The sequence below is a fragment of the uncultured Shimia sp. genome, from assembly GCF_947493595.1.
GTDB lineage: Bacteria > Pseudomonadota > Alphaproteobacteria > Rhodobacterales > Rhodobacteraceae > Shimia.
Genome location: NZ_CANLRL010000002.1, coordinates 456,514 through 569,607, shown reverse-complemented (window position 1 = coordinate 569,607; position 113,094 = coordinate 456,514). Strand labels below are relative to the sequence as shown.

107 protein-coding genes and 1 tRNA gene (2 of these 108 cut by a window edge) are annotated in these 113,094 nt (G+C 58.8%); 55 read left to right on the top strand and 53 right to left on the bottom strand.

Annotation, left to right across the window (positions count from 1 at the left end):
- Positions 1 to 1,549: the 3' portion of a mechanosensitive ion channel domain-containing protein gene (locus tag Q0955_RS08265; protein ID WP_299422902.1), read on the top strand. The gene continues 803 nt to the left of window position 1, outside the view; the window shows 1,549 of its 2,352 coding nt (coding positions 804–2,352); the start codon falls outside the window, past its left edge; it ends in the stop codon at positions 1,547 to 1,549.
- Positions 1,550 to 1,729: 180 nt separating this feature from the next.
- Positions 1,730 to 2,263, top strand: a complete 534-nt coding sequence (locus Q0955_RS08260; RefSeq protein WP_299422899.1) for a J domain-containing protein — start codon at positions 1,730 to 1,732, stop codon at positions 2,261 to 2,263.
- Positions 2,264 to 2,297: 34 nt separating this feature from the next.
- Here the strand turns inward: Q0955_RS08260 and Q0955_RS08255 are convergent, their stop codons facing one another.
- Genes Q0955_RS08255 through Q0955_RS08240 form a run of 4 tightly spaced genes read right to left on the bottom strand, consistent with a single transcriptional unit; the run spans position 2,298 to position 8,147 of the window.
- Positions 2,298 to 3,449: an ABC transporter permease gene (locus tag Q0955_RS08255; protein ID WP_299422896.1), complete on the bottom strand. Its 1,152-nt coding sequence runs from the start codon at positions 3,447 to 3,449 to the stop codon at positions 2,298 to 2,300.
- Entirely contained in the window at positions 3,446 to 4,474 is a 1,029-nt protein-coding gene (locus tag Q0955_RS08250) for an ABC transporter permease (protein WP_299422894.1), read from the bottom strand. The genes Q0955_RS08255 and Q0955_RS08250 overlap by 4 nt, the downstream gene beginning before the upstream one ends.
- A 9-nt stretch (positions 4,475 to 4,483) precedes the next feature.
- Complete coding sequence (locus tag Q0955_RS08245; protein WP_299422891.1) at positions 4,484 to 6,376, bottom strand: ABC transporter substrate-binding protein; 1,893 nt, start codon at positions 6,374 to 6,376, stop codon at positions 4,484 to 4,486.
- Positions 6,369 to 8,147, bottom strand: coding sequence for an ABC transporter ATP-binding protein (locus Q0955_RS08240; RefSeq protein WP_299422889.1), 1,779 nt, complete (start codon positions 8,145 to 8,147; stop codon positions 6,369 to 6,371). The genes Q0955_RS08245 and Q0955_RS08240 overlap by 8 nt, the downstream gene beginning before the upstream one ends.
- Before the next feature lie 317 nt (positions 8,148 to 8,464).
- Here Q0955_RS08240 and Q0955_RS08235 point away from each other — a divergent pair, with 317 nt between their 5' ends.
- The 10 genes from Q0955_RS08235 (at position 8,465) to Q0955_RS08190 (ending at position 18,830) form a co-directional block, all read left to right on the top strand.
- A complete protein-coding gene (locus Q0955_RS08235; RefSeq protein WP_299422886.1) occupies positions 8,465 to 9,691 on the top strand; it encodes an aminotransferase class I/II-fold pyridoxal phosphate-dependent enzyme in 1,227 nt (408 codons plus the stop codon).
- A 4-nt stretch (positions 9,692 to 9,695) separates the two neighbouring features.
- Positions 9,696 to 10,352, top strand: coding sequence for a DUF4833 domain-containing protein (locus Q0955_RS08230; RefSeq protein WP_299422884.1), 657 nt, complete (start codon positions 9,696 to 9,698; stop codon positions 10,350 to 10,352).
- Complete coding sequence (locus Q0955_RS08225) at positions 10,349 to 11,461, top strand: inositol-3-phosphate synthase (protein WP_299422882.1); 1,113 nt, start codon at positions 10,349 to 10,351, stop codon at positions 11,459 to 11,461. The genes Q0955_RS08230 and Q0955_RS08225 overlap by 4 nt, the downstream gene beginning before the upstream one ends.
- On the top strand, positions 11,461 to 12,258 hold the full coding sequence (locus Q0955_RS08220; protein ID WP_299422880.1) for an SDR family oxidoreductase: 798 nt from the start codon (positions 11,461 to 11,463) through the stop codon (positions 12,256 to 12,258). The genes Q0955_RS08225 and Q0955_RS08220 overlap by 1 nt, the downstream gene beginning before the upstream one ends.
- The gene (locus Q0955_RS08215; RefSeq protein ID WP_299422877.1) at positions 12,255 to 13,124 is read left to right on the top strand and encodes a phosphatidate cytidylyltransferase; all 870 of its coding nucleotides are present in this window, start codon (positions 12,255 to 12,257) and stop codon (positions 13,122 to 13,124) included. Before Q0955_RS08220 ends, Q0955_RS08215 begins: the two co-directional genes overlap by 4 nt.
- A 40-nt stretch (positions 13,125 to 13,164) precedes the next feature.
- A complete protein-coding gene (locus tag Q0955_RS08210; protein WP_299422875.1) occupies positions 13,165 to 14,313 on the top strand; it encodes an LptF/LptG family permease in 1,149 nt (382 codons plus the stop codon).
- Positions 14,310 to 15,458 (top strand): LptF/LptG family permease, encoded by a 1,149-nt coding sequence (locus tag Q0955_RS08205; RefSeq protein ID WP_299422872.1) that lies wholly within the window; start codon positions 14,310 to 14,312, stop codon positions 15,456 to 15,458. The genes Q0955_RS08210 and Q0955_RS08205 overlap by 4 nt, the downstream gene beginning before the upstream one ends.
- Entirely contained in the window at positions 15,455 to 16,573 is a 1,119-nt protein-coding gene (locus Q0955_RS08200) for a glycosyltransferase family 4 protein (protein WP_299422870.1), read from the top strand. Before Q0955_RS08205 ends, Q0955_RS08200 begins: the two co-directional genes overlap by 4 nt.
- 107 nt (positions 16,574 to 16,680) lie before the next feature.
- Positions 16,681 to 18,207 (top strand): FGGY family carbohydrate kinase, encoded by a 1,527-nt coding sequence (locus Q0955_RS08195; RefSeq protein ID WP_299422867.1) that lies wholly within the window; start codon positions 16,681 to 16,683, stop codon positions 18,205 to 18,207.
- 11 nt (positions 18,208 to 18,218) lie between these two features.
- Positions 18,219 to 18,830: a CDP-alcohol phosphatidyltransferase family protein gene (locus Q0955_RS08190; protein ID WP_299422864.1), complete on the top strand. Its 612-nt coding sequence runs from the start codon at positions 18,219 to 18,221 to the stop codon at positions 18,828 to 18,830.
- Here the strand turns inward: Q0955_RS08190 and Q0955_RS08185 are convergent.
- From Q0955_RS08185 to Q0955_RS08125, 13 genes are all read right to left on the bottom strand, one after another.
- Positions 18,806 to 19,588, bottom strand: coding sequence for a hypothetical protein (locus Q0955_RS08185; protein ID WP_299422862.1), 783 nt, complete (start codon positions 19,586 to 19,588; stop codon positions 18,806 to 18,808). The two genes, Q0955_RS08190 and Q0955_RS08185, sit on opposite strands and share 25 nt — an antisense overlap.
- A gap of 4 nt (positions 19,589 to 19,592) precedes the next feature.
- Positions 19,593 to 21,299: a cyclic peptide export ABC transporter gene (locus Q0955_RS08180; protein ID WP_299422859.1), complete on the bottom strand. Its 1,707-nt coding sequence runs from the start codon at positions 21,297 to 21,299 to the stop codon at positions 19,593 to 19,595.
- 138 nt (positions 21,300 to 21,437) lie between these two features.
- The gene (locus Q0955_RS08175) at positions 21,438 to 23,381 is read right to left on the bottom strand and encodes a HAMP domain-containing sensor histidine kinase (RefSeq protein ID WP_299423218.1); all 1,944 of its coding nucleotides are present in this window, start codon (positions 23,379 to 23,381) and stop codon (positions 21,438 to 21,440) included.
- 64 nt (positions 23,382 to 23,445) lie between these two features.
- On the bottom strand, positions 23,446 to 24,834 hold the full coding sequence (locus Q0955_RS08170; RefSeq protein ID WP_299422857.1) for a sigma-54 dependent transcriptional regulator: 1,389 nt from the start codon (positions 24,832 to 24,834) through the stop codon (positions 23,446 to 23,448).
- A 4-nt stretch (positions 24,835 to 24,838) separates the two neighbouring features.
- Positions 24,839 to 24,964, bottom strand: coding sequence for a hypothetical protein (locus Q0955_RS08165; protein ID WP_299422855.1), 126 nt, complete (start codon positions 24,962 to 24,964; stop codon positions 24,839 to 24,841).
- A 1-nt stretch (position 24,965) separates the two neighbouring features.
- Entirely contained in the window at positions 24,966 to 26,264 is a 1,299-nt protein-coding gene (locus Q0955_RS08160) for a c-type cytochrome (protein WP_299422853.1), read from the bottom strand.
- A gap of 3 nt (positions 26,265 to 26,267) precedes the next feature.
- Complete coding sequence (locus tag Q0955_RS08155) at positions 26,268 to 27,425, bottom strand: formate dehydrogenase subunit gamma (RefSeq protein WP_299422851.1); 1,158 nt, start codon at positions 27,423 to 27,425, stop codon at positions 26,268 to 26,270.
- Positions 27,426 to 27,592: 167 nt separating this feature from the next.
- Entirely contained in the window at positions 27,593 to 28,186 is a 594-nt protein-coding gene (gene fdh3B / locus Q0955_RS08150) for a formate dehydrogenase FDH3 subunit beta (RefSeq protein WP_299422848.1), read from the bottom strand.
- 12 nt (positions 28,187 to 28,198) lie between these two features.
- The gene (locus tag Q0955_RS08145) at positions 28,199 to 31,093 is read right to left on the bottom strand and encodes a formate dehydrogenase subunit alpha (RefSeq protein ID WP_299422845.1); all 2,895 of its coding nucleotides are present in this window, start codon (positions 31,091 to 31,093) and stop codon (positions 28,199 to 28,201) included.
- Between the two features lie 110 nt (positions 31,094 to 31,203).
- Positions 31,204 to 31,395 (bottom strand): ubiquinol-cytochrome c reductase iron-sulfur subunit N-terminal domain-containing protein, encoded by a 192-nt coding sequence (locus Q0955_RS08140; RefSeq protein ID WP_299422843.1) that lies wholly within the window; start codon positions 31,393 to 31,395, stop codon positions 31,204 to 31,206.
- A gap of 51 nt (positions 31,396 to 31,446) precedes the next feature.
- Complete coding sequence (locus tag Q0955_RS08135) at positions 31,447 to 32,055, bottom strand: molecular chaperone TorD family protein (protein WP_299422840.1); 609 nt, start codon at positions 32,053 to 32,055, stop codon at positions 31,447 to 31,449.
- 2 nt (positions 32,056 to 32,057) lie between these two features.
- The gene (locus Q0955_RS08130) at positions 32,058 to 32,717 is read right to left on the bottom strand and encodes a DUF3306 domain-containing protein (RefSeq protein WP_299422837.1); all 660 of its coding nucleotides are present in this window, start codon (positions 32,715 to 32,717) and stop codon (positions 32,058 to 32,060) included.
- Positions 32,714 to 33,271: a DUF3305 domain-containing protein gene (locus tag Q0955_RS08125; RefSeq protein ID WP_299422834.1), complete on the bottom strand. Its 558-nt coding sequence runs from the start codon at positions 33,269 to 33,271 to the stop codon at positions 32,714 to 32,716. Before Q0955_RS08125 ends, Q0955_RS08130 begins: the two co-directional genes overlap by 4 nt.
- Before the next feature lie 332 nt (positions 33,272 to 33,603).
- On the opposite strand from Q0955_RS08125, the gene Q0955_RS08120 reads away from it, so the two are divergent.
- Positions 33,604 to 35,577, top strand: coding sequence for a 4Fe-4S binding protein (locus tag Q0955_RS08120; RefSeq protein ID WP_299422831.1), 1,974 nt, complete (start codon positions 33,604 to 33,606; stop codon positions 35,575 to 35,577).
- On the opposite strand, the gene Q0955_RS08115 is transcribed toward Q0955_RS08120, so the two are convergent.
- Positions 35,571 to 36,329 carry a hypothetical protein gene (locus tag Q0955_RS08115; protein ID WP_299422828.1) on the bottom strand — a complete coding sequence of 253 codons (759 nt, stop codon included), beginning with the start codon at positions 36,327 to 36,329 and terminating at the stop codon, positions 35,571 to 35,573. The two genes, Q0955_RS08120 and Q0955_RS08115, sit on opposite strands and share 7 nt — an antisense overlap.
- Before the next feature lie 79 nt (positions 36,330 to 36,408).
- Between Q0955_RS08115 and Q0955_RS08110 the strand changes: the two genes are divergently transcribed.
- The 4 genes from Q0955_RS08110 to Q0955_RS08095 are packed head-to-tail and all read left to right on the top strand — an operon-like array spanning position 36,409 to position 38,875.
- Complete coding sequence (locus tag Q0955_RS08110; RefSeq protein ID WP_299422825.1) at positions 36,409 to 36,609, top strand: DUF6494 family protein; 201 nt, start codon at positions 36,409 to 36,411, stop codon at positions 36,607 to 36,609.
- Complete coding sequence (apbC, locus tag Q0955_RS08105; protein ID WP_299422823.1) at positions 36,610 to 37,674, top strand: iron-sulfur cluster carrier protein ApbC; 1,065 nt, start codon at positions 36,610 to 36,612, stop codon at positions 37,672 to 37,674.
- The gene (locus Q0955_RS08100; protein WP_299422820.1) at positions 37,671 to 38,396 is read left to right on the top strand and encodes a biotin/lipoate--protein ligase family protein; all 726 of its coding nucleotides are present in this window, start codon (positions 37,671 to 37,673) and stop codon (positions 38,394 to 38,396) included. The genes apbC and Q0955_RS08100 overlap by 4 nt, the downstream gene beginning before the upstream one ends.
- On the top strand, positions 38,396 to 38,875 hold the full coding sequence (locus Q0955_RS08095; RefSeq protein WP_299422818.1) for a DUF6505 family protein: 480 nt from the start codon (positions 38,396 to 38,398) through the stop codon (positions 38,873 to 38,875). Before Q0955_RS08100 ends, Q0955_RS08095 begins: the two co-directional genes overlap by 1 nt.
- Positions 38,876 to 38,890: 15 nt before the next feature.
- Here the strand turns inward: Q0955_RS08095 and Q0955_RS08090 are convergent, their stop codons facing one another.
- From Q0955_RS08090 to Q0955_RS08080, 3 genes are read right to left on the bottom strand one after another with little or no spacing between them, the layout of a single operon-like run.
- Positions 38,891 to 39,700, bottom strand: coding sequence for a substrate-binding domain-containing protein (locus tag Q0955_RS08090; RefSeq protein WP_299422815.1), 810 nt, complete (start codon positions 39,698 to 39,700; stop codon positions 38,891 to 38,893).
- The gene (locus tag Q0955_RS08085; RefSeq protein WP_299422813.1) at positions 39,697 to 40,416 is read right to left on the bottom strand and encodes an ATP-binding cassette domain-containing protein; all 720 of its coding nucleotides are present in this window, start codon (positions 40,414 to 40,416) and stop codon (positions 39,697 to 39,699) included. Before Q0955_RS08085 ends, Q0955_RS08090 begins: the two co-directional genes overlap by 4 nt.
- Positions 40,410 to 41,114: an ABC transporter permease gene (locus Q0955_RS08080; protein WP_299422810.1), complete on the bottom strand. Its 705-nt coding sequence runs from the start codon at positions 41,112 to 41,114 to the stop codon at positions 40,410 to 40,412. The genes Q0955_RS08085 and Q0955_RS08080 overlap by 7 nt, the downstream gene beginning before the upstream one ends.
- 334 nt (positions 41,115 to 41,448) lie before the next feature.
- Between Q0955_RS08080 and Q0955_RS08075 the strand changes: the two genes are divergently transcribed.
- Positions 41,449 to 42,492 (top strand): TRAP transporter substrate-binding protein, encoded by a 1,044-nt coding sequence (locus tag Q0955_RS08075; protein WP_299422808.1) that lies wholly within the window; start codon positions 41,449 to 41,451, stop codon positions 42,490 to 42,492.
- Positions 42,493 to 42,699: 207 nt separating this feature from the next.
- Complete coding sequence (gene cysK / locus Q0955_RS08070) at positions 42,700 to 43,764, top strand: cysteine synthase A (RefSeq protein WP_299422805.1); 1,065 nt, start codon at positions 42,700 to 42,702, stop codon at positions 43,762 to 43,764.
- Between the two features lie 54 nt (positions 43,765 to 43,818).
- Here the strand turns inward: cysK and Q0955_RS08065 are convergent, their stop codons facing one another.
- The 3 genes from Q0955_RS08065 to ade all read right to left on the bottom strand — a co-directional run bounded on the left by Q0955_RS08065 (position 43,819) and on the right by ade (position 47,516).
- Complete coding sequence (locus Q0955_RS08065; protein WP_132861006.1) at positions 43,819 to 44,106, bottom strand: HU family DNA-binding protein; 288 nt, start codon at positions 44,104 to 44,106, stop codon at positions 43,819 to 43,821.
- 132 nt (positions 44,107 to 44,238) lie between these two features.
- Positions 44,239 to 45,711: an AMP nucleosidase gene (locus tag Q0955_RS08060; RefSeq protein ID WP_299422800.1), complete on the bottom strand. Its 1,473-nt coding sequence runs from the start codon at positions 45,709 to 45,711 to the stop codon at positions 44,239 to 44,241.
- The gene (ade, locus tag Q0955_RS08055) at positions 45,708 to 47,516 is read right to left on the bottom strand and encodes an adenine deaminase (protein WP_299422797.1); all 1,809 of its coding nucleotides are present in this window, start codon (positions 47,514 to 47,516) and stop codon (positions 45,708 to 45,710) included. Before ade ends, Q0955_RS08060 begins: the two co-directional genes overlap by 4 nt.
- Before the next feature lie 192 nt (positions 47,517 to 47,708).
- On the opposite strand from ade, the gene Q0955_RS08050 reads away from it, so the two are divergent.
- Positions 47,709 to 48,464 (top strand): class II aldolase and adducin N-terminal domain-containing protein, encoded by a 756-nt coding sequence (locus tag Q0955_RS08050; protein WP_299422794.1) that lies wholly within the window; start codon positions 47,709 to 47,711, stop codon positions 48,462 to 48,464.
- Here Q0955_RS08050 and Q0955_RS08045 read toward each other — a convergent pair.
- Positions 48,461 to 49,405, bottom strand: a complete 945-nt coding sequence (locus tag Q0955_RS08045) for a GlxA family transcriptional regulator (RefSeq protein ID WP_299422791.1) — start codon at positions 49,403 to 49,405, stop codon at positions 48,461 to 48,463. The genes Q0955_RS08050 and Q0955_RS08045 overlap by 4 nt on opposite strands.
- Positions 49,406 to 49,480: 75 nt before the next feature.
- Between Q0955_RS08045 and Q0955_RS08040 the strand changes: the two genes are divergently transcribed.
- The 5 genes from Q0955_RS08040 (at position 49,481) to Q0955_RS08020 (ending at position 54,984) form a co-directional block, all read left to right on the top strand.
- Positions 49,481 to 50,641: an acyl-CoA dehydrogenase family protein gene (locus tag Q0955_RS08040; RefSeq protein WP_299422788.1), complete on the top strand. Its 1,161-nt coding sequence runs from the start codon at positions 49,481 to 49,483 to the stop codon at positions 50,639 to 50,641.
- 66 nt (positions 50,642 to 50,707) lie between these two features.
- Positions 50,708 to 50,989 (top strand): SelT/SelW/SelH family protein, encoded by a 282-nt coding sequence (locus Q0955_RS08035; RefSeq protein WP_299422786.1) that lies wholly within the window; start codon positions 50,708 to 50,710, stop codon positions 50,987 to 50,989.
- Between the two features lie 223 nt (positions 50,990 to 51,212).
- Positions 51,213 to 53,240, top strand: coding sequence for an acetate--CoA ligase family protein (locus Q0955_RS08030; protein WP_299422783.1), 2,028 nt, complete (start codon positions 51,213 to 51,215; stop codon positions 53,238 to 53,240).
- Positions 53,237 to 54,022: a carnitinyl-CoA dehydratase gene (locus tag Q0955_RS08025; protein ID WP_299422780.1), complete on the top strand. Its 786-nt coding sequence runs from the start codon at positions 53,237 to 53,239 to the stop codon at positions 54,020 to 54,022. Before Q0955_RS08030 ends, Q0955_RS08025 begins: the two co-directional genes overlap by 4 nt.
- Before the next feature lie 104 nt (positions 54,023 to 54,126).
- Positions 54,127 to 54,984, top strand: coding sequence for an SDR family oxidoreductase (locus Q0955_RS08020; protein ID WP_299422778.1), 858 nt, complete (start codon positions 54,127 to 54,129; stop codon positions 54,982 to 54,984).
- A gap of 60 nt (positions 54,985 to 55,044) precedes the next feature.
- Here the strand turns inward: Q0955_RS08020 and dxs are convergent, their stop codons facing one another.
- Genes dxs through Q0955_RS07990 form a run of 6 tightly spaced genes read right to left on the bottom strand, consistent with a single transcriptional unit; the run spans position 55,045 to position 60,288 of the window.
- Positions 55,045 to 56,973, bottom strand: a complete 1,929-nt coding sequence (gene dxs, locus Q0955_RS08015) for a 1-deoxy-D-xylulose-5-phosphate synthase (protein ID WP_299422775.1) — start codon at positions 56,971 to 56,973, stop codon at positions 55,045 to 55,047.
- A gap of 15 nt (positions 56,974 to 56,988) precedes the next feature.
- Positions 56,989 to 57,858, bottom strand: coding sequence for a polyprenyl synthetase family protein (locus Q0955_RS08010; RefSeq protein WP_299422773.1), 870 nt, complete (start codon positions 57,856 to 57,858; stop codon positions 56,989 to 56,991).
- Positions 57,859 to 57,871: 13 nt separating this feature from the next.
- On the bottom strand, positions 57,872 to 58,114 hold the full coding sequence (locus Q0955_RS08005; RefSeq protein WP_294229248.1) for an exodeoxyribonuclease VII small subunit: 243 nt from the start codon (positions 58,112 to 58,114) through the stop codon (positions 57,872 to 57,874).
- Positions 58,111 to 59,046 (bottom strand): histone deacetylase family protein, encoded by a 936-nt coding sequence (locus Q0955_RS08000; protein ID WP_299422770.1) that lies wholly within the window; start codon positions 59,044 to 59,046, stop codon positions 58,111 to 58,113. Before Q0955_RS08000 ends, Q0955_RS08005 begins: the two co-directional genes overlap by 4 nt.
- 46 nt (positions 59,047 to 59,092) lie before the next feature.
- Entirely contained in the window at positions 59,093 to 59,794 is a 702-nt protein-coding gene (locus Q0955_RS07995) for a response regulator (RefSeq protein WP_299422767.1), read from the bottom strand.
- Entirely contained in the window at positions 59,791 to 60,288 is a 498-nt protein-coding gene (locus tag Q0955_RS07990; RefSeq protein WP_299422765.1) for a MarR family transcriptional regulator, read from the bottom strand. Before Q0955_RS07990 ends, Q0955_RS07995 begins: the two co-directional genes overlap by 4 nt.
- Before the next feature lie 178 nt (positions 60,289 to 60,466).
- On the opposite strand from Q0955_RS07990, the gene Q0955_RS07985 reads away from it, so the two are divergent.
- A complete protein-coding gene (locus tag Q0955_RS07985) occupies positions 60,467 to 61,336 on the top strand; it encodes a branched-chain amino acid aminotransferase (RefSeq protein ID WP_299422762.1) in 870 nt (289 codons plus the stop codon).
- Positions 61,337 to 61,462: 126 nt separating this feature from the next.
- Here Q0955_RS07985 and Q0955_RS07980 read toward each other — a convergent pair whose 3' ends face one another.
- Complete coding sequence (locus Q0955_RS07980) at positions 61,463 to 62,965, bottom strand: malonyl-CoA synthase (RefSeq protein WP_299423215.1); 1,503 nt, start codon at positions 62,963 to 62,965, stop codon at positions 61,463 to 61,465.
- A 118-nt stretch (positions 62,966 to 63,083) separates the two neighbouring features.
- Between Q0955_RS07980 and Q0955_RS07975 the strand changes: the two genes are divergently transcribed.
- Complete coding sequence (locus tag Q0955_RS07975; protein ID WP_299422761.1) at positions 63,084 to 64,007, top strand: DMT family transporter; 924 nt, start codon at positions 63,084 to 63,086, stop codon at positions 64,005 to 64,007.
- 5 nt (positions 64,008 to 64,012) lie between these two features.
- Here Q0955_RS07975 and Q0955_RS07970 read toward each other — a convergent pair whose 3' ends face one another.
- From Q0955_RS07970 to Q0955_RS07955, 4 genes are all read right to left on the bottom strand, one after another.
- Complete coding sequence (locus tag Q0955_RS07970; RefSeq protein WP_299422758.1) at positions 64,013 to 64,684, bottom strand: HD domain-containing protein; 672 nt, start codon at positions 64,682 to 64,684, stop codon at positions 64,013 to 64,015.
- Complete coding sequence (aroC, locus tag Q0955_RS07965; protein WP_299422755.1) at positions 64,684 to 65,790, bottom strand: chorismate synthase; 1,107 nt, start codon at positions 65,788 to 65,790, stop codon at positions 64,684 to 64,686. Before aroC ends, Q0955_RS07970 begins: the two co-directional genes overlap by 1 nt.
- A 133-nt stretch (positions 65,791 to 65,923) precedes the next feature.
- Positions 65,924 to 66,307, bottom strand: coding sequence for a VOC family protein (locus Q0955_RS07960; protein WP_299422752.1), 384 nt, complete (start codon positions 66,305 to 66,307; stop codon positions 65,924 to 65,926).
- The gene (locus Q0955_RS07955) at positions 66,304 to 66,960 is read right to left on the bottom strand and encodes a potassium channel family protein (RefSeq protein WP_299422750.1); all 657 of its coding nucleotides are present in this window, start codon (positions 66,958 to 66,960) and stop codon (positions 66,304 to 66,306) included. Before Q0955_RS07955 ends, Q0955_RS07960 begins: the two co-directional genes overlap by 4 nt.
- Before the next feature lie 115 nt (positions 66,961 to 67,075).
- Between Q0955_RS07955 and Q0955_RS07950 the strand changes: the two genes are divergently transcribed.
- The 8 genes from Q0955_RS07950 (at position 67,076) to msrA (ending at position 73,517) form a co-directional block, all read left to right on the top strand.
- A complete protein-coding gene (locus Q0955_RS07950; RefSeq protein WP_299422747.1) occupies positions 67,076 to 68,161 on the top strand; it encodes an AI-2E family transporter in 1,086 nt (361 codons plus the stop codon).
- Positions 68,158 to 69,222 (top strand): HlyD family secretion protein, encoded by a 1,065-nt coding sequence (locus Q0955_RS07945; protein WP_299422744.1) that lies wholly within the window; start codon positions 68,158 to 68,160, stop codon positions 69,220 to 69,222. Before Q0955_RS07950 ends, Q0955_RS07945 begins: the two co-directional genes overlap by 4 nt.
- Positions 69,212 to 70,276 carry a DUF2955 domain-containing protein gene (locus Q0955_RS07940; protein WP_299422741.1) on the top strand — a complete coding sequence of 355 codons (1,065 nt, stop codon included), beginning with the start codon at positions 69,212 to 69,214 and terminating at the stop codon, positions 70,274 to 70,276. The genes Q0955_RS07945 and Q0955_RS07940 overlap by 11 nt, the downstream gene beginning before the upstream one ends.
- Before the next feature lie 90 nt (positions 70,277 to 70,366).
- On the top strand, positions 70,367 to 71,242 hold the full coding sequence (locus tag Q0955_RS07935; protein WP_299422738.1) for a DMT family transporter: 876 nt from the start codon (positions 70,367 to 70,369) through the stop codon (positions 71,240 to 71,242).
- Between the two features lie 57 nt (positions 71,243 to 71,299).
- Positions 71,300 to 72,013 carry a cytochrome c biogenesis protein CcdA gene (locus Q0955_RS07930; RefSeq protein WP_299422735.1) on the top strand — a complete coding sequence of 238 codons (714 nt, stop codon included), beginning with the start codon at positions 71,300 to 71,302 and terminating at the stop codon, positions 72,011 to 72,013.
- A gap of 14 nt (positions 72,014 to 72,027) precedes the next feature.
- Positions 72,028 to 72,435 carry a thioredoxin family protein gene (locus Q0955_RS07925; protein ID WP_299422732.1) on the top strand — a complete coding sequence of 136 codons (408 nt, stop codon included), beginning with the start codon at positions 72,028 to 72,030 and terminating at the stop codon, positions 72,433 to 72,435.
- A gap of 132 nt (positions 72,436 to 72,567) precedes the next feature.
- A complete protein-coding gene (msrB, locus tag Q0955_RS07920; RefSeq protein ID WP_299422729.1) occupies positions 72,568 to 73,020 on the top strand; it encodes a peptide-methionine (R)-S-oxide reductase MsrB in 453 nt (150 codons plus the stop codon).
- Entirely contained in the window at positions 73,017 to 73,517 is a 501-nt protein-coding gene (gene msrA, locus Q0955_RS07915) for a peptide-methionine (S)-S-oxide reductase MsrA (RefSeq protein WP_299422727.1), read from the top strand. Before msrB ends, msrA begins: the two co-directional genes overlap by 4 nt.
- Before the next feature lie 42 nt (positions 73,518 to 73,559).
- Here the strand turns inward: msrA and Q0955_RS07910 are convergent, their stop codons facing one another.
- From Q0955_RS07910 to Q0955_RS07870, 9 genes are all read right to left on the bottom strand, one after another.
- Positions 73,560 to 74,195, bottom strand: coding sequence for a glutathione S-transferase family protein (locus tag Q0955_RS07910; protein ID WP_299422724.1), 636 nt, complete (start codon positions 74,193 to 74,195; stop codon positions 73,560 to 73,562).
- The gene (gene queG, locus Q0955_RS07905) at positions 74,195 to 75,232 is read right to left on the bottom strand and encodes a tRNA epoxyqueuosine(34) reductase QueG (protein WP_299422721.1); all 1,038 of its coding nucleotides are present in this window, start codon (positions 75,230 to 75,232) and stop codon (positions 74,195 to 74,197) included. Before queG ends, Q0955_RS07910 begins: the two co-directional genes overlap by 1 nt.
- An 89-nt stretch (positions 75,233 to 75,321) precedes the next feature.
- Positions 75,322 to 75,987, bottom strand: a complete 666-nt coding sequence (locus Q0955_RS07900; RefSeq protein WP_299422719.1) for a glutathione S-transferase family protein — start codon at positions 75,985 to 75,987, stop codon at positions 75,322 to 75,324.
- A gap of 58 nt (positions 75,988 to 76,045) precedes the next feature.
- Positions 76,046 to 76,801, bottom strand: coding sequence for a monofunctional biosynthetic peptidoglycan transglycosylase (mtgA, locus tag Q0955_RS07895; RefSeq protein WP_299422715.1), 756 nt, complete (start codon positions 76,799 to 76,801; stop codon positions 76,046 to 76,048).
- 56 nt (positions 76,802 to 76,857) lie between these two features.
- Positions 76,858 to 77,223, bottom strand: a complete 366-nt coding sequence (locus tag Q0955_RS07890; RefSeq protein WP_299422712.1) for a DUF4189 domain-containing protein — start codon at positions 77,221 to 77,223, stop codon at positions 76,858 to 76,860.
- A 187-nt stretch (positions 77,224 to 77,410) separates the two neighbouring features.
- Positions 77,411 to 81,949 (bottom strand): glutamate synthase large subunit, encoded by a 4,539-nt coding sequence (gltB, locus tag Q0955_RS07885; RefSeq protein ID WP_299422709.1) that lies wholly within the window; start codon positions 81,947 to 81,949, stop codon positions 77,411 to 77,413.
- Positions 81,936 to 82,727: an alpha/beta hydrolase gene (locus Q0955_RS07880; protein WP_299422707.1), complete on the bottom strand. Its 792-nt coding sequence runs from the start codon at positions 82,725 to 82,727 to the stop codon at positions 81,936 to 81,938. Before Q0955_RS07880 ends, gltB begins: the two co-directional genes overlap by 14 nt.
- A 15-nt stretch (positions 82,728 to 82,742) precedes the next feature.
- A complete protein-coding gene (locus Q0955_RS07875) occupies positions 82,743 to 83,201 on the bottom strand; it encodes a GFA family protein (RefSeq protein ID WP_299422704.1) in 459 nt (152 codons plus the stop codon).
- Between the two features lie 121 nt (positions 83,202 to 83,322).
- A complete protein-coding gene (locus tag Q0955_RS07870) occupies positions 83,323 to 84,759 on the bottom strand; it encodes an NAD(P)-dependent oxidoreductase (RefSeq protein WP_299422701.1) in 1,437 nt (478 codons plus the stop codon).
- Between the two features lie 221 nt (positions 84,760 to 84,980).
- Here Q0955_RS07870 and Q0955_RS07865 point away from each other — a divergent pair, with 221 nt between their 5' ends.
- The gene (locus Q0955_RS07865) at positions 84,981 to 85,784 is read left to right on the top strand and encodes an undecaprenyl-diphosphate phosphatase (RefSeq protein ID WP_299422698.1); all 804 of its coding nucleotides are present in this window, start codon (positions 84,981 to 84,983) and stop codon (positions 85,782 to 85,784) included.
- A gap of 58 nt (positions 85,785 to 85,842) precedes the next feature.
- On the opposite strand, the gene rpsT is transcribed toward Q0955_RS07865, so the two are convergent.
- A complete protein-coding gene (gene rpsT / locus Q0955_RS07860; RefSeq protein ID WP_299422696.1) occupies positions 85,843 to 86,106 on the bottom strand; it encodes a 30S ribosomal protein S20 in 264 nt (87 codons plus the stop codon).
- 173 nt (positions 86,107 to 86,279) lie between these two features.
- Positions 86,280 to 89,570 carry a response regulator gene (locus Q0955_RS07855; protein ID WP_299422693.1) on the bottom strand — a complete coding sequence of 1,097 codons (3,291 nt, stop codon included), beginning with the start codon at positions 89,568 to 89,570 and terminating at the stop codon, positions 86,280 to 86,282.
- Positions 89,571 to 89,921: 351 nt separating this feature from the next.
- On the opposite strand from Q0955_RS07855, the gene Q0955_RS07850 reads away from it, so the two are divergent.
- From Q0955_RS07850 to Q0955_RS07820, 7 genes are all read left to right on the top strand, one after another.
- Positions 89,922 to 91,577, top strand: a complete 1,656-nt coding sequence (locus tag Q0955_RS07850) for an ABC transporter substrate-binding protein (RefSeq protein ID WP_299422690.1) — start codon at positions 89,922 to 89,924, stop codon at positions 91,575 to 91,577.
- Positions 91,578 to 91,660: 83 nt separating this feature from the next.
- On the top strand, positions 91,661 to 92,638 hold the full coding sequence (locus Q0955_RS07845) for an ABC transporter permease (protein ID WP_299422688.1): 978 nt from the start codon (positions 91,661 to 91,663) through the stop codon (positions 92,636 to 92,638).
- Positions 92,638 to 93,546 carry an ABC transporter permease gene (locus Q0955_RS07840; RefSeq protein ID WP_299422685.1) on the top strand — a complete coding sequence of 303 codons (909 nt, stop codon included), beginning with the start codon at positions 92,638 to 92,640 and terminating at the stop codon, positions 93,544 to 93,546. The genes Q0955_RS07845 and Q0955_RS07840 overlap by 1 nt, the downstream gene beginning before the upstream one ends.
- Positions 93,543 to 94,355, top strand: a complete 813-nt coding sequence (locus Q0955_RS07835) for an ABC transporter ATP-binding protein (protein WP_299422682.1) — start codon at positions 93,543 to 93,545, stop codon at positions 94,353 to 94,355. Before Q0955_RS07840 ends, Q0955_RS07835 begins: the two co-directional genes overlap by 4 nt.
- Entirely contained in the window at positions 94,345 to 95,274 is a 930-nt protein-coding gene (locus Q0955_RS07830; protein WP_299422679.1) for an ATP-binding cassette domain-containing protein, read from the top strand. The genes Q0955_RS07835 and Q0955_RS07830 overlap by 11 nt, the downstream gene beginning before the upstream one ends.
- Positions 95,267 to 95,722, top strand: a complete 456-nt coding sequence (locus tag Q0955_RS07825) for a GNAT family N-acetyltransferase (protein ID WP_299422677.1) — start codon at positions 95,267 to 95,269, stop codon at positions 95,720 to 95,722. The genes Q0955_RS07830 and Q0955_RS07825 overlap by 8 nt, the downstream gene beginning before the upstream one ends.
- Before the next feature lie 45 nt (positions 95,723 to 95,767).
- The gene (locus Q0955_RS07820) at positions 95,768 to 97,651 is read left to right on the top strand and encodes a beta-N-acetylhexosaminidase (protein WP_299422674.1); all 1,884 of its coding nucleotides are present in this window, start codon (positions 95,768 to 95,770) and stop codon (positions 97,649 to 97,651) included.
- Between the two features lie 44 nt (positions 97,652 to 97,695).
- On the opposite strand, the gene Q0955_RS07815 is transcribed toward Q0955_RS07820, so the two are convergent.
- Positions 97,696 to 98,631, bottom strand: a complete 936-nt coding sequence (locus tag Q0955_RS07815) for a MurR/RpiR family transcriptional regulator (protein WP_299422671.1) — start codon at positions 98,629 to 98,631, stop codon at positions 97,696 to 97,698.
- A gap of 191 nt (positions 98,632 to 98,822) precedes the next feature.
- Between Q0955_RS07815 and Q0955_RS07810 the strand changes: the two genes are divergently transcribed.
- From Q0955_RS07810 to Q0955_RS07785, 6 genes are all read left to right on the top strand, one after another.
- Complete coding sequence (locus tag Q0955_RS07810; RefSeq protein ID WP_299422668.1) at positions 98,823 to 99,344, top strand: TRAP transporter small permease; 522 nt, start codon at positions 98,823 to 98,825, stop codon at positions 99,342 to 99,344.
- Entirely contained in the window at positions 99,341 to 100,624 is a 1,284-nt protein-coding gene (locus Q0955_RS07805; RefSeq protein WP_299422665.1) for a TRAP transporter large permease, read from the top strand. Before Q0955_RS07810 ends, Q0955_RS07805 begins: the two co-directional genes overlap by 4 nt.
- Positions 100,625 to 100,656: 32 nt before the next feature.
- Complete coding sequence (locus Q0955_RS07800; protein WP_299422662.1) at positions 100,657 to 101,694, top strand: DctP family TRAP transporter solute-binding subunit; 1,038 nt, start codon at positions 100,657 to 100,659, stop codon at positions 101,692 to 101,694.
- 93 nt (positions 101,695 to 101,787) lie between these two features.
- Entirely contained in the window at positions 101,788 to 103,254 is a 1,467-nt protein-coding gene (locus tag Q0955_RS07795; RefSeq protein ID WP_299422660.1) for a M81 family metallopeptidase, read from the top strand.
- Positions 103,251 to 104,306 carry a D-TA family PLP-dependent enzyme gene (locus Q0955_RS07790; RefSeq protein ID WP_299422658.1) on the top strand — a complete coding sequence of 352 codons (1,056 nt, stop codon included), beginning with the start codon at positions 103,251 to 103,253 and terminating at the stop codon, positions 104,304 to 104,306. Before Q0955_RS07795 ends, Q0955_RS07790 begins: the two co-directional genes overlap by 4 nt.
- A 51-nt stretch (positions 104,307 to 104,357) precedes the next feature.
- Entirely contained in the window at positions 104,358 to 104,762 is a 405-nt protein-coding gene (locus tag Q0955_RS07785) for a RidA family protein (RefSeq protein ID WP_299422655.1), read from the top strand.
- 151 nt (positions 104,763 to 104,913) lie between these two features.
- On the opposite strand, the gene Q0955_RS07780 is transcribed toward Q0955_RS07785, so the two are convergent.
- Positions 104,914 to 105,000: transfer RNA gene (locus Q0955_RS07780), tRNA-Leu, on the bottom strand.
- A gap of 222 nt (positions 105,001 to 105,222) precedes the next feature.
- On the opposite strand from Q0955_RS07780, the gene Q0955_RS07775 reads away from it, so the two are divergent.
- Complete coding sequence (locus Q0955_RS07775; RefSeq protein ID WP_299422653.1) at positions 105,223 to 106,203, top strand: complex I NDUFA9 subunit family protein; 981 nt, start codon at positions 105,223 to 105,225, stop codon at positions 106,201 to 106,203.
- A gap of 78 nt (positions 106,204 to 106,281) precedes the next feature.
- On the opposite strand, the gene Q0955_RS07770 is transcribed toward Q0955_RS07775, so the two are convergent.
- From Q0955_RS07770 to Q0955_RS07760, 3 genes are all read right to left on the bottom strand, one after another.
- The gene (locus tag Q0955_RS07770) at positions 106,282 to 107,061 is read right to left on the bottom strand and encodes an ion transporter (RefSeq protein WP_299422650.1); all 780 of its coding nucleotides are present in this window, start codon (positions 107,059 to 107,061) and stop codon (positions 106,282 to 106,284) included.
- A 96-nt stretch (positions 107,062 to 107,157) separates the two neighbouring features.
- Positions 107,158 to 108,000, bottom strand: a complete 843-nt coding sequence (locus Q0955_RS07765) for a sterol desaturase family protein (protein WP_299422647.1) — start codon at positions 107,998 to 108,000, stop codon at positions 107,158 to 107,160.
- On the bottom strand, positions 107,997 to 108,545 hold the full coding sequence (locus Q0955_RS07760; RefSeq protein ID WP_299422644.1) for a TetR/AcrR family transcriptional regulator: 549 nt from the start codon (positions 108,543 to 108,545) through the stop codon (positions 107,997 to 107,999). Before Q0955_RS07760 ends, Q0955_RS07765 begins: the two co-directional genes overlap by 4 nt.
- A gap of 113 nt (positions 108,546 to 108,658) precedes the next feature.
- Here Q0955_RS07760 and Q0955_RS07755 point away from each other — a divergent pair, with 113 nt between their 5' ends.
- The 3 genes from Q0955_RS07755 to Q0955_RS07745 all read left to right on the top strand — a co-directional run bounded on the left by Q0955_RS07755 (position 108,659) and on the right by Q0955_RS07745 (position 110,912).
- Complete coding sequence (locus Q0955_RS07755; RefSeq protein WP_299422642.1) at positions 108,659 to 109,504, top strand: bifunctional helix-turn-helix domain-containing protein/methylated-DNA--[protein]-cysteine S-methyltransferase; 846 nt, start codon at positions 108,659 to 108,661, stop codon at positions 109,502 to 109,504.
- 117 nt (positions 109,505 to 109,621) lie between these two features.
- On the top strand, positions 109,622 to 110,272 hold the full coding sequence (locus Q0955_RS07750) for an OmpA family protein (RefSeq protein WP_299422640.1): 651 nt from the start codon (positions 109,622 to 109,624) through the stop codon (positions 110,270 to 110,272).
- A 97-nt stretch (positions 110,273 to 110,369) separates the two neighbouring features.
- Positions 110,370 to 110,912: an NAD(P)H-dependent oxidoreductase gene (locus Q0955_RS07745; protein ID WP_299422637.1), complete on the top strand. Its 543-nt coding sequence runs from the start codon at positions 110,370 to 110,372 to the stop codon at positions 110,910 to 110,912.
- A gap of 64 nt (positions 110,913 to 110,976) precedes the next feature.
- Here Q0955_RS07745 and Q0955_RS07740 read toward each other — a convergent pair whose 3' ends face one another.
- Positions 110,977 to 112,011 carry an FAD-dependent oxidoreductase gene (locus tag Q0955_RS07740; RefSeq protein WP_299422633.1) on the bottom strand — a complete coding sequence of 345 codons (1,035 nt, stop codon included), beginning with the start codon at positions 112,009 to 112,011 and terminating at the stop codon, positions 110,977 to 110,979.
- A 56-nt stretch (positions 112,012 to 112,067) separates the two neighbouring features.
- Between Q0955_RS07740 and mnmD the strand changes: the two genes are divergently transcribed.
- A complete protein-coding gene (gene mnmD, locus Q0955_RS07735; RefSeq protein WP_299422630.1) occupies positions 112,068 to 112,745 on the top strand; it encodes a tRNA (5-methylaminomethyl-2-thiouridine)(34)-methyltransferase MnmD in 678 nt (225 codons plus the stop codon).
- Positions 112,742 to 113,094, top strand: the 5' portion of a protein-coding gene (locus Q0955_RS07730; RefSeq protein ID WP_299422627.1) for a DMT family transporter. 514 nt of this gene lie beyond the right edge of the window; 353 of the gene's 867 nt are visible here — the first part of the coding sequence; its start codon is at positions 112,742 to 112,744; the stop codon falls past the right edge of the window. The genes mnmD and Q0955_RS07730 overlap by 4 nt, the downstream gene beginning before the upstream one ends.

Sequence of the window (113,094 nt, the reverse complement as noted above, 5' to 3'; positions counted from 1 at the left end):
TGGCGAATGGCTCAGCGAGCTGGGGCTGGTCTATGACGTCTCCGCAGTGATGACACTGTTGCTGTCCACCTTGTTTGCGCTTGGTAATATTGCGCTGGTCTTCGCAAACTATCGCGCCATTTCCTACGCCTTGCGCAACGGCCGAGAGGCCAACCGTGTGCCTTTGGCCACCCGCTGGGCGAGCACCTTCTGGGCACCTCTGTTTATCCTTTACGTCCTCTACGGCTGGGCCAGCATGTCCTGGGATCTGATCCTGGGCAACGACACAGGCATTCCTCTGATTGCTGGCGCCTATGCCATTTTGACAGCCGTGATCGTGGTATACGCCACCATCAACTACGGCATCGAACGCTACTTTGAGCGCAATCGCACGGTCAAAGAAATCAATGACGCTGCGGATGCACTGCGTGAGGAAGCCACCGAAGAAGGCCAACTGTCCGAACAACAAGAGGCCGAGCTGTTCAACCTCGAAAACATCATCGATCACCGTCAAATGCACACGTTTGAGGAACTGGCACGCCGGATTTCAGGCGTGTTGGCGCTTGTTGCCGGGCTTTATGCAGCGCTCTACATCTTTGACGCAGACGGCATCATTGACGACGAAATGCTGGGCGGGCGCGTCCTTGATGTGATTGTCATCCTGTTTATGGGATACATTGGCTTTCACGCCTTCCGCATCTGGATCGACCGGCGCATTCGCGAGGAACAAGGCGATCCCGCTGAAGAGGCGGAACTTGGAGATGAGGGTGGCGGGGCCAGCGCGTCCCGTTTGGCAACGCTTTTGCCGCTCTTCCGCAACACTATCTTGTTGGTGATTGTGGTCACCATCGTGCTGATTGTGCTGTTGGAAATGGGCGTCAATGTCAGTCCATTGTTTGCTGGTGCTGGTGTGGTTGGCTTGGCCGTGGGCTTTGGCGCGCAATCCTTGGTACGCGACATTTTCTCTGGCGCGTTCTTTCTGTTTGATGATGCCTTCCGCAAAGGCGAATACATCGACATTGGCTCGGTGAAAGGCACCGTGGAAAAAATCTCTGTGCGCTCTTTTCAACTGCGCCACCACCTTGGCCCGCTGCACACCATCCCATTTGGCGAGATCCAGTATCTCACCAACTACTCCCGCGATTGGGTCATCATGAAGCTCAAGCTGCGCGTGACCTATGACACCGATGTGGAACGGGTGCGCAAGCTGGTGAAAAAACTCGGCGTCGAGCTGCTCGACGATCCGGTGATCGGCCACAACTTCATTCAGCCTTTGAAATCCCAAGGCGTGGTGGAGATGCAAGACAGCGCCATGATCATCCGGGTAAAATTCATGACCAAGCCGGGCGACCAATGGTTGGTGCGCAAAAAGGTCTATCAGGAAATTCGCGAGTTGTTTGCGCGGGAAGGCATCAAGTTTGCCCACCGCGAGGTCACTGTGCGGATTGCCGATGACGCCAACGCCGAGGACCTCACCCCCAAGCAACGTGAAGCCGTTGTCGGGGCCGTGGAGGCAGCCATTGATGAGGACGCCATGGAGGGCGGACCCGAAGGCGGTGACGACCGGTAAGCGCTGGTCACCAAGCCTTTCATCAAACAACCAACAGGGCAGGTGCGGTCAGCACGTGCCCTGTTTCTTTTGGTAAGCCGTTAACCAAAAGCGGCATACTTCTAAACGCGTACTTAAGAAGATACTTAGAATTTTAGCCAAATACTTGATGAATGAAGCTCAAAGGCCCACACTCATCCCATGGCACATGATCTCGCATACGCTTACGACCTCTTACAGGTCACACCCGCCGCTTCTGAAAAAGAGATGCAGGCCGCGTGGCGAAGACTGGCGCGGCGCTACCATCCTGATCTGGCCAAAACCAATCCAAAAGAAGCCGCACGTCACATGAGCGAAATCAACGCCGCTTATGACGTTGTGGCGCACCACCTTGCCCTGCAAGACGCACAGACCGCACCTAAGCCACGTGTCCGTCGTCGCCCGCGCACTGCACGGCAAACCGCGGAATGCCAAGCTTGGCGCCGTCAGCGTGATGCTATGGCGCGCAAGGCGGCCAAAGCTTGGAAAGCGGCTCAAGTCGCAGCGACACCTGAGCGTGTTAAAGTAACTCCGCAGCTGGACGCGCCAAAACCACGTCAGCTCGCCCCCAAGGCCACTGCCAAATGGAACCGTGCGGAGCAATCTCTGATCAACACCGCCCGCGCGGCGTTTGAAGGCAGCCGCAAGACGCTGAGCACAGCCGCAACGCGCCCCGTGCTCTCCGCCTGCCACTAAGGCACACAGTTTTGGAAAGGGCCAAACCGCAGCCTTAACTGCGGTTCGGGTCCATCGCGTCGCGCAAACCATCCCCAAAGAAGTTGAACGCCAGCACCACAATCACAATGGGCAGCATCGGAATCGCCGTCCACGGGTAGATTTCGATAGACGCCAGGTTCTGCGCGTCATTCAGCATCACGCCCCAACTCACCGCTGGTGCCCGCAGGCCAAGCCCAAGGAACGACAGCGCGGTTTCGCCAAGGATCATGGCCGGAATGGATAGCGTTGCGCTGGCAATCAGGTGGCTGAGGAAGTTGGGCAGCAGGTGTTTCTTGATCACGCGGCTGGGTTTCGCGCCCATCATTTCGGCCGCTTTGACAAACTCTTCCTCCCGCAGGCTGAGGAATTTGGAGCGCACCGCACGCGCCAATCCAGGCCAATCGAGTATCCCCAAGATGATCGAGATGATGAAAAACACCGACACCGGCCCCCAATGTGAGGGCACGGCGGCAGATAAAGCCAGCCACAATGGCAATTCCGGCAGGCTGCGCAGCACTTCGATCACCCGGTTGATGATCCAATCAAGGAAACCGCCAAAATAGCCCGCAATTGAGCCCAAGACGATACCAATCACAAAGGACACTGTGATCCCGACAAGGCCAACCGTCAGCGACAGTTGCGCCCCGTAGAAGATACGCGAGAACACATCCCGCCCAAGTCGGTCTGCACCAAACAGGAACAGCGTCGCGCCTTCGGGGGCACAGAACAGGTGGGTGTTGGACGGGATCAACCCGGCCAGTTTGTAATCCGAGCCTTCACAGAAGAACTCCAACATGGCAGGCGTTTCCGTGTCCTGCACATATTTCCAACTGAAAGTCTCCAGATCCATTTCCGCCACGGTTGGGTAAACATGCGGGCCCACAAACGCGCCGTCATGCATAAAATGTATCCGTTGCGGCGGCGCGTAGATGTAGTCTTCCAGCCGCTCATTAGGAGAATAGGGTGCAAAGAATCCGGCAAACGGCAGCGACAAATAAGCCAACAGCAGGAAGGCACCGGAAATCAGGCCCAGCTTGTGTTCCTTAAACCGTAGCCACAACAACCGCGCATTGGACATGTCCAACTCTGCGCTACGTGCCTCTGCGGCCGCTTCGGGGTCGTATGGCGCCTGATCAACATAGCGCCCATCGGGTTGCATGCTCATCGCTCCCGCCCTCCAAATCGAATGCGCGGATCCAGCAGCGCCAGCAACAGGTCAGACACCAAAGTGCCAATCAAGGTCAGCAGCGCCACAAACATCAGCACAAAGGCCGACAGGAACAGATCTTGTGACTTCAGGGCAGACAGCAACAGCGGCCCAATAGTCTGCAAGCCAAGCACCACCGAAACCAGGACCGACCCGGAAATCAGCGAGGGCAGCAGGGTGCCGATATCCGCCACAAACGGGTTAAACGCCACACGCAGCGGGTATTTGGTCAGCATCCGCGGCTCACTCATACCTTTGGCACGGGCAGTCTCCACATAGGGTTTGCCCAACTCATCCAGCAGGTTTGCCCGGAGCCGCTGCATCATCGCCGCCGCGCCGGAGGTGCCAATCACAAAGGTTGGAATGATCAGGTGGATCAACACCGACTTCATCTTGCCAAAGCTCATCGGTTGGCCTTCGTATTGCGGATCCATAAGACCGCCAATCGGCAGATTGAGATAGCGATTGCCGTAATAAAACAAGATCAGCGCCAGCAGGAAGTTTGGCGTAGCCAACCCCAAATACCCAACAAAGGCCGAAGTATAATCCACCCAGGTTTTGGATTTTGCCGCCGCCAGAATGCCCAAGGGCAAGGCCACCGCATAAATGAACAACACCGCCGCGAGGTTGACCAACACGGTCATCCACAACGCGCCGCCCACCAAGTCAGCCACCGGTTTGTCAAACTCAAACGACCAGCCAAATTCCCCCTGCAACAGCCCGGCAAACCCATGCGGCCCCGGCATAAACCCCGCCCAGATCAGGTACTGTTTGTAGAGTGGCTGATCGAGCGAATACTCCGCCCGCAGAAACTCCGCCTTGGCAATGCCGGCGGATTGTCCGGTTGCCCGCAACTCGTTGATCTGGTTGGACAGATAGTCCCCCGGCGGCAGGGTGATGATCAAAAACACCAGCACCGACACCACGACAAGTGTGGCGAGCATGGTCAGGAACCGAAAGACTGCAAACCGCAGCAGGGCCATTCTGCGCTCCTATTCCGCGAAGAAAAATTCATCAGGGCGGTGCACCCCGAAATGTGCGCCCGGTGACCAGGCCCATATGGCTTTTTCCGGCACGTTGCGCAGGCTGTTGCTGACCACCACCGGCTGCGGTGCGCCGTTCACAATGCCAATCGCAAAAACATTGTCGGCGTGGATATCGACCATCTTCTGCCAGATCAAACCGCGATCCACCGAGGAGTACGCCTTGGTCCACTGATGCGCCAAATCGTTCAACTCAATCGCGGCTGGCAGGTCTGGTGGCTCACCAACCGCGCCGTGGTTTTGGTGATATTGCCCCCATTTGGGCCAAGACTGAAACGCCTGATCCCACGGTGCCAGATAAGACGGAGAGGTATAAGGTTGCGGCAAGCCATTGTCCCAACCAAACCAGGTAGAGGCCATGGTTTCACCGGCATAAACCCGGTTGCGCAGAATATCGCGTTCCAACGGCCGCATGATCAGCTTCACGCCAATCTCGGCCCAGTTGTCGGTGATGATCTGCAGTGCGTTTTCCACTTCCTGCCGTTCACCAGCCGTCTCAATCACCATCCACGCTGGACGCCCATCCGGCAACAGGCGGAAGCCGTCTTTGTCGCGCTTGTCCAAGCCCATTTCATCCAGCAGCGCATTGGCCATTTCCAGATCACGGATTGCCCAAGCGTCGCGGTTCTTCTCTTTGAAGAAGGGGCTCACCGGCAGAACCGTCATGCCGCCGGGCTTGGCCAAGCCAAAATACAGGCCTTTGTTGATGGTTTTGCGGTTGATTGCCAGCGACAGCGCCCGGCGGAAGCGCACATCGCGCATGACTTCACGCCAGCCATCATCATTGTAGTTCAGGTTGGGGTAAATCGCGATCTGGCTGGCGGTGCCATTGCCCCACAGCTTGGTTTTGTAACCGCCGGATGCTTCGCCTTTCTTCAGGATCGCCGCATCTTTGAAGTCCAGTCCCCGTGCCTGGAGATCCACCTCACCGGCGTTGGCTTTCGCCGCCACAAGTCCCGGAGCCACCACCTGCATTTCGATCACATCAACGTAAGGCAATTGCACACCGTTGGTGTCGACCCGGTGATAGTAGGGGTTGCGCACAAACAGGAACCGGCTCTTGCCGTCTTTGGTTGCCATCATCCAGGGCTGCAAGGTGGGCAGATCCGGATTGTCGAACTTATACATGTTGTCTTGGCGGTTGTGCAGCGCCGCCCAACTGCGCACCCGCGCCTCATACAGCCGCTCGCGCAGTTCTTCTTCGTCAGTAAAATCCGCGTGATACGGCTTCAGATAATGCGCCGGGCGATAGATGAAGGGGGGCCGCGCCTCCGCCAACATCTGCAAAAACTGCGGGTTGGGTTTGCTCCATTCATAAATGACTGTGAGCTCATCCGGGAAGCTGACCTTCGGCAACTCGCCTTCGACGCGCAGGAAATCCACTGGGCCAGACGGCGACAGCAATTCGTTGTTGGCCACGTTTTCCCAGAAGTAACGGAAGTCCTCAGAGGTAAAAGGGTGCCCGTCGGACCATTTATGGCCAGGACGCAGGTGCAGAGTGAACTTCTTGTCGTCTTCGTTCTCAAAGCTTTTGAGAATATCCGCGACCAGCTCGTAACGCTCGTTGAACCCCACCAAACGCCCATAACCGTAGACCACCATCTGACGCACGTCTTTGGAGCGGGTCACCATGGTGCGCAACGTGCCACCTTGTTGCCCAAGCTCGCGATTGCGCAGTTTGAGGTCCACAACCTTGGGCGCGTCCGGCACCCGTTCCGCCACCGGTGGCAGGCTGCCTGCGTCCACATCGGATTGCCAGAAACTGCTCTCCTGATACTCCGCCTGCGCGGCGCTCAGGCCCAAGACGGCAAAGGCCGCGGCAAGGATCGGGGTTCTAAACATGGAAACGTACCTTATGTCCGGGGTCGGTCTCGGTCAGCGGAGGGGCATCCGCGCCGACAAATCTGAATTCTTCGGGCCAAGACGACGGTGAACCCGCCCCCTGAGCCACAATTTTGAGGTCAATAGGCCGGGAGATGTCCGGCTCTGGCTGCGCCGCGATCAGCGCTTTGGTGTAGGGATGCTTTGGATTGTAAAACAGCTGCTCCGGCGGACCTTGTTCGACGACAAGACCAGAGCGCATCACCGCCACCTCATCCGCAATCCGCGCCACCACCGCGAGGTCGTGACTGATAAACAGATAGCTCAGGTTCAACCTATCACGAATGTCTTCCAAAAGCTGCAACACCTGTTCCTGCACCGAGACATCCAACGCCGAGGTCGGCTCGTCACACACAAGCAAGATCGGGTTCAACATCAACGCGCGCGCAATCGACAGACGCTGACGTTGACCGCCAGAGAACGCATGTGGATAGCGGGTGAGCATGTTTTCGTTCAGCCCAACCCATTTGAGGATTTCCACCGCACGATCAATCCGGTCACTTGGGGAACCAATGCCGTGAATTTCCAATGGTTCACACAGCGCGTCTTTCACCCGCATGCGCGGATTGAGCGTGCTGTAAGGATCCTGAAACACCATCTGCGCTTTGCGCTGGAATTTCAGCCGGGCATCGCCGTCCAAATCCTGAAGGTTCACCGGCTCGGACCCGGCGGTCTCCCGAAACAGGATCGACGCGCCCGCATCCGCCCGCTCCGCGCCCAGCGCCATACGGGCACAGGTGGTTTTACCAGAGCCCGACTCGCCCACCACGGCCAGCGTCTTGCCGCGCTCCACGCCAAAGTCGACACCGCGCACGGCGTTGACCACCGTTTTGGGTTTCCACGGCGCGCTGCCTTTCAGGATGTAGGTCTTGTTGACGTCGCGCATTTCCAAAATGTAATCGCGGTCTGCCTCGTCTGGGCGGTCGGCTGGCGTGGCCGGAATTTCTGGGGCCGCCGCCATCAGGTCTTTGGTGTAGGGGTGCTGAGGGTCGCCAAGGATCAACTCGGCAGGACCACTTTCCATCACCCGCCCGCGGTTCATCACCACCACGTCATCGGCCATATTGGCGACCACGCCGAGGTCATGGGTCACCAAAACCACCGCCATGCCGTACTCGGCCTGTAGGTCTTTGATCAGCCCCAGCACCTGTGCCTGCGTGGTCACATCCAGCGCCGTTGTGGGCTCATCCGCGATCAGGATATCCGGCCGACCGACCATCGCCATGGCAATCATCGCCCGCTGGCGCATCCCGCCGGACAATTCAAACGGATAGCTTCCGTAGACCCGCGCCGGATCGACAAAGCCCACCCGTTCAAACATCGCCAGCACGCGCTTTTTACGCTCAGCTGCGTCAAAATCCCGGTGCAGCTTCAGCGCTTCAGACACCTGATTGCCAATCCGGTGCAACGGCGACAAAGAGCGCATCGGCTCCTGAAAAATCATCGAAACCCGATTGCCGCGAATGTCCTGCATCTTCTTTTCGCTGAGCGCCATCAGGTCGATTGGATGCCCGCCTTCGCGATCGCACAGCACAATCGAGCCTGATCGCATCTGTGCCGCCGCCGGTAGAATCCGCAGCGCAGAGCGGCAACTCAACGTCTTGCCAGACCCACTCTCCCCGACAAGCGCCAGCGTCTTTCCGGCCTCAACCGTAAAGCTGACATCCTCGACCACGGGAGCATCAGTCCCAAAGCCAATACTCAGGTTTTTAACCGTCAGAAGTGCCGTCACACCAAGTTCCCTCGCCACGCTCTCGTTATTATCCACCACGTGGCGGAGCGTCTTACGTTAACTCAACATGATTATCCCTGTCGGAGCAAGCATCTAGACCCTACCCTTGACCGATCCGCCGCAGAATTATGCATAAAGCCAAGATACCCGCGTGCTTCATGGGGGTGTCAGGCAATCGTTTCTTGCATTGTTCTGGACCCAATGCCACTAAACGGTCATATTAAACCAAGAGCATATATCAACCCGCGTGTTCTTTGGATCCATTTTTAGAACCAGACCCTTTGGCAATTGGCGCAGCTGCGGCTGCGGAGACATAGATGACAACACCAAGTTCCAGCTTCCTCGCCTTTGCCGAACGTCGCTTTCGCCTCAGCGGACGTGCCTTGATCGAAAACGGTCACCCGTATTTCGTACCAACCGATGCGCTGGAAGCCCGATCCGACCAATGGCCGGATGGCTACCTCTCGATGTCTCACTACGACTATCTGGGCCTGATGCATCATCCCAAAACCGTTGAAGCCGCCAAAGATGCGTTGGACACGCAAGGCACCGGCGTGGGTGCGTCCCGCCTTGTCGGCGGCGAACGGCTTGCCCACCGCGCGCTGGAAGAAGACATGGCGGATTTCCTGGGGGTGGGCGGCGTGCTCTCCGTGATCTCCGGCTATCTCACCAATGTCTCCGTTATCGGCCTGCTGCTTGGCCCGCGCGATCTGGTGCTGGTGGACGAGCTGTCCCACAACTCGATTGTGGTTGGAGCCCGCGGCGTGAAAGCCCGCATGGAAACCTACGCCCACAACGATCTCGACGATCTCGAGCGCCTGTTGCACAAACACCGCGCTGACTATGGCCGTGTGCTGATCTGCACTGACGGGCTGTTTTCCATGGATGGCGACATCACCGATCTACCGCGCCTTCTGGACATGAAAGACGCCTACGACGCCTGGCTGCTTCTGGACGAGGCCCATTCTTACGGCGTGCTGGGCGCAACTGGTCGCGGCCTGTGTGAACACTTTGGCGAAGACCCCAAACGCGTCGAAATTGCCATTGGCACCCTGTCCAAGAGCTTTGCTTCCTCCGGCGGCTTTATCGCCGCCAATACCGACGTGATCGAATGGATGCGCTTCTGCCTACCGGGGTTTGTCTATTCGGTTGGCCTGCCCCCCGCAACAACCGCCAGCGCCCACGCGGCCCTACGCCTGCTGCGTGACGAGCCTGAACGTGTCACCAAACTGCGCGCCAACTCGCAATATTTCATGCAAAAAGCAGCTGCGGCCGGATTGAACACCGGCACCGCCATTGGCGAGGCTGTGGTGCCAATCCTGTTTGAAACCCCGGACGACTGTGTGTTTGTCGCCGAAGCATTGATGCAACAAGGCATCTATGCCCCCCCGGTGGTGCATGTTGGCATCCCCAAGGACATGCCGCGCATCCGCTTCTTCATTTCCGCGGCTCACTCTGAAGCCGACATTGATCGGGTGATTGCTGCCGTGGCGACGGCACTGATCACAGCCACAGCGACCCGACAACGTCTCAGCGCGGAATAGCGGCATGACCGGGAACGCCATCACGACCATGCCGCGCCCTTGCCGGTGCCTCAACGGAGTCTGGGCCTTCGCCATCTTGACCCTTGTGTGTTTTTGCCTGACCACCGCTGCCACATCGGCAAAACCCTCCCTCACGCCGCTGTCACTCACGGAAACACCACACCTGCCACATGTGAACCCGAAGTTCCGCCATCCAGCCGATCTGCATCAACTGTTTTTCTTGCAACGCACGATCAATGCCAACACCGTGGTCTACACCGCGCATTTTGACGCCGCTGGCAATCTGGACACCGAAACACCTGTTGCGGTCTATTGGCGCCGCTTTCAGGACCAAGGGCAGGTGATGCCGCTGCGCTGGTATGAACGTGCCTTTGGCTTTGGTGTGAGGTTGCGCACAACCGACACCCCCAATGCCCTGCGCCTGACGTTCAACGGATTAAAGTCCCACCCGTTGGAACTGCGTCAGACCGCGCCCTTTACCGCAGCATTTTTTGCCAGGATCAACAACCGCGACTACCGCTTGATCTATGCCTATCTGGACGTGGACGAGAGTGGCCTCTTTCCAAAGGTCACGCGCCTGCGCCTCTATACAAATGACCCCCTAACAGGTCTTTATGTCACTCATACCATTGCCGTTTCCGGCGGAGCTTATACCGAATGACCCACGCCTCTGTTCCTTCCCCCATCCGCACTGTCATCGTTGGCGTCGGCAATTGCGCAAGCTCGCTGATTCAGGGCGTCTCCTACTGCCGCGCTTTGGGGGAGGAGGCGGTTGGAGTCAGCTTTCCGGAGTTGGCAGGCTTCACACCCGGCGATGTCGAATTGGTGGCCGGATTTGACGTCGACAGCCGCAAAGTGGGCAAGACGTTGGGCGAAGCGGCCTTTGCCGCGCCCAACTGTACCGAGCAGTTCCACACCGACTTGGCGGACCAATCCGCCCCCGTGTTACGCGGCCCTGATCTGGATGGGGTGGCCGCGCATATGCTGGCCAATCCGGCAGACCGCAGCTTCCGCCTGTCTGATGAGCCCGCTCTGACCAAAGATCAAATTGTCGCCACGCTAAAAGAGCTTAACGCTGAGGTGATGATCATTTTCCTGCCGGTTGGCTCACAGCAAGCTGTGGAATTTTACGTCGAATGCGCACTCGCAGCAGGTGTGGCGGTGGTCAACGGCATCCCAGTGTTCATTGCTTCACATCCGGTCTGGGCGGAGAAATTCCGCGCGGCAGGTGTGCCGATTTTGGGCGATGATTTCAAAGCACAGATGGGCGCGACCATCCTGCACCGCACCCTGGCCAATCTGGCGGAAATGCGCGGCGTGGAGATTGACCGCACCTATCAGCTCAACGTGGGTGGCAACACCGACTTCCTCAACATGAGCGAAAATGCGCGCCTGACCAACAAGCGCGAAAGCAAGACCGAGGCGGTGCAATCCGCCATGGAGCAGCGTCTCGATGAGAATGACATTCGCATCGGCCCGTCCGATTATGTGCCGTGGCTGAAGGACCGCAAAGTGGCTTATGTGCGTCTAGAGGGCCGCCTGTTTGGCGGCGCGCGCACCAACATCGAAGTGCGTCTGGACGTAGAAGATAGTCCCAACGCCGCCGCCGAAGCGTTGGTGGCCATCCGCTTGGCGCGCATCGCAAAGGATCGCGGTTTGGCTGGGCCAATTTCTGAAGCCTCCGCATTCCTTTTCAAGCACCCGCCAGAGCAGATTGAAGACACCGACGCGCACGACGTTGTGCTGCGGTTTGTCAACGAAGGTGCCTGATGCCCGCCGCCTTCATAACCGGCGGGTCCAGCGGCATTGGCTTTGCCGCCGCTTGGGAGCTGGCGATCAAAGGCTACAGCCTTGCGCTGTTTGCACGGGACGCATCCAAACTATTGGCCGCCCGCGACGCGCTGCTGGAGGCGGCCCCGGACATCGAGGTTGAGGTCTATGCCGTCGACGTGGCCAACCGCGTGAGCTTTGTCGAAGCATTGAAAGCTGCAGTGCGCAAAATTGGCCCGCCGGACATGGCCATTGCCAGCGCGGGCATCGCCGAGCCGGGCCTGTTCCGCGAGCAAAATTTTGAACAACATCAGCGTCATATGGACGTGAACTATTTTGGCACCCTCACCTTCATCGAGACCCTGCGCGGCCCGATGGCGGCGGCGGGCGGCGGGCGCTTTGGCCTGATCGCCTCCGGCGCGGCCTTCTTTGGCATCTACGGCTATGGTGCCTACGCACCCTCCAAATTTGCCCTGCGCGGATTGGCGGAAATTCTGCATCTGGAATTGGAAAACACCAACATCTCGGTGACGTTGATCTACCCGCCAGATACCGACACACCCCAGCTAGAGGCGGAAAAACGCACCAAGCCCAGCGCCACGCAAGAAATCACCGAAGGTGGCGGTTTGTGGCAGCCAGTGGATGTGGCCGGTCGTCTGATCAAAGGCATGGAGATGGGCAAACCGGTGGTCACACCGGGCCCGCAAATGCGCGCGCTCAATAGCCTCAGCAGTTTGATTTCGCCCATCCTGCGCTGGCACCAGCGGCGGATCATCCGCAAACACGAGGCCAAATGACCGCCCTCACGTTAGCCCAAGTCACCACCGCCATTGTCGCCATCTACGCCTTTGGCTTTGGCATCATCGCCGTGCTGGCGCTGATCCCCGCCCGCCGCAAAGACGCGATGGAGTTTGGCAAAACCCTCGGCACAGCCGTCGCCTTGATTGCAGTGCTGACGGCGCTGTTTTGGCTAGGAGACACCGCGCTATTGATCGCCCTGCCCGCAATCGTGGCGCGCATCAGCTACGAAGTTGTCTTTGTCCGCATGCCCTCAAAACAAACCGCCCTCCTGATCGGCCTCGCAGCTGGCGCATTGGCCTTTGCAGCCATGATGCACGAACTGGGCGGCTTGGCTGTGTTGGGCCTGTTCTTCATCGCCCTCGCCCGGCTGATCATTGGACGGCGCAAAGCCATCGCGTCCACGCTGATCTTCCCAATCCTACCCGCCTGCTTACTGGCCTCGGGCACCGTCGACCCGACCCTCGGCCCATTCCTGCTCGCCGCCTACCTGATGGTGGAAATCTTCGACAGCTTTGCGCTGTTCTTCGGCGCCATGTGGGGCCGCACCAAGGCCTTCCCCACCCTCAGCCCCAACAAAACCGTCGAAGGCCTGCTCGGTGGCGGCTTGGCCCTGTTGACCCTCTCACTAATCACCGCCGCAGCTCTCGGCCTGCCGCTCTTGCCCACCGCCCTCACCGCGCTGCTGGTCGGTGTCCTCGCCGTGGTTGGCGACCTCGCCGCCTCGCGCCACAAACGCATCGCAGGTGTGAAAGACTACCCGCAAGTTCTGCCCCGTCAGGGCGGCCTGCTGGACAGTCTCGACAGCTGGATCGCCGCCGGCGCCGGCATCACCGCGCTACACACAATCGCCCAACTGTGGTGAGCCCCTTGCCAGCCCCCGCCTTGGCAGAGACACTCACCCCATGAGCCAACACCGCCCCCACACACGCAAATTTGCGCTGCCGATGCCCCGGCTGCCGATTGTGCGCGTGTTGGGCAAGCCGTTGATCTTGCGCCTGTTGCTGCTGCTTCTGGTGATCGAGGCCATATTCCTCGCCGAAAGCTTCACCACCCTGATGGAGCACGCCCTGCGCTACGACGGCACCGCCCGCGACGTGCTGCATCTGCTCAGCTTCAAAACCCCCGAAATCCTCGACCTCGCCCTCGCCATCAGCCTGCTGATCGCCACCTATTTTGCCACCCAAGACGCCCGCACTCGCGGCGAACTGGTGATCCTCGCCACCGCTGGCATCCATTGGGGCCGCGTGATTGCCTTTGTGCTGTTGCTCGGCACCTTCGGCGGGCTGCTCAGCTTCTTCAACGCCGGGCTTGTGCTGCCGATGGCCAAATTTGGCGAACGTCTTGCCCTGGCAGAGCTGCAAAAAGACCAAGTGCTGTCGCGCATCAACACCAACAGCGACCACACCACCCTGCAAACCATCCGCGACACCACTTTCATCGCCACGCCACCACAGGACGCGGCCCAATCTCGCGGCCAGCTGTTTGTGTTTCAGCCAAACCAAAACGGCAACTGGCGGGTCGCGCAGTCGCAGGACTGGCAGGTTACCGACCCGGCCCCGGCCGACACCCACACGATCACACTGCACTCGCTCTCCGTGCTCGAAGCGCCCTATCCAAATGAGCAACCCAAACCGCTCAACCGGTTCAAAACAGCCCAAGCCAGCTTTGCCTTCCAAATGGCAGACGCCCTACCCGCGCCCGACACCACCCGCACCGCCGCTGAACAACTGCTGGATTTGAACGCCAACGAACCCGCCCAGCTCACCCGCCTTATGACCCGCGCGCTGATGGTGCCGATGGCGGGGCTGCTGGCACTGGCCGCCTTGCTGATCGGAGGCGCGGGTCCTTGGCGTCATGCCGCCCTGCCCTTGGCCGCGCTTCTGATGATGTCCGCTGACGTAGCCAGCCGGGCGCTGCTGGCGGAGTGGTCCGCCATCGTCTCGACACCAGCCCTCCTGCTGCTTGCACTCACCTTCTACCTCGGCCCGCCCCTTGCCTACCTGCTCTGGCGCGGCGAGGCGCTGATGACCCCGCAACGAGGCCGCACATGAGCTGGCGGCAGCACACAGGTATTGCGGTGCGCGCCATGGTGCGCGGTGATCTCGCCGCCATTGGCTTCATGATGTTTATCCTGCTGGTCGTGGCCCTAACCATCGATCTGGCCAAATGGCTCGACACCGTGCGCGCTCGCGCCGAGGCCACGGACACCCCCCTTTGGCAAGTGCTCTTTCCCTACCTCACATACCGCAGCGCCGACATCGTGACTCGCCTGCTGACAATGGCCTGCGTTGCGGGCGGCTTTGTTGTGACCTTGTTGCGCCATCAACGGCTCGATGATGTGGTGCTGGCCGCCGCCGGTGCCAGCCCCAGCCTGCGCCTGACCGCCCTGCTGATCTCTGGCCTGCTGTTGGGCACCGTGCAAATGGCCGGTGAAAACTGGCTGCGCCCCGCTGCGGTGGAAGCCCAAGTCGCGGCCAATCTCGGCGATTATGGCAATCGCTATCACAACACCGATGTGGGCACGCAGTGGATGCTCACCGACACCCGCGCCCTGCGCGCCACTGTCACCCGCGGTCCCGAAGCCCATCTCAGCAACCTGATGCTGTTTGGCGGCATCGATCAGCCAGCGCTCACCCACATTCTACACGCAGACACCGCCACCCCGCGCGGCTTGTTAAATGTCTGGACCCTCAAAGAAGTGACCATCTGGAACACCACCAAAAAGTCACCCGAGATAGAACCCAAACTCGACCTCGCGCTGAATATCTCCGCCGAAAAGCTGCGCTGGTATGGCATTGATGGCTACTACCTGCCCAATGACGTCGCCCGCATCATTGCCGCCACCGACAGGTCTGAGGCCACTCCCACGGCCACAGACGCCGCCACCGCTCTCGCCGTGCGCCGGGTTGCGATCTTTCTGCCCGGCATCTTTGTCTTCTTGGGCGTGAGCCTTGCCAGCCTCGGCACCCAAGGCCGCCGTTTGTCGCCGTTCAAACTGCTGGCACTTGCCACGGTGGGCTACCTCGCCGTGGTGTCTGTGAAAGTCTTCTGGGCGCTTGGCATCCATGGCGTCTTGTCCCCCATGATGACCGCAACACTGCCCGCACTCTTTGCGCTTTGCCTCGCCGCTCTCCTGCAACTGTATCAAGCTGGTTTTCTACCGCGCCCACGCCGCAGCACACGGAGCCTGCCATGAAGATTGTGCAGCTAACCCCCTACGCCATGGATCGCCCCGGCGGGGTGCAGAGCAACATCCGCGACCTCGCCGCTTGGTGCCGCACCCAAGGCCATGAGGTGCGCATCGTCGCCCCGCCGGGTAACTCCGCGCACAGGGAAGAAGGCCTGATGACGATTGGAACTGCTCGCCCGTGGTCGATCCACGGCACCAGCTTTGAGGTCAGCCGCGCCACGCGAGGAGAGATTAAAGCCGCCGTTTCAGAGCTGCGTGAATGGGGCGCGGAAGTCATCCACATGCACACACCCTGGACCCCGCTTTTGCCGTGGCAGATGTGGCGCGCGCTCAAATTGCCTAGCATCGCCACTTTCCACGCCACCCTGCCGGAAGGCGCGGGCTTTGACCCAATGTCAGCTGCTCTGCGCCGCGTGGGTCATTACTTCAACCGCCGGATCAGCCGCGTGGTCGTGCCCTCGATGGCACCCTATCGCCAATGGGAGGCTGCCGGAGCCAACCCCGTTCCGGCGATCTTGCCGCCGACCATTGACCTGTCCGCGTGGCGCGCCGCAGGTGAGGCTGCAATCCCATCCAAAACCTTACGCGTGGCCTACATGGGCCGCTTGGAAGCCCGCAAAGGTGTGTCTGTTCTGCTCGACGCGTGGCACGCTGTCGCCGCAGCCGTCCCCAACGCCGAATTGACCATCGCAGGCACAGGCGAAGAAGAACCGGCCCTGCGCACCCAAGCCGCCAATCTGTCCCGTGTGACTTTCCAACCGCCGCCTAGTGATGCCGAGGCGCGCGCCCTCATTGCCTCTGCTGATGTCTTTGCCGCCCCCGCCCTACATGGCGAGAGCTTTGGCCTTGTGCTGATCGAAGCCATGGCGGCGGGTACCCTGCCGGTTGCCGCCGCCAACGACGGCTTTGCCACCGTGATGACGGGCGCAGGTTCGAACCTGTTGGTGCCGCCCGGAGACGCCGCCGCATTGGCGCAGACGCTCATCAATCTGGCCAGTGACCCCGCCAAACGCGCTCAATTGACCAAATGGGCCACCAAACACGCCATGGACTTTGACGTCGCCACCGTTGGCCCCGAATACGTGAAATTATACGCACAGGCCTTGGCCGCTCCCACCTAAAGCCTTCCGACCCTTGCCAAACTTGCCAGCCTCATGTCACACCGGTTTCAGGACTTTTGCCTGTGAAAGGCGCTATTTTATGACGACTGTAATTTGAGGTGCGCCGCGTGACACAAGGCGATTTGGTCATATCAGCCGATTTTGGCACCTCCGGCGTGAAGGTCGGCGTGGTGGACAGCAGCCTCACCGTTCTGGCCCGCGTGACCGAAAGCTATCCTCTTGTTCTGAAAACCGGCGGCATTGCCGAACAATCCCCCGAGGATTGGTGGGGCGCACTGGCCCACGCGCTGGCCACTCTGCGCCAGGAGGTGCCAGACTTGTCCAAACGCACCGCCGCGCTGGTGTTTTCGTCTCAGCTCTGTGGCGTGATCTGCGCTGACGCCAATGGCACCCCCTTGCGCCCTTGCCTAACGTGGCTCGACAAACGCGCAGCCCCTCTGGGCCAAAAGCTCACCGGCGGCTTTCCGGAGGTGCATGGCTACAACCTCCCGCGCCTTTTGAAATGGCTGCGTCTGGCCAATGGCGCGCCCGCCAAAAACGGCATGGATCCAACGGCCAAGATGCTCTGGGTGATGCAGCAGGAACCGGAGATCTACGCCAAGACCCGCTGGATGGTGGATGTGAAAGACTGGCTGGTACACCGCGCCACCGGCGAGATGACCACCAGCCCCGAAAGCGCCAATCTCAGCTGGGTGATGGACAGCCGCGAAGGCCGCGAAGGCTGGTCCGACACGCTCTGCGCCCTCACCGGTATCGAGCGCGCCAAACTAGCGCCCATCACCCAGGCCGACACCATCGTAGGCACCCTCACGCCCCAAGCCGCCGCAGAGCTGGGTTTGGACGCCACTGTCAAAGTCCTCGGCGGCACCTCGGATGTCATGGCGTCCGCTTTGGGCTCTGGCGAAGTTGCCGACGGCGCGCTGCACATCTCCGTCGCCACCTCCGCCTGGATCGCCGGATTCTTCCCCAACCGCCGCCTGTCGGTGGCCCATTCCTACGCCACCATCACCTCCGGCCTGAACCACCGCCCGCTGCTGATCGCCAGTCAGGAAAACGCCGGCTCTGCGCTTGATTGGGTCTGCCAACTGACCGGCAACGGCGCCAAAGACAGCCGCTTTGCCGACATCGGCACCCCGCAGCACGATGACCCGTTCTTCCTGCCATGGCTCGCGGGCGAACGGGTGCCGGTGGACAACTCCGCCCTGCGCGGCACGTTCCATGGCCTCAGCCTGCACCACGACAAAAATGCCCTGCGTCGTGCCGCCATAGAGGGCGTTGCGCTCAACCTCCGCTGGGCCATGTCCAAAGTCGCCCGCGAGAAAGGCGCTCAAACCTCCGGTCCTCTCTCCATTGTCGGCGGCGTGGCGTCTGATCCGGTCTTTGCCCAAACGCTGGCCGATGCGCTCAACCGCGACATCCGCGTCTGCTCTGCGCGCCACGCCGGGATGCTCGGCACCGCCACGCTGGCTGCGCCACTTATGGGCTGGGCCGACAGCGTGTGCGACGCCGCCGCCAAGCTCAAAACCCGCACCTCCGCCAGCTACACACCCAACCCAACACGCACGGCCCAACTCGCCGCCCGCGCCGAACAACTCGCCAAGATCCGCCGCCTCGCGATCCGCAGCTACACCTGAAGGACACCGCCATGATTGATGGCCTGATGAAATCCACCATCGACCCGCTGTGGGAGGCCATGGCTACCCCTCTGGTCAAAGCCCGCCTGACACCCAATCAGGTCACCTTCATTGGTCTGGTGCTGATTATCCTCGTGTCGCTGGCCTACCTTTGGCACCAATCTCCCGCGCTTTATGGCGCAACCCTGATCGTGGCCTTTGTGTTTGACGCGCTGGACGGGGCGGTCGCCCGCCGCCGCAACATGTCCACCAAAGCCGGCGGCTATTTTGACGCCATGGTGGACCGCTACCAGGAACTCGCCGTGCTCGCCACGCTGGCGCATATGCACGACGCCTGGCCCCTCGCGCTGGCCTGTTTCTCCGGCTCGGTCATCACCTCCTACGCCAAGGCCCGAACCGCCATCGAAATGCCCGTGTCCAACACCGATTGGCCCGACTTCTTTGAGCGGATGGAGCGCGTGATCTACCTCTGCGCCATGCTGCTGCTCGCAGGCGTGCTCGGCGACACCGCCATCCTCTGGGGCCTCACCGGGTTTGCCATCCTCGCCCATGTCACCGCGCTACAACGCGCCCGCCGCGCCACACAGATGCTGCGCGCTCAGGACGCCTCCAACGGCGAGTAACCCACACGGCTGAGCTTCCACACACGCCACATATCCGGTGCGTAGCTCATCATGTAAAACAGGAACGAGCTCAGCAGGAAAAGCTCGGTGCTGACATAGGCCCAATAGACCTCATAGCGCAGCGCCTCCGGTGCGTATCCCTTGCCCAGGAACAGGCACAGATACGTCACGCCAAGCAAAATCGGCACCCAGACAAACCGCCGCCGCCAGCCCGCAAACCGCGGCGACCAGATACGCCCAGCCACCTGACCTTCCGCGCCCAAACCCGCATAGGCCCGCGACAGGATTTCCCCCGCAACCACCACAAAGGCTTGCGAGAAGAAAAACAGATAGCTGCCCGCCATATGCTGATCTCGGAAATCCGGAAACCGGTACTGACTTAGGATCACCAAGCCAACCGAGGCCATGGCTTGCAACAGTACCAAAATCCAAGTCACCGTTGTGATCTTCAGCGTTGCTTGGCCGCTGGCCCGCGCCTCCCGCCATGTCGACAAAATCAAACAAGCCACCCCGACAAACAACAGCGGCGCACATAGCAAATGCCAGTTGGCAAACGGCTCGCCAATGCGCGGGTCGGCAATCGACTCACTGATCGTGGATGGGCGCTCCGCCGCCTTCTCCGGGTAAAACCCCGCAAATTTCCAGCGCGCCGAATACATCTGGATATTCACCACCACGGTCACAAAGCTTGTGGTGATCAGCGCCACCAACATCGCCAGACCCGTGGACCGGCTTGGCGCCAATTGTGATAAAGTCATAAATTTAAACCTCTTTGCGGCGCGGCATACGCTCATCTGACACGATGCGCCCCGCGTCCATTTTGATCAAGCGATCACATTTCCCAAATTGGTGATCATCATGTGTCACCGCCAAGACAAGCCGCCCGGATGCTGACAATTCCGGCATCAACACGTCATAAAAAAACGCCCGATTGGCCGGATCCTGATCGGCGGCAAACTCATCCAGCACAATGATCGGCCGCTGCTCTGCCAACGCCACGGCCAGCGCCAAACGGCGGCTTTGCCCGGCCGACAGGGCGGTGTTGGAGAATTTGTCGCCCAAAAGCTGCACCCGCTGCTCCAGCCCCAGCTGCGCAATCCGCGCTTCTAATTCCACAAGCTCAGACTCGGTCAGCCCATAGGCATGATCAAACAGGTGATACTGCGCAAACACCGCCGAAAACAGTTCGCGATAGCTGGCGGTTGTGCTGTCCGTCAGCGCCGCGCCATTGAGCCGGATCTCCCCCGCTTCCGGGTGCCGCATCCCGGTGATCAACGACAAGAGCGTGGTTTTGCCCGACCCGTTGCCCCCGCAAATGAACACCGTTTCTCCAGGGTGGAAGGTCAGATCAATAGGCCCCAGATGAAACGGCACCACGCCATCGCGTGCCTCGCCAACATTGGCCTCAACACCCCGCAGAGCGACTACTTCAAAGCTCTCCAGCAACTTCGGCTCTGCGGTCAGCGCCAAACTTTGCGCCTCGCTCAACTCCGCCTCAACACTTTTGATCTTATAAAAACTGTTCTCCGCGCGGCTCAATACTGGCAGCGTGTTGAACACCAACTCCGTGGGTCCGTTCACGAGGAAGATGATGGTCAGCACCTGAAACATCACAATCGCATCGCCGCCCTGCAACTGCGGCAGCACAATCACGACAAAGCACATCAAAAGCGCCACAGCGACCTGCCCGCCACCGGTGCTGGCTGCAAACAACCGCTCAGAGCGCATCTTGTGCGCCACTTGCGCTGCAATCACATCTTTGGTTTCCGCCTCCAGCGCCTCACGCCGGCTGGCTCTAAGCCGCAGCTCTTTCCAGCCGCCCAACATGTCACTCACACGGTCACAATAGGCGGCAAAACTGTCGGACGCCTTCAAAGCCCAAACTCGCGCCGGCCCATCCATCAGCGCAAAGCCAATCCCGCCAAGTGCAATGGCCGCCACCGCAGCGACACCGGCAATCCAGCTCACAAAAAACAGGTAGGGAATGGCGAACAGCAGCACAATCGCCGCGCCAATCGCCTCCACCAGATGGATCACCGCCTGCGCCAACTGGTTCACTTCCGCCGTCATCGCGCCATAGACTTTTCCGTGCCGTCCGGAGATCAGGAAATCGATGTTGGCCCGTAGTAGAAGCTCGGACAAGCGAAGGCGCATCTGCGCTTCGATGCGGGTGATCAATGTGAAGGCCCGCACCTTTTGCAGGTAGGCCGAGACAACCATGCCCGCCGCACAAAACAGCAGAAGCCAGACCGACCATCCCAGCCCCTCGGCATGACTGCGCGCGGTTTCGTTGATGGCAAAGATCATACCCGCGCGGCTCACACCAGAGATCAGCGTGAGGAAGACAATTGGATCCCGCAGGCCCAGCCCAGCGTCCAACAGAAACCGCGCCACCTCTGCCCGCTGCCGCAAAGCAGCGAACACACCCGGCTTACTTGCGCTGTCTGATATGTCTACGTCTGAGTTCATGTTAAAAAATCTGGCCTTCACGCCCCTGCGTTAACGGTTTTTGCCCGCAAAACCGCCACCTCCGCAATACAGTCGCGATACCGACACAATACCGACGTTGCAATTTTGGACCGGTTTTTGAGGCTTTCGCCCTGAGTCTCAGGCCGATGTTGCCGGGAACCACACCCGGAATTCAGTGCCTTGGCCAACCACGCTGTCCGCCTCAATTTCCCCGTCGTAGCGCTCCACCAGCTTGCGAGTAATCGACAAGCCCAAACCGGTGCCTTCGCCTTGTTTTGTTGTGAAAAACGGATCAAAAATCCGGGTCAACAACTCCGGCGCCATGCCCACACCGGTGTCTTTCACAAAGACCAGTACACCATTTTTTCCGTCCCGATCCGCATCCAACGCGCCCACGGTCAACGCCCCGCCATTCGGCATCGCGTGGATCGCATTGACCATCAGGTTGATCAGGATTTGTTGAAGCTCCGTGCGGTTGATCGAGATTGCCTTAATGCTTTCAAGCTCCAACGACAGCGCAATATGCCCTTTGCTCAACAAATGTTGCACCAGTGGCAGCGTGTCGGTGATGATGTCAGCGGGGCGATGCTCTTCGCTGCCTTCCGCGTATTCGTCCGGGCGCGTGAACTGCAAAAGCTTGTTCACAATCAGGAAAATCGAATGCGTCTGCTCATCAATCAGCCGCAATTCGGTCTTCACCAGGTCTGCATCGTCGCCCAATTGCACCCGCAAAACATCCAGATTGCCCTGAATCACCTGCACCGGATTGTTGATCTCATGTGCAATCCCGGCCGCGATCTCTCCCACGGCGGCCAATTTCTCAGACACCACCAACTGTTTCGAGGTCGCCTCAAGCCGCCGATTGGCCTCTTCCAAGTCCCGCGTCCGCGCCACTACACGCCGCGTAAGTTCCCGATCTCGCTCCTGAATTTGCTCCAGAAGGTTGTCCATCTGCGCAGCAACACGGCCAATTTCGCCGCCATCCTCAACCCGCGTGCGCGCGTTCAGGTCGCCCTCTTCAACACGCCCGATGGTGCGCAGCATCCGCTCCAGTGGCGCAAAAATCTGCCGCGCCCAACGCAAGAAAATTGGCACCGAAATCAATATGATAACCACAAAGGCAATGGCGAAAGTCAGGATGGTGGAGAACTTCGCATCACGAAACGGCTGATCCAGAAACCCCACGTACAGCATGCCAACACGATCACCGAAACTGTCAATGATCGGCTCATAGGCAGAGATGTACCAGTCGTTCACCACAAAGGCCCGGTCCAGCCACACCTCGCCACGTTCCAGCACAGCCTCATAGACCGCCGCCGACACCCGCGTGCCCAGGGCGCGCTCATCCTGAAACAGGCGCACATTGGTGGAAACCCTGACGTCTTCTAGGAAAAGTGTCGCCGTGCCCTGGCTGCCTTCGGTGAGACTCGCGGTCGGATAGACCAGATCGTTGATTGTATCGATGAAGGTCAAATTGCGGTTCAGCAACACGCCCCCAACCAGCGCCCCGCTGCGGCCGCTGCCTTCCACCGGTGTGGCGGCATGCACCACCATGCCCCGGGTTTCCTCGGTACGTTCCGTTGGCACAGCAGCCTGGGTAGGCACCAGATTGATGCGCGCTTTTTCCGCAAGATTGTCAGACACTTGCCCCAGATCGAACTCACTAAAAATATCAATCTGCGCCGAGCCTGTGCCGGCCAATGCCTGCGACACCACCGGCCATTTGGTGAGCCCCATGTCATCGACAAACCGTGGCGAGGACCACACCGCCCCGTCAGCGTTGATGTAGTAGAGAAAATCGAGTCCCATCTCGGACTTCTTGTTGTCCAGAAGCGTCAGAACCGCATTGCGATCTTGGGACACCACCCGATCCACAAACGCTGAACTCTCCGCCAGCGCTTGCATCCGCAGATCACTGTTTTCAAGCAGTTGGCTGAGGTATTGCTGCGCGATGGTCAGCTCGCCATTCACCTTTGCAATCAATAGGTTGTCGAAACGGGAAGACCAGTTCACCGCCGTCACAAGGAAGAACAGCGGCAGAACCACAAGGGTCGGCAACAGTGCGATGGCCAAGAGGCGCATCCGCACGGAGGCACCCCGGCGCTTTTTCGGCGCCTGAGGGAGAGGGTCTTGAGACTCTGAGGTCTCAGTCATTCCACATCGCACATTTGCGGTCGATGGTTTTGCGCGAAATGCCCAAGCGTCGTGCCGCCTCTGCACGGTTGCCATCACAGGCATCCAACACGGTCAGGATATGCCGACGTTCCACCGCCGCCAGGCTGTCCACGGCCTCGACTTCTTCGTCAGATCCGCCCACGGCAAATTCAGAGGCCCACTCGCCCACAATCAGGGACCGCTCAATAAGATTGCGTAATTCCCGCACGTTACCGGGCCAGTCATAGCGCGCCATATTGAGCAGAACGCCTTCAGACAGGGTCAAAGGCGGCACCCCCAAAGACTTGGAAATCTGCTGAATGAACATCAACGCCAGCTCTTTCAAATCCCCATTGCGCGTGCGCAGCGACGGCATCTGAATGTTGAGCACATTGATCCGATGGTACAGATCTTCGCGCAATCGGCCATCCTGCACGGCTGCTTCCATGTCCGCATTGGTGGCAAACAGGAACCGCAGATCCAGCGGCACCTCACGCGACGATCCAACGGGCCGGATTTTACGCTGTTCAATCACCCGCAAAAGGGCCGCTTGCACCGGAAGCGGCAGCTCCACAATCTCGTCCAGATACAATGTGCCGCCGTTGGCATTCATAAACACACCGTCATGACGCACTGTGCGCCCGCCGGCATCCTGACGGATATGACCAAACAGCTCATGCTCAATCATGTCGCCTGCAATGGTGGCGCAATTGATGGGCACAAAAGGCTTTTCTGCACGCGGCGACATCAGGTGAATCGCCCGTGCCGCCACTTCCTTGCCAGTGCCGGTGTCACCTGTCAGCAAAACCGGTGTTGGCAAAGGCGCTGCCCTTGCCATGGTGGCGCGGATTGTCTCAATCTCCGGAGAACTGCCCAGCAAACGCGCCCGTACCTGTTCGTTGCCGGAGGCCAACTCATACTTGAGCAGGTAGTTTTCCCGCCGCAGGTTCACCCGATCCACACAACGTGCAACCGCGTTGAGAATCTGGTTGGAGCGGAAGGGTTTCAGAACAAAATCCACGGCCCCCGCCCGCATCGCCTCAATCGCGGTGTCCATATCGGCAAAAGCGGTGATCAGGATGGTGTCGGCAAAGAACCCCAACTTGCGTTGTTCGCTGAGCCACTCCAACCCGGTTGTGCCTGGCATCACATTGTCCAGGATCACAATGTCAAAATGGTTCGCATCCAAAAGCCGGCTGGCAACCTCGGTATTGGCCGCCTGCTCCACGCGGGCGACCACAGGTTCCAGGATTTTCACAATAAAATTGCGAATACCCGGCTCGTCGTCGACCACCAGCACAGAGGCCGCGGACAGTCCCATGCCAAATTCCGAAGGCGCGCGGTCTTTGCCCCGGGAGTGTGGTCGCTCAAGTTGGTTCATTTACTTAGTCCAGTCGCACGGAAGGTCCACTGCCCGCTTCAGTAGTCGAAAAGCCCAGGGAGTGCAGCCCGTAATAGGCCACAACAGAAATCCCTGCGACGGTTACACAGGCTAGCAAAAAAGTTTTCATCTCAGTCGTCCTTGATGTCGCTGTAAGTCCGCAGAAACTCGATGAGATCTGCACGATCCTCTGCGCGGGCGATGCGCTGAACTGGCATTTTTGTACCCGCAATATACACGTCTGGTCCCAAATCAAAAAGCGCATCAATGGTTTGCGCGGACCAGACAATGTCTGAAGTCTGTAAAGTGTCGGAATAGCTGTAGTCTGCCACGGCGCCAGCGCGGCGGCCAAACAGGTCTTTGAGTGAGGGCCCCGCGCGGCGGGCGCTGTCTCCGGTCAATGTATGGCAGATCGAGCATTTGCGCTGAAACTGGCGCTCGCCGTTAGAGGCGCTGTCGTTGCCATTCAGAAAGGCGCGGTCCTGCTCGACCATGCGCGGGACGTCAGCCTGATCCGACAAAGGCCAACTGAACAAGGAATCGTCCAACCCGCCTGCGTGGATGTTTTCGCCATCCGCAGAAAACGCCAGCGCCCAAATTGGACCGCGGTGTGTGGCACGAAAGTCATTGGCAATCGACCAGTCTTGCGTGTTGAGCAGCAGGATATAGCCCTCTCCATCCCCAACCGCGAGGTGTTGGCCTTGCCGGTCTAGGGCCATAGCCAGAATAGGGCGGCGTTCCAGCGTCACGTCTTTGATAAGTTCGGCAGTTTTAGCATCCACAACTTTGGTTGCGCCATCAACCGCGCCAAACGCCAGCCATCCCGCTGTTTCATTGAGCACCAATGTGTTGACGCCAAATCCATTGGACAGAAACAACTGATGCAAATTGCCAGTCGCAACTTCATAGATGCGAATCTTGCCGTCAGATGCCCCTGCGAACAGCAGGTTCCCAGCAGCGGAGAACGCCACGTCATTGACGTTGGACCCGACGTCAATGAATCGCGGCGCATTGCCATCAAGCGACCAAAGCCCAATCGTGCCGTCCCAACTCGCAGACGCCACCAGTTGCTGATCTGGCGACACCCGCACCGACATAACCTTGCCTTTATGTCGTCCAAGCTCTTGCGACGTGCCCGTCTCCAGATCCCACAGGCGGACAGCAAAATCATCACCGCCGGAGACAGCGCGCATGTCGTCCACAAAAGCCACAGTGTTCACTGCCGCCTCATGGCCGTCCAGCCACGTTGGAATGCGCCCGGACCAGAGCCCAAGCGCATTGTCAAAACTGGCGGTCAGAACACGTTGACCGTCCGGCGACACGGCAATCCCTTTGATGGGACCGCCGTGGCCTTCCAGAGTGAAAAACTCACCCGCCAGCGTGGCAATCGGCCACAGCAAGAGTGCCAGAAGTGGCGCCCACACCCGCATGGGTCATTCCGCAGGTGTGGCTTGATCTGGCGCGGCGTCTTTGGCCTTCGCCATCTCTTCGTCATACCAGATCGAGTGGTGCTCTTTCGCCCACTGCTCATCCACTTCGCCGGTGGCCATGGTTTCCAGAGCACCTTCCATACCAACGCTGCCCAGATAGATATGCGCAATGATGATACCGATGAAGATAAATGCGACGATGCCATGCCAGAGCTGCGACAGCTGCATTTCCTCATAGGGGCTCAGTACCTCCGGCAGAGGCGCGCCCGTGATCAGATTTGGCAGGCCAGTCATGTTGATGATCTGGAAGGTCTTGGCAAACACCGAGACTTCAAACGGGAACAGCAATGCCACACCGGACAGGGAAATCGAGAAGCCCAGAATGATCACGGACCAGAACACAATCTTTTGCCCTGCGTTAAACTTCTTGGCGGGCGGGTGCACGCCTTTGGAGAACAGGCCACCAGCCTTGGCCATCCATTTGATGTCGCCGCGATCCGGAATGTTGTGTTTGACCCAAATGAGGAACACAAACACCAGGCTGATCATAAAGGCCCAGGAGATGTTGTTGTGCACCCATTTTCCAGCCTCAGCGATGTCGGCATAGATGCCATGGCCCATCCACGGGATTAGGAATTTGCGGCCGGCAATGAGGTAGAGACCCGTCAGGCCAAGCAGGATGAAGCTTACGCCCATAACCCAGTGGCAGAACCGCTCAAAAGCCGCAAAACGGATGATCATGCGGCCGGTTTTGGGCCCGTCGATCAGGATTTTGCCGCGATAGAGGTAGAAAGCAAGGATGACAGCCATCATGCCGCCCAGGAACCACAGACCGTAGGTCAGCATTGGTCCTTCGCGGAAAGACAGCCATGCCATGCCGGAATCTTGAATAAGCAGGCCGGAGGTTGGTCCCCTTGCAGCGGTGGTTGTATCGGCGCTGCCGTATCGCAACGCGCGGAACACTTCCGCATCTGAGGCTGTTCCACGTGTGCCAAGCTGGCCAATCAACGCTTCGACATTGCCTTGGCCGGTCGCGTCCCGACGGAAGCTGTCATCCAACTTCTCGCCCCGTTGACGAGCCATAATGTCTTCCAGCGTCTGGGCACCACCTGTCGCAGCGCGATCGGGCACCTCTTCAGCGAAACCAGGCAAAGCCAACATAAAACTTAGTGCAATCCAGAGAAGCGCGCGCATCACATCCTCGATGTTTGAATAGTCAAATAGCGGCCCTTTCCCGCACGGAAAGCCACCGCATCTCGTTTGAGACAGTTGTGTCTAGTGTATTGGCGGCGCGGGATGTCGCGCCGCCAACAATTGAAAGGTTGGCGTTAGCCGCCTTTCTGTTCGTAGGCTGTACCCCAACCCCATGCACCGGAACCAAAGCCGCGAGCCACAACACGCTCACGGTAGATCGCGGACACAACGTCCCCGTCACCCGCCAGCAGCGCTTTGGTGGAACACATCTCGGCGCAGAGCGGCAGTTTGCCTTCTGCAATCCGGTTACGGCCGTATTTGGAGAACTCCGCGTTGGAGTGGTTCTCTTCAGGGCCACCTGCACAGAAGGTACATTTGTCCATTTTGCCACGGCTGCCAAAGTTGCCGGCCTGTGGGTACTGCGGCGCGCCAAACGGACACGCGTAGAAGCAATAACCACAGCCAATGCAGAGGTCTTTGGAGTGCAGGACCACACCTTCGTCGGTCTGGTAGAAGCAATCCACCGGGCAGACGGCCATACAAGGCGCGTCAGAACAGTGCATACAAGCCACCGAGATCGAACGCTCACCCGGGTTGCCGTCGTTGATGGTTACAACACGACGCCGGTTGATGCCCCAAGGCACCTCGTGCTCGTTCTTACAGGCCGTGACGCAGGCGTTACATTCAATGCAGCGTTCCGCGTCGCAGAGAAACTTACTTCGTGCCATTTCTCTCTCTCCTTAAGCTGCCCAGATTTTGCAAAGAGTGGTCTTGGTCTCTTGCATCTGAGTCACGCTGTCATAGCCGTAGGTTTGTGCCGTGTTGGTGCTTTCACCCAACACATATGGGTCGGCGCCTGCTGGATATTTGTCCCGCAAATCCTTCCCTTCGAAGTGACCACCAAAGTGGAACGGCATGAAGGCAACGCCTTCGCCAACCCGGTTGGTGAGCATGGCCATAACCTTGACCTTGCCGCCCTCTGGGCCTTCAACCCAAACCTGCGACCGGTCACGGATGCCAAGATTGTTCGCATCACGCGGGTTGATCTCAACAAACATGTCCTGCTGCAGTTCAGCCAGCCATGGGTTGGAGCGGGTCTCTTCACCACCACCTTCGTATTCCACCAGTCGACCAGACGTCAGGATGATTGGGTAATCCTTGCTGAAGTCGTTCTTCTGGATGGAGGCATACATGGTTGGAAGACGGTAGAACTTCCGATCCTCATAGGTCGGGTAGTCCTCAACCAAGTCACGACGCGGTGTGTACAGCGGCTCGCGGTGCAGCGGCACCGGATCCGGGAATGTCCACACAACGGCGCGGGCCTTGGCGTTACCAAACGGCGCACACTCGTGTTTGATCGCAACCCGCTGGATACCGCCGGAAAGGTCGGTTTTCCAGTTGGTCTTGGCACCAGCCACAGCGTCGATTGCCGCACGCTCGTCATCCGTCAGGTCGCCATCCCAACCAAGGTCCATCAGCATCTGCATGGTGAACTCTGGGTAGCCGTCCTGAATCTCGGAATCGAGGCTTGCAACACCTTCCGCCAAGAGGTTCTGACCATCACGTTCCACACCAAAGCGGGCGCGGAAGGTCAAACCACCCTCGGAGACACGTTTGGACATGTCATAGAGGTTTGGCGTGCCCGGGTGGTTCATCTCAGCGGTCCCCCAACACGGCCAAGGCATACCGTAGTAGTCGCCATCTGCAGGTCCACCGTTAGCCTTCAGCGTAGTCCGGTCGAAGGTGTGCTGGTTTTCCATGTGCAGCTTGATGCGCTCAGGAGATTGACCGGTGTAACCAATCGTCCACATACCTTTGTTGAACTCGCGTGTGACGCTTTCAATGTTAGGTGTGTTTTCGTCTTCCATCTCGATGTTGCGGAAGAAACGATCAGCCCAGCCAAACTTGTTAGCAAACATGCCCATGATCTCATGGTCCGGCTTGCTTTCAAACAGCGGAGCCACAACCTGATCACGCCACTGCAGCGAGCGGTTGGACGCCGTCACAGACCCGCGGGTCTCAAACTGCGTACAAGCTGGCAACAGGTACACGCCGTCGGTGCGGTCATGAAGCACGGCAGAAACAGTTGGATACGGGTCGACAACAACCAGCATGTCCAGCTTTTCCATCGCGGTTTTCATCTCGCGACCACGGGTCTGAGAGTTAGGCGCGTGGCCCCAAAGCACCATGGCACGGACTTTGTCCGGGTTGTCCATGTTCTCTGGATCTTCCAGAACACCATCGATCCAGCGCGACACCGGAATACCGGTGAGGTTTTGCAGCGACTTCTCTTTGCCGTCCGCACCAGTGGTTTTGGCAAACTGACCATTCAGCCATTCACCATCTTCTTCCCACACACGTCCCCAGTGCGCCCAGGCGCCTTTGGATAGGCCGTAGTAGCCTGGCAGGGTGTGGCTCAACACGCCAAGGTCGGTTGCGCCTTGTACGTTGTCGTGACCACGGAAGATGTTGGTGCCACCACCCTCTGTGCCCATGTTACCAAGGGCCAGCTGCAGAATGCAGTACGCGCGGGTGTTGTTGTTACCGTTGGTGTGCTGCGTACCACCCATACACCAGATCACGGTGCCTGGACGGTTGTTCACCAGTTGACGTGCCACACGACGCAGTTGCTCACCAGGAGCACCGGTCACGCGTTCCACTTCTTCTGGGTTCCACTGACGTACTTCGTCACGGATTTGGTCCATGCCCCAAACACGGGTGCGGATGAACTCTTTGTCTTCCCAACCGTTTTCGAAGATGTGCCACAGAATGCCCCAAACCAGCGCCACATCGGTGCCAGGACGGAAGCGTACATATTCATCTGCGTGGGCCGCCGTCCGCGTGAAGCGTGGGTCACACACGATCAGCGGTGCGTTGTTGCGCTCTTTCGCGCGCAGCACGTGCAACAGGGAAACCGGGTGGGCTTCGGCTGGGTTGCCGCCAATGATGAAGATGGCTTTGGAGTTGTGGATGTCGTTGTAGGAGTTGGTCATGGCGCCGTAGCCCCATGTGTTCGCAACACCCGCAACTGTGGTGGAGTGACAGATACGCGCCTGGTGATCCACGTTGTTTGTGCCCCAATAGGCAGCAAACTTGCGGAACAGATACGCCTGTTCGTTGTTGTGCTTGGCTGATCCCAGCCAATAAACGCTGTCAGGGCCGCTTTCTTCGCGGATCTGGTTCATGCCGTCGCCGATCTCGTCGATCGCCTGTTCCCAGCTGATGCGCTTCCACTCACCACCCTCTTTTTTCATAGGGTACTTCAGGCGGCGTTCACCATGCGCGTGTTCCCGCACCGATGCGCCTTTGGCACAATGGGATCCGAGGTTGAACGGGCTGTCCCAACCAGGCTCTTGCCCGATCCAAACACCGCTTTGCACTTCGGCCACAACGGTACAGCCCACAGAACAGTGGGTACATACGGATTTGATGGTTTGAACGGCAGTATTGGCGGCGTCTTGCGCCTGCGCCTGTGTAACGGTGCCACCGGTGGCACCAATCGCTGCCAGTCCACCAATGGCGAGACCGGATCCACGCAAAAATGTGCGGCGATCCACAGCTTTTTCAGCTGCGACAGACAGGATACTTGTCCGCTGGGGGCGTCGCGCAACCCCGTTGGTCTTTTTCCTTAGCATTCTTTCCTCCCTTGCTGCCCCGTTCGTCGAGGCTGGCTCGGTTAGTCTCAAAATCCCGACCGGTGGGCGTCACGCAACCAGTGGTCGGGGGCGGGTGTGATAACGTCCGATTAGAACCGGGTGCTATCGAGGTAAGCGCGGGTGTGCGCGGTGTCCTGCATCTCGGTGCGAGACAGATCAGCTGGCTGTGCCTCCGCCGCTTGTGGCGACATGGCTACAACTGCAGCGGCTGCTGGGGCTGCTGCTGTTGCGAGCTTCAGAAAATCGCGCCGGCTGGCACCTTTTTCCTCTGGCTTGCTCATGGCGAGCTCCTTATTTTGGGTCGGTCGGGGTCCGACGGTTTCAAGTGACGTTTACTCCGCCCCCATGCGGAACGCCTGTGTTTCAATTTCGAGGAAGGCTTTGCCCACCGTGCCCACCGGCGCATAGAGCACCGAATTTTGCGCCGCTTCCAAATCGGAGAAGAAGTGCTCCGCCCAAGCGGCAATATGGGTGAAGAAGAAATCTTTTTGCTTTTGCAGCGGCACCGGCTCGCCAAAACGACCGCGGATCATGCCCGCCATCATCTCCAGCAAGCTGGCGATGTTGTCTTCCGGCTCATACACATTGGGCGCGCGGGTGATGCGCAACGCCGCCATATCCGCCCGCAGGCTGGCCAGCGGTTTTTCGTTCAAAAAACCGGTCAGATAGTAGGAGGCAAACGGCATCAGCTCACCCCGGCCAAGGCCAATGAACAGCGCGTTGAACTCGGTTTCCACTGCGGCGGCATTTGTGGCTTTGGCCACACGGGCCAATGTGCTGATCGCCTGCCCAAGGTCGCTGTCATCGCCACCCAATGCAGCCGCATGCTGCAACAGGTCTTTGCTCGGCGGGTTGGCCAAAAGGGCGGCCAGAAAATCGTAAAGATCCGCGCGCAGCAGATCCTCTTCGGCAACGTGGGTGTCGGTGACGGCTTGGCTCATCGCTATGCCCTCTCTTCAGTCGTTTCTGATGCGGCAAACTCAAACCGCATACGGCGACGCAAAGGGGCCACAGGGAGCGCCTCCGCGTCAGGGAATGGTTCAGTAGGAGCCTCAGCTTCGGCCACCACGTCGATTGGCGCAACCACTACCGCTTCGGTCTCTTCGCCCTTGTCAGAGCTCTCAACCAATGCCGCCTCAGTTTGCACCTCAAACTCTTCCAGCGAGACGCGACCTTCGGCCAAGGCTTGCGCCTCTTCTTCCTGCCGCGCCATCTCTTTCACGTGTTCCAGCATGCCTTTGCCCACCTGGTAGGTGGTCTGTATCGCCTCAACGGCCATGGCGCTGTCGGTGAAATCTTCACCATAATCCACAAGCTCGTCGATGTTGGCCAACACCGGATTGCTCAACCAAAGTTTCCGCAACGCCCGCCGACGAATGCGCTCTGGTACGGCTTTCTCCAAAAACACCGAAAAGTCATCGCCCTTTTCAAGCGCATCCGGATCAGGCAAATCCAGCTCCGCCAAAATCTCTGCGTCCGACTTCTCCTCAAGCTCAGCATGGGCCTGCGCCAGCTCTGCCTTCTCAACAGCCACAACTTCGGCTTCTGCTTCCGCCGCAACGCCCGCCTTTCGGCGCGCCCAGAAATCCCCACCGCGGCTCAATTTGGCCTCCCGGTGCGCGGCGCGCGGTACACATCAGAGATCTGGGAAATACGCGCATCACCACGTCCATCTTCGACCAGATCAATCCGCTTCTTATCGCGGCGACGTTTTACAAAAGTCTCTTCTTCATGATGCTCTTCGACAAAGTCGCGCAGGAAGGCAACAAGCCCCTCCGGCATCGGCACCAACTCCAGCAGCTCTTCACCGCTGTCAGCATAATCCTGGAATTCATAGGCAGAGGCCGTTGCCAGCAGCACCTCATAAGGCCGCTCCGCATCACCATCTTCCGCTTCGCGCATCACCACGCCAATCGACGGCACACGGGCCGTCAGGGTGGTCAAATAGGCTTCGGTGTCGGTGTGCCACAATTCAAGCGGCACGGTGGCAGCATGGAATTCTACCGCCCCCTCTTCTTCGCGCATAACACGCCAATCAGCCTGGGCGGCTCCAGGGAGCACGCCAACAGCCTGCCACGCAAATTTCGCCCATCGGTTGGCCGAGGGCGTTCTGCGGATCACGATGCCCAACGGCAATGATACCGGCGCTTGGCGCATGAATTCGTATTCCTCCCGTGCCCACGCATTCGTCAGAAATTTTTTTCGCAGGCATCCTTAACTTCGGCACTTTCCTGGGCCTTGCCAAAGGAAAACGCAAAACCACGGTATTTTGCGCGAAAAACTAGACATTTTGGACCACCCAAACTTGCCCCGGCGTCACACATGGACAGATTGTCCACATCCCCCAAAAACCAATAGAATCACTTGGTTTTACGCTGGGTCAAATTCCAGTGATTCGGCAGAGACCGAGGGCTTTACGCAGAAGCAGAAACATGCATTTCTGACGCAAATCTACGCCTCCTCTTGGGGGTATTTTCTGGGAGGAAATCATGTCTAAGACATTGATTTTGTGTAACTGTTCGAAAAGTATGCCATTGAATACAGAAGGCTTCGACTCTGTTGGCACGGTGCAATGCTCCAAAGTGAACACCCCCCTTGGCGCGGCAGAGATGCAAACCGCTGCACAGCTTTTGCAGTCCGCCGAAGACCCCGCGACAACCTGTGTTGCCTGCACCCAGGAACAGAGTTTTTTCGCCGAGCTGGCGGACGAATTGTCCCTGCCCGAACCGACCTTTGTCGATCTGCGTGATCGCGCGGCTTGGTCAGATGAAGGTGCTGAAGCAGGACCCAAATCTACCGCTCTTTTGGCAGACGGTTTGCGGACCACTCCGGCCACCAAAACTTTCGACATCACCTCCGACGGCCTCTGCCTGATTGTTGGGCCGGAAGAGGTTGCTCTCGCCGCCGCACGCCAGTTGAAAGACTTTCTGAGCGTCACCGTGCTTTTGGCCCCTGGAAGCGACGCGCCAGAAGACCGCGACTTTGACGTGGTTGCCGGACAGCTGAAAAAAGCCTCCGGAGCCCTTGGCAACTTCTTGATTGAGATTGACGCGCTGCAACAAGTGGACTCCACCGGGCGCGGCGCAGCAACCTTTGGCGAGCCGCGCAACGGTGCGAAAACCACTTGCGACATCCTGCTCGACCTGCGCGGCGAAACCCCACTGTTCCCAGCCCCTGAGAAACGCGAAGGCTACCTTCTGGCAGACCCCAAGAGCCTGCCCGCCACTCATGCCGCCATCTTGGAGGCCTCCCATCTGGTTGGCACCTTTGAAAAGCCGCTTTATTTGGCGTTGGAAACCAGCATCTGTGCCCATTCCCGCGCTTCACAGACCGGATGCACCAAATGTCTGGATGTCTGCCCAACCTCAGCCATCCGTCCTGATGGCGACCACATCGACATTGACCCCAACATCTGCGCCGGCTGCGGCTCCTGTGCCGCGCTCTGCCCATCTGGCGCCATCACCTATGATGATCCGCCGGTCAGCGCACTTTTTGCCCGCATCAATGGCTTATCCGAAGCTTATCGCAACGCTGGCGGTGCGGCGCCCCGCCTGCTGGTGCATGACCGCAACTTTGGCGCGGAGTTGATTGCGCTGGCGGCCCGCCACGATCGCGGCTTGCCTGCCAAGGTAATCCCGCTTGATCTGGAACACATCAGCGGCTTTGGCCATGCGGAAATGCTCGCGGCCCTCTCCAGCGGTTTTATCGGTGTCGACGTGCTTGCTGCCCCAACCACAGACCGGGGTGCTCTGGACAGCGAACTCCTGTTGGCACAGGCACTCTGTGGCGACACCAACGCGCTGCGCATCCTTGACCCCGAGGAGCCAAGTGCCCTGTGTGATGCACTCTACGGAGCCTCTAGCGGGCTTGAACCCACCGCACCGATCCTGCCACTTGGCAACCGCCGGCAAGTCACCCGGCTTGCCGTCAAAGCGTTGCATGGGGACCTCGACACACCTCTGCCTTTGCCGGAAAACGCTCCCTACGGTGCCGTGCTGGTCGACAAAGACGCCTGCACGCTCTGCCTATCCTGTGCCTCGCTTTGTCCGGCGGGCGCCTTGGGGGACAATCCAGACAAGCCGCAACTGCGCTTTCAGGAAGACGCCTGTTTACAGTGTGGCCTCTGCGCCCATGTCTGCCCGGAAAACGCCATTTCTTTGGTGCCACAGATGAACACCGCCGACACCGCGCTGTCTCAGCAAGTGGTGCACGAAGAAGAGCCGTTTGACTGCATCGAATGTGGCACGCCGTTTGGGGTGAAATCCACCATCGAGCGTATTGTTGAGAAGCTCGAAGGCAAACACGCAATGTTTGCCACCTCAGACGCCGCCCGCATGATCCGTATGTGTGACGATTGCCGCGTAAACGCGCAGTTCCATCAGGAGAACAATCCGTTTTCCGGCAATGAGCGCCCACAGGTGCGTACCTCTGAGGACTACTTCAGCAAGCGCCGGGATCACTGATGCACAACCGGCGCTCCCAAATTGGCCGGGGCCATGGTCGCGGTATAGGCCACGATGTTCTCGAGCTCCTCCAGCGTCACCGTGACGGGGCTGATCGGGGACGGGCGGGTCTCGTCAAACGGTTCGGTAACATCGGGAATGATGGTGAACGACGGATGTGGGTTCAGCGCGTAAAACGCCCAGAACCGTTCCATCCAACCATCCAAACTGCGCAGCACCGCAAAGCTTGGCGTGGAGCCAATGCCGTTCATCCGATTGACGTCGCCCACAACATGGCAGCGACCACAGGCACTCAGCGCCAGTTCCGCACCACGTGCGGCATCGCCGTCCAATTCCGCCTCAACCGCAGCCTCAACCACGACAATCGGCACCTCAAACACCGCTTGCCCGTCACGCTTGAAACTCAACACTGTACGTTGCCCCACATCGCCGGTCAGCCAAGCCGCCAAAGTGGCCATATGCGGATCGTCCACCCTATGCACCGTCAGGCCATAGTTGTCTCCGGCACGCGAAAACACCGCCGCCTCACCATCTTTGATCAGGCTGCCTGCCGCGTCTCCCTCGGTGACCACCGTGACACGCACTCCATGTTTCAAAGTGAACCGGGGCAGCATAAATTTCACGACGCCGGTCTCTTGCACCTCCGGCGCAACCAACAAGCTTGTGGTTTTGCCCTGCGCACGCGCGGACCCGTCGGCCACGCAAGTTACCGACGCGACAACAACACCTATCAAAAACCGAAAAAAATCCATGACACAAACCTAGGCCTCCGCCGCGGCTTGCGTCAACATGGACCCAAGTAGAATGCCCTAGGCAGAAGGATATCCACCTATGAGCGACGATTTTAACATGAGCATGCGCAAATTTCTCAAGCAGGTTGGCGTCACCAGCCAGCAAGCCATTGAGGACGCCATGCGCTCTGCCGGAGCCGAGGCAACCGACGGCAAAGAGTTCACCGCCAAAGTCGTGTTGACCGTTGACGGTCTGGACATGGAGCATGTTGTCACCGGTCAAATCAAAGGGCGCACATAAATGGCTAACCGCGACGATATTTTAAACGTCCTCAAAGTCTTCACCGATCCCGCGTCCGGATCCGATCTGGTGGCGTCCGGCATGGTCCGCGCCCTGAACGTCGACGGTGGCGAAGTCCGTTTCGTGTTGGAAATTGACCCGGCCCGCGCTCAGGCGATGCAGCCGATGAAGGTTGAAATCGAGGACAAATTAAGCGCGCTGGATGGCGTGGACAGCGTGTCCATCGTGATGACCGCGCATGCCGCTTCCAAGCCGCCGCCCGACCTCAAAGGCTCCCGCCCAGCGGAGCCCCAAGGCCCACAAAAGATCCCCGGCATCGACCGCATTCTTGCTGTGGCCTCCGGCAAAGGGGGCGTGGGCAAATCGACTGTTTCGGCCAACCTTGCTGCTGCGCTGGCCGCCGAAGGCCGCCGCGTTGGCTTGCTCGACGCGGATGTTTATGGCCCGTCCCAACCCCGCATGCTGGGTGTTTCTGGTCGTCCGTCGAGCCCCGATGGCAAAACCATCCTGCCAATGCGCAACCACGGCGTGACCATGATGTCGATTGGCCTGATGACCCGCGAAGAAGAAGCGGTTGTCTGGCGTGGCCCCATGTTGATGGGCGCGTTGCAACAGATGATGAACCAGGTCCAGTGGGGCGCGCTGGATGTGCTGATCGTTGACCTGCCTCCTGGCACCGGCGACGTGCAGATGACTCTGGCGCAGAAGGCTGAATTGACGGGCGCATTGGTGGTCTCCACGCCGCAGGACATTGCGCTTTTGGATGCCCGCAAAGGCATCAACATGTTTGAGAAACTTGGCACGCCGATCGTGGGCATGGTTGAGAACATGAGCACCCATATCTGCTCCAAATGCGGCAATGAAGAGCACATCTTTGGCCACGGCGGTGTGGCTGCGGAAGCGGAAAAACTGGGTGTGCCGCTCTTGGCAGAAATTCCGCTGGCGCTGGACATCCGTGTTGCCGCTGACGGCGGGGCGCCAATTGTGGTTTCCAAACCGGACAGCTCACAGGCGCAGTCCTTCCGTACGTTGGCTCGCCGTCTGATCGAGGACGGCAACGCATGAGTGAGGCCCCGCAATTCCCACCGCTTTTTGAAGGGCTCGCGCTGACCGGCAGCGCGGACCCTTTTGCCAAGGCCAAGACTCAAGCGATCATGGGCTGCGATGCGGGGCTTGTGGTTCACAACCTTGCCGCAGATCAGCTGCGCGCCGCCATTGTCTTTGCACCCGAGGTCCCCTTGACCGAGGCTTTACCGGTGCTGATCAGCTGCGCCATTGGGTTTCAGAACGCGCTTGGCGCCTTGGCTCCGCCAGAGGTGGCCGTGCATCTGGATTGGCCCGGCGGTATCCTGGTCAATGGCGCCCGCTGCGGCCGGATGCGTGTCGCCGCCGCCACGCAAGACGCCAACGCTGTGCCAGATTGGCTGGTGGTCGGTTTGGAACTGCCGTTGATCCCAGCCAACGCGGACACTCCCGGCGACACGCCAAATCAAACGGCGCTCTATGAAGAAGGCTGTGTGGATGTGCGCCCCGATGAGCTACTCGGCGCATGGGTGCGACACACGTTGGTTTGGGTCAACCGGATGGAAGAGGAAGGTCTCAAGCCACTCAACACTGAATGGCGGGGCCTCGCGCACAACCTCGGCGAAGAGGTCGAATGGTCCCTTGGCGAGACGCAAGAAGCTGGCACTTTTGTCGGCACAGACGAACACTTTGGCGCGCTCCTGCGCAGCGGCGAAGACACCCGCCTGCTGCCGCTCAGCCGCCTATTGGAAGGAGACAGCTGATGCTTTTGGCACGTGCGATCCATTTTGATGAAAGCGACCAGCGGGTCTACTTCAACCCTGCCCGCACCGGCGAGTGGGCGATCAGCGGCGGGTTTGAATTTTCCAACTGGTCCGAGGCCGACCTGACCGGCAAAGCACGGCAGGCGTTTGCCAATGGCTGGCTGGGTGTGGAGACCTTTGGTCGCGTGACCTTTGTGGCCGTGACCACCATCGAGGCGGCAGAGGTCGAAGCCCTCACCGACGCGCTCGCTCAGCATTTTGTGGAAGTCTACGGCGCGCCTTCGTTGGAGGCTGCGCGTCCGGTGGCGGCCGAGGAGATTGCCCATATGACGGATCTCTGCGCCGAACATGAGGCCAACACGCTTCTGACTGTGGCTCGGGAACTCACCGACGCCGGTGTGAAAGAGCAATTCCGCAGCATTGCGCCAGCAGAAGCCGAGTTGGAGCAATTTGCAGTGCACGTCACCCCAGACGAGTGACGTGCACCAACGCGTTTATTGTTCCGCGTTGAAGATAAACAGGCGGCCACCTTTCAAAGTGTAGCCGTCAATCAACTCTTTGGCGCGGTCGCTCACCAGCCAGGCTTCCAGCTTCTGCGCCAGTTCCGCCTGCACGTGGCCGTGCTTCTCCGGGTTCACCGGAATATAGGCGTACTGGTTGAACAGCTCCGGATCGCCGGAATAGAGCAATTCCAGTTCCCCTTTGTTGCCAAACTTGAGCCAGCTTGCACGGTCGCTCATGATGTAACCGTTCATGCCGGACGCGGTGTTCAGGGACGCGCCCATGCCGGCACCGGCTTCCTTGTACCAATCCACAGAGCGGGCAGCCGCATCCACACCGGCCTCTGCCCAGAGAGAGAGCTCTTTCTTGTGGGTGCCGCTGTCGTCACCGCGGCTCACAAACGCAGCCTTGGTTTCGGAAATCGCGGACAGCGCCTGCACCACGGTTTCGGACTCAGCGATTTTTGCAGGATCGGCATTGGGGCCAATCAACACAAAATCGTTGTACATGATCTCACGACGGTGCGTGCCATACCCACCCGCAACAAACGCTTCTTCCGCTTTTTTGGAATGCACCAGGATCGCATCCACATCACCAGCCTCACCCAAACGCAGGGCCTGACCGGTGCCCACGACCAAAAGCTGCACTTCCAGACCCAGATCTTTCTGGATTTCCGGCAACAGGACGTCAGACAGTCCCGAGTTGTGGAAAGAGGTTGTGACCGCCATTTTCATGGTGTCTGCGGTTGCCATAACGCCACTGAATACCAAGGCCACTGCGGCAAGCGTTGTACCAAACTTCATTCGACTATGTCTCCATTTATAAATGCGCGCGCTTCACTTGTTTTGGGTGAGGCAAAGAATTCTTCCGCAGGTGTCTGCTCCAGAATGTGACCGTGGTGGATGAACCAAACATCCTCCGCCAGCCGCCGTGCCTGACCAATGTCGTGCGTGGACATCACCACGCGTGTTCCCTCTTTGAACGCCTGCATCAGCAGCGCCTCAAATTCCCGCGTCGCCCGGCCATCCAAATTGGCGCAGGGCTCATCAAGGAACAGAATTTCAGGTTTGCGGATCAAGGCCCGCGCCAGTGCCAGCTTCTGACGCTCTCCGCCAGACAGCACCGTGGCCTGCTTTTGAGCGCTGTCCGCCAAGCCAACACGCTCCAGCCACTCCACCGCACGGGCCCGAGCATCCTTCTTGGACACCCCATGAGTCATCAGCGGGTAAGCCACATTGTCCAGCGCCGTGCGCCGCATCATGATCGGAGCCTGAAACACAAAGGCTTGAAGCGCGCGGGCATCTTCTTCGGGGATTTGCCACTGAAGCGATCCCCCACCGGACACCCGTTCCATGCCATGCAACAGGCGCAACAACGTGGTTTTCCCGGCCCCATTGGGCCCCATCACAATCGACAGGCCGCTGTCACTCACCGTGGTGCTTATCGGCCCCAACAAAGTCTTGCCGCGTCGGCGCACAACCGCATCAGTTACCGTCAGAGGCAGAATAGAGGTCACCATCGGCCACTCACCTCCGTGCGCGACAAGGTGTGGATCAACAGGTTCACCACCACCGCCAAGCCAATCAGCACAAAGCCCAAGGCAAGTGCGAGTGAGAAGTTGCCCTTGCCGGTCTCCAGCGAAATCGCCGTTGTCAAAACGCGCGTCGCATTGTCGATATTACCGCCCACAATCATGATCGCGCCAACTTCGCCAATGCCGCGGCCAAACCCGGCCAGCGACGCCGTCAAAAGCGCCCGACGTCCATCCCATAAGAGCGTGGCAATGCGCTGCCAGCGCGTGGTGTTCATGGAAATCAAAAGATCGTGGTACTGCGCCCACAACTCTCGAATGGCCTGATGGGCAATCGAGGCGATCAACGGGGTCAAAATGATCACCTGCGCAATGATCATCGCTGTGGGGGTGAACAACAGTCCAAACACCCCAAACGGCCCAGCCCGCGACAGCAGCAGATAGACAATCAAACCCACCACAACCGGCGGCAGCCCCATCAACGCGTTCAAGGTTGCAATCACAAACCGGCGGAAACGGAACCGACGCACCGCCAACCAACAACCCAGAGGCAATCCAATCGCCGAGGCGATCGCCACAGCGGTCAGTGTAACCTGCAACGAGCGCAGCGAAATCTCAATCAGGTCCGCGTCAAAAGTGACGATTAATCGGCCCGCTTCTAGCAGACCTGCCAGTAATTCATTCATGCAACCGCTCTGGTGCCCCTCCTTGCGGCCTGCCCTCCCGGCGGCCGGAGCATGCCATCCCCGTGGCAGGCTCATCTGTTGTCATTGTGCCATTTCGCCGCTGAAGCAAGTGGCCGACGACACTTTCCCAAATCACCTTAACGTAGCCGCCCGAATTGGCGCAAATTGTCCACTCAACCACGCCCCCAAATGTCATTTTGTCCCAAGCGTTTTAGGCAGGTAATTCGCCCACAACAAAGAAACATGTCCAACTGGTCAAATTTCCCTTGGCAGAACGTCTTGCTTCAACAACACTCTCCCCAATCGGGAGAAAAGACCAATTGGGAGGACCAACATGACCCTGCGCAACCCTATTACCAAATTACTGGCCGCCGGGGCCACCATGGCGATCACAGCCACAACTGCGTTTGCACAAGACGTGACCCTGCGGATGCACCAGTTCCTGCCGCCGCAGGCCAATGTGCCAAAGCTGATTTTGGACGTCTGGGCGGATGCGATTGAGAAAGACAGCGAAGGCCGCATCAAGATCGAGCGCTATGCTGCCATGTCCTTGGGCGGTAAGCCACCAGAGCTGATGGACCAGGCCATCGACGGTGTTGCCGACATCGTCTGGACCGTGGTCGGCTACACCCCAGGCCGCTACCCGTCCACCGAAGTGTTTGAATTGCCCTTCATGGTCGAAGATGCACGCGCGGGCTCTTATGCCTATGCCAAGATGTTTGACGCGCACATGAAGGACACTGAGTTTAAGAACCTGAAGATCTTTGGCACCTGGGTGCACGGTCCTGGCATGTTCCACACCAACGCAGCGGTCTCTTCACCTGACGACCTTAAGGGCATGAAAATTCGCGGCGGCTCTCGCTTGGTGAACGAGCTGCTGAAACTGACCGGTGCCTCGCCCATCGGCATGCCGGTGCCAGCTGTGCCAGAAGCCCTGTCCAAAGGTGTGATCGATGGCACCACCATCCCATGGGAAGTGACCGCCGCACTGAAAGTCCCTGAGCTTGTGGGCAACCATACCGAATTTGAAGGCAACGCGCTGTACACGCTGACTTTTGTTCTGGCGATGAACAAAGACCGTTATGAGTCGATGCCAGACGATCTGAAAGCGGTGATGGACAAGAACTCCGGCGTGGAATTCTCGATCTTTGCCGGCGGTGTGATGCAAGACATGGACGCACCAGCGCGTGACAAAGCAGTGGCACGCGGCAACAACATCGTGACTGTTTCCGCTGAAGACGCCGCCAAGTGGGCCGAAGTTGTGCAGCCAATCTACACCACTTGGATTGCCGACATGGACAAGCGCGGCCTCGACGGTCAGGCAATGATCGACGAAGCCAAGGCCCTGATGGAAGAGTACAAAAAGAACAACATGTAACTCTGACCAACGCGAACAAGATTGGCCGCAGCCCCGTGCTGCGGCCTTTTTGTTTGCCACGTTGCACACAAATCAAAACGAAATCACGCCTTCAGCGGGGCCCAATGCGTGCCGTCCTTATTTCCATCTGCGGCAATCACAGACCTACTAATTTCCAAATTCGCCTCTTAGCTTGGAGTCTGAAACTACGCACAAAAGGAGGCGCTTATGCCCCGCCAAACTCAAGGTCGTGGCCGCCGCTACGACAGCATTCTGGATACGGTTGGGGATACCCCGGTTGTCCGCCTCAATCGGATTGCGCCCAAACATGTGAACATGTTTGTGAAATTCGAGGCTGCCAATCCGGCTGGCTCCGTCAAAGACCGTCTGGCACTCAACATCATTGAGGCCGCGGAGAAAGACGGCCGTCTAAAACCCGGCCAAACCGTGGTTGAGGCCACCTCCGGTAACACCGGCATTGGCCTTGCCATGGTCTGCGCCGCCAAAGGCTATCCACTGGTCATCACCATGTCGGAGGCTTTCTCCGTGGAGCGTCGCCGCCTGATGCGTTTTCTGGGGGCCAAGGTTGTGCTCACACCCAAAGCCCAAAAAGGCTTTGGCATGTATAAGAAGGCACAGGAACTGGCCGAGCAAAACGATTGGTTCCTCGCCAGCCAGTTTGAAACCGCCGACAACGCTGACATGCACGAAAACACCACAGCCCGCGAAATCCTGAGCGATTTTGCAGGCACCTCGCTGGATTACTGGGTCACCGGCTACGGCACCGGCGGTACGGTCTCTGGCGTGTCACGTGTCTTGCGCCGCGAAAGCCCGGATACCAAGATCATCCTGTCGGAACCGGCCAACGCGGCGCTCGTGGACTCTGGCTACATCAACACCCGCGACGCCGCCAATCAGGCCACCGAAAGCCACCCGGCGTTTGAACCCCATCCGATCCAAGGCTGGACCCCGGACTTCATCCCTTGGGTGCTACAAGAAGCGCTGGACAAAAACGGCTACGATCAGCTGATCAAAACACCGGGACCGGATGGCATCCAATGGTCGCAGCGCCTCGCGTCCGAGGAAGGCATTCTGGTAGGCATCTCGGCTGGCGCCACTTTGGCCGCAGCCATTGAGGTTGCACAGACGGCCCCTGAAGGGTCCAACATCCTTGTGATGTTGCCAGACACCGGTGAACGCTATCTTTCTACGCCCCTGTTTGACGGTATTGCTGAGGGCATGTCGGATGAAGAGATCACCATTTCCCATTCCACGCCCAGCGCGCAGCTTTAAAAAAAAAGGGTCGCTCAACCGAGCGACCCTTTCCGTAAACAATGATCAACGTGATCAGCCGTTCACGCTGTCTTTCAGCGCTTTGGCGATGGTCATTTTCACAACCTTGTCCGCGTCTTTCTTGATCTGCTCGCCAGTTGCTGGGTTGCGCACCATGCGCTCAGGGCGCTCGCGGCAGTAAATTTTGCCAACACCTGGCAGGGTCACTGCACCACCAGCGGATACTTCGCGGGTGATCAACGCGCAAACGGCTTCCAGAGCTGCGCCTGCGGATTTCTTGTCAGAGCCCATTTCTTCGGCCAGAGCGGCAACGAGTTGGGTCTTGGTCATCGGTTTTGCCATTTCAGGTCTCCATTAGTCTGCCCGATTAGTAGGGCCTCACGCCCGGCATTTAACGGGATGTTGTGGGTGAACACAATAAATTGTGTGCCAAAAAACGGTGTTTTTAAGGGTTTTCCACAGATTTCCGTAGGGTCAGAGGAAGGCAGTCTCATCAAATGAGCGCAATTTCCGCGAATGAAGCCTTTCAAGAGGCATTTCGCGCAAGCTTTCCATAGCGCGAATGCCAATCAGCAAATGCCGCGCGACCTGTGTCTTATAGAAGTCTGACGCCATGCCGGGAAGCTTTAATTCCCCATGAAGTGGCTTATCGCTGACACAAAGCAACGTGCCGTAAGGCACCCGGAATCGATATCCATTAGCCGCAATCGTCGCGCTCTCCATATCCAATGCGATGGCCCGCGACTGGCTCAGTCGCTGCACCGGGCCGGTGTGCTCGCGCAATTCCCAGTTCCGGTTATCAATCGTCGCCACCGTGCCGGTCCGCATCACACGCTTCAGCTCAAAGCCTGACAGCTTGGTCACCTCCGCCACCGCACTCTCCATCGAGGTCTGCACCTCCGCGAGCGCCGGAATCGGCACCCATACCGGCAGGTCATCATCCAGCACGTGATCTTCTCGCAGATAGGCATGCGCCAGCACAAAATCCCCAAGGCTTTGCGAGTTCCGCAGACCTGCGCAATGCCCCACCATGATCCAGGCATGGGGCCGCAACACCGCAATATGGTCGGTGGCGGTTTTGGCATTGGACGGCCCAACCCCGATATTCACCAGCGTGATGCCAGAGCCATCTTCGCGTTTCAGGTGATAGGTCGGCATCTGCGGCTGCTTGTCTACCGGTGCAATAGGCGTTTCAGCGTCGGATATCTCGACGTTTCCGGTGCTGACAAAGCTGGTGTAGCCCGACTTAGGATCATCCAGCATCTGCCGCGCATAAGCTTCGAACTCAGTCACATAGAACTGGTAGTTGGTGAACAACACGTGGTTCTGGAAATGCTCCGGATCAGTGGCGGTATAATGGCTCAACCGCGCCAGAGAGTAATCCACCCGCTGCGCTGAGAACGGCGCGAGCGGCGCCACCCCGTTGATCTCTGCGGTGCCATTCACAATGTCATCATTGGTGGTCGACAGGTCCGGCACATCAAAGATGTCCCGCAGAGTGAAATCCGCCGCCCCTTCTTGTGGCACGGTCATATCGGTTTGCGCGGCCACCGCAAAATGCACCGGAATTGGCGTTGTGGACGGCCCTACAACCACCGGCACGCCGTGGTTTTCCAGCAAGAGCGCAATCTGCTGTTCGAGGTAATGGCGAAACAAATCTGGCCGCGTGACCGTGGTGGCATGCACACCGGGCTCCGCCACATGGCCAAAACTCAACCGGCTGTCGATCTGCGCAAAGCTGGTCGTGGTGATTCGGATCTCCGGATAAAATGCGCGAATGCGATGCCCGTCCGGACCTTTGCGCAGGGCGCGCCGGAACTGGTCACTCAGGTAAGTTGTTGAGAGATGATACAGCTCTTCCAAACGCGCCACAGCGGCTTTGGCATCTGTAAAGGCTTCAGGGGCGGGGACGGCGGGGGAATGCACGGGAATATTCTGTGGAGTCATTGCGCAGCCTTGATCACCTCTGTCATTTCAAATTTGGTCACATCCACCAGCCCCAGATCAGAAATCCGCAGTTCCGGGATCACCACGAGGGCCAAAAGCGAATGTTGCATATAAGCGTTGTTCAGCGTGCAACCGCAAGCCTCCATCGCCTCGACCATCTTCTGCGCCTTGGCCGCGACTTCTGTGGCAGGTGCGTCTGACATCAAGCCTGCGATCGGCAACTCGACCAACGCCAGCTCCTCGCCATCCTTGATCACGGTGACGCCACCGCCAACTTCGCCAAGCCGGTTGGCCGCCATCGCCATCATCTCGCGATCGGTGCCGACAACAATCATATGATGGCTGTCATGCGCCACGGTGGAGGCCATCGCCATGCGCCCTTTGTAGCCAAAGCCCGAAACAAAACCGTTGACCACATCGCCAGTGGCGCGGTGCCGCTCCACCAGCGCGATCTGCGCCACATCTGCCTCTATATCGCTCTGAACAACGCCATCGGTGACTGAAAGGTCGGCGGTCAACGCTTTGGTTGGTGCTTGGTTCTCAATCACCCCAATCACATTGGCCGTGACCTTGGTAGCATCCTGCGGCGCTTTGACCTCAAAGTCTTCTGCCGTCCGCGCCCGTCCCATGTTCACCGTCTGCCGCGCGTGTGCGGGCCAGTCGTAATGCGGACAATCCACCAACACTTTACCGTCCTGCGCCACGGTCTTACCATGCGCAATCACCTGCTCAATCGGGAGCGTTTTGAGGTCCGACGTCAGGATCACATCCGCCCGCCGTCCGGGTGCAATAGAGCCCAAATCGCGCTCCAAGCCAAAATGCGTCGCCGTGTTGATCGTCGCCATCTGCAACGCCACCAGCGGGTCACAGCCGCAGTCAATTGCATGGCGCACCACCCGATTCATGTGACCGTCGTTCACCAAAGTACCGGAATGGCAGTCATCGGTGCAGAGGATGAAGTTACGCGGATCAAGACCTTTCTCGGTGATCGCGGTGATCTGCGTTTCTACGTCATACCAAGCGGAGCCCAAGCGCATCATCATCCGCATACCTTGACGCACTCGCGCAATCGCGTCCGCCTCACAAGTGCCTTCATGATCATCCGCTGGACCACCCGCCGCATAGGCATGGAAAGGGGTGCCCAGATCCGGGCTGGCATAGTGACCGCCCACGGTTTTGCCCGCGTTTTGGGTCGCAGCAATTTCGGCCAGCATCTGCTGGCTGCCATTGATCACTCCGGGGAAGTTCATCATCTCCCCCAGCCCCACGATACCCGGCCAGCCCATGGCCTCGCTCACATCGTCCGGCCCAATCTCAAACCCTGTGGTCTCCAGCCCTGGTGCTGACGGTGCACAGCTTGGCATCTGCGTAAAAATGTTGATGGGCTGCATCAGCGCCTCATCATGCATCATCCGCACCCCTTCCAGCCCCAAGACATTGGCAATCTCATGCGGATCGGTGAACATGCTGGTGGTGCCATGACCAATGACGGCCCGCGCAAATTCCGCCGGGGTCAACATGCCACTTTCGATGTGCATATGCCCGTCACACAGGCCCGGGATCATGAACCGCCCATTGGCTTCTATGAACTCAGTCTGCGGCCCTTCGCAATGGCTGGCATCCGGCCCAACATAGGCGATCCGCCCTTCGGCCACGGCAATATCGTGGTCCGCCAGCACCTCGCGGGTGTGTACATTGACCCATTGGCCTTTGCGAATGATGAGATCAGCAGGCTCGCGGCCCGCGGCCACGGCAACAAGACGGGGGGCCACATCGGCCCAAGATTGAAAATGCTTCTGTTCCATGGCCCACGGTGCCACGGGTTTTGGCCATGTTCAACCTCACCGCAGGTGAAGCTTTTACGAAATATCCTTCAGGTGGAAGCTGAAACCCAAAAATGAAACCGCCTGACCAGCCACACGTCAAAACCGACGTCGCAAACGCGCTTGACCGGCGACCACCGGCAATGGTCCGTTGTCCCAAACAAGGAGCCGTCTATGACTGTCACAGAGCTGCACCCCAACATCACCCACTGGCAAGAACGCGTGGATCTCGCCGCTGCCTTTCGCTGGACCGCACGTCTGAACATGCACGAGGGTGTCGCCAATCATTTCAGTCTTGCTGTGAATGAGGATGGCACGCGATTTTTGATGAACCCCAATCAAAAGCACTTTGCCCGCATCAAAGCCAGTGATCTGTTGGAAATCGATGCCAACGATCTTGAGGCTCTGAAAGGTCCGAATGCGCCTGATCCAACCGCCTGGGGGTTGCATGGCGGCGTACATCGCCACTGCCCGCACGCGCGCTGCGTGATGCATGTGCACTCGATTTTTGCCACCGTACTTGCCTCGTTGGCGGACAGCACGCTGCCTCCGATCGATCAAAACTGCGCCACGTTTTACGATCGCGTTGTGGTGGACGACAGCTATGGCGGCTTGGCATTTGAGGACGAAGGTGAACGCTGCGCCGCCCTTTTGACCGATCGAAAAAAGAAGGTCATGGTCATGGGTAATCACGGCGTGTTGGTGATTGGCGACAGCGTCGCGGACACATTCAACAGGCTCTACTATTTTGAACGCGCAGCAGAAACCTACATCCGTGCGTTGCAAACCGGCCAGCCATTGCGGGTATTACCGCATGAGATTGCGGAGAAGACTGCACAGGAGCTGGAGCAGTATCCGGAACAAGACGTGCGCCATCTGGCTGAGTTGAAAGCGATATTGGACGAGGAAGGCAGCACTTACGCCACCTAGCTCCCCTTGCGCAGGGCCTGCGGAGTGGTGGCAAACTCTGCCCGAAAGGCCCGCGTCATCGCCGCTGGATCGCCATAACCGCTGCGCAGCGCCACCTCTGGCACGCTCAAATCGGTGTCTACCACCAGCTTGCGCGCCAGATTGAGCCGCAACCGCCGGTACACCACCGCTGGCGTGGCCCCAAGTTCAGCAAGCATCCGCGCCGCCAGCGCTTTCTGCGTTGCACCTGCGCGGCGCGCCACCTCCGGCAAGGCCAAAGGCTCTTCTAAGTGATCCTGCATCACCGCCAAAGCGCGGTTCACCACCCGCCCCGCTGGTGTCGCCCCGCCTGCGTGGGATCGCGCACTGTCCCGTGTCATAAACAACTGCGCCACTTCCAAAGCGAGCGCCTGCCCAAAGTCGCGACCAATCAGAAACATCACCAAATCAAACGCCGCCATGGCACCCGAACAGGTCACCCGCGATCCATCAATGACAAACCGCTCGCGCTCAGTTTGCACATCGGGAAAGCGCTCTGCAAAAGAGGTCAGCTCTTCCCAATGGATCGTAGCCCGGTGCCCTTCCAGCAGACCTGCTTCAGCCATCAGCCAACTGCCGGTATCCATGCCGCAGACGGTGTCAAACCGTTTGGCTGCCGCACGTAAAGCACTTTGCGTCTGCCATCCCGCGTGGTCCTTAAACCCATACGACGGCATCACCACCAACATGTCGCCAGAGAAATCACTTAATCGCCCATGCGGCGCCACCGGCAGCTGACTGGAGCTGCGCACCGCCGCGCCGTTTAGAGACAAAAACGCCCAGTCATAAAGCGTCTTTCCCGACAGCGAATTTGCCGCCCGCATCGGCTCCACGGTGTTTGCGAGACAATGGTTGGAAAACCCGTCAAACAGCAAAACCCCAATCTTCTGCGGTGCAGCGGATGTATTTGACCAACTCTGCATGAAATGAGGCTATTCCCGCATGATCTAACCGGTCAAGCGCGCTCTGCTGGAATCAGCCAGTTGAGGAAGCGCCCCATGCAGTTTGATCTGACCGAAGAGCAGGAGATGATCGTCTCCACCGTCCGCAGTTTTGTGGAAAACGAAATTTATCCTCATGAGGACGAAGTTGAGCGTACCGGCAAAATTCCCGACGGGCTTGGCGAACAGATCAAACAGAAGGTCATCGACCTTGGCTTTTATGCCTGTAACTTCCCAGAAGAAGTTGGCGGTGCGGGTCTGAACCATCTCGACTTCACCTTGGTGGAACGCGAGCTTGGCCGTGGCTCCATGGCGCTCACGCATTTCTTTGGTCGGCCGCAAAACATCTTGATGGCCTGCGAAGGCGAGCAGAAGGAACGCTACCTCCTTCCTGCCGTGCGCGGCGAACGTATGGACGCCTTGGCCATGACCGAACCTGGCGCGGGCTCCGATGTGCGTGGCATGAAATGCGCCGCTGTGCGCGATGGCGGCGACTGGGTCATCAACGGCAACAAGCATTTCATCAGCGGCGCCGAACACGCGGATTTTTTCATTGTCTTTGTCGCCACCGGCGAAGACCAAACCCCCAAAGGCCCCAAAAAGCGCATCACCACTTTCCTTGTGGACCGCGACACGCCGGGCTTCACCGTGCGTGACGGCTACAAATCCGTGAGCCACCGCGGCTACAAAAATATGGTGCTGGAGTTTGACGACTGCCGCTTGCCCGATGCACAGGTTTTGGGCGAAGTCGATGGCGGCTTTGCGGTTATGAACGAATGGCTCTACGCCACGCGTATCACAGTTGCGGCCTTCTGTGTGGGCCGCGCCCGGCGCGCTTTTGACTATGCGCTCGACTATGCGGCCCAGCGCGAACAGTTCGGCCAGCCAATTGGCAAATTCCAGGGCATTGGGTTTCAGATCGCAGACATGATCACGGAGATTGACGCGGCAGACCTGCTGACACTCTCCGCCGCAGCCCGCCTTGATCGCGGCCTGCCGTCGAACCGCGAAATCGCTTCAGCTAAACTCTATGCCACCGAAATGCTCGCCCGTGTCACCGACGCCGCAATTCAAATCCACGGCGGCATGGGGCTGATGGACGACTATCCGCTGGAACGCTTCTGGCGAGATGCACGGGTGGAGCGCATCTGGGACGGCACCAGCGAAATCCAACGCCATATCATCAGCCGCGACCTGCTGCGGCCACTGGGGGCTTGATGGATCCCGTTGTGTTGCGCGCGCGCCTGCGGCACAACCTCGACACACCATCGAGGGACCTGCCACATGAAACCTTCTGTCACGATCACCTACTGCGTCGGCTGCAACTGGCTGTTGCGCGCGGGCTGGATGGCGCAAGAATTGCTGTCCACCTTCAAAGGCGACCTTGCTGGCGTGACCATTGCTCCAGCGGGCGTGCCCGGCACCTACAAAGTGACGGTCAACGACACAGTGATCTGGGACCGCAAACGCGACGGCGGCTTTCCGGAGGCGAAAGAATTGAAAAAACGCCTGCGCGACGTGATCGAACCGGACCGCGATTTGGGGCATCTCGACCGCAAGTCTTAATCGCAAAGTTGCATGACGTGGGGGCCAGCCCCCATTCCCCCGGGATATTTAGGGAAAGAAGAAGCCAGAGGTCCGCCCCCCGAAGAGTAGACGTAGAACGGGGGGCTTTCCCTGATGCGGCTCAAAGCGCTCCTGCGGAGGCCGCCCACCCACCCTTCCGCATCGTGGTTAAAAAAGGGTTACCGCACCTTGAGGCCCGTCATGACAGCCTGGAGGCACGGCCATGACACGTGATCTCTCTCGATTGATCCGTCCCCGGTCCATTGCCGTTGTCGGTGGCGGCGCGTGGTGTGTCGAAGTCATCCGGCAAACCGAAAAAACTGGGTTTGACGGCGCCATCTGGCCGGTGCACCCCAAATCATCGGACGTCGCAGGACGCCAAGCTTACCCATCCATCGGCGCATTGCCCGCACCGCCAGACGCAACCTTCATTGGCATCAACCGCCACGCGACCATTCCGGTCGTGAAAGAGCTCGCAGCTTGTGCCGCAGGCGGCGCGGTGTGTTTCGCGTCGGGATTTTCCGAGGCCGCTGAAGAGGACATCTCCGGCATTGATCTGCAAGCGGACCTCGTGGCCGCCGCAGGTGACATGCCGATCCTAGGCCCCAACTGCTACGGTCTAATCAACGCTTTAGACGGAGCAACGATCTGGCCAGATCAACACGGCTGCACCCGCGTCGACAGCGGCGTTGCCATCCTGACCCAAAGCTCCAACATCGCCATCAACCTCACCAATCAGCAACGGGGCCTGCCCATTGCCTATGTCGCCACCTGCGGGAACATGGCACAGCTTAATCAGGCGGATATCGCCAGCGCGCTCCTCGACGATGCGCGTGTCACAGCGCTTGGTCTTCATATCGAAGGCTTCACCAACCTGCGCAGCTGGGAAGCGTTGGCCGCCAAAGCTCAGGATAAGGGCGTTCCCGTTGTGGTCCTGAAAGTCGGCGCAAGCGACGAGGCGCAAGCCGCCACCGTCAGCCATACCGCCTCCCTCGCGGGGAGCGACGCAGGCGCCGCTGCGCTGATCACGCGCCTCGGCTTTGCCCGTGTGCGCGATCTGCCGGTGTTTCTGGAAACCTTGAAGTTGCTACACTTCAATGGCCCGTTGTCCGCCCCCACAATCGCCTCGATCAGCTGTTCTGGCGGCGAGGCCAGCCTCATGGCGGACACCGCTTTAAACAGCGGCCTCACCTTCCCGCCCTTGTCAGACGCCCAACTCACAAGGCTTGGTGACATCCTCGGCCCCATGGTCGCACTTGCCAACCCGCTGGATTACCACACCTATATATGGCGCGACGTCGCGACGATGGCCAAAGCCTGGTCCGCCATGATGACCCCGGACATTGGCCTGACATTCTCTGTAGTAGACTATCCACCAGAAAACCGCGCCGACTGGGACTGCGCCACAGAAGCCGCCATTAAGGCCCACAAATCCACAGGCCGTCCGCTGGCCGTGGTCGCGTCCTTGCCAGAGTTGCTCCCTCCCGATGTGACCCAATCCCTGATCGAAGGCGGCGTTGTGCCAATGCATGGCCTGCGCGAGGCAATCTCTGCCGCAGCTGCCACCACGCAAATTTCTGCACCTGACACCGCCCCTTTGGCGCTCGTGTCTGCCGAGCCCCCCCAAACGCCTCAAGTGCTCACTGAGCGCGAAGCCAAAACCGCGCTCGCTGCCCACGGCCTCGACACCCCAAGAAGCGTTGCTGTGACCAGCACGGACAATCTCGCCGAAGCTGCCCAACGCTTATCTCCTCCTCTGGTGCTCAAAGGCCAGGGTATCGCCCATAAAACAGAAGCCGGAGCCGTAAAGCTCCGCCTCACCACGGCGGATCTGCCCGCCGCGGCACACGCCATGCCAACCGACAGCTTCCTGATCGAAGAAATGATCGACGATGCCGTGGTCGAACTGCTCATCGGCGTCAACCGCGACCCCGCACATGGGTTTGTGCTCACCCTCGCTGCCGGCGGCACGCTTACCGAAGTGCTGTCTGACAGCGCATCGCTTTTGGTCCCGGCCAGCCCAGCGACAATCCGCGCCGCCCTCACCTCTCTCAAAATCGCGCCGCTGCTCACAGGCTATCGCGGCGCACCTCCCGCTAACATCGACGCAATTCTGCACGCCATCGACAGGCTGCAAGCCTACGTGCTTGCCAACCACGACAGCTTGCAAGAGGCTGAAATCAACCCGCTGATCTGCACCCCAACCCGCGCGGTGGCCGCAGACGCGCTGATACGAAAGGACAAGTCATGAGTGACAGCCCGGTCAAAACCCGCCGCGAAGGTGCCATTCTCGAGGTCACACTCGACCGCCCCAAAGCCAACGCCATTGATCTGACCACCAGCCGCATCATGGGCGAAGTTTTCCGCGACTTCCGCGATAATCCTGACCTGCGCGTGGCTATCCTTACTGGCGGCGGCGAAAAATTCTTCTGCCCCGGCTGGGACTTGAAAGCGGCTGCTGACGGCGACGCAGTGGATGGCGACTACGGCGTGGGCGGCTTTGGCGGCTTGCAGGAACTGCGCGACATGAACAAACCGGTGATTGCCGCCGTAAACGGCATTGCCTGTGGTGGCGGCCTCGAATTGGCGCTTTCCGCTGACATCATTCTCGCGGCGGATCACGCCAGCTTTGCACTACCGGAAATTCGCTCCGGCACGGTTGCCGATGCTGCCTCCGTAAAACTGCCCAAGCGCATTCCGTACCACATCGCCATGGAGCTGCTGCTCACCGGGCGCTGGTTTGACGCCGAAGAAGCCCACCGCTGGGGGTTGGTGAATGAAATCCTCCCCGCCGACAAACTGATGGAGCGCGCCTGGGAGCAAGCCCGCCTGCTCGCCTCTGGTCCTCCTCTGGTCTACGCCGCCATCAAAGAAATTGTACGTGACGCCGAAGACGCCAAATTTCAGGACGCGATGAACCACATCACCCAACGCCAGTTGCGCAGTGTCGATGTGCTTTACGACAGCGAAGATCAGCTCGAAGGCGCACGGGCTTTTGCTGAAAAACGTGACCCTGTCTGGAAAGGCAAATAACCCAGCACCAGAACTTTAGGCATCAGCCAATCCCCACACCGCTGTGACAATTATTCACCGCGCCAGCTCTTGTGCCTGCCAACTCGCAGGCGCAAAGTGACCCCATGACCAAGACCCTGCTTTCGCTCGGCCACGGCTACACCGCCCAGGCCCTCGCCACCCGTCTTCTACCGCAAGGCTGGACCATTCTCGGAACCTATCGCGACCCAGCCCAAGAGGCCGAGCTACGCACCCAAGGCATCACGCCGTTGCAATGGCCCATTGATTTTGAGACCGCGCTTAAAGACGTGACCCACGTACTGACCTCCATCCGCCCCGACAAAGACGGTGATCCGGTGCTGCGCCTTGGCCAAGACGCGTTGCAAAAGGCCGCGCCTAACCTCAAATGGCTGGGATATCTCTCGACCACCGGCGTCTACGGCGACATGGATGGCGACTGGGTTGATGAAGACACTCCGCTTGATCCCGGCGGCCACCGCGGCAAAATGCGCGTGCTCGCCGAAGCCGAATGGCAAGCTCTGCCAAAACTGCCACTGCACATCTTCCGCCTAGCCGGCATCTACGGCCCCGGTCGCGGCCCCTTTGCCAAGCTACGCAACGGCACCGCACGCCGCATTATCAAGAAAAACCAGGTGTTCTCCCGCGCCCATGTCGATGACATCGCCTTGGTGCTGGAGGCCTCTCTGAAAGCACCCAACCCGGGCCAAATCTACAACGTCTGTGATGACAGCCCGGCCCCGCCGCAAGACATCCTCGCCTATGCCGCTGGACTTCTGGGTATGGACCCACCGCCGGAAATCCCTTTTGAAGAGGCGGAAATGACCCCGATGGCGCGCAGCTTTTATTCCGACAGCAAACGCGTGCGCAATGACCGCATCAAAGTGGAGTTGGGAGTCGTCCTGAAATACCCCAACTACCGTGATGCACTTAAGGCCATGCTGGACGAAGAAACCATCCCTTAGACTTCATTTGACCGAAAATATCCCGGGGGTGCGGGGGCTGGCCCCCGCTACAAACCCACTTTAGGCGCGCTTGCTGTCCAGCGTTGTGATGTCCAGTGTGTCCAGCACCTTGGCTTCGATCTGCTCAGCATTCATGGCCGCCACATCATACATCGCCTTTGGACTTGCCTGATCAATAAACGTGTCCGGCAGCACCAACGAGCGGTACTTTAGCCCGCCATCAAACGCGCCTTCGTCGGCCAGAAGCTGCGCCACATGGCTGCCAAAGCCACCGACAGCACCTTCTTCAATGGTGATCAGCGCCTCATGGTTCGCTGCCAGATCGAGGATCATGTCCCGGTCCAAAGGCTTGGCAAACCGCGCATCCGCAATTGTAGGTGTGATGCCCCGTGCTGCCAGCGCCTCTGCCGCCTTACGGGTCTCTTCCAAACGTGTACCAAAGGACAGGAGCGCCACGCGGCTGCCTTCCTTCACCACACGGCCCTTGCCGATCTCCAGCACCTCGCCGCGCTCCGGCAGCTCCACACCCACGCCTTCGCCACGGGGATAGCGGAACGCAATTGGGCCATCGTCATAGGCCGCCGCAGTGGCCACCATATGTTTTAGCTCGGCTTCATCCGCCGCCGCCATAACCACCATACCCGGCAGGTTCGCCATAAAGGCAATGTCAAAACTGCCCGCATGGGTCGCCCCATCCGCGCCAACAAGCCCTGCGCGGTCAATTGCAAACCGCACCGGCAGGCGCTGAATGGCCACATCATGCACCACCTGGTCATAGCCGCGCTGCAGGAAGGTCGAATACATTGCACAGAACGGCTTCATGCCCCCTGCTGCCAACGCCGCAGAGAATGTCACGCCATGCTGTTCGGCAATCGCCACATCAAAACAGCGGCTCGGATAGCGCTCGGCAAACAGGTTCAGCCCGGTGCCATCCGGCATCGCCGCTGTGACCGCACAAATCCGGCTGTCCTCAGCGGCTTCCTCAACCAGCGCATTGCCAAACACCGAGGTATAGCTCGGGGCATTTGACGGTGCTTTGTGCTGCTTGCCCGTGGGCACATCAAACTTCGCGGTGGCGTGGCCTTTGTCGCGCGCCGCTTCAGCGGGCGCGTAGCCTTTGCCCTTTTTGGTGATCACATGCAGCAACACCGGCCCCGTCGCGCGCTGACGCAAGGTACGCAACAGTGGCAACAGCTGGTCCATGTCATGCCCGTCGATCGGCCCCACATAGGAGAATCCCAGCTGCTCAAACAGCGTGCCGCCCACGGTCATGCCCTTCAGCACATCTTTGGCCCGTTTCGCGCCCTCTCGGAACGGTTCCGGCAACAGGCTCACCGCGCCTTTTGCGGCAGATTTCAGTTCCTGAAACGGCTCGCCCGCATAAAGGCGCGACAGATATTCACTCATCGCCCCCACAGGCGGCGCAATCGACATGTCGTTGTCGTTCAGCACCACAAACATACGCTTGCCCAAGTGACCCGCGTTGTTCATCGCCTCATAGGCCATGCCGGCCGTGATCGACCCATCGCCAATCACCGCAATCGCATCCCCCAGACCGCCGTCACACTGTCCGCCCAGATCGCGCGCCACCGCAAAGCCCAGCGCCGCCGAAATCGAGGTCGAGCTATGCGCCGCGCCAAACGGGTCAAACACGCTCTCGCTGCGCTTAGTGAAACCAGACAGCCCGCCTTCTTGGCGCAGGGTGCGAATCCGGTCACGGCGACCGGTCAAAATCTTATGCGGATAACACTGGTGGCCTACATCCCAGATCAGCTTGTCGCGCGGCATGTCAAACACCGCATGCAAGGCCACCGTCAGCTCCACAACACCAAGCCCGGCGCCCAAATGCCCGCCGGTCTCACTCACGGCGGAAATGGTCTCAGACCGCAACTCATGTGCAATCTGCGTCAACTCGCTATCTGAGAACCGTTTCAGGTCTTCAGGCAGGGTCACTTGATCCAACAATGGAGTCTGGGGTCTCGCTGACATAGGCGCGCCTTCCGGTTAGCTGTCTCGCGAGATAACGAAACGTGCCGCCTCCCGCAAGGTATCCGCGTCCTTACCGTAAATGGAAAGCGCGTCACATGCATCCGTCACAAGGTCGCGGGCACGGGTTTTGGCCCCCTCCAATCCCAGCAGAGACACAAAGGTGGCTTTGCCCGCCTCCGCATCCTTGCCAACCGCCTTACCCACTTTGGCGGCATCGCCTTCTACGTCCAGAATGTCATCGGCAATCTGAAACGCCAAACCAAGGTCCAGCGAGTAACGCATCAACGGCTCGATATCCGCCTTGCCCATCACGGCGCCCGCCGTGGCCGACCAGGCAATCAACGCCCCGGTCTTGCCCGCCTGCAAGCGTGTGATCTCTTGCAACGTCAAAGGCACCGGCGCAGTCTCCGCCGCAATATCCAGCGCCTGTCCCAGTACCATGCCCTGCGCCCCAGCAGCCCGCGCCAAAGACACCGTCAACTCGGCCCGTACAGCCGCATCCTCGTGGCACTCATCGCGGCTGACACATTCAAACGCCAATGTCTGCAAGGCATCGCCCGCCAACACAGCGGTGCATTCATCCCACTTGATATGCGTGGTCGGCAGCCCGCGCCGCATGTCGTCGTCATCCATGCAGGGCAGATCATCATGTACCAGCGAATAAGCGTGCATCGCCTCAATCGCCGTTGCTGGCCAGATCGCCTGTTGGGAATCAACCCCATGCAACCGCGCACTTTCCAGCACCAGAAACGCCCGCAGCCGCTTGCCACCCGCGCTGGCATAGCGCATGGCCTCCACCACCGGCAGCTCGCCAAATGGCTTCATGACTTCAAGCAGATGGGCCTCCACCTGTGCGGCGGCTTCTTTCAGACGTGTCTCAAACATCACTGAGGGACGCTTACATGCCCTCAACCGGTGTCAAACCGGCCGGGGTGCCATTGCCATCCAATGTGATCGCCGCGACCTTTTCTTCGGCCTCTTTGAGCTTCGCCTCACAGCGGGCTTTCAACGCGGCCCCGCGCTCATACAACGCAATGGATTTCTCCAGCTCCACGTCACCACGCTCCAACTGGCCCACAACCTGTTCCAGCTCGCGCATCGCCGCTTCAAAGCTCATCTCTTCCACAGGTGTGTCACTCATTTGGCTCTCTCCATCAAAACCCCGACATGCGCCGCCACCGACGCTGCCAAAGCGTTCAGATCATATCCACCTTCCAAAGTCGAGACCACGCGCCCGTTACAATGTTGGTCCGCCACATCACAAAGCTTCTGCGTCAGCCAGACAAAATCATCCTCACTCCATTCCAACTGCGCCAGGGGATCATTTTTGTGGGCATCAAAGCCCGCAGACAGGATCAACAACTCCGGCTGAAACGCCTCCAACGCGGGAAACACCTGCGCCTCATAAGTCGCTCGCATCAGCCGCCCATCACTGTGCGGCGGCAACGGCAAGTTCATCACATTGTTCTGTGCGCCAGTTTCCTCCGGCATACCGGTGCCCGGCCAAAGAGGGTTCTGATGACTGCCAATGAACAAGCTGCGGGGCTCATCCCACAACAATGCCTGCGTGCCGTTGCCGTGGTGCACATCAAAATCTACCACCGCCACCCGGCTTAACCCATGGCGCTCCAGCGCATGTTTGGCCGCAATGGCCGCCGTGCCAAACAGACAAAAACCCATCGGCTTACTTTGCTCCGCATGGTGCCCTGGCGGACGGCAGGCCACGAAGGCGTTGCCCACCTCACCGGCCAACACCGCATCCACAGCCGCCAGACACCCGCCAACCCCGTACCGCGCCGCCAGTGTTGAGCCGGGCGACATATGTGTGTCCTCATCCAACGCAATGATGCCACTCTCCGGCTCTGCCGCTGTGATGGCCTCCAGATGGCTTTTCGGATGGCACAACAGAATATCCGCGTCCGAACACTCTGGCGCCTCGCGCCGATCCAACCCGTCGAACTTGGCCGCCTTCAAAGCTGTCTGAATATGCTCGATCCGCGCAACCTGCTCCGCGTGGCCTGGCGGCGTTTGGTGATTCAACGAACTTTCGTGACTGAACAACGCTGTGGCCATGCCATCCCCCCCCAATTCTATATGTCGCGCTTGCTACGCGGCCGGATCAATCCGGCGCCAGCATGTACCCCGCCCCGCGCACGGTCTGCAGGTAGCGCGGTTGCTTCGGATCTTCTTCGAGTTTGCGCCGCAAACGGGTGATCTGCACATCCACCGCCCGCTCCTGCGCTTGGCCTTTGTCGCGACCCAGCTCTTCGACCAACTTGCCCCGGCTCACGGCTTCACCCGGCGTCTTGGAGAAAATCTTCATCAACTGGCTTTCGGTTGCGGTCAGCCGCACAGGCTCCTCGCCCTGCCACATCTCGCCCCGATCGATATCGTAGCGAATGCCACCCAGATGCAGCACCTTGGGCACCGTGGACGCCTCATCAACCTCCGGCATGCGCCGCAGGATCGCGTTGATGCGCAGGAGCAGCTCTTTTGGCTCAAACGGTTTGGCAAGATAGTCATCTGCCCCCGCCTCAAGTCCGGCAATCCGATCTTCGGTTTCCCCTTTGGCGGTTAGCAATAAAACCGGCGTCTGCGAGGTCTCGCGAATGCCACGGGTCAGGCTCATGCCATCTTCGCCCGGCATCATCACGTCCAGCACAATCAGATCAAAATCCAGACCAGACAGAATCCGCCGCGCATGCGCCGCATCGCGGGCCGCTGACACCAGAAACCCATTGCGCATCAAAAACTTCCGCAGAAGCTCCCGAATGCGTTCGTCATCATCCACAATCAGTAGGTGAGGCGCGATGTCTTTCATTTGCCTGACTCGCGCAAGGATCTATACTGTCGCTTCATTTCGCCTTCCATCATCGCCTCAAGCACCCGCCGAAACCCGGCCACATCCTCTGGACCTGCTTCCCGAAACGCCGTGCGCATCCGTGCGCGCTGTGAATCTGACAAACGGTGCTCAAGGGCCGTGCCCGCTTCAGTGAGAAACAGGTTCCGCTCCCGGCGATCCGACGTGCCCACACGACTTTCCACAAGCCCGTCTTCAATCAATGTGCGCAACACACGATTGAGTGACTGTTTGGTCACGCCCAAAATGTCGAGCAAGTTGGTCACCGTGGTGCCCGGTGCGCGGTTGATGAAGTGGATTGCCCGGTGATGCGCGCGGCCATAGGCCATGCTCTCAAGGATTCGGTCCGGGTCCGCCGTAAACCCCCTATAGGCAAAATACATCGCCTCAATGCCCTGCCGGAGCTGCTCATCGGTGAGATACAGCAGGTTCTCACTCCGAATTGGATCGCTCATTTGGCCTCCCAACATCACAATTGACGGGTTTGACCGTCACAATACGTCAGCTTTGTTGACACTCCAAGCGCTAACTGATAGCGAATCGCAGGTTTTGCGCAATTTTATGACCGGTTCGGCCATATGGTGCGCAACAAATGAAAAACTGAACGCATTTTGGAAAGCGAAAGGAACGACCATGGCTGGTGCATATGACGATCGTGACGGCGTCATCTGGATGGATGGCGAATTTGTGGATTGGCGCGAGGCCAAGGTGCACGTCCTGAGCCATGCTCTGCACTATGCCAGCTCGGTCTTTGAAGGTGAACGCGCCTACAACGGCAAGATTTTCAAAAGCCGCGAGCACAACGAGCGCCTGTTCAAATCCGCGGAATCGCTGGACATGCCAATGCCAATCTCGCTGGACGAGTTGGAAGCGGCCAAGCAGGAAACCCTGAAGAAGTCCGGCCTGAAAGACGCCTATGTACGCGTGGTTGTCTGGCGTGGCTCCGGGGACGACATGGGGGTTGCCTCTGCGGCCAACCCTGTCCGTGTTGCCATCGCCGTTTGGGCCTGGGGCGCGTATTACGGCGACGCCAAAATGCAGGGCGCCAAGCTCGACATTGCAGAATGGAAACGCCCAAGCCCGGAAACCATCCCGGTCCACGCCAAGGCCGCAGGTCTCTACATGATCTGCACCATCTCCAAGCACAAGGCAGAGGCCAAAGGCTGCTCTGACGCGCTGTTCATGGACTACCGTGGGTACGTGGCTGAAGCGACCGGCGCCAACATCTTCTTTGTGAAAGATGGCGAAGTGCACACCCCGCTGCCGGACAGTTTCCTGAATGGCATCACCCGTCAGACCGTAATTGGCATGCTCAAGGACAAAGGCATCACCGTGATCGAGCGTCACATCATGCCCGAAGAAATGGCGGATTTTGAACAATGCTGGCTGACCGGCACTGCTGCCGAAGTCACCCCAGTGGGCCAGATTGGCGACTACACTTTTGAGGTTGGCGACATCACCCGCGACATCGCGGAATCTTATGAGAAGCTGGTGCGCGCGTAAGACGGCTGACAGTCAAACAGAAGCGGGGGCCATTTGGCCCCCGTTTTGCTTTCTGAGGGGCGCTGCCCCTGTCCCATCTTCGATGGGCCCACCCCGGGATATTTTTGGTCAAATGAAGGGCCAGGTTTAGGAAAACAACTCCGCGTAGCTCTCGCGCAGCGCTTTTTTCTGGACCTTTCCCATGGTGTTGCGTGGCAACTCGGGCAAGAAGATCACCTGTTTCGGCTGTTTGAACTTGGCCAGACTCTTGGCCAACGGCTCACTCACCTGCGTCTCTGTCAGCGTTGGATCAGAACGCACCACCACGGCCACCACCGCTTCGCCAAAATCCGCATGTGACACGCCTATGACCGCGCTTTCCAGCACGCCATCAAGATCATCAATCAGCGCCTCGATTTCTTTGGGGTACACGTTGAACCCGCCAGTGATCACCAGATCCTTGGAGCGCCCTACGATGGTCACATAACCATCCGCATCGACCTTGGCCAAATCGCCCGTGATGAACCACCCATCTGGCAATAGCTCCTCCGCTGTCTTCTCCGGCATCTGCCAATAGCCTTGGAAGACATTGCGCCCGCGCACTTCGAGCACGCCAATCTCGCCTTGCGCCACCTGAACACCATCCGCACAAATACGCGCCGCAACACCCGGCAACGGGAAGCCCACCGTGCCAGCCCGCCGCTCTCCCTCATAGGGATTGGACGTGCTCATATTGGTTTCGGTCATGCCGTAGCGCTCCAGAATGCGATGGCCCGTGCGCGCTTCCCATTGCTCATGCGTGTCCACCAAAAGCGGGGCAGAGCCGGAAATGAACAGCCGCATATTGGCCGCTTGCTCTTTGGTCAGCCGCGCGTCTTTCAAAAGCCGCGTGTAGAAGGTTGGCACACCCATCAGGCTGCTCGCCTTGGGCATGGCCTCCAAAATCGCATCCGCATCAAACTTCGCCAGAAACACCACCGACGCCCCGGACAACAAAGCCACATTGGTCGCCACAAACAGCCCGTGGGTGTGGAAGATCGGCAAGGCGTGGATCAGCACGTCGTCTCTGGTGAAGCGCCAGTAGTCGCGCAGCGTTTCAGAGTTGGACAGCAGGTTATCATGGCTCAACATCGCCCCTTTGGAGCGCCCCGTTGTGCCCGAGGTATAGAGGATCGCCGCCAGATCATCCGCCCCCCGCGCAACCGGCTCAAACCCTGTTTGCCCATCCGCCAGATCGGCCAGGCTGCCCTGCCCAGCCCCATCCAGCGTCAGCACCGCTGCGTCTTCGGCAATCGGGGTGATCTCCTCCGCCTTAGTCGGATCACAGACCACAACACGCGGCTTGGCATCGCCAAGAAAATAGGCCACCTCAGAGGTCGTATAGGCCGTGTTCAACGGCAAAAACACGCCACCCGCCATGACCGTGCCGAGATAGAGCTGGATCGCCTCAATCGTCTTTTCCACCTGCACCGCCACGCGGTCTCCCGGTTGCACCCCCTGTGATACCAAAGCCGCCGCCATGCGCTCCGCTCCGGCAAACAGCCCGCCGAAAGTCACCGGATCTTGCCCCGGCACCTCGGCAAACACCTCACGCCCACGCCCTTCGGCGGATGCGCTTAACGCGGCAATCAAATAGTTGTCCTGATACATGGCGGCCCCTCCGTATTTGGCACGGACCTTTCCCGCTCCCCCGCCAAAGATCAAGCCCACCTTGTCATTCCTGCGCCCCTGCGCCACAGTCCGGCCAACCCCAATTTTCGGACATCCCATGCAACCGCTCAAAGGCATTGCCTTCAAGATCACAGCTATTGCGCTCTTCTCCGTCATGGCCGCGCTGATCAAAGCCACCGCTGATGAAGTGCCCGCTGGCCAAGCTGTCTTCTTTCGGTCTTTCTTCGCCTTGTTTGTGATCTTCATCTGGCTCCTACAGCGCGGAGAAATGCCGCAAGGCCTGCGCGTGACCAACGCCATGGGCCATGTCTGGCGTGGGGTGATTGGTACCACATCCATGGCCATGAACTTCGCCGCGCTCGGCCTGCTGCCCCTGCCCGAAGTTACCGCCATTGGCTTTGCCGCACCGCTAATGACCGTGATCTTTGCCGCCATGTTTCTGGGCGAAGAGGTCCGCGCCTTCCGCCTGACGGCTGTTGGCATTGGTCTGATTGGCGTGACGGTGGTGCTCTGGCCGCGCCTGACCATCTTTGACGCGGATCAGGCCTCCGCCATGGCCACAGTTGGCGTCATGCTGGTGCTGGGTTCTGCTCTGTTTCGAGCCTTGGCGCAAATCCACATCCGCAAGCTGGTGCAGACGGACCAGACCTCGGCGATTGTGTTCTACTTCTCACTCACCGCCTCCTGCCTATCGCTGCTCACCCTGCCGTTTGGCTGGGTCATCCCAACCTGGGAACAGGCCGCGCTTCTGGTCACCGCTGGCCTCATTGGCGGTGTGGCGCAAATCATGCTGACATCATGTTACCGGTTTGCACCCGCGTCTGTGGTGGCCCCGTTTGACTATGTGGCGATGTTGTTTGCGATTGTGATCGGCTACGTCTGGTTCTCAGAAATCCCAACGCCGCAAATGCTTGTTGGTGCAGCAATCGTCATCTCAGCCGGCATCCTGATTATCTGGCGGGAACGTCAACTGGGTCTGCAACGCGGCAAAGCCCGCCCTGGTATCACACCCCAAGGCTAAGGCGCTTACGCCCAGCTTTCTGGCAAGTCACGACCCAACTCACCCGCCAAAACCTGCGCATAGGCCCGCATCTCCGCCACCCGTTCTTCGGCGGTCATTTTCCCGGCCACGGTCTGCATATCCTCCGGCAACCGGAACAGCTTCACCGGCCAATGATCCAATGCCCAGGCGCCGTCATCCAAATCCCGATGCTCAGCAAACGGGTCATCCTCATCATAAAGCGCCCGCCCCAAAGCCCCGCCAACGGCAAAGGTGCGCGCAATGCCAATCGCGCCTAGCGCGTCCAGCCGGTCCGCATCCCGCAAAATTCGCGCTTCCAATGACTTAGGCTTCAAGCCAGCGGAGAAACTATGCGTGGCAATGGCATGCTGCGCCGCGGCCACCTCGTGATTGGTAAAGCCATGACTGCGTAAAATCGGCGCCGCTGCACCCGCTGCCATGGTACTGGCCCGCGCGCGGTGCGGCGAATCCTTGGGCAGGTTCACCAGATCATGCAGATAACTCGCCCCGAGCAGCACCCGCAAATCGGCGCCCCCCTCTGCCTCTGACAACGCCTGCGCCGCGGTCCAAACCCGATCCAAATGCGCCAGATCATGCGCGCTGTCCTGCGCCATGCGCTCCGCCGCTTCCGAGCGCAGAGCCGCTCTCAGGTCGCTCAGATCAACGCTGTCCAGCATCAGCCAATCTTGCCTTGGTTTTCGCCAACCTGACCACGATGCAGCAGCAAATGATCCAGAATAACACAGGCCATCATCGCCTCACCTACGGGCACCGCGCGAATACCGACACAGGGGTCATGCCGGCCCTTGGTGATCACCTCGGTTGGGCTGCCATCAATCCGGATCGACTTACGCGGGGTGAGGATCGAACTTGTCGGTTTCACAGCAAAACGCACCACAACATCCTGACCGGTGGAAATACCGCCCAAAATGCCGCCTGCGTGGTTGGACGAAAACACCGGCTGGCCGTCATTACCCATGAAAATCTCATCGGCATTCTCAGAGCCTTTCAGCCCCGCCGCCGCCATGCCTTCGCCAATCTCCACGCCTTTCACGGCGTTGATCGACATCATCGCCGCCGCCAGATCGGTATCAAGCTTGCTATAGATCGGCGCGCCAATCCCGGCGGGCACATTGCGCGCCACAACCTCGACCACGCCACCAACACTGTCGTGCTCTTTGCGCAGCTTTTGCAGGTAGTCTTCCCACTTTTGCGCCACGTCGGCACTCTGTGGAATCCAGAAATCATTGCGGTCAATCGCGTCCCAATGGAAGTTCTCGCGATCAATCTCCATCGCGCCCATCTTGGTCATGTAACCTTTGATCTCAAGATTGGGCGCAATCGCCTTGATCGCTTCCCGCGCAATACCACCGGCGGCCACTCGCGCGGCTGTTTCGCGGGCAGAGCTACGCCCGCCGCCACGATAGTCGCGGTTGCCGTATTTCATGTGATAGGTGATGTCCGCATGCCCCGGACGGAAGGTCTGACTGATCTCACCATAATCACGGCTGCGCTGATCGGTGTTTTCGATCATCAGCTGGATGGACGTGCCCGTGGTCTTGCCCTCAAACACACCGGACAGGATCTTCACCGCGTCCGGCTCGTTGCGCTGTGTGGTGTTTTTGTTTTGACCAGGGCGACGCTTGTCCAGCCACTGCTGCAACATCGCCTCATCCACCGGCACCCCCGGAGGGCACCCATCCACCGTCGCGCCCAGCGCAGGCCCGTGGCTCTCACCCCAAGTGGTGACGCGAAAAAGATGTCCAAAGCTATTCATCGACATGCGGCAACTCCCGTTTCACCGCACCTTTAGCGTCATTGCCGCCAAGGGGAAAGATTGCACAGAGTAATTGCGGCTCTTAGCCTCGCCAAAGCCACACTCTCTTAACAAGGGAAACGCTTTTGGCATGACCTGATTACTGCGGCGCCTCATCCAAAAAGCACTGCACCTCAACCTGATAGCCATTCGGGTCTTCGCAAAAGAAACTGTAGATCCCGAAGCGCTCCAAAACCTCCGGCGCGCCGCGCACAGTCGCACCCGCCTCCGTCACCCGCCGATACCAGTCATCCACCGCCCCGCGGTCGGCAACCAACAGCGTGATCATACCGCCTTTGGGCTCCACAATCCGCCCATCAAAGGCCTCACACAACCCCAACCGTGCCCCCGGCGCGGTCTCAAAGATCAACGCACTGCCCGCATCACGCACCACTGGCAGGCGCAAAACATCGCGATAGAACCCCGCCGCTGCATCCAATGTCTCGGTGTAAACCCAGGTGATCTGCGCCGTGACATCCGTCATTTCAAACGCCCCACGATGCGGCCAATGAAGATTGCGACAAACATTGTGCCCACAATAGCCTGCATACCCGTCAACATGCGCGTCAGGCTCGCCGCCGGGGTGATCTCGCCGTAGCCCACCGTGGTCATGGTGATCATCGAGAAATACACAAACCCGGCCTTCTGCCCCGCAATATCCTCCGGCATGTTGAACGACCCCGGATAGGCCGCTTCAATCCGCCAATAGGCCAAGCCCCACAACATCGCGATCAACAGATAGCCAAACACTCCGCTGGACAACCGCTCATATTCCGAATGCACCGGCGCAAACAGCTGTCGAAAACTGATGATCATCGAGCCAAACAGCATGATTGCCGCCAAAGCATACATCCCGCCGTTCACGGACATGCCCAAAAACTCTGCCATGATCAGCAATACAAACCAGGCCATCACCGGCACCGCCATGGTGACGCGCAAAAACGTATTCCGCTCGGTTGCGCCGACGACCCCCAGAAACAAAAAGCTCATCCCCCACAATCCAGCTGTACTGGCCCAACCGAAGCGATCATCCAATCCATCCAGCAACATCAATGAAACCAACAAACCCAACAGGATGGACCACCTGTGTTTCTGAAAAAAGCTCTCAGACACCGTCATTTCGCTTCCGCTGTTCATTTTTTTGTCCTCAAATCACCTAAGGCTGTGCAAAGATGCCGTCATAACAACCGCATAAGCCATAAATACTCGGCCAGCCTACGCGGAATTTGAACAATTTGGGAAGGACTTTGCGATGGATGAACGACGATTGATTGACTTGGGCATTCGCCTTCTGTTTCTGGGCGTCTTTGCTTTTGCCGCCTTCACCATCATCTTGCCGCTCTCCGGCATTGTGGTCTGGGCCATCATACTCGCAGTGGCGATTTACCCCCTGTTTGACTGGCTTTCTAACAAACTTGGCGGGCGCCGTGGCTGGGCATCCACCCTCATCACGCTATTGGGTCTCGGCCTGACGATTGGCCCGCTCTGGGCCTCGGTGAGCAGCTTTTTTGCCCACTTCAATGAGCTCAGCGACAAACTTCAAACTGGCAAGCTTGATCTACCACCAGCCCCCGAAGGGTTAAACGAACTCGCCCTTGTTGGCCCCAAGGCCACCGAAATCTGGAACCTGTTCAACAACAACCTTGCCCTTGCTTTGGAGCGCTACGGCGATGTGGTGTTGGGTTTTGCCTCCACCATAGGCGGGGCGGTCGCGGGGCTCAGCTTCCAATTGCTGGCCATGGCGCTTTCTGTGATTGTGATGGGCATGATGCTGTCGCCGGGGCCAAAGCTTGGCGACATGGTGCAGAAATTTGGCAACCGAGTCTTTGCCCCCAAAGGGGGTGAATTTGTCGAAATGGCCGCCGCCACCGTGCGCAACGTGTCTCGCGGCGTGCTTGGCGTGGCTGCAATCCAAGCAGGTCTCATGGGTGTTGTAATGGTGCTGTTTGGCATCGAGGCTGCGGGGCCATTGGCCGTTGTCGTCCTTATCCTTGGCATCATTCAAGTGGGACCAACGATCGTTGTGATTCCTCTGGTGATCTGGGCTTGGGGCTCCATGGGCACAGGCGCAGCCCTTTTGTTCACCGCCATCATGATTCCCCTGATGTTAATGGACAATTTCCTGCGTCCGATCTTCATCGCCAAAGGCCTCAACACGCCCATTCTCGTGATCTTGGTAGGCGTGATTGGCGGCGTATTGTCCGGTGGCCTGATCGGTATCTTCATTGGTCCGGTGATCCTGTCCGTGTTCTACGAACTTGTGGTTGCCTGGATGGAGGCCGACGTGGCTGAGGAAATCGAAGCGGATGCCGAAGCGTTAGAGGAAGCCCGCCAATGAAGCGCACGTTCTGGAGCATCCTCGCTCTCCTCTTCATAGTGGTGTCCTGGTATCTTGCGGCTGATCGCATCACGCCGTTTACCTCCAACGCCCGCGTGAAAGCGATCATCACGCCGGTCACCCCACAGGTGTCCGGCACGGTGATTGAAATCAACGCCGGCAATGGCGAAATTGTCGAAGCGGGCACAGTGATTGCCCGCATCGATCCACGACAGTTTGAGATCCAGAAGCAAAGCGCCGAAGCCGATTTGGAGCGCGCCACGCAAGACGTGGGGGCTGACAGCGCGGACGTCAGCAGTGCCCAAGCCCGCGTCACCCGCGCGCAAACGGATCTGGAAACCGAACGCCTGCAATCCGCCCGTGTGTTTGATCTAGAGAAAAAGGGTTTGGTGGCCATTGCTAAAGCCGACGAATCCAGACGCCTCTTGGCGGATGCGGAAGCAGAGTTGGATCAAGCGGAGGCAAACCTTGAAAGCGAGAAAAAAGCGCTTGGCAGCACCGGCGCCGACAACCCCCGCATTCAAGCCGCCTTGGCCAAACTGGCCGACGCCGAACTAAAACTCAGCTGGACAGAACTTGAAGCCCCCGCCCGCGGTGTGCTCTCGGATCTGGACATCGCCGAGGGCAACTACGCCAAATCCGGCCAAAGCCTGATGACCTTCATCGACGCCAGCAACGTCTGGGTCGAGGCCTATCTGACCGAAAACAACCTTGGCAACGTCAAGATAGGCGATCCGGTGGATGTGGTGCTCGACATGCACCCTGGCAAAATCTTCAAAGGTGAGGTGGCCAGCCTCAGCGCCGCAAGTTCGGACGGCACCAAAAGCAAACCGGGGGAGGCCACAGAAATCCCGCGCGCCAATGGCTGGCTGCGCGATCCGCAACGCTTCGCCCTGCGCATCATCCTGCCCGGCTACACCGAAGGTGACGAAACCGACGACGTGCGGTTTAACGTGAACGGACAGGCCGATGTGATTGTCTACACTAACGACAACGCCTTCCTGAATCTGGTGGGCCGTGTGTACATCAAAATGGTGTCCTGGCTGTCTTATGCCTATTGAGGTCGATCCAGCCCTAGAGCGGCGTGGCCTGCGCTTGGCAACCGGCGTGTCCGGCAGCTTTGCGCTCGCCATCCTGATCGGCTGGCCTCTGGCCACAATCTGCACCGTGTTTGTGGTGCTGTTCTTACAAGCCCCCGGCCCGATGCCGCCCATCGCCATCCGCACATTGTTCCGGCAGGCGGTGGTGTTTCTGGTGGCGTCCTGGGTGTTCTCCACCGCACTTGCGCCTTACCCCGTGGCCTTCCTCATGGCCCTCGCACTCGCTGTGGCCACCTGTTTCTATTGGTCCACCAAAGGCGCAGGCATGCTGAGCGTGGTGCTGGCTCTCATGGCGGCATTGATGCTGCCAACTCTGGTGCTCACCTCCCAAGACCTCGCGCTGATCTTGGTGATCTGGATCCCCCTGAACCTCGTGCTCGCGTGGCTCTGGACCGTGGCGATGTTCCACTTCTTCCCACCCACGCCGCAAGGTGCCGCAGCTGCCGCCAAACCTGCCGCGCCGCACTACGACCCCAATCGGCTGGTCCTGCGCATGTCGCTGGTCACCATTCCCTTTGCGATCTACTTCTACCTGATTGGTAGCGGCGCGCTGGTCACACTGTTGTTCGTGGCCATCCTGTCACAGCAGCTCTCTGCCGCAACTGCCGCAGGCCCTGTAGTGGCCAAAAACATGATGAAGGCAAACTTCATTGGCGGCTTGGTCTCAATCGCCTGCTACGAGCTGACCGTCATCGCCCCTCTGATGCTCACCGCCTTACTGGTTTTCACCGTTGCCGCCTTCCTGCTGTCCTACTGGTTCATCTCAGACCGGCCCGACGCCTCCATGGGCGGCACCGCGCTTACCACCACAGTGATCTTGTTTGGCGGCTCCATAGCGCCTTTTGGCGATGATGCAGATGTAAAAATGATCGACCGCCTTGTGCAAATCGGCAACGCGCTGATCTTTGTGCTAATCGCCTACATCGTGGTGGACGCCTTTTTCCCGCTTGATCCGGAAAAACGGCAACGCCGCCGCCGGAGTCTGCGCGGCCTGCTCAAACGCGCCAAAGCCTGACCTCAAAACCACCGCTTGCAGCCCGCTTGCCGTTGCGTTTACATCGCGCCAGCGAACATCTTCACAAAGCAACCACTTGAGGCAGGCACCATGGACATCCGCGCACTTGGCATGGGGCTGCTCTTTGCCCTGATCTGGTCCTCTGCCTTCACCTCCGCGCGCATCATTGTGGCCGACGCCTCGCCGCTGATGATCTCCTCGCTGCGCTTTGCCATCGCCGGCACCATCGGCGTGATCATCGCCCGCGCCTTGGGGCAATCCTGGCACCTGACACCCGCCCAATGGCGCGCCACCATCATCTTTGGCCTCTGCCAAAACGCACTTTATTTGGGCCTAAACTTCACCGCGATGACCACCATTGAAGCCTCGCTCGCGTCGATCATCGCCTCCACAATGCCCTTGATTGTCGCCCTGCTCGGCTGGGCCGTCAAAGGCGAGAAGCTCAGCCCCATGGGCACCATCGGCCTCATCGTCGGCTTTGGCGGGGTGCTTCTGATCATGGCGGGTCGTTTGAGCAACGGCGTCGACCTCTTCGGCGTCCTGCTCTGTGTCATCGGCGCGTTGGCCTTGGCCATCGCCACCCTCGCCGTGCGCAACGCCTCCTCCGGCGGCAACCTGATCATGATAGTCGGCCTGCAAATGTACGTCGGCGCGATCACGCTTTTCGTCGCATCGCTGATTTTCGAAACCTGGACGGTCAACTGGAACCCCAAAATGCTGACTGCTTTCATTTACACCATCCTCGCGCCGGGCCTTTTCGCCACCTGGATCTGGTTCGCACTGGTGGCCCGCATCGGCGCGGTGAAAGCCGCCACCTTCCACTTCCTCAACCCCTTCTTCGGCGTCGCAATCGCCGCCATGATCCTCGGAGAACGGCTCGGCTTCTGGGACATCGTCGGCGTCGCAGTGATCTGCGCAGGCATCCTCGCCGTCCAGCTTTCGAAACAATCACACACGGCCAAGTGATCCCGCGTCACCACTCTTTGACATGACAGTTCCCACCGCCCTTGGCACAAGAGGACCATGGAATACCTCTTTGCATATGGCGCGGGTCTTCTGACCCTGATCAACCCCTGTGTGGTGCCGGTTTTGCCCATCGTGCTGACCAGCGCGCTGCAAGCCTCGCGCCACGGCCCTGCCGCCTTGGCCCTCGGCATGAGCCTCAGCTTTGTGGTGTTTGGCATGGCCGTGACCGTCTTTGGCCACGCCATCGGCCTGACACCGGACACGCTCTCAAAAGCGGGCGCTGTCCTGATGATGGGCTTTGGCGCCGTTCTTCTGGTCCCGCAATTTTCCAACGCCTTCACCACCGCCACCGCAGGCGTCGCCGCCTCCGCAGACAGCACGCTCAACACCGTGGACCACACCAGCCTTCAGGGCCAATTCCTCGGTGGCCTGCTCCTCGGCCTCGTCTGGTCCCCCTGCATCGGCCCAACGCTGGGCGGTGCCATCGCTCTGGCGTCCCAAGGCGAAAGCCTCACCCACGCCACTATCATCATGATCGCCTTTGCCGCCGGTGTCTCCACGCTGATCCTCGGCCTCGGCTACGGCGCCCGCTCGGCCCTTGGAAAACACCAAGCCACCCTGCGCGCCATCGCCGCCAAATCCCGCCCTATCCTTGGGGGCGTCTTCTTCCTCACCGGCCTCGCGCTGTTTTTCAATGTCCACCACATGATCGAAATCTGGCTCTTGGGTATCCTGCCCCCATGGCTGCTCGATCTCTCTGTTGCCCTTTAAAAGGAGTTCCCCTCATGCACCGTCGCACTTTCCTTGCCTCCGCTGCCGCTACGCTGGCCTTCCCCATGGCTGCCCGCGCCGCCACCGACTACACCCCGGGTCTCGTGAAAAAACACCTCGCCGCTGGTGACACCGTCTTTCTGGATTTCAAAACCGACTGGTGCACTACCTGCGCCGCCCAGGAACGCGCCATCAATGCGCTCAAACAGTCCAATCCCGCCTACGGCGACGCCATCACCTTCATCAATGTCGACTGGGACCAACACAGCAACTCCGAGCTGGCCCGCACCCTAAAAATCCCACGCCGCTCCACTTTGGTGGTGCTCAAAGGCGACCGAGAACTTGGCCGCATCGTCGCAGGCACCAGTAAATCCAAGATCAAAGATCTGCTGGACACGGCTCTCACCGCCGCCACAGCCTAACCAATCCAGATCACGCCAAATGTTGCACTGCGACACGCTGGCGTGATCCCCCCTTTTCAAACCCCTGTCTCCTCCCATATGCCTGACATCAGAACCCTGATCCCCACTTTGAGATCAGCGAAGGAGACGCGCATGACCAAATACACCCGCGACACCGATGTGATCGCCACCCTCACGGACGAGCAATTCTGGGTCACTCAGGAAAACGGCACCGAACGCCCCGGCTCCGGCAAGCTCTTGTACAACAAAGAGCCCGGCATCTATGTCGATGTGGTCTCCGGCGAGCCGCTGTTTGCCAGCTCCGACAAATATGAAAGCGGCTGCGGCTGGCCCAGCTTCACCAAGCCCATCGAGACCGCCCACGTCACCGAACACCACGACGCTACTGCCGGCATGATCCGCACCGAAGTGCGTTCCAAACACGGCGACAGCCATCTTGGCCACGTCTTTCCCGACGGTCCACAGGACCGTGGCGGGCTGCGCTATTGCATCAACTCCGCCTCCCTGCGGTTTGTGCACCGCAACGATATGGAAGCCGAAGGATATGGCGCCTATCTTGACCAAGTAGAGGAGATCGACCAATGAGCGAACGTGCAGTACTGGCCGGTGGCTGTTTCTGGGGCATGGAAGATCTGATCCGCAAAATGGACGGGGTTTTGGCCACCCGCGTCGGCTACACCGGTGGCGACGTGTCAAATGCGACCTATGAAAACCATGGCACCCACGCCGAGGCAATCGAGATCACTTTTGATCCCGCCAAAACCTCATACCGCAAGCTTTTGGAGTTCTTCTTCCAGATTCACGATCCCACCACGCCCAACCGTCAGGGCAACGACCGTGGCACCTCCTATCGCTCTGCAATTTACTACACCGATGCGGATCAAAAGGCGGTGGCCGAGGACACCATCAAGGATGTCGACGCCTCCGGTCTCTGGCCCGGCAAAGTGGTGACCGAGGTCGAACCGGCCTGCGATTTCTGGCAGGCGGAAGAGTATCACCAGGACTATCTGGAAAAGAACGTCGGCGGCTACACCTGCCACTTCGCCCGCCCCGATTGGGTCCTGCCCAAACGCAACGGGTAAGCAAATGTCTCACGCAGCGTGCAGGATCCCTGCGCGCTGCCCTTAGATCCCAACAGCCTGTCGAAACGCCCGGCTCTGGCTCACCCACTCCAGCCAACAGGACAGCGCCGAAAACTGCGCAACCATCTTGCGCCCCTTGGGCAGTTGCGCAAAGGCCGCCACCATCGGTGCCAACTGGCAATCCGCCAGAGAAATCCGCAAGCCGTTGAGCACCTCGCCCTCGCGGGCCATCTCATCCAGCACCTTCAGTACTGGTTCCGCCGCCTGCAAACCGTCCTTTACCTGTGATTTATCCCAATCGATCCCAGCCTGCTTGCGCACCACCCCATGGGCATAGGCCCGCCGCACCATCGGCCAATAGGCGTAGTTGTCGGCAATCGCGATCACCTGATCCATGCGCGCCAGACCCGCAGAATCGCCGGGCACCAGCGAAATGCCGACAAACGCCCGATCCACATAGCGGGTGATGGCAGCGGTCTCATAGATCGCAAAGTCGCCATGTTGCAGCACCGGCACCCGGGCAAACGGATGGGGTCCGGACGGTCCCGCCTCAAATGGATTGTCTCGCTTGAGATCAAACGCCACGCCTTTTGCGACCAGCGCCATCATCACCACCTGGGTGTAGATGCTCTCCTGAAAGCCACAGAGCGTGACCTGATCCACCGCCCCGTCCCGCATCACGACAGCCTCTGCACCGCCCAACGTGCCGCGTCCGCCACCGCGGCATCCTCATCGTCACACAGCCCCTGCGCAACCTCTTTCAAGGCGCCCTCTCCGGAGTTACCAATCGCATACAGCACATTGCGCACAAACCGATTGCGCCCAATGCGCTTGATCGGAGACCCAGAGAAAAACGTGCGAAACTCAGCATCTTCCAACAAAGCCAGGTCCGCCAGTTTTGGGGCCAGCAAATCATCGCGCGCGTGATACTTCATCTCCCGCGCATCCTGGGCAAACTTGTTCCAAGGACAGGCCGACAAGCAATCATCACAGCCATAAATCCGGTTGCCCAACAGGCCCCGCAAGTCCTCATCAACCGGTCCATGATGCTCAATGGTCAGGTAAGAAATACACCGCCGCGCATCAATCCGATGGGGCGCCGGAAAGGCGTCTGTTGGACAGGCATCCAAACAGGAGCGACACGATCCACAATGATCAATTTCTGCCTGATCAGTCTCCAATTCCAGCGTCGTGAACACGGAGCCAATAAAGAACCAGGACCCCAAATCACGACTCACCAGATTGGTATGTTTGCCCTGCCAGCCCAGCCCCGCCGCCTGGCCCAACGGCTTCTCCGGCACCGGCGCGGTGTCGACAAACACCTTCACCTCGGTCTCCGGGCTGGTCTCCGCAATCAGCCACCGCGCCAAACGTTTGAGCCGCTTTTTCACCGTGTCATGGTAGTCACGGTTCTGCGCATAAACCGAAATTGCCGCCCGATCTGCCTGATCAAGCACCGCTGTGGGATCGTGCTCCGGTGTATAGCTTTCGCCCAACACAATCACTGACCGCGCCTCCGGCCACAGCACCGACGGGTCAGAGCGCCAATGCTTGCGCGCCTCCAGCCACTGCATCTGCCCGTGGTAATCTTTGGCCAAAAACCCGTCCAAGCCCGCCGCCACATGTCCCACCGCATCCGGTCGGCACACTTTGGCCAGATCAAAGCCCATGGCCACCGCTTCCGCCTTCATGCGGGTGGTCAGATCATCCGCCATGACACTCCCGCTTTCTCATTCCCAAAATATCCTCGGGGGTGAGGCCGTCAGGCCGAGGGGGCAGACAGCCCCCTTGCCAGCGCCCGCGATCAGAAATCCAGGTCAGCATAATGCGCAGGCGGCGGGAAGCCGGGCACCTGATCTGCCAGCACAGCGCGGAACGCCGGACGTGATTTGATGGTGGCATACCAATCTTTGACCACAGCGGAGCGGTTCCAATCCACGTCACTGATATAATCCAACGCACTCAAATGCGCCGCTGCGGTGAAATCCGCCATGGTCATCACATCCCCCGCCAACCAGCGGCGATGGTCGAGCAGCCAATGCATATAGTCGAGATGGTATTTGATCGCCTTGGCCCCGGCTTTCACATTTTTACTGTCTGGATATCCGGTGCCCATCAGCTTGCGATTGACCCGCTCATACAGCAGCTTTGAGGTCACCTCATTGTGGAACTTGTCATCAAACCACGCCACCAGACGCCGCACCTCATAGCGCCCATCCGGATCACGCGGCATGAGCGCTGGATCCGGATATTTCTCTTCCAGGTATTCACAGATGGCATTGCTGTCCGCCATCATCTTGCCGTCCATCTTCAGCACCGGCACTTTCGCTGCCGGATTGCGGCGCAGGAAATCAGGATCCTGCTCCCAATAGCGTTCTTCAACCAACTCCACTTCAAGCCGCTTTTCGCCCATCATCAGGCGCACCTTGCGGCAAAACGGGGACAGCGGCACATGGAACAGACGGTTCATCAGCAGGATCACAATGTTATTGGGCTTTGTCCTTCAATGCCTTGCCCCTGCGCATATTTCAATCCGCAAAACACGCCGCACGCGACTCTCCGCGTATCGTGGCCGCGCCGTCGAGAATGGCCGAAGACCGTCGTCTGAGCGACGCCGAGGGCTTACTGGCGGAGCGTTCTTTGGGGTTTGGCAAGACCGCAGCCAATCGCGCCGCCTGCACCGGGGTCAAATCTTCCGGCCCAACCCCAAAGTAATGCCGCGCCGCCGCCTCCACGCCAAACACACCTTCGTCAAATTCGGCCACGTTCAGATAGACTTCCAAAATGCGCCGCTTGCTCCAGGTCATTTCCACCAACGGCGTCATCAGCGTTTCCAGCGCCTTGCGCGGCCAACTGCGCCCTTGCCAGAAATAGACGTTTTTCACGGTCTGTTGGCTGATTGTGCTCGCGCCCCGGCCTGCGCCTTCGGCAATCGCGTCACGAATGGCCTCAACATCAAACCCCCAATGCAGGCAGAAGTTGGCATCTTCCGCCGCCACCACAGAGCGCCGCATCACTGGGGCAATCTGCTCTAAAGGCACCCACTGATAATCCACCTGACCAAGCCGGCGTTTTTCGCCCACCATGGTCCAGGTGAAAGGTGGATTGATCACGATGAATATCAGGATCGAGAAGATAAACAGCGACACCGCCCACATCAAAACCCGCCGCCACCAATAACGCAGCCGCACCCACTGCCGCTTAAACACGCCAGCTTTCGCAGCCTCGGCTGTCTTCTTGGTGCCCTTTGTCTTGGGCTTTGGTTTGGCTGCTTTCTTGGCCATGTCCCTGCCATCGTCTTTGGCAAAGGGAGTAGAGCCTCACCGCGCGTAGCGCAAGCCTACGGCGAGCAAGCCCAAGCCTTCACAGCACAGCCATCGCCATATTGCGCACAATAGGCCAATGCCGAATATTCCGCACTTTCCCGTGTGCCACCAGTGCCAAAGCCCCAATTGCCCGCAGGCGCCTTCGCAATCGCGCCACAGGTGTTGTAGAAGGTGTGCACGTTGTCACAATTGCCTTTGCACTCACTCTGTAAGGCATTGATCGCGTTCTGCTCAGAATAGTGGCTATGGGCCCAACCCCACGCACCATTGTCTCCAATGGCCACCGCCCCCCAGCAATAAGCGTAACCACACTGCCCGGCAAAAGCCGTTTGAGCGGCAAAAAAACTTACGGCAACCAGCACCGCAACACGCATTGTCATGAATCTCTTCCTTTGCAAACCGTCTGCGCTGTCACGTTCTGCAAAGCTTATCAGACAAAACCGCGCTGACCAAAGCAAACGGCGGTTAAAATTCAGTTTCTGGTTGAAATACCACGCCCCGCATACGCCATTAAAAAACCCCGCCAGTTTGCACTAGCGGGGGTCGTTTTCTGTCTCTAGTCCAGCCTTATTCGGCCGGAACCGCGGCGCTGTCGTGGCTCAGCGGATGTGGGATATGCACCAGCATCTCCTTTGGGCAGACCTGCAAGAAGTTGGCTTTCTCAACGTCCCAGTGTTGCAGGATATCGCGCGCTTTCACCGATCCGGTCTCGGCCACATGGCGCTCGATCATGCCTTTCAGCTGATCTTCCCAATGCTGCACGGTCACCGGACAGGTCACCAGCGTTTCCATGTTCATCACCCCTTCGGCCTTGCCCTCAGGATCGTAAAGATAGGCCATGCCACCGGTCATACCCGCGCCAAAGTTGGCACCGATGTCACCCAGGATCACCGCCAGACCACCGGTCATATATTCACACCCACAGGCACCACAGCCCTCGATCACAACCTTTGCACCAGAGTTCCGCACCGCAAAGCGCTCGCCGGCACGACCTGCCGCAAACAAGTAACCATCAGTGGCCCCATAAAGCACGGTGTTGCCGATGATGGTGTTCTCCGCTGCCGAAAGCGGGCTCGCCATGGGTGGGCGTACCACAACGGTACCCCCAGACAGACCTTTGCCGACGTAGTCGTTGGCATCGCCAGACACTTCGATCTTCAAACCCGGCGCCGCAAAGGCCCCCAACGACTGACCCGCAGAACCGGTCAACTTGACGGTCAGGTGATCGTCCTGAAGCGCGTTGCGCATACCGAAGTTGCGCACGATGTGGCTCGAGGTCCGCGTGCCCACGGTCCGGTGCGTGTTCTGCACCGCATAGCTGAGCTGCATCTTCTCGCCATCTTCCAAGAAGCGCGCCGCATCCCGTACAATTTCCGCATCCAGCGTGTCAGGCACGAAGTTGCGGTCTTTGTCGCGGTTGTAGACGATGTCATGCGCCCCATCGACGGTGATCAGCAGCGGGTTCAGGTCCAGATCGTCAAGGTGAGCAGAGCCACGCGACACCTGCGCCAGCAGGTCCGCACGACCAATCACCTCATCCAGAGACTTCGCACCAATAGAGGCGAGGATTTCCCGGACTTCCTGCGCGTAGAAAGTGATCAGGTTCACCACCTTGTCCGCGGATCCGGTGTACTTCTTGCGCAGATCTTCGTCCTGCGTACACACGCCCACGGGGCAGGTGTTGGACTGACACTGACGCACCATGATACAGCCCATCGCGATCAGCGCGGCAGTACCGATGCCGTATTCCTCGGCACCCATCATCGCCGCCATCACAATGTCACGCCCCGTGCGCAGACCACCATCGGTCCGCAGGGTGACGCGTTCGCGCAGGTTGTTCATCGCCAGCACTTGGTGTGCCTCGGTCAGGCCCATCTCCCACGGCAGGCCACAGTATTTGATCGAGGTCGCGGGCGACGCACCAGTACCACCGTTGTGGCCGGAGATCAGGATGATGTCAGCTTTCGCTTTCGCCACACCGGCCGCAATGGTGCCAACGCCCGAAGACGCCACCAGCTTCACCGTCACCTTACAGCGCGGGTTGATCTGCTTCAGGTCATAGATCAGCTGCGCAAGGTCTTCGATCGAGTAGATATCGTGGTGCGGCGGCGGCGAAATCAGGGTCACACCTTTGGTGGAGTGCCGCAGACGCGCAATCAGGTCGGTGACCTTCATACCCGGCAGCTGGCCGCCCTCACCGGGCTTCGCGCCCTGTGCCACCTTGATTTCCAGCTCTTCACACTGGTTCAGGTATTCGGCGGTCACGCCAAAACGACCCGACGCCACCTGCTTGATCTTTGCCGATGGGTTGTCGCCGTTTGGCTCCGGCACGAAGTGTGCCGGATCTTCGCCACCTTCACCGGAGTCAGACTTTGCACCAATCCGGTTCATCGCCACGTTCAACGTTTTGTGCGCCTCAGGCGACAGCGCGCCCAAAGACATGCCCGGCGTCACAAAGCGTTTGCGGATCGCGGTGATGCTTTCCACTTCCTCAATTGGAATGGCTTCGCCCAGCGGTTTGATGTTCAGCAGGTCGCGCAGATGGATCGGCGGATTGGCCTGCATCTTCGCAGAATACTGCTTCCACATCTCATAAGACGCACGATCACAGGCCGCTTGCATCATATGCATGGTCTGTGCACCCCAAGCGTGGGTCTCGCCAGACTTACGTGCCTTGTAGAAGCCGCCAATCGGCAGCACATCAGTGCCCGATTTGAAGCCTTTGGCGTGCACCTCTTCGACCTTGTGCTGAATGCCGCTGACACCAATGCCGGAAATCCGGCTGGTCATACCCGGGAAGTACTCGGCACACATCGCACGGGACAGGCCCACAGCCTCGAAGTTCAGACCACCACGATAGGAGGAAATCACCGAAATCCCCATCTTCGCCATGATCTTCAGCAGACCTTGGTCAATTGCCTCACGATAGCGCGCCATGTTTTCAGTCAGCGTGCCATCCGCTAGACCGCGTTCAATGCGATCCGCCAGCGTGTCCTCGGCCAGATAGGCGTTCACCACGGTGGCACCGGAGCCAATCAGCACGGCAAAATAATGTGGATCGATACATTCCGCAGAGCGCACGTTCAGGCTTGAGAAGGTCCGCAGACCCTTGCGTGTCAGATGGCTGTGCACCGCGCTGGTCGCCAGGATCATCGGCATCGCAACCTTGTCCACACCCTGCGCCTGATCGGTCAGCACAATGTGGCCCGCACCAGAGCGCACCGCGTCTTCGGCTTCCGCCCGGATACGCTCCAAACCGGCCTGCAACGCGCCATCACCACCAGCTGAGTCGAAAGTACAGTCGATGGCCACGACCGTATCATCAAACGCCTCGAGCATGCGTTCAAACTGGGCGTTTGCCACAAATGGGCTCTCCAGTACCGCAATCTCGGTCTGGCTGCCATCTTCGCTCAGCACGTTCTTCAGATTGCCAAACCGCGTCTTCAGCGACATCACGCGGTATTCCCGCAGCGAGTCGATCGGTGGGTTGGTCACCTGGGAGAAGTTCTGACGGAAGAAGTGGCTCAGCGGACGGTACATCTTCGACAGCACCGCGCTTGGTGTGTCATCGCCCATCGAGGCCAGTGCCTCTTTGCCATCCTCGGCCATTGGCGCAAGGATCTGTTCAACCTCTTCCATGGAATAGCCGGCCGCGATCTGACGCTGACGCAGCTCTTCGCCGGTGTATGTCGCGGTTTCTTCCACGCTGGCCAACTCGTCGCCCAGGTCGCGGATTTTGCCAACCCACTCACCAAACGGACGCGCACCCGCCAGCTTATCTTTGATCTCTGTGTCGTGGTAGAGCTTGCCCTCTTTCATATCCACGGCCAGCAACTGACCCGGCCCCAACGCGCCTTTTTCCACCACGGTGGCTTCATCAATCGGCACCATGCCCGCTTCCGAGCCCGCAATCAGCAGCCCATCCCCGGTCACAACATAGCGCATCGGGCGCAGACCGTTGCGGTCCAGACCAGCACATACCCAACGGCCATCGGTCATCGCCAGCGCGGCTGGGCCGTCCCACGGCTCCATCACGGAGTTGCAGTAGGAATACATGTCGCGCCACGCCTGCGGCAACTCCACCGCCTGCTTGGACCAGCTTTCCGGCACCAGCATGGTTTTTGCCATGGGTGCAGAACGGCCCGCACGCACCAGAACCTCAAACACTCCGTCCAGCGCCGCAGAGTCAGACGCCCCACCCGGCACAATTGGCTTGATGTCTTCGGCGTAGTCGCCAAAGGACGCAGACGCCATGCGGATCTCATGGCTCTTCATCCAGTTCAGGTTGCCTTTCAGCGTGTTGATCTCACCATTGTGCGCCAACATGCGGAACGGCTGCGCCAACCACCACTGCGGGAAGGTGTTGGTGGAGTAGCGCTGGTGATACAGCGCAAACGCCGATTCAAAACGCTCGTCCAACAGGTCCGGGTAAAACACCGCCACCTGCTCCGCCAGCATCATGCCTTTGTAGATGATCGAGCGGCAAGACAACGACGCAATGTAGAGCTCAGTGATGTTCGCCGCCAAAGCCGCTTTCTCAATCCGACGACGTATCACATAAAGCTCGCGCTCAAACGTGTCCTCATCCACACCCTTGGAATTGGAGATCAGGATCTGCTCAATCTCAGGACGGGTTGCGTTGGCTTTCTCGCCCAGACAGGTCACATCCACCGGCACATGACGCCAGCCGTAGATGCGATAGCCCATTTTCAGAACTTCGGTTTCCACAATTGTCCGGCAGCTTTCCTGCGCGCCGTGATCGGTGCGTGGCAAAAACACCTGCCCCACCGCAATCAGCTCGTCTTTGTTCGGCTCATGGCCGGTGCGCTCAATCTGGTCATAGAAAAAGCTTACTGGGATCTGCACGTGAATGCCTGCACCGTCGCCGGTCTTACCATCCGCATCCACCGCACCCCGGTGCCAAATCGCCTTCAGCGCGGTGATACCGGCCTCAACAACCTTGCGGCTTGGCTTGCCGTCCACGGACACCACAAGCCCAACGCCACAGGAGGAGTGCTCTTCGCTTTCCTCATACAGGCCATTTTCGGCCATGAATGTGCGTTTGGCTTCTTCGGCCCCGACCCAGTTTTCATCATACTTTGTCATTGACGGTCTCCTGTCCCAGAGTTGTGGGGTAGCTTGGCGCCACTTGCTCCGCCTGTGGCAGGTCTTCCCTGCGCACCACGGTGAAATGGCCTTCCAACAGTTTGCGCACCTGGCGCGTTTTCATATCCATGGCCCGCTCCAACAGCAGGCGCATGATGTCGAGTTTCTTCAACGCCTTCACCAGATCGTGGGACTCGCCCCGCAGGATGAAATGGTTGAAGGTTTTGGGCGCTTGCGGGAAGCGGGCCCAGTGAATGCGTTCTTCCGGCATATCGCCGTGCAGCACGACATAGCGTGTGCCATCTTGCGGCGCGGGCACCTGGCGGAAACGATAGGTCGGGAAGCGGCGGCGCCACTTCTGCCAACGGGTTTCTTCCGGCACCACTTTGGGATGCATTGAGAATTGCGGAGACAGCGCCACAACGGTGTCGACGCGGGTCAGCGTCGGCAACACAAGCGCCATAAAGCCGCCCATGCTGTTGCCAATCGCAACCACCTCGTCAATGGCTTCGCGTGCCACCACCGTCTCTATCTCCTTCACTATCGCCTCGGGCAAGACCGGGCTGTTCATCCATGTTCTGGCCCGCTCTGTGACCAGGATCACGTGGTTCTCTCCGCCCTGCGACGCGGTCCCCACAAATTCAAACGGCGGCATCTCGTTGGGCTTTGTGCCTACCCCGCCAAGCGTGACCACCAACCGGTTGCCGGTGCCGCGCATGTAAGCCACCTCGTGGTCTTCGGTCGCGATCCGCATTTGAATATCGACTCGTTGATCCATTTGACGGCAGTTCCCTCAGTTGGTCCCGAGGTCGCTAAACAATGCCACACACTGTGCGCGCGTCATTTCCTTGCGACCCTCGCCGGAAAAACCAAATGTGTCGGGCTTCTGATCAATGAAGATCTCGCTCTTCACCTCAAACCCATTTGGATCGTCAAACAGCCCCACCGGAATCTCCGTACCGCCAGCCCACTCATTGTCTGCCGTCACGCGGTAAAACAGGTTGGTGCCACATTTGCTGCACCAGGCCCGCTCGGCCCATTCAGAACTCTGAAGCCGGGTGATGTGCTCAGCACCGTCCCACTTGATCGAGTCGGTTGGCACTGTGACGCCCATCAGTGCGACACCGGTCCATCGGCGGCATTGTTCGCAATGACAGATGCCCGCCTGCGCCGGCACTTTCTCGGACTCAAACCGCACCGCGCCACACAGGCATGCGCCGGTCTTGGTCGATGTGGTTTCAGTCGTCGTCATTGGGTCAACACCTCTGTCACGTTAACATCTGGCCGCTTTGTTTCGCACAGTCGCAAAACAGCCGTGATACCGACGCAATACCGACGTCCCTTTTTGGGGCCCGTATTGCGCCGATTAACACTTATTCCGCGGCGATTGCCGGGGTTGCGCCCAGCTTTTCCAAGATCGCATCGGCACAGTCGCGGCCGTCTTTGATCGCCCACACCACAAGGCTCGCACCGCGCACGATGTCACCCACGGCGTACACGCCCTCAAGATCAGTTGCACCGGTTGTGAATTGCGCCTTCACAGTGCCCCAGCGGGTCACTTCCAGCTCCGGCTGATCCCACAGGGTTGGCAAATCTTCCGGCTCAAAGCCCAGCGCCTTGATCACCAGATCCGCGTCTTCAACATAGTCGGCACCCTCGATCACTTCCGGGCTCTGACGACCGGAGGCATCTGGCTGACCCAAGCGCATCTTCTGCACCATCACGCCTTCAACAGTGTCACCGCCGGTGAAGCCTTTGGGTGCGGAAAGCCACACAAATTCAACGCCTTCCTCCTCGGCATTCTGTGTTTCCCGCTGAGACCCTGGCATGTTGGCTTTGTCACGGCGATACAAACATTTCACGCTCTCGGCACCCTGACGGATCGCCGTACGCACACAGTCCATCGCGGTGTCACCACCACCAATCACAACAACCTTTTTGCCTTCGGCATAAAGCTCGCCGCTTTCGATCTCTGGCACGGTGTCGCCAAAGTTTTCACGGTTGGAGGCGGTCAGATAGTCAATCGCTTTCACGATGCCTTTGGCACCAGCGCCGGGTCCGCCAAGGTCGCGGCTTTTGTAAACGCCGGTTGCAATGATCACTGCCTCATGTGCGTCGCGGATCTCCTGGAAGGTGATGTCTTCACCCACATTGCAGTTCAGCTTAAAGGTCACACCGCCATCTTCCAGCAGCTTGTTGCGGCGCATAACGACATCTTTTTCCAACTTAAATCCGGGAATACCGTAGGTCAGCAAACCACCGGCGCGATCATAGCGATCATAAATGGTGACTTGCAGGCCCGCGCGGCGCAAACGGTCCGCTGCCGCCAAACCACCAGGGCCAGCCCCAATGATGCCAACGCTTTCGCTGCGTTCTTGCACAGGCGTGATGGCCTTCACCCAGCCTTTGTCCCAAGCGGTGTCGGTGATGTATTTCTCAACCGAGCCAATGGTCACGGTGCCGTGGCCAGATTGTTCGATCACACAGTTGCCTTCACACAGACGGTCCTGCGGGCAGATACGGCCACAGATTTCCGGGAAGGTGTTGGTGGCTTGGCTGACAGCATAAGCTTCTTCCAGACGGCCGGTCGCGGTGAGGCGCAGCCAGTCTGGGATATTGTTGTGCAGCGGGCAGTGGCTTTGGCAATAGGGCACGCCACATTGGCTACACCGACTCGCCTGCTCTTCTGCTTTCGCCTGAGCGAACTCCGCATAGATTTCGTCGAAATCTTCCTTGCGTACAGTGGCGCCACGCTTCTCCGGCATGTCACGATCCACGGTCACAAATTTCAGCATAGGTTGCTTAGCCACGTCAGCTGCCTCCTGATTAAATCCAGTTCGCAGTGTTTAGATAATCTTCACCGGATATAAAAGTCAAACATTCTGACCTATATTTCAGTTTTTTGACAAATAGCGCGCCACAATTGCAAAAAATGGATCATTTCTTGGTCCGAATCGGACCTATATTCTGTATTTCCCTTGAATCATTGAGCATTTATACGTGAGTCGCTCAACCAGGGATCCCACCGCAAATGGCACTTTTTCATATTTTTCTGGTGGCGATCCTTCAGGGTCTCACCGAATTTCTGCCAGTTAGCTCCTCAGGGCACCTGATTCTTCTGTCCAAGGTGACCCCTCTGCCGGACCAAGGACTCGCCATTGATGTCGCCGCACATGTCGGCACGCTGGGCGCAGTGATCCTCTACTTCTGGAGCGACACAAAGAGTGCCTTCACCGGATTGCCCCGCATGCTCACAGGCCGTATCGACACCCCGGGAGCACGGCTTGCCTTCCTACTGACCATGGCAACCATCCCCGTCATCGTTGCGGGCTTCCTGCTTAAAATCACTGGTCTGAACGACGCCATGCGCTCGGTCGCCGTGATTGGCTGGGCCATGATCCTGTTTGGCATTTTGCTGTGGTGGATGGACCAACGCGGTCCGCAAACCAAAACCGAGGGCGACTGGTCTCTCAAAGACGCCGTGAAAATGGGCTTTTGGCAAGCCCTCGCGCTGATCCCCGGAACCTCACGCTCCGGCATCACCATCACCGGCGCCCGCCACCTCGGATATACCCGCAAAGATGCGGCAAAACTGGCTATGTTGATGTCGATTCCAACCATCATCGCCAGCGGTGCTCTGCTCTCACTGGATGTCATCAAAGAAGCCAATATGGATCTGGCCAAAGACGCCGCCATCGCCGCTGCCTTTTCCTTCTTTGCCGCCCTCTTGGCGCTGGCGCTGATGATGCGCTTGCTGCGCTCGGTCAGCTTCACACCTTATGTGATCTACCGCATCCTTCTTGGGGTCGCCTTACTCTTCATCGCCTACAGCTGAGCACAAAAAAACGCCACTGAAACAGCGGCGTTTTTCCGAAACGATTGTGAAGAGCGGCTTACGCCAGCGCTTTCACCCGTGCAGTCAGGCGGGACATTTTCCGCGCTGCAGTGTTCTTGTGGTAAACACCCTTGGTCACACCGCGCATCAGCTGAGGCTGAGCGGCACGCAGAGCTGCGGTTGCCGCGTCTTTATCACCGGATTCGATGGCTTCTTCCACCTTGCGGATGAAGGTACGGATACGGGAACGACGGGCTTTGTTAACTTCGAGACGACGCTCGTTCTGACGGGCGCGTTTTTTTGCCTGGGGCGAATTTGCCATGATCTGAGACCTTTTGGTTCGGTACGGTTAAATGCGTGCTACGTCCCGAACGGGCTCTCTTGTTCAGAGAATCAGATCAAGCCAAAGCGGGCTGCACGCGCATGTATGGCGGCGGTGTATAGAGATTTTGCAGAGAAACGCAATCCCCCTCCGCCGATGCGTGCTTCCAAACGTCAGTCCCGCTGGTCAATCAATGCCCGGAACTCTTCCAACCGCTTTTCAAGCACCTCAAAGCGCACGCCAATATCCCCGCCAGACGTGCCACGCTCCTTAAGCGCCAACACAAACTTCACCGTCTTCAAAACATCCCGCCACCGAGGATTGTCCGGCAGCGTCTCTATCAGCAAATACTTATCAAGCGTGCGAGTCTGCAATGAGGTCTTATCGAGGTTCACCCGCCAAATACCGCTGGCCTCGGCAAAATCAATCTTACTTTTCCCAGTGGCAGCCCCCCAGATCTCCAGAGAGTCCGACATCAGTGCCACAATGGTTTCCCGATATCTATCTCCGGCCGAACAGCCTCCTGCTTCCTCTTCATTTTGCGACATAAGAGACGGCAAAGACGTGTCCACAACATCACGTAAAGAATTCACAAACTGCGCTTTTGGGGTTGGTCCTGGTGTGAACAGCACGGCCCGCCCCCCTCCGGCTTCCGGAAGCATCGCAAACAGGCTGACCTGATGTGCGCGCCCACGCTGCATCACCTCAATATGGATCGGCTCATCCTCAACTTCGGTTTGCTCCAACGGCGCCAGGATATCTTCTGGCAAAACGTCTTTTAGCCGGCTCTTATTAACGGTCACGGGCTTGTCCAAAACCTTCTGACCCGCCTCATTCGCATAGGTAATCAAGCCGCGCGCATTCACACAAATCAGACCATCGTCCAACGTATCAAGCAACTGCGCCATCCGCCGCTGCGACAATCGCAAAGCATCCTCAATCTGAATACGGCGCTCAATCTCTTCTTTGAGTTCACGGTTCTCTGCGGCCGAGCTTCGGGCCCGGCTGGCCTCCAACAGAGTGCGAATTCGACTGAGCAACTCGTCTTTGGCAAACGGCTTCACCACATAATCATTTGCGCCCGCGTCAAACCCGGCCAACATGTCACTGGTGCGGCCGCGCGCCGTCAGCAATATAATGGGCAACTCATGTAAGCGGTGCCGCCGGCGCAAATCTCGCGCCACATCCAAACCACTCAAACCGGTCATCATCACATCCAACACAATCAAGTCCGGCCGTTTCTCCGCGACACATCGCAACGCCTCCGATCCGTTATGGGCCGTGATGACCCGATACCCCTGAGGCACCAGTAGATTTTGCAACACCTGCAAATTGATCGGCTCGTCATCCACCGCAAGGATCAATGGAGACCCTTCCGGCGCGGCAATGCCCGCTTGTTCCATGTCCGGGCGCGGCACGGCCGCCGCTGCAAATTCGGCTGGCAAGAGGTCTTCTGGCAACGAAATTGGCATCTGGTCTGTCACCGGCAAAAGCACACGGAATTCAGCCCCGTCTCCCTGAGTGCTGGATACCTCGATGCTGCCGGACATCAAATTCGCCAGGTGCCGCGCAATGGTCAGACCAAGCCCGGTTCCCGTGGCTTGACCGGACCCATCCGGCGTCAACTGCTCTAGCGGATGGAAAATGCGCTCCATACTGTCTTCCGCAATGCCCGGTCCGTGATCACGGATGGACACAACCATCTGATCGTTACCGGCCACCTGCGCGGTAATTTCCACATCACTGCCAGCCCCGTATTTCACCGCATTGGACAGGAGGTTGAACAGAATTTGTTCAAATCGCACCGGGTCCGCGTATACCGCAGGCAAATCCTCCGGAAGATCAATGTGAAATTTAGCAAGATCCACCTGGAAGGTTGGCTGCAACAGCTGCACAACGCTATGGGCCGCTTGCGACACGTCGACCGGCTGCAGATCCAAGCGCATCCTCCCCTCACGAATGCGGTAAATATCCAGAAGATCGTCCACCAAGCGTGACAAGCGCCGCGCGCTGAACGTAATCAACCGCAACTGACTGGCCTGTGCGGGCAACATGTCCCCCATTGCGCCACCTTCAAGCGTTTCCAGAATGCCAATGATGCCGTTCAACGGTGTGCGCAGTTCATGGGAGGTATTGGCCAAAAACCGATCTTTCATGCGATCGGCTTCTTCCAATTCGGCGTTCTTCTCACCGATCTCTCTTAGTTTCTCTTGGAGCTCATCATTTTTGTCCCGAATGAGATCAAGCTGATCGCGCAACGCACGCCGCATTTGGTTCACTGCCCGCGACAGGCGCGCATATTCTACCGGGCGGTCATATTCCGGCAGTGCGTCGTTCAGACTGCCTGTTGCAACCGCACTGGCTGCTTCTGACATACGTCGCACCGGCCGTGTGATGGCACTGGAAAAGACAAAAGATAAAAACGACAACCCAACCGCCGCTGCCGCTCCAATCACCAGCAAGGTCTCCCGCAACCGATCACTATTCTGAAACGCCGCATCCCTGCTGGTTTCGGCAACCACTGTCCATTGCGGAAACGGCTCGTCCAAGATGCGCCAAGCTGAGAGAGACGCCCCACCAGACAACCCTGCCTCCAAGACCGCCACACCTTCCGGACTTTTCATTTGTTTCGGCATACGCACAGGCTCACCGGCAACCGGCGCTCCATTAGAGGCAATCACAATGCCGCCAGACGACAGAACAGACAGCTCCGCTTCGCTCTCCGTCACCAATCCCTCAAGACTATTTGGAGGTATGCGCAGAATCATTGCCCCCTTGTGACTGCCATGCAGCCGCACAGGGACAGCCAAATAAGCCGCGAGTTCGCCAGTAATGGCATCCACAGCAAAGTCCTGAAATACAGGGCCAAATTCTTCACCAGACGTTACTTTGAAATAGGCCTGCCCTAATCCAATGACACGCTGATTGAGTGGCCGCCCCAAATAGGCGTCCTTGTGAACGGAATAGACAACCTGTCCGTGCCGATCTGCCAGATAGAGATTGTCAAACTCGGCCTCCCGCAGAAAATCCAGAAAGTCAGCATGAAACCTTCGATGCGTATTGGAGTACTCCAGTGCCTCGCGCAACAGCCTGTCTTCTGCTTCACCATCAGATCGGCCGCCACTGGCACTATCCACGCCGAAGATATTGCGCAACTGCGCGCCAGCTTCCTCCGGGCTGCCATCCATCTGTCGAAGCGCATGGCTGAACCCGTAAAACTCCCCTACTGAGTAGCGCACGTTGGCCGATTGCGCGAGGTTCTCTGCCTGCCGACTGGCATAGGTCATATACTGCGCGATCTCACTCGCCTTGGCATCCCGCGCAAAGGCAACCTTTTCAAAAGTTTCCGTTGTGATGGTTTGATTGACCAGCCGATAAAACACCAAACCGCCAAGTGCCAATGGCAACACAGACGCAAGCAGAAAGGTGACAAGCAGGCGCGCGCGAATTCCCTGTAGAGGCACATTAACTCCGAATTTTCTGGTTTTGCTGCGCGCAATCCTGCGGTCAGATACAATGCGAAACAAGGGGCGAAGTTGTAATATGGCAAGAAATATTTGACAGACAAATAGCCTAACACTCTGAAAGCGCATGATTTTTAATCTCCCCAAACACACCTACACACAGGTTTTGACGATTTTTCCGATTTTTCTGGTGCCATTCCCAGCGGTGCGAGGATTTCAATGCGCAACATCCGTGGCGTTTGATGAGGAGATCAAATGCAACCATGATTTGTATTACTGCCGCTCGAAACCATGCGGCATCAGGCGGATAAACATGAGGCGGGACACCCCGCCCGCACAGGGAGAGACAAAATGAAATTTAAGGCTACCGCCGGGCTCTTGGCTTCGGTTGCCCTCTGGACAACAACCGCTCAAGCCGAAGAAACCGTGCTGACCGCGCTTCCGGATCAAGTCACGGCATGGGTGGAAAACTTCAACCCATTTAACCAGACCACCGCAGCCCCGTCCGTCATGCATTTCATGTATGAGCCGCTGATCATCTTCAACGCATTGGATGGCGGTAAGCCGATCTTCCGTCTGGCAACCGCTTTTGACTACGCCGATGACCTTGGCTCGATCACGGTGACCCTGCGCGACGGCGTGAAATGGTCGGACGGTGAAGCCTTCACCGCCGATGACGTGATGAAATCCTTCGACCTGGCCCTGAGCAACCCGGCTCTGGACAGCGTTGGCATGGCACAAATGCTATCTGGCGTTGAAAAACTTGACGACAAAACCGTGCGCTTCAACCTTGCCACGCCTTCCAGTCAAGCGATGTACCAAATCGTGCGGGTGCCAATTGTGCCTGAGCACGTCTGGAGCGGCGTTGATGATCCCGTGACCTTCACCAACCCGAACCCGGTTGGCTCCGGTCCGCTGACCGAAATCCGCCGCTTTACCCCGCAGGAATACACACAGTGTCGCAACGACAACTACTGGGATGCCGACAGCCTGAAAGTGGACTGCATGCGCTTCCCGCAGATCGCCAACAACGATCAGGCGCTGGCCGCAGCCGCCAATGGCGAGCTGGACTGGATGGGCTCTTTCTTGCCCGACATCGACAACACCTTTGTCGCCAAGGATCCCGAACACCACAGCTACTGGCTGCCAGGTGGATCGCTCGTGGCCTTCTATATGAACTTCGAAGCGCCTGAAGCTGGCGACAAAGCCGCGTTCAACGACGTGAATTTCCGCCGCGCTGTATCCATGGCGTTTGACCGCGAAGCGATGGTGGAAATTGCCGGCTACGGCTACCCAACCATCAACCAATACCCCTCCGGTCTGGGCCGCGCCTTCCACGCTTGGAACAACGACGGGGTGGATGAGAAGTTTGGTGCTTTCACGCAGTACGATATCGAGGCCGCTAAAGCGCTTCTGGCCAAAGCTGGCTTTAAAGACATCAACGGTGACGGTTTTGTAGAATCCCCTGATGGCGAACAAATCGACCTCGAAGTCATCGTGCCAAATGGCTGGACTGACTGGGTCAATAGCTGCCAAATCGCGGTAGAAGGCTTGAATGCAGCTGGCATCAAAGCCAATGTATCGACGCCCGAAGCTGCGGTCTGGACAGAGAAGCTCATCACCGGTGAGTACGACATGGCGATCAACTCGGTGCGCGTGGGGGCAACCCCGTTCAACCAGTATCTGGACTCGCTGCACACAAACAACCAGGCCAAGTCCCGATTTGCGGCCTCGCGTTACTACAACAAAGAGCTGAGCGCGCTTCTGGATACATTCACCCAGACAAGCGACACCGAAAAGCAGATGGAAATCATGGCTGAGGTGCAGGAAATCATCGGGGAAGAGATGCCACTTGCGTATGTCTTCAACAACCCGCGCTGGTATCAGTACAACACCAAGCGTTTCACCGGTTTCTTTAACGCAGACAACCCGGTGGCCAACCCGGTGGTTCACAAGACCAACCCGGCCCGTTTGGTCCACCTGCTGAACCTGCGGCCTGCTGAATAAACCTCCCTACCTTCGGGGCCGCTCATCTGATGGGTGGCCCCGCTTTTGGTAAACACTTCCCTCCCGACAGATGGTTTGACCTGATGCGTTTTCTACTGAAGCGGCTCGGCTTCTACGGCGTGGCTTTTCTGGTGGCTGCGACCTTCAACTTTATGATCCCGCGCATGCTGCCCGGCAACCCGGCTGACATCATGCTGGCCAACTCCGGCGGCATGATTGCCCCCGAAGCCCGCGACGCGCTGATGGCAACCTTCGGCTTTATCGACGCTCCCCTGCATGAACAGTATTTTGCCTACCTTGGCTCGATCTTCACCTGGGACTTTGGTCTGTCGGTCAAATTCTACCCGATGCCAGTGGCAGATGTGTTGATGCAAGCCCTGCCCTGGACTCTGTTCCTCACCGGCTCCGCGCTGTTGATTTCCTTTTCCATCGGTACGCTTCTGGGCATTCTGGCCGCATGGCGCCGCGGACAACTCACTGATGTGATTGCCTCGCCAACCGCTTTGGCACTGCAATCCGTGCCTGCGGTGGTTGTGGCACTGTGTGGTCTCTATTTTCTTGCGGTGCAAAACCGCGTCTTTCCGACCTCTTACGCCTTCAACCCAAGTCTGGATCCGGCCTGGAGCTGGGAGTTCATCTCCTCGGTTCTCTACCATGGCTTCCTGCCGGTCGTGACCCTGAGCGTCGTATTGATTGGTGGCTACCTGATCACCATGCGCAACAACATGATTGGCCAGCTTGGCGAAGACTATCTTGCCATGGCTGAGGCCAAAGGCCTGAGCGACGCCCGCGTGCGCTACGCCTATGCCGCCCGCAACGCGCTGTTGCCCTCTGTGACCGCTCTGGCGCTTAGCTTCGGCGCACTGTTTGGCGGCTCACTTATCACCGAGGTGGTGTTCAACTACCCCGGCGTCGGCAACCTTTTGTATCTTGGCATTGTTGGGCGTGACTTCCCGCTGATCCAGGGGCAGTTGCTCATCATGACACTTGCCATGCTGCTCGCGAACCTCGCGGTAGATCTGGCCTATGTCTTCCTTGATCCCCGATTGAAGAGGGCCTGATGTCTGATCTTCTCCGCACCTTCCTACGCAACCGCAAAGCCGCCATCGGCCTAACCATTGTGCTGATCTATGTAGCGATTGCAATCTTTGCGCCCCTCATTGCACCGTTTGATCCTGTTGCCCGAGTAGGTCGACCACACCAAGCGCCGTCGGCGGAACATTGGCTCGGCACCACGCGCATGGGCCGCGATGTTTTTAGCCAGCTGATCTGGGGCACCCGCACTTCGCTTATGGTTGGTATTGTTGCTGGCCTCATTGTGACCGCCATCGGCACCGCCATCGGCATCACCGCCGCCTATTTTGGCGGTTGGGTCGACGATGTCCTGAACTTCCTAACCAATGTTGTGCTGGTTCTGCCGCAACTGCCCTTGCTGCTGGTTCTGGCTGCGTTCCTTGGTCAGGTTGGACCTTGGGCCATTGCCCTGATCATCGGCCTCACCTCCTGGGCCTGGGGCGCGCGGGTCACTCGCGCGCAAGCCATGTCGCTTAAGACCCGTGACTTCATCCAGGCCTCCGCAATGATTGGCGAGCCCACCTGGCGCATGATCCTTGTGGAGATGCTGCCCAACCTGCTGTCGATCATCGGCTTCAATTTCATTGGCTCCGTGATCTTCACCATCATCACCGAGGCCACGCTGGAATTCCTGGGGCTTGGCAGCCCGCTCGCCACCTCTTGGGGCACCATGCTTTATAACGCGCAAACCGCCTCCGCCATCATGGTGGGCGCCTGGTGGGAAATTCTGGCGCCATGCTCAGCCATTGTCCTGATTGGCATTGGTCTGTCGCTGATGAACTTTGGCGTGGATGAAATCGCCAACCCGCGCATGCGCACCCTTGGCAACGTCGCCAAAGCCCTACGCATCGAAAAACGCCTGACCCGTCAGCGCATGCAGGAGGCCAACCAATGAGTGCCCTTCTTTCTGTCAAAGACCTGCGCATAGATTACCTGACCAGCGGGGAGCCTTTCACCGCCGTGCGCGACATCTCTTTTGAGATCCAGCTCAATGAAATCCTAGGCCTCGCCGGGGAGTCGGGCTGTGGCAAGAGCACAGTCGCTTATGCTCTCATGCGTCTGCACAAGCCGCCCGCGTTGGTCCGCAATGGCCACATCCTGTTTGAAGGCCGCGATGTGCTCTCCTTTTGCGACAAAGAGCTGCGTGCCTGGCGCTGGTCCGAAGTCTCCATGGTGTTCCAAAGCGCGATGAACTCGCTCAGTCCGGTGATGACCATCTTCCGGCAGTTCTACGACATGCTGCGCGCTCAAAGCACGGTGACCAAAGCACAGGCGCAGGAGCGTACCGCGCAGATGCTTGAGATGGTCGGCATCCCCGCCGATCGTATGCACGCCCACCCGCACCAGCTCTCCGGCGGCATGCGCCAGCGGGTTGCTCTGGCTTTGGCGCTCACGCTCAAACCCAAGCTGATCATCATGGACGAGCCAACCACCGCACTGGATGTGGTGGTGCAGCGCGAAATCTTGCAGGAGGTGCTGCGCCTGAAAGATGAACTCGGCTTCTCCGTGCTGTTCATCACCCACGACATTGCCCTGATGGCCCAGATTTCGGACCGCATCGGCATCATGCGAGAAGGCAAGATTGTCGAGATAGGCACCGCCTCGCAAATCGTCACTGCACCAAAGCACGACTACACCCGCAGTATATGGGATGCGATGCCGTTGCTTGCCCAGCGCCCGGAGGGAATGGCCCATGCCGTCTGACACCCCTATCCTCAGCCTCGACAATCTGAGCAAGACCTTCGCCGTGCGCCCGGTCTTTGGCCGCGCCTCGGTGGTGGACGCGCTGCGCAATGTGTCACTCGACCTCCTGCCGGGCCGCGCCCTTGCGTTGGTCGGCGAAAGTGGCTCCGGCAAGAGCACCGTTGGCAAAATGATCGTCGGCGTGCACAGCCCCACCTCGGGTCGCATCCTGTTTGAAGGTCAGGACATCGCTGCGATGACATCCAAGGCGGATCAAATGCGCTATCGCCAGGCGGTGCAAATGGTCTTCCAGGACCCTTTTTCCGCGCTTAACCCGGCGCACACCATCCGTCACCACCTGCTGCGTGCATTGGCTTTGCATCAGCCGGAAACCGACCCAGACGCCGCGCTGCGGTCTATTCTGGAAGATGTGGAACTGGACCCGGTCTCCACCCCGGACAAATTCCCCCACGAACTTTCCGGCGGTCAACGTCAACGCGTGAACTTCGCCCGCGCTTTGGCAGTGAAAGCCCGGTTGATCGTGGCGGATGAGCCGACCTCAATGTTGGATGTATCAATCCGCAAATCCGTTCTGGGTCTAATGCAGCGTCTCAAATCTGAATACGGCCTGTCGATCCTCTACATCACTCATGACATCGCCACCGCCGAATACCTGGCAGAAGACACCGCCGTGATGTTCCGTGGCCAAGTAGTGGAAAAAGGACCAACCTCTCAGGTGGTTGGCAATCCGCAACACGGCTACACCAAACTTCTGCGGGCGGCGGTGCCGGACCCCGCCTTGCGTCTGACAGGCGGCGATGCGGGCTTTGCCGCCCAAGCCAAATTTGTGCGCGAGACAAGTGCACACCCTGTCAGCGCCTTGCGCGAGATCAGCCCCGGCCATGTCATTGCCGAACATGCGGTTCCGGCCCATGCCTGATCTTCTGGTGCCACTCTACAGTCTCCCGCCGGAGCCTCCTCTACCCGAAGGTATCAGCCTGCGCCCGGCGCTGCCGTTTGAATCCCATGTGCTGTTGGCCTTTGTCGCCAGGCATTTTGGCGCCAAATGGGTGGACGAATGCACCGTGGCGCTAGCCGCTCGGCCTGCCCGCGTTCTGGTCGCCACCGAAGGATCAACCCTGCTCGGTTTTGCCTGCTACGACGTCACCTGTCGTGGTTTCTTTGGCCCCACGGGGGTGGCGCCTGAAGCACGCGGCCAAGGCCTCGGCAAAGCCCTCCTGCTGGCCGCATTGCACCGCTTGCGCGCAGATGGCTTTACCTACGGCGTGATCGGCCAGGCCGGACCGGTCGCGTTCTACAAACAAAACTGCGGTGCCGTTGAGATCCCCGGCTCCGAACAAGGCGTCTTTGCCAACGCTCTTGCATGACCTCTTTGACACTGCCTTAGTCATCCAACCAACAGGACGATAGAAATGCACTTCCACCTCGACAGCCTCTGGCACGCAGAAGACGGCGCCATGGAATTTGCTCTAACCAATTGCAGCGATGTTGCCGTGACCAAACCCGGTCTGGTCTATACCACCCTTGTGCGCACCCTGCGCCCGTCGCGCTGCACCGGTGCGACGCTCTTGCGGCGGCAAGCCAACTTTCACGAATACACCTCGGAAGACGGCTATGTGCTGAACCCTGGGGAAACCTGGCGCTTCACCGAGCAAAGCCTCACCCGCCCGGCGCAGCACTCCAACGAAGGTCCGAAATCAGCAGGCGTGGTGCTTGAGGACGGCACGCTCGTGCCTGTTTTTGCCAGCGAGTTGCAGGCGCCCACCGCCCTTGGCAGAGCCACGCCAACGGAAAACGCAGCCTTGTCCTGCGGAGTGCTTCCACAACCCAATCAGGTCGAAGTGAGCCATTGGTGTGCCAACGCTCCCATGCACTACGCCGTGGCGCAGCGCGACCTTGCAACCATTCAGGCGGTATCACACGTAGCCGACCTCACCCGTCGCCTCTATCCTTTGACGCCGGTGCCTTTTGTTCTGACAGCAAAAGGCGACGTTCCGCAGCTCCAGATCACACCCGACGCGTCACTTGCGGATGAGGCTTACCGGATCACTTGGACGGAAGGCCAACCAACGCTGCAGCACAGTACAAATCAAGGTCTGCTCTATGGCCTCATCACATTGGCACAAACCCTGACCAACGCCTATCAGGATGCCACCAAATACGGCGTGCCGTTCACCGGCGACATCTCCGATGCTCCCCGCCACGAATGGCGCGGTGCGCATCTCGACGTCTCACGCCAGATCTATCCGATGGAGCAAGTGCTGCGCTACGTGGACATCATGGCTTGGCACAAGATGAACCGCTTTCATTGGCACCTGACCGATGACGAAGGCTGGCGACTGGAAATCAAGGCTTACCCGCAACTCACCAAAGTCGCAGCATTCACCGGCATGGACCTGCCTGTTCTGCCGCAACTTGGTGCCGATGTTGCCGGGCAAGGTGGTTTCTACAGCCAAGACGATGCGCGCCATGTGGTGGCCCATGCCGCCACGCTGGGTGTCGAGGTGATGCCGGAAATCGACGTGCCGGGCCACTGCGCCTGCGTGCTTGGCGCGCTGCCGGAGCTGGTCGATTCTGAGGAGCCGGAAAGCTACTGGTCGGTGCAAGGCTACGCCAACAACGCGCTCAACCCAGCCATTGAGGGCTCCTACACTTTTGCCACCAAAGTGCTCGAAGAAGTGTTGGACATTTTTCCATTTGAGGTGGTGCACATTGGCGGTGACGAAGTCGCCGAAGACGCCTGGATGCAGTCGCCCAAAGCCCAAGCCATGATGCGCGAGACCGGCCTCAAAGGCACCCATGAACTTCAAGCCTATTTCCTGCGTCAAATTCAGGACTTCCTCGCAGATCGAGGCCGCAAATTGGGTGGTTGGGAAGAGGTTGCCCATGGCGGCGGTCTGGACCCGGAAAAAAGCCTGCTCTTCGCATGGACCACTGTGGAAAAAACCGCAGAACTGGCCAACGATGGCTACGATGTGGTCAGTACGCCGGGACAGGCCTACTACCTCGACATGGCGCTGTCCGATGCTTGGTACGCGCCGGGCGCCAGCTGGGCGGGGTTCACCCCATTGGACAAAACCTATGCCTTTGAAGCGGACAACGGCGACGCCGCGCTTCAGGGACGTCTCAAGGGGGTTCAAGGCTGCATGTGGAGCGAACACCTCACCACGTTGGAGCGCCGCAACCACATGATTTACCCGCGCCTGAACGCGATTGCCGAAGCGGGATGGAGCGACGCGGAAAACAAATCCTTTGAGCGTTTCGCCGCACTGGCGGAGTTGATGCCACGCCTTTAACAAAAAGCCCCCAGCCATCGGTTGGGGGCTTTTTCATCTACGCTTTAGTCGCCCAAGGGCTGCGGTCCGGTCCGACCGTGATAGGCTGTCAGAGACGCCCGAATACGGCGCAGGTTTTCCGTAGTCTCCGACGCCATGCCTTGCGCCACAGCCATCGCCAGCGCGTCCACCAGAATCATATGCACATACCGCGACGCCGTGGGTTTGTGGATGTCCCGATCCTCCGGCAAATCCACCACAATCGGGATCGAACAGGCATTGGCCAACCGCGTGTTCGGCTTGGTGATACAAATGGTCGTCGCACCATAGCCGCCGGCAATTTCTGCCGCGCCGACAATGGCATCCGCCTCGCCGCTGGCCGAAATTAGAAACAAGACATCACCCGCCTTCAACGTCGCCGCCCGCATCTGCAGAATATAGCTGTCGCTGGTGGACACCGACGGAATGCCAAGTCGAAAAAACCGGTTCGCAGCTTCTTGGGACACATTGGAGGATCCCCCACCAATCCCGGCAAACAACACATGTTGAGTGTCCAGTAGCACGGCTTTTGCCTGCTCCATCACGTCAGGCTCAATCTGATGACGCATCGTGTTTGTTGCGGCAAACAGCGCCGCGAGAATTTGATCCACCGCCGTGTCCCCTGCGGCCGGGGCTGGCGACGGGTCAGCGGAGAGATATTGTCGGCTAACCGCGAGGTTCTGCGCCAACCGAAGCTTAAATTCCCGGAAGCCATCACACCCCAACGTCCGACAAAACCGGATCACAGTGGGTGTGCTGACCTCACAGTGTTTGGCCAATTCCGCGATGTTCATGGAGCTGACATCTTCGAGATGTGCTTTTACGTAATTGGCCACCTTTTGCTCCTGCGTCGCCAGCTTGCCGTCGTGGTGATGCAGCGCGGAGATCACATCACCCGCTCCGGCGCGTCCCTTTTTGGGAGGCAGGTTGTCCAGATTCGATTCGGTGGCGTTATCGGTCACATCAGCCTCACATCTCGCTTCAACGATATGTAATTCAGATACATTTTCGCGTCAAACAGGACAAAAACCTCCCTTTAGTTACGGCGGCTTGCTGCCAATTGTGTACCTTAGTAACGGATTTCGCTTGATTACCTGCCGAAAATAAAAATATACGTACCTAAAGTACATATATCGTTCCAGGGGAGGGGCCGATGCGTCACTGGGCAGAAACTGCCAGCGCGAAGATCAACACAGTGGTTGAGGCCATTGTTGCAGCCCTGATGCTGGCCTTGGTGCTTGATGTCTGGCTCGGAGTGGTCGACCGCTACTTCTTTCACTGGCAACTGCCGTGGCCCGAAGTGCTGGCTCGCTATCTGATGATCTGGGCCGCGATGCTGGCGGTGTCATCCGGCATTGCCCGGCGCGACCACATTGGGCTGACAGCCTTTATCATGGTTCTGCCAAATCAAGTCCGCCGCGCCATTTTGATCCTAATGGACATCATTGCTCTGGCACTGTTCCTCTACGTGGCATGGTATGGCATCGCCTTTGCGCAATCCGGCGCACCACGACAGGCGATGGTCTTTGGTGTCAGCCTCGCGCCTTTCTATGCCGCGATCCCAGTGGCCGCGATCTTATCCTCTCTTCAGCTTGCGCTCGTTTTGTTGCGCGACCTGGGCACGCATATCGACAATCCGCCCTTCTCTGATCACCTCGAAGAGGAAACCTCATGATTGTCGCCATCACATTTGTGCTGCTCATCCTCTTTGGTATGCCCATTGGCTTTGCCATTGGCCTGGCAGGTGTTGTGGGGCTGATCGACATGGCCGGAACCCAATTTCTCGCCATCGGTCCAAGCAAGGTCTTCAACGGGCTGAACATTTTCCCATTCCTTGCGATGCCGTTTTTCATCCTAGCTGGGGAAATCATGAATGACATTGGCATCACCAACCGCTTGGTGAAGCTGGCGCAAGTGCTGGTTGGTCGCTTCCGCGGTGGCTTGGCCCACACCAACATGCTCGCCTCTGTCTTTTTTGCCGGCCTCACCGGCTCTGCCACTGCCGACGCCGCCGCCTTTGGCCGCACCCTTGTCCCCGCGATGGTGAAAGAAGGCTACAAACGGGATTACGCCTGCGCCGTGACCGCCGCCGGCTCCATCATCGGCCCCACCATTCCGCCTTCCGGCCTGATGGTGGTCTATGGCTCCTTGATGGGTGTCTCGATCGCAGGCCTGTTTGCCGCCGGCGTCCTGCCCGGCCTCGTGATCTGCCTTGTTTGCATGTGCGTCATCGCCATTGGCGGCAAACGCGAAAACCTGCCCAAAGCCGCACGCGGCGCCACGCCACGCGAAATGTGGGACACTTTTGTCTCGTCCCTCACAGCGCTCGCCATGCCTGTCATTATCCTTGGCGGCATCCTTGGCGGCGTGGTCACCCCCACCGAAGCGGCCTCCATCGCCGTGGCCTATGCGGTGTTCATTGGCGTGTTTGTTTACCGCACCCTGACCATCAAAGGCTTTTACGGCATGTTGGTGCGCACCGCACGCATCACCGGCGTGATCTTTGTGATCATCGCCTTTGCTGGCATCCTTGGCTGGTGGATGAGCTTTGAGCGCATCCCGCAATTGATCGCGGAAACCGTTCTGGGACTCTCAGACAACCGCTACGCCGTTATTGCCATCATCATCGGCCTGCTTTTGCTGGTTGGTATGGTGATGGACATCACCGCCATCCTGATCATCTTGGCCCCGGTCCTGGTGCCTCTGACCGAACAGGTTGGCCTCGAGCCGATCCACGCAGGTATCATTTTTGTGCTGGCACTGAACATCTCGTTGATGACGCCACCGGTCGGTGCCTGCCTCTTTGTCTTATCCTCGGTCACCGGCGAAAAACTGGAACGCATCTCCATCAAGCTGTTCCCGTTCCTGCTCGCCGAAGTCGCCATCCTATTTGCCTTTGCCTTCTGGGAAGACGCCGCACTCTGGCTGCCCCGAATGCTCGGCTTTGCTCAATAAACACCAATAACTAAACCCAACGGGAGGAACCCATGAAAACTCTTATCAAAGGTCTGGCAATTGCCGCGACAATGACCGCGACCAGCGCATCCGCTGGCGGCGTGATCAAATTTGGCCACGACAACAAAACAGACCCGTTTGAAAACCCGGCCCACGCCTGTACCGCCGTGTTCTCCAACATCGTAACCGCGGACACCAACGGCTCTGTGTCTGTCGAAGTCTTCGGCTCCAACCAGCTTGGCTCCGCCGCTGAGCACGTTCAGCAGGTTCGCGATGGCATCATCCAAGCCACCCTGACCTCCACCGGCGCACTGGCCAGCTACTACCCACGTATCGACGTGCTGAACCTGCCATTTGCCTTTAATGGCAACGCTTCCACCTACGAAGTGTTTGACGGTGACTTTGGCAAAGAGCTGGCCGCAGACATCGAAGCGGAACTGGGCGACGTTGTGGTTCTGGGCTTCCCGGACACCGGCGGTTTCTTTGCGGTGACCAACTCCAAACACGCGATTGCCGACCTGAAAGACTTCGAAGGCATCCGCATCCGTACCATGACCCTGCCATCTCACCAGAAGATCATGCAGTCCCTGGGTGCAGAGGCCTATCCACTGTCCTGGGGTGAGGTCTACTCCGGCCTGCAAACCGGCGTGATCGACGGTCAGATGAACCCGGTGCCAATCATCTCTTTTGCCAACTTCGCCGAAGTGCAAAAGCACATGACCCTGACCAACCACCTGTTCTCGCCATACACCTTCATGATCAACCGCGCGTTTTATGAAGGCCTGAGCGACAGCGAGCGTGCCACCATCCACACCGCTGCGGAAAACTGTGTGGCCGCTAGCCGTGGCCTGTCCCGTATCATCGAAGCCTCTGATCGTGGTCTGGCTGGCCTGATGGACAAAATCGAAGTGACCGCCCTGTCTGACGAACAGCGTGCCGCCATGGCCGGTGCGGCGCAGCCTGCGTTTGAAGCCCATGTGGCAGAGAATATGGACGCCCGCGCCGGTGAACTTCTGGCCAAGTTCAAGGCTGAGGTTTCTGCTGCCAACGCTGCCAGCTATCTCGATTAAACCGATCCCACCCCACTCCTCCAATTATGGGTGGGGACTTGGGCAAGCATCCTGTGTGATGCTTGCCCGACTTGATTAACAAAGGACCAAACCATGCGGGTTTTCTGTGCTTCGGTTGCCACCGAAACCAACACTTTTTCGCCGTTGCGCACCGATTTTGCCGATTTTGCACAGAGCTTTTATGCCCCTCCCGGAGAGCATCCGGAAACGCCCACCCTTTGCAGCGCGGTCTTTCCGGCTCTGCGCAAACGCGCCAAAGCAGGTGAGGTGGAGCTGATCGAAGGCACCGCGACCTGGGCTGAACCCGGTGGCCTAGTGAACGCCCGCACCTGGGATCGCCTGCGCAAAGAGGTGCTGGACCAGTTGAAAGCCGCATTGCCAATAGACGCCGTTGTCCTAGGCCTTCACGGTGCGATGATTGCCGACGGCTGCGTGGATTGTGAAGGCACCCTGATCGAAGCTGTGCGCGAGATTGTTGGACCTACTGTCACAATTGGCGTGACCTTTGATCCGCATAGCCACCTTAGCGACAAACGCGTGAAAAACGCCGACATCATCACGGTGTTTAAGGAGTTTCCCCACACAGATTTTGTCGAAACCGGCGAAGCCTGTGTCGACCTGACCCTGTGCGCCGCCCGTGGCGAGATCATCCCGCAGATCTCGGTGTTTGATGTCTGCATGATGGACGTGCTGCCCACCAGCCGACACCCCATGCGCGGCTTCGTAGACAAAATGATGGCACTCGAAGCCGACGGCACTGCCCTGTCCGTTTCCACTATCCACGGTTTTATGGCGGGCGACTCCCCGGACCTTGGCGCCAAAATTATCGTGATCAGCAACGGTAACAAACCGGCTGGATCTGCGCTCGCCCACGAGTTGGGGATGGAGCTGTTTTCTTTCCGCGGCACCACCAAACCCGAGTTTCTCACCGTCGAAGATGCCCTCACCAAAGCCACTGTAGCAAGCACAGGCCCGGTGATCATCGCCGATGTCTGGGACAATCCCGGCGGCGGTGTGGCGGGCGATTCCACCATCCTGCTGCAAGCAGCTCTGAACATGAACGTCGCCAATATGGCGCTCGGAACAATTTGGGATCCAATGGCTGTCCGCCTATGTCACGCGGCTGGCGAAGGCGCAGAGCTCGAGCTGCGCTTTGGTGGTAAAACCTCTGCCCACGCTGGCGCTCCGATTGATGCCACCGTCACCGTGCGGAAAGTCGCCACCGACGCGGTACAGAGCTTTGGCGACTCCATTGTGCCTTTGGGAGATTGCGCCGTAGTCAACGTGAACGGCATCGACGTGGTGCTCAATTCCAACCGCTCGCAAACTTTCTCGCCGGACCTCTTCACCAACCTGGGCATCGACGTCTCCGCCAAACAGGTTGTGGCCGTGAAATCCACCAACCATTTCCACGGCGCCTTTGCCCCCATCGCCGCTGACATTCTCTACGCAGCGGTCAATGGCCCTTATCCGAACGATCCAACCACAACGCCTTACACCCGCCTGACGCGTCCGTTGTGGCCCATTGTTGAAGCACCGCATGAAGAGGAACTGGCATGAGTTTTCCATCCATCGACACCCCCGCGGTGCTGATCGACCTCGATATCGCCGAGGCCAACATCGCCCTCTACCAGGCCTATTGTGACGATCACAAGCTACACCTGCGCCCGCATATCAAAACCCATAAGCTGCCCCTGCTGGCCAAACGCCAATTGGCCGCCGGAGCCGTCGGAATCTGCTGCCAAAAGGTCAGTGAGGCTGAGGCTATGATTGCCGAAGGCGGCATCGATGATGTGCTGATCACGTACAACATTCTCGGAGCTAACAAATTGGCTCGCCTGCGGGCTCTTTCTGAAAAGGTCCGCCTGAGCGTTGTCGCAGACAGCAAGACAACCGTGGATGGCCTTTCTGGCACATTTGCAGAGGCGTCGACCCCTTTGACGGTGCTTGTAGAATGTGACACCGGCGGCGCGCGCTGTGGCGTGATGACCCCGGTACAGGCCGCCGATCTCGCAGCCCACATCGACGCAAAACCCGGCCTGATCTTTGGCGGCCTTATGACCCACCCCCCGATTGGTCAGGAAGCCACGGTGCAAACCTGGCTGTCTACCGCCATTGACCTCATCTCGACCTCTGGCCTGATGGTCCCGGTGGTCTCTATCGGCAGCTCCCCTGGTATGTGGTTGGCCCACGACGTGCCCATTGCCACCGAATACAGGATTGGCACCTACATCTACAACGACCGCTCCTTGGTGACGCATGGCGTCTGCACAGAAGACGACTGCGCTCTCACGGTTCTGGCCACTGTGGTTTCGGTGCCAAACGGCTCACGTGCCATCATCGACGCGGGCTCCAAAGTGCTGACCTCCGATCTGCTGGGCCTCCAAGGACACGGCAAGGTCATTGGCCGCCCGGACATCACAATCTCCGGCCTCGCCGAAGAGCACGGCATCCTGACCGCTGACACCATCAACCTCACAGTCGGCGACCGCCTGCGCATCATCCCCAACCACGCTTGCGTGGTGACCAACATGATGGACGACGTGCAGTTGATCCGTGGCGACACCCCTCAGGGCGCGCACCCCGTCGCAGCGCGCGGCAAAGTCTGGTGACCGTCGCCCCTACCCCTTTTCTTATTTAACCAAACACAAGGACTCTCAGACATGAGCTGCAAAAAAATCGAACGCCTCGGCGATGACCGCACCGGTGCAGGCGGACAACCCCTGCCATTTGCCCCAGCCGTGCGCGCAGGTGATTTTGTCTTCATCTCCGGCCAGGTGGCGATGAAAGAAAACGGCGAGATCGAAGACGGCGGCATCGAAAGCCAGACCCGCCGCACCATGGAAAACCTGATCAAGGCGCTGGAACTGGCCGACTGCACCCTGGAAGACATCGCCAAAGTTGGCGTGTGGCTCGACGATCCGCGTGACTTCTGGACCTTCAACCGCGTTTACGCCAGCTACTTTCCCAATGGTGGCCCAGCCCGCTCCACTGTGCGGTCTCAGATCATGGTTGACGCCAAGGTGGAGATTGACGCGACGGTCTACAAGCCTCTCGACAAAGACTAAACCCTAAAATCTAGAACACTCGCATGGCCCGCCAATTGGTGGGCCATGTGTCGTTTTGGCGACTGCGATGGGGAAGCCATCCAACACGCAAAAAGCCACACAACAGCGCCTCGCCGTTGCGACAAACTAGTGACCAATCTTGGAAGAAAAGTGGTGCCCAGAAGAGGACTCGAACCTCCACGTCCATACGGACACTAGCACCTGAAGCTAGCGCGTCTACCAATTCCGCCATCTGGGCACGGGTTGGTGAGACAGGCGTTTAAGCCTAGCTGCGGGGGGTGTCAACGCGATTCTCCGACTTTTTCCACTTTTGTTTTCTCACTGGCAGCCCCGGCTCCAAGACACCCCCAAATTTGGCAAATTTTGCAGGGGTTTCTTGTCGCGGCCACGCCTTTGTAGCTTGTTCTGAAACGCCGTCGGCGCTATCCCATCTCTAAATGGTCTACCTTGGAGGCAACCCATGTCCAAACTTGTCACCATCTTTGGCGGTTCCGGCTTTGTCGGACGTCACATTGCCCGCCGCATGGCAAAAGAAGGCTGGCTCGTACGGGTGGCGGTGCGCCGCCCCAACGAGGCGATGTTTGTGAAGCCCTACGGCTCTGTCGGCCAGGTCGAACCTGTATTCTGCAACATCCGCGATGACGCTTCTGTTCAAGCGGTGATGCAAGGCTCTGACGCGGTGGTGAACTGTGTGGGCCTCCTGTCTGATCGCGCCAAGAACACATTTGACGCTGTGCAACACGAAGGGGCCGAGCGCGTCGCCCGCATCGCCGCAGCAGAAAACGTCGACACGATGGTGCACATCTCCGCCATCGGTGCTGACAAGGACAGTGACAGCGACTATGCGCGCTCCAAAGCACTTGGCGAAGAAGGTGTGCTGCAACACATGCCCGACGCCATGATCTTGCGTCCGTCGGTGATTTTTGGCCAGGACGATCAATTCTTCAACCGTTTTGCCTCCATGTCACGCCTTGGTCCGGTTCTGCCCTTGGTGGGCGGCGACACCAAATTCCAGCCGGTGTACGTCGATGACGTGGCTCAGGCGGCGGTAAAAGGCATCAAAGGCGAGGCCACCGGCACCTTTGAGCTGGGTGGCCCAGAAGTTGACACCCTACGTGGCTGGGTCACCGAGATGCTCGAGATCATCCATCGCAACAAACTGATCGCCAACCTGCCGTTTTTTGTTGGCAGCCTGATGGCTTTCGGTTTTGGCCTGCTTCAGACCGTGACTTTTGGTCTGGTTCACAACTCCGTCCTCACCAAGGACCAGCTCAAGCTGCTCAAAAAGGACAATGTGGTTGGCGACGACGCGCAAGGCTTTGACGCGCTGGGCATCAAGCCTTTGGCACCGGAAGCCATCATGGCTGATTACCTGTGGCGGTTCCGTCCATCTGGTCAGTACGACGCCATCAAGGACTCGGCGCGTAACCTGAAAATCTAAGGTTTCAAAACCCCAACAAAAGCCCCGCCTGACACACTCAGGCGGGGCTTTTTGCTGTTGATAGGAGCCGCATCAACCTCAGCGGCTGTCACGCTCTTTCAGCATCTTCTCAATATCAGCCAATCGCGCCAGCACTTCGTCGCGGTAGTTGCCGGTTTCGGCTTCAGCCTCCACATGGTGCGCGTCTTGCATGGAGTTCACCACAAGACCCACCACAAGGTTCAGAACCACAAAAGTGGTCAGCAAGATAAACGGCACAAAGAACATCCAGGCGTAGGGATAAACCTCCATCACCGGACGCACGATGCCCATGGACCAGCTTTCCAGCGTCATGATCTGAAACAACGAATAGCCGGATTTTCCAAGGGTTCCGAACCAAGCCGGAAAGGCCGCACCAAACAGCTTGGTCGCCATTACCGCACCAATGTAAAAGATCAGCGCCATCAGCAGGAACACGGAGCCCATGCCCGGCAAGGCGTTGAGCAACCCTTCGATCACCCGACGCAACGATGGTGCCACCGAAACCACACGCAGCAGGCGCAAAATGCGCAGCGCCCGTAGCACCGACAGACCTTGCGCAGCGGGCACCAACGCCACGCCGACAATGATGAAATCAAATAGGTTCCAGCCATCGCGGAAAAACTGGCCACGCTGCACATAAAGCTTGGCAACAATCTCCCCGACAAAAATCGCCAAACACAACGCATCCAAAGTGATCAGAAGAGGCCCAATGGCCTCCATCAATGGTTTGGACGTTTCCATGCCAAGGATGACGGCGTTAAACAGGATCACGCCCAAAATGGCGTTGCGAAAGGCAGGGCGGTCAATAAACGCCCCGATTTTGTCGCGTAGGCTCATGTAAGAAATCTCAAAGTTGCGCGTTTGTGCTTGGGTTGAGGGCTACATAGGTGACGGGGGCAGGTCTTCGCAACCCGCCCCCACAAATCATTGCACTTATGGTTTCCAGCCCGGCGGTCCAAACAGTCGTCCCCATAGCTCACGCCCAGTTTTGGCGCGTTTGATGTCTCGCCACAGCCCGGGCAGCTCAGAGAACCAAACCTTGACCGGGTTCTGGCTGTCAAAATCAGTGGTCAGCCCATAGCGCGGACGCTCTTCTTCCACTTGAAAGCTGCCAAACAACCGGTCCCAAATGATCAGGATGCCACCATAGTTTTTGTCCAGATACTTGTTGTCACAGCCATGGTGCACGCGGTGATGGCTTGGCGTGTTCAACACCCATTCCAGCGGCCCCAGCTTGCCAATCAACTCTGTGTGCAACCACGTCTGATAAGCCTGCACAAGGATCACCGATCCCAGAACCACATCTGGACTAAACCCAACCAAGATCATGGGGATATGCGCAATGAAGGACCACAGGCTTTCCAGCGGTCCAAAGCGCACCGCCGTTACAATGTTGTAGTCCCGGCTAGAGTGATGCACCGCGTGTTGCGTCCATAGGAGCCGTACCCGATGCGCAATGCGATGCTCCCAATAATAGGTCAGATCCGCAATCAAAACGGCCAGAACAATCCACGGCAATGTGGTTGGCAAATGCCAGCTCACCACGGTTTCGCTAAACACATAAAGCCCGAAGTAAAGCGCCGTCATCATCGTCGCTTCCAGCAACAGATAGGGCACCTGTGTCGACGCACTCGCCAACATCTCCAGCCAGGTCTTGCCTTTCAAAGACCCTTTGAACCAGGCTTCGGCAATCTCGATCACCAAGATCGCCACCCCGATCAGGAAGAATACCTCGTCCACCTGTTCGGCCAATCCGATAAACTGTTCCGGTATCATTTTGCTCCTCCCGTCAAACCTGATTGCAAAGTACGCCAGGCCAGCGCCGTGGCCTCCTCAGGCGTTGCATCGCCATCCCGCACCACAGTCCAAGCGGCGTAGGTCAGCGTTTCAATCGCCTGCACGATCCAGGCGGTCGGCACATCGGCATCAAACCCACCTTCCTCTTTCGCCGCCTCAACGGCCTCTGCGGTTTCCTCCAGTTGCTGAGTGTAGGCCTCCAGCACCTCTGGCACATGATCCAGCGGTTCATTGGCAAGGAACATTTGTCGGTCGGCCAACGGGATGATCGCCTCCAGGCTCAGGCGCAACGCCTCCGTGTAACTCGGCGCGTCTTTGGTGGCTGCCTCAATGGCATCATCCAGTTCCCGCATGGCCACCATCGCCAGCGCGGCCATGAGGTCCTCGCGTCCGGCATAATGGCGATGCAACGTCGCACGCCCCACACCCGCTTCTTTGGCGACATCCGCCAAGGTGGCTGTGGGATTTGCGGAGAAGACGGAGAACCCCGCCTCAATGATTTTGGCTTCTGATTTTTTCAACATGAGACATAGATGTCTCATTTTTTTATGAAGTCAAGAGGTGCCCTTTGCGCAATTTTCGGGTCGCCGCACTTAGCCTCCCAAACTAAGTTGTCCTCAAGACAGGAGTTGCACCGATGAATGACATGACCGAAGGCTATCACTACAACGTCATGCGCCGCGCGATTGAGCTGATCGATCAGGGCGACGAAAACATGTCGCTGGACGACCTGTCCAAGGCCATGGGCATGAGCCCGGCACACTTCCAGCGCCTGTTCACCCGCTGGGCTGGCGTGTCCCCAAAACGGTTCCAACAATACCTCACTTTGGGCCACGCCAAGGTTCTGCTGCACGACCATTTCACCACTTTGGACACCGCCAATTCGGTTGGTCTTTCTGGCTCCGGTCGCCTGCACGACCTTTTCTTGCGTTGGGAAGCCATGAGCCCCGGCGACTACGCTAAGCGTGGCGAGGGGCTGACCATCTATTGGGGCTGGTTTGACAGCCCGTTTGGCCTCTCGCTGGTCACGGGTACAGAAAAAGGCATCTGCGGCATCGGCTTTGCCGCCGAAACTGGTGCCGAGGCCACCATGGAAGATCTCTTCTCCCGCTGGCCCAACGCCAGTTTTGTCGAAGATCCGATGTTCCTGCGCCCTTGGGTGCTGGCCGCCTATCAAGCAGAACAAGCCGACCATGACAAAGTGCCGGTCTATATGATCGGCTCCGCGCTGCAGATCAAAGTTTGGGAAGCCCTCATGCGCATCCCGTCGGGTGAGGTCACCACCTATGCCGAAATCGCCCGCAGCATCGGCAGTCCCCGCGCCGTGCGCGCTGTTGGCACCGCCGTGGGCCGCAACCCTGTCAGTTGGCTGATCCCCTGCCACCGCGCCATGCGCAAATCCGGTGGGTTGGGCGGTTACCACTGGGGCCTTCCCGTGAAACGCGCGCTGCTCGCCTACGAGTCCGCCCGCGCCGAAGTCTAAGCCAACCTTCGGCATCAATTTGCCGATACCACGCGGCTCTTTGCTTGGGGCATACAGAAAAACCAAGTATACAGTCCTCAAATGCCGATCAACGGCATCAAAACTTGAGGCTACGAGATGAAAACACTTCCCCTTTCCCTGAGCGCCGTCGCTTTGCTGGGCCTGACGGCCTGTACCGACCCCGCTTATGTGGCCGGCTCCGGCGAGGACCGCGATCAATATCGCAAAACCAAAAACGGCGCTCTGATTGGCGCGCTGGCCGGTGCAGGCATCGCCGCGGTCACCGATGGTGACGCCCTAATGGGCGCCGCCCTTGGCGCTGGTGCTGGAGCCATCATCGGCAACGTTCTGGACAAACAAGAAGCCGAACTGCGCGCACAGCTGGATGATGACGTGCGCATCGAAAACACCGGTGACCGTCTGATCCTGACCTTACCACAGGACATCCTGTTTGACGTGGACAGCTACTCCGTCAACGCTGGCTTGCAGGATGACCTCGCCAAAGTGGCCACCAGTCTCGACAAATACCCGGACAGCACCGTGCAGATCCTGGGTCACACCGACAACACCGGCTCCGCCAGCCACAACCAAGGCTTATCTGAGCGCCGCGCGAACGCCGTCGCCGATGTGCTACTCACCAATGGTGTGCCGGTCAGCCGGATCGAAACCATTGGCCGCGGCGAGGACCAACCAATTGCATCTAACCTCGATGAAGAAGGCCGTCGTCAAAACCGCCGTGTGGAAATTGTAATCCTGCCAACGGCGTAAGCCCGCGTATCAACGCACAACCATTGTTTGAAAGGCGTCGCTTGATTGCGGCGCCTTTTTCCTTACGTATTGGATACGCGAACAAGGAGATTGCTCTATGCCTCACAAACTGCTCGGAATTTCCGGCGCCCTGCGCGCGGACTCCACCAACAGCAAGCTGCTGCGCGAAGCCGCTCGGCTCTATGGCGCGGACACGTACGTGGAGGCCAATCTGAACATCCCGCTCTATGACGGCGATCTCGAAAGCAACAGCGGTATCCCCGAAGAGGTCAAGCAGTTGGTGCAACAGATTACGGAGGCCGACGCAGTGCTGATTTCCACGCCTGAATACAACGGCGCGGTCACCGGTGTGTTGAAAAATGCGCTGGATTGGATCAGCCGCCATTGGGAAAAACCCATGGTGGGCAAACCCACCGCCTTAATGAGCGCTGCCGCCGGTCGCGCCGGGGGCGTGCGCGCGCAAACCATGCTGCGCAGCTGCCTTGTGGCGTTTCGCCCGCGCATCACCCTAGCCCCGGAAGTGGGCATCGCCGACAGCGGCAACGCCTTTGACGACAACGGGCAGTTTATAAATGACCGATATGCGGCTTCTGTGTCCACACTGATGGACGCGCTCAAGGCTGACGTCGAGGCCGCTTAGAGGGGGCGCTGCCCCCGCCGCCGCAAGCGACGACTCCCCCGGGATATTTGGGGTCAAATGAAGCTCAGAGCGAGAATTCCGGACGAAACGCCTCTGGTATCTCGTCCCTTCCCTCCAGAACCAGATCTGCCATGACCTCACCGGCTTTTGGCCCCATACCAAAGCCAATTTTGAACCCACCATTGGCGATATATGCACCATCGCAGGTTGGGTGCGGACCCAACATCGGCGCGCGGCTTTTCGCACGGGGTCGCACCCCTGCCCAGCGCTCGATGACCTCTGCATCCTTCAATGCAGGCACCGCCGCATAGGCCCGCGCCAAGACATCATCCAATTGACTATCCGTACTGGTTGGATCGTCAAACTCCCGCTCACTGGTGGAGCCAATTGCCACGGTACCATCCGCATGTGGCACGATGTGCACCGCATCGGCAAAGAGCTGCGGTGCAGTGGATTGATCCAGCCGCAACAGCGCCGCCTGCCCCTTTACGCCATTGCCCACTGGTTTGCCCATGTTCTTAGACAAATCGAGCAAGCCTTGCCAGCCGGTGGCCCAGACCACCTTCCCGGCCTGCGGGCCCTCCGCAACAATCTCGCAGCCTTTAGCGCGCAACGCCGCAGCCAATGCCGCGCAAGCGCGTCGTGGGAACATGCGCCCGCTCAAAGTGTCGTGGATCAACCAGCCAGTGGGGCTTTCCGGCGCCCAATCGCCAAGGTTGTCCCGGCTCACCACATGCCACTGCGCCTTGCCTTGCCAGAGCTCTTTGGCGCTTTCCGCCCGCGCCTGTGCCAGCTCCAAAGCGCGTTCGTCTTTCACCGGCTGAATGCGCCCCGTGCGCCCGTAGCCTGCGCTCACGCCACCGGTCGCCTCGACTTCGGCCCACCAGCCTTCGGCCATAATCAGACTCTCAAACTGAAACGCCTTTTTCACATTCCAGTTTTCCGGTGTATGTGGTGCTAAAGCGCCAACCAATCCGCCGCTGCTGCCCGCGCCCACGCCACCGGGATCAATCACCCGCACCTTGGCCCCACGTTTGGCACAGGCCCAGGCCACGGAAAGTCCAAAAGCTCCGGCTCCCATCACGGTCACGTCCACCATTGCCAATCCTCTTTTTTGTGGTCAAATGCGCCGTCACCTCCATAAGGCAAAGCGACATGAGCGACCAGCACGCGGATCTCGATTGGCGAGACAACGTCATCCCGGTGTCCACCCGGTTTGATGACCCGTATTTCAGCCTCGACAACGGGCTGGCCGAAACACGCCATGTGTTTCTGGACGGCAATCAACTGCCCGCGCGCTTTGCCCCTGGTTTTCACATTGCCGAACTGGGCTTTGGCACCGGCCTCAACCTGCTGACTGTCTGGAAGGCTTGGGAAGAAAGCGGTCAAACCACGCCGCTCAGCTTTACCACCTTCGAAGCCTTCCCGATGAGCGCTGAGGAAATGGAAAAGGCTCTCGCCGCTTTCCCTGAGTTAAGCGAATACGCCACCCGCCTCGTTACGGCTTACGCCGAAGACCCAACCCTTGCCACGCTTGCAGGCATCCACGCCCACGTGGTGATTGGCGACGCGCGTCAGACCCTTGCGGCGCAGAGCTTTGAGGCGGACGCATGGTTTCTGGACGGCTTCTCCCCCGCCAAGAACCCCGAACTCTGGGATGCAGACCTGATGGCCCAAGTCGGCGCCCACACCAAAGCAGGCGGCACGGCCGCGACCTACACCGCCGCAGGTTTTGTGCGCCGCAATCTGGAGGCCGCAGGCTTCTCCGTCACCCGCACCCCGGGATTTGGCCGCAAACGCCACATGACCCAATGTGAAAAGCCCGCCACATGACTGAGCCCAACAATCGCCTTGGCATTATGTTGATGTCGCTCACCACGCTGGTCTTTGCGCTGCAAGACGGCATCTCCCGCCACTTGGCGAGCGAGTACAACACCTACCTCGTGGTGATGATCCGCTACTGGTTCTTTGCGCTATTCGTCATCGCGCTGTCCTCCCGCCAACCCGGCGGTATCAAGGCCGTGGCCCGCACCAAATTCCCGCTGCTGCAAATTGGCCGAGGCGCGCTCTTGGCACTGGAAATATGTGTGACCGTGGTGGCCTTCACTCTGCTGGGCCTCACAGAAAGTCACGCCATCTTCATCTGCTACCCACTGATAATCGCAGCCCTCTCCGGCCCAGT

What these genes read in the sequence shown, in the direction of transcription:
- Q0955_RS08165 (WP_299422855.1), bottom strand. Translation starts at nt 24,964, where the DNA reads ATGAAAACTTTTTTGCTAGCCTGTGTAACCGTCGCAGGGATTTCTGTT.
- Q0955_RS08095 (WP_299422818.1), top strand. Translation starts at nt 38,396, where the DNA reads ATGCTTTTGGCACGTGCGATCCATTTTGATGAAAGCGACCAGCGGGTC.
- Q0955_RS08045 (WP_299422791.1), bottom strand. Translation starts at nt 49,405, where the DNA reads ATGCAGAGTTGGTCAAATACATCCGCTGCACCGCAGAAGATTGGGGTT.
- Q0955_RS07820 (WP_299422674.1), top strand. Translation starts at nt 95,768, where the DNA reads ATGCACTTCCACCTCGACAGCCTCTGGCACGCAGAAGACGGCGCCATG.
- Q0955_RS07950 (WP_299422747.1), top strand. Translation starts at nt 67,076, where the DNA reads ATGGATGAACGACGATTGATTGACTTGGGCATTCGCCTTCTGTTTCTG.
- Q0955_RS08040 (WP_299422788.1), top strand. Translation starts at nt 49,481, where the DNA reads ATGCAGTTTGATCTGACCGAAGAGCAGGAGATGATCGTCTCCACCGTC.
- Q0955_RS07785 (WP_299422655.1), top strand. Translation starts at nt 104,358, where the DNA reads ATGAGCTGCAAAAAAATCGAACGCCTCGGCGATGACCGCACCGGTGCA.
- Q0955_RS07760 (WP_299422644.1), bottom strand. Translation starts at nt 108,545, where the DNA reads ATGTTGAAAAAATCAGAAGCCAAAATCATTGAGGCGGGGTTCTCCGTC.
- dxs (WP_299422775.1), bottom strand. Translation starts at nt 56,973, where the DNA reads ATGTCAGCGAGACCCCAGACTCCATTGTTGGATCAAGTGACCCTGCCT.
- Q0955_RS08020 (WP_299422778.1), top strand. Translation starts at nt 54,127, where the DNA reads ATGACCAAGACCCTGCTTTCGCTCGGCCACGGCTACACCGCCCAGGCC.
- Q0955_RS08220 (WP_299422880.1), top strand. Translation starts at nt 11,461, where the DNA reads ATGCCCGCCGCCTTCATAACCGGCGGGTCCAGCGGCATTGGCTTTGCC.
- Q0955_RS07890 (WP_299422712.1), bottom strand. Translation starts at nt 77,223, where the DNA reads ATGACAATGCGTGTTGCGGTGCTGGTTGCCGTAAGTTTTTTTGCCGCT.
- apbC (WP_299422823.1), top strand. Translation starts at nt 36,610, where the DNA reads ATGGCTAACCGCGACGATATTTTAAACGTCCTCAAAGTCTTCACCGAT.
- Q0955_RS07945 (WP_299422744.1), top strand. Translation starts at nt 68,158, where the DNA reads ATGAAGCGCACGTTCTGGAGCATCCTCGCTCTCCTCTTCATAGTGGTG.
- Q0955_RS08255 (WP_299422896.1), bottom strand. Translation starts at nt 3,449, where the DNA reads ATGAGCATGCAACCCGATGGGCGCTATGTTGATCAGGCGCCATACGAC.
- Q0955_RS07880 (WP_299422707.1), bottom strand. Translation starts at nt 82,727, where the DNA reads ATGGATCAACGAGTCGATATTCAAATGCGGATCGCGACCGAAGACCAC.
- aroC (WP_299422755.1), bottom strand. Translation starts at nt 65,790, where the DNA reads ATGTCGATGAATAGCTTTGGACATCTTTTTCGCGTCACCACTTGGGGT.
- fdh3B (WP_299422848.1), bottom strand. Translation starts at nt 28,186, where the DNA reads ATGGCACGAAGTAAGTTTCTCTGCGACGCGGAACGCTGCATTGAATGT.
- Q0955_RS08010 (WP_299422773.1), bottom strand. Translation starts at nt 57,858, where the DNA reads ATGTTTGAGACACGTCTGAAAGAAGCCGCCGCACAGGTGGAGGCCCAT.
- Q0955_RS07835 (WP_299422682.1), top strand. Translation starts at nt 93,543, where the DNA reads ATGAGTGCCCTTCTTTCTGTCAAAGACCTGCGCATAGATTACCTGACC.
- Q0955_RS08170 (WP_299422857.1), bottom strand. Translation starts at nt 24,834, where the DNA reads ATGAACCAACTTGAGCGACCACACTCCCGGGGCAAAGACCGCGCGCCT.
- Q0955_RS08230 (WP_299422884.1), top strand. Translation starts at nt 9,696, where the DNA reads ATGACCGGGAACGCCATCACGACCATGCCGCGCCCTTGCCGGTGCCTC.
- Q0955_RS07830 (WP_299422679.1), top strand. Translation starts at nt 94,345, where the DNA reads ATGCCGTCTGACACCCCTATCCTCAGCCTCGACAATCTGAGCAAGACC.
- Q0955_RS08005 (WP_294229248.1), bottom strand. Translation starts at nt 58,114, where the DNA reads ATGAGTGACACACCTGTGGAAGAGATGAGCTTTGAAGCGGCGATGCGC.
- Q0955_RS07775 (WP_299422653.1), top strand. Translation starts at nt 105,223, where the DNA reads ATGTCCAAACTTGTCACCATCTTTGGCGGTTCCGGCTTTGTCGGACGT.
- Q0955_RS08065 (WP_132861006.1), bottom strand. Translation starts at nt 44,106, where the DNA reads ATGGCAAAACCGATGACCAAGACCCAACTCGTTGCCGCTCTGGCCGAA.
- Q0955_RS07925 (WP_299422732.1), top strand. Translation starts at nt 72,028, where the DNA reads ATGCACCGTCGCACTTTCCTTGCCTCCGCTGCCGCTACGCTGGCCTTC.
- Q0955_RS08025 (WP_299422780.1), top strand. Translation starts at nt 53,237, where the DNA reads ATGAGTGACAGCCCGGTCAAAACCCGCCGCGAAGGTGCCATTCTCGAG.
- Q0955_RS07865 (WP_299422698.1), top strand. Translation starts at nt 84,981, where the DNA reads ATGGCACTTTTTCATATTTTTCTGGTGGCGATCCTTCAGGGTCTCACC.
- Q0955_RS07740 (WP_299422633.1), bottom strand. Translation starts at nt 112,011, where the DNA reads ATGGTGGACGTGACCGTGATGGGAGCCGGAGCTTTTGGACTTTCCGTG.
- Q0955_RS08185 (WP_299422862.1), bottom strand. Translation starts at nt 19,588, where the DNA reads ATGACTTTATCACAATTGGCGCCAAGCCGGTCCACGGGTCTGGCGATG.
- msrA (WP_299422727.1), top strand. Translation starts at nt 73,017, where the DNA reads ATGAGCGAACGTGCAGTACTGGCCGGTGGCTGTTTCTGGGGCATGGAA.
- Q0955_RS08145 (WP_299422845.1), bottom strand. Translation starts at nt 31,093, where the DNA reads ATGCTAAGGAAAAAGACCAACGGGGTTGCGCGACGCCCCCAGCGGACA.
- cysK (WP_299422805.1), top strand. Translation starts at nt 42,700, where the DNA reads ATGCCCCGCCAAACTCAAGGTCGTGGCCGCCGCTACGACAGCATTCTG.
- Q0955_RS07745 (WP_299422637.1), top strand. Translation starts at nt 110,370, where the DNA reads ATGCCTCACAAACTGCTCGGAATTTCCGGCGCCCTGCGCGCGGACTCC.
- Q0955_RS08125 (WP_299422834.1), bottom strand. Translation starts at nt 33,271, where the DNA reads ATGCGCCAAGCGCCGGTATCATTGCCGTTGGGCATCGTGATCCGCAGA.
- Q0955_RS07900 (WP_299422719.1), bottom strand. Translation starts at nt 75,987, where the DNA reads ATGAACCGTCTGTTCCATGTGCCGCTGTCCCCGTTTTGCCGCAAGGTG.
- Q0955_RS07765 (WP_299422647.1), bottom strand. Translation starts at nt 108,000, where the DNA reads ATGATACCGGAACAGTTTATCGGATTGGCCGAACAGGTGGACGAGGTA.
- Q0955_RS08135 (WP_299422840.1), bottom strand. Translation starts at nt 32,055, where the DNA reads ATGAGCCAAGCCGTCACCGACACCCACGTTGCCGAAGAGGATCTGCTG.
- Q0955_RS08160 (WP_299422853.1), bottom strand. Translation starts at nt 26,264, where the DNA reads ATGCGGGTGTGGGCGCCACTTCTGGCACTCTTGCTGTGGCCGATTGCC.
- Q0955_RS08090 (WP_299422815.1), bottom strand. Translation starts at nt 39,700, where the DNA reads ATGAAGTTTGGTACAACGCTTGCCGCAGTGGCCTTGGTATTCAGTGGC.
- Q0955_RS08060 (WP_299422800.1), bottom strand. Translation starts at nt 45,711, where the DNA reads ATGACTCCACAGAATATTCCCGTGCATTCCCCCGCCGTCCCCGCCCCT.
- Q0955_RS08140 (WP_299422843.1), bottom strand. Translation starts at nt 31,395, where the DNA reads ATGAGCAAGCCAGAGGAAAAAGGTGCCAGCCGGCGCGATTTTCTGAAG.
- Q0955_RS08190 (WP_299422864.1), top strand. Translation starts at nt 18,219, where the DNA reads ATGATTGATGGCCTGATGAAATCCACCATCGACCCGCTGTGGGAGGCC.
- Q0955_RS07805 (WP_299422665.1), top strand. Translation starts at nt 99,341, where the DNA reads ATGATTGTCGCCATCACATTTGTGCTGCTCATCCTCTTTGGTATGCCC.
- Q0955_RS08110 (WP_299422825.1), top strand. Translation starts at nt 36,409, where the DNA reads ATGAGCGACGATTTTAACATGAGCATGCGCAAATTTCTCAAGCAGGTT.
- Q0955_RS08215 (WP_299422877.1), top strand. Translation starts at nt 12,255, where the DNA reads ATGACCGCCCTCACGTTAGCCCAAGTCACCACCGCCATTGTCGCCATC.
- gltB (WP_299422709.1), bottom strand. Translation starts at nt 81,949, where the DNA reads ATGACAAAGTATGATGAAAACTGGGTCGGGGCCGAAGAAGCCAAACGC.
- Q0955_RS08235 (WP_299422886.1), top strand. Translation starts at nt 8,465, where the DNA reads ATGACAACACCAAGTTCCAGCTTCCTCGCCTTTGCCGAACGTCGCTTT.
- Q0955_RS07845 (WP_299422688.1), top strand. Translation starts at nt 91,661, where the DNA reads ATGCGTTTTCTACTGAAGCGGCTCGGCTTCTACGGCGTGGCTTTTCTG.
- queG (WP_299422721.1), bottom strand. Translation starts at nt 75,232, where the DNA reads ATGGCGGATGATCTGACCACCCGCATGAAGGCGGAAGCGGTGGCCATG.
- Q0955_RS07755 (WP_299422642.1), top strand. Translation starts at nt 108,659, where the DNA reads ATGAATGACATGACCGAAGGCTATCACTACAACGTCATGCGCCGCGCG.
- Q0955_RS08245 (WP_299422891.1), bottom strand. Translation starts at nt 6,376, where the DNA reads ATGTTTAGAACCCCGATCCTTGCCGCGGCCTTTGCCGTCTTGGGCCTG.
- Q0955_RS08210 (WP_299422875.1), top strand. Translation starts at nt 13,165, where the DNA reads ATGAGCCAACACCGCCCCCACACACGCAAATTTGCGCTGCCGATGCCC.
- Q0955_RS07795 (WP_299422660.1), top strand. Translation starts at nt 101,788, where the DNA reads ATGCGGGTTTTCTGTGCTTCGGTTGCCACCGAAACCAACACTTTTTCG.
- Q0955_RS07790 (WP_299422658.1), top strand. Translation starts at nt 103,251, where the DNA reads ATGAGTTTTCCATCCATCGACACCCCCGCGGTGCTGATCGACCTCGAT.
- Q0955_RS07955 (WP_299422750.1), bottom strand. Translation starts at nt 66,960, where the DNA reads ATGAACAGCGGAAGCGAAATGACGGTGTCTGAGAGCTTTTTTCAGAAA.
- rpsT (WP_299422696.1), bottom strand. Translation starts at nt 86,106, where the DNA reads ATGGCAAATTCGCCCCAGGCAAAAAAACGCGCCCGTCAGAACGAGCGT.
- Q0955_RS08180 (WP_299422859.1), bottom strand. Translation starts at nt 21,299, where the DNA reads ATGAACTCAGACGTAGACATATCAGACAGCGCAAGTAAGCCGGGTGTG.
- Q0955_RS07985 (WP_299422762.1), top strand. Translation starts at nt 60,467, where the DNA reads ATGGCTGGTGCATATGACGATCGTGACGGCGTCATCTGGATGGATGGC.
- Q0955_RS07990 (WP_299422765.1), bottom strand. Translation starts at nt 60,288, where the DNA reads ATGAGCGATCCAATTCGGAGTGAGAACCTGCTGTATCTCACCGATGAG.
- Q0955_RS07750 (WP_299422640.1), top strand. Translation starts at nt 109,622, where the DNA reads ATGAAAACACTTCCCCTTTCCCTGAGCGCCGTCGCTTTGCTGGGCCTG.
- Q0955_RS07810 (WP_299422668.1), top strand. Translation starts at nt 98,823, where the DNA reads ATGCGTCACTGGGCAGAAACTGCCAGCGCGAAGATCAACACAGTGGTT.
- Q0955_RS07800 (WP_299422662.1), top strand. Translation starts at nt 100,657, where the DNA reads ATGAAAACTCTTATCAAAGGTCTGGCAATTGCCGCGACAATGACCGCG.
- Q0955_RS08080 (WP_299422810.1), bottom strand. Translation starts at nt 41,114, where the DNA reads ATGAATGAATTACTGGCAGGTCTGCTAGAAGCGGGCCGATTAATCGTC.
- Q0955_RS08085 (WP_299422813.1), bottom strand. Translation starts at nt 40,416, where the DNA reads ATGGTGACCTCTATTCTGCCTCTGACGGTAACTGATGCGGTTGTGCGC.
- Q0955_RS07940 (WP_299422741.1), top strand. Translation starts at nt 69,212, where the DNA reads ATGCCTATTGAGGTCGATCCAGCCCTAGAGCGGCGTGGCCTGCGCTTG.
- Q0955_RS08075 (WP_299422808.1), top strand. Translation starts at nt 41,449, where the DNA reads ATGACCCTGCGCAACCCTATTACCAAATTACTGGCCGCCGGGGCCACC.
- Q0955_RS07875 (WP_299422704.1), bottom strand. Translation starts at nt 83,201, where the DNA reads ATGACGACGACTGAAACCACATCGACCAAGACCGGCGCATGCCTGTGT.
- Q0955_RS08200 (WP_299422870.1), top strand. Translation starts at nt 15,455, where the DNA reads ATGAAGATTGTGCAGCTAACCCCCTACGCCATGGATCGCCCCGGCGGG.
- Q0955_RS07975 (WP_299422761.1), top strand. Translation starts at nt 63,084, where the DNA reads ATGCAACCGCTCAAAGGCATTGCCTTCAAGATCACAGCTATTGCGCTC.
- msrB (WP_299422729.1), top strand. Translation starts at nt 72,568, where the DNA reads ATGACCAAATACACCCGCGACACCGATGTGATCGCCACCCTCACGGAC.
- Q0955_RS07960 (WP_299422752.1), bottom strand. Translation starts at nt 66,307, where the DNA reads ATGACGGATGTCACGGCGCAGATCACCTGGGTTTACACCGAGACATTG.
- Q0955_RS07850 (WP_299422690.1), top strand. Translation starts at nt 89,922, where the DNA reads ATGAAATTTAAGGCTACCGCCGGGCTCTTGGCTTCGGTTGCCCTCTGG.
- ade (WP_299422797.1), bottom strand. Translation starts at nt 47,516, where the DNA reads ATGGAACAGAAGCATTTTCAATCTTGGGCCGATGTGGCCCCCCGTCTT.
- Q0955_RS07770 (WP_299422650.1), bottom strand. Translation starts at nt 107,061, where the DNA reads ATGAGCCTACGCGACAAAATCGGGGCGTTTATTGACCGCCCTGCCTTT.
- Q0955_RS08000 (WP_299422770.1), bottom strand. Translation starts at nt 59,046, where the DNA reads ATGGCCACAGCGTTGTTCAGTCACGAAAGTTCGTTGAATCACCAAACG.
- Q0955_RS07825 (WP_299422677.1), top strand. Translation starts at nt 95,267, where the DNA reads ATGCCTGATCTTCTGGTGCCACTCTACAGTCTCCCGCCGGAGCCTCCT.
- mtgA (WP_299422715.1), bottom strand. Translation starts at nt 76,801, where the DNA reads ATGGCCAAGAAAGCAGCCAAACCAAAGCCCAAGACAAAGGGCACCAAG.
- Q0955_RS08175 (WP_299423218.1), bottom strand. Translation starts at nt 23,381, where the DNA reads ATGCGCCTCTTGGCCATCGCACTGTTGCCGACCCTTGTGGTTCTGCCG.
- Q0955_RS07910 (WP_299422724.1), bottom strand. Translation starts at nt 74,195, where the DNA reads ATGCGGGACGGGGCGGTGGATCAGGTCACGCTCTGTGGCTTTCAGGAG.
- Q0955_RS07935 (WP_299422738.1), top strand. Translation starts at nt 70,367, where the DNA reads ATGGACATCCGCGCACTTGGCATGGGGCTGCTCTTTGCCCTGATCTGG.
- Q0955_RS07930 (WP_299422735.1), top strand. Translation starts at nt 71,300, where the DNA reads ATGGAATACCTCTTTGCATATGGCGCGGGTCTTCTGACCCTGATCAAC.
- Q0955_RS08050 (WP_299422794.1), top strand. Translation starts at nt 47,709, where the DNA reads ATGACTGTCACAGAGCTGCACCCCAACATCACCCACTGGCAAGAACGC.
- Q0955_RS08155 (WP_299422851.1), bottom strand. Translation starts at nt 27,425, where the DNA reads ATGTTGGCTTTGCCTGGTTTCGCTGAAGAGGTGCCCGATCGCGCTGCG.
- Q0955_RS08250 (WP_299422894.1), bottom strand. Translation starts at nt 4,474, where the DNA reads ATGGCCCTGCTGCGGTTTGCAGTCTTTCGGTTCCTGACCATGCTCGCC.
- Q0955_RS08260 (WP_299422899.1), top strand. Translation starts at nt 1,730, where the DNA reads ATGGCACATGATCTCGCATACGCTTACGACCTCTTACAGGTCACACCC.
- Q0955_RS08035 (WP_299422786.1), top strand. Translation starts at nt 50,708, where the DNA reads ATGAAACCTTCTGTCACGATCACCTACTGCGTCGGCTGCAACTGGCTG.
- Q0955_RS08115 (WP_299422828.1), bottom strand. Translation starts at nt 36,329, where the DNA reads ATGGATTTTTTTCGGTTTTTGATAGGTGTTGTTGTCGCGTCGGTAACT.
- Q0955_RS08120 (WP_299422831.1), top strand. Translation starts at nt 33,604, where the DNA reads ATGTCTAAGACATTGATTTTGTGTAACTGTTCGAAAAGTATGCCATTG.
- Q0955_RS07980 (WP_299423215.1), bottom strand. Translation starts at nt 62,965, where the DNA reads ATGTATCAGGACAACTATTTGATTGCCGCGTTAAGCGCATCCGCCGAA.
- Q0955_RS07970 (WP_299422758.1), bottom strand. Translation starts at nt 64,684, where the DNA reads ATGCTGGACAGCGTTGATCTGAGCGACCTGAGAGCGGCTCTGCGCTCG.
- Q0955_RS08225 (WP_299422882.1), top strand. Translation starts at nt 10,349, where the DNA reads ATGACCCACGCCTCTGTTCCTTCCCCCATCCGCACTGTCATCGTTGGC.
- Q0955_RS07995 (WP_299422767.1), bottom strand. Translation starts at nt 59,794, where the DNA reads ATGAAAGACATCGCGCCTCACCTACTGATTGTGGATGATGACGAACGC.
- Q0955_RS08100 (WP_299422820.1), top strand. Translation starts at nt 37,671, where the DNA reads ATGAGTGAGGCCCCGCAATTCCCACCGCTTTTTGAAGGGCTCGCGCTG.
- Q0955_RS08205 (WP_299422872.1), top strand. Translation starts at nt 14,310, where the DNA reads ATGAGCTGGCGGCAGCACACAGGTATTGCGGTGCGCGCCATGGTGCGC.
- mnmD (WP_299422630.1), top strand. Translation starts at nt 112,068, where the DNA reads ATGAGCGACCAGCACGCGGATCTCGATTGGCGAGACAACGTCATCCCG.
- Q0955_RS07840 (WP_299422685.1), top strand. Translation starts at nt 92,638, where the DNA reads ATGTCTGATCTTCTCCGCACCTTCCTACGCAACCGCAAAGCCGCCATC.
- Q0955_RS08030 (WP_299422783.1), top strand. Translation starts at nt 51,213, where the DNA reads ATGACACGTGATCTCTCTCGATTGATCCGTCCCCGGTCCATTGCCGTT.